The organism is Priestia sp. FSL P4-0332 (assembly GCF_038005845.1).
Lineage (GTDB): Bacteria > Bacillota > Bacilli > Bacillales > Bacillaceae_H > Priestia.
On record NZ_JBBOUA010000001.1, the window covers coordinates 1,748,430 to 1,863,772 of the forward strand.

At 34.1% G+C, this 115,343-nt stretch carries 108 protein-coding genes, 10 pseudogenes and 1 other annotated feature (2 of these 119 cut by a window edge); of the genes and pseudogenes, 68 read left to right on the forward strand and 50 right to left on the reverse strand.

Annotated elements, in window-relative coordinates; all coding sequences use genetic code 11:
• On the reverse strand, positions 1–1,263 hold the 5' portion of the coding sequence (locus MKY06_RS08850) for a cation:proton antiporter (protein WP_098278187.1). It extends 801 nt beyond the left edge of the window; only the first 1,263 of its 2,064 coding nucleotides appear in the window; it begins with the start codon at positions 1,261–1,263; its stop codon lies beyond the left edge, outside the window.
• 380 nt (positions 1,264–1,643) lie between these two features.
• Complete coding sequence (locus tag MKY06_RS08855) at positions 1,644–2,117, reverse strand: hypothetical protein (RefSeq protein ID WP_013056453.1); 474 nt, start codon at positions 2,115–2,117, stop codon at positions 1,644–1,646.
• 232 nt (positions 2,118–2,349) lie between these two features.
• Between MKY06_RS08855 and MKY06_RS08860 the strand changes: the two genes are divergently transcribed.
• From MKY06_RS08860 to MKY06_RS08870, 3 genes and pseudogenes are all read left to right on the forward strand, one after another.
• On the forward strand, positions 2,350–2,787 hold the full coding sequence (locus MKY06_RS08860; RefSeq protein ID WP_223268950.1) for a thiol-disulfide oxidoreductase DCC family protein: 438 nt from the start codon (positions 2,350–2,352) through the stop codon (positions 2,785–2,787).
• A complete protein-coding gene (locus MKY06_RS08865) occupies positions 2,780–3,268 on the forward strand; it encodes a hypothetical protein (protein ID WP_053488101.1) in 489 nt (162 codons plus the stop codon). The genes MKY06_RS08860 and MKY06_RS08865 overlap by 8 nt, the downstream gene beginning before the upstream one ends.
• Positions 3,269–3,460: 192 nt before the next feature.
• A pseudogene (locus tag MKY06_RS08870) lies at positions 3,461–4,059 on the forward strand (undecaprenyl-diphosphatase).
• A 565-nt stretch (positions 4,060–4,624) separates the two neighbouring features.
• Here the strand turns inward: MKY06_RS08870 and MKY06_RS08875 are convergent.
• A pseudogene (locus MKY06_RS08875) lies at positions 4,625–4,732 on the reverse strand (M4 family metallopeptidase); the annotation flags it as partial.
• Between the two features lie 172 nt (positions 4,733–4,904).
• Here MKY06_RS08875 and MKY06_RS08880 point away from each other — a divergent pair.
• Positions 4,905–5,336 carry an ASCH domain-containing protein gene (locus tag MKY06_RS08880; protein WP_013056457.1) on the forward strand — a complete coding sequence of 144 codons (432 nt, stop codon included), beginning with the start codon at positions 4,905–4,907 and terminating at the stop codon, positions 5,334–5,336.
• Between the two features lie 507 nt (positions 5,337–5,843).
• Here the strand turns inward: MKY06_RS08880 and MKY06_RS08885 are convergent.
• Complete coding sequence (locus tag MKY06_RS08885; RefSeq protein ID WP_041816527.1) at positions 5,844–6,128, reverse strand: DUF4145 domain-containing protein; 285 nt, start codon at positions 6,126–6,128, stop codon at positions 5,844–5,846.
• A 110-nt stretch (positions 6,129–6,238) separates the two neighbouring features.
• The gene (locus MKY06_RS08890) at positions 6,239–7,090 is read right to left on the reverse strand and encodes a LysR family transcriptional regulator (protein WP_029324459.1); all 852 of its coding nucleotides are present in this window, start codon (positions 7,088–7,090) and stop codon (positions 6,239–6,241) included.
• A gap of 151 nt (positions 7,091–7,241) precedes the next feature.
• On the opposite strand from MKY06_RS08890, the gene MKY06_RS08895 reads away from it, so the two are divergent.
• The 5 genes and pseudogenes from MKY06_RS08895 to MKY06_RS08915 all read left to right on the forward strand — a co-directional run bounded on the left by MKY06_RS08895 (position 7,242) and on the right by MKY06_RS08915 (position 12,576).
• Complete coding sequence (locus MKY06_RS08895; RefSeq protein ID WP_098322487.1) at positions 7,242–7,886, forward strand: DsbA family oxidoreductase; 645 nt, start codon at positions 7,242–7,244, stop codon at positions 7,884–7,886.
• A gap of 51 nt (positions 7,887–7,937) precedes the next feature.
• Positions 7,938–9,041, forward strand: coding sequence for an NADH:flavin oxidoreductase (locus MKY06_RS08900; protein ID WP_041816529.1), 1,104 nt, complete (start codon positions 7,938–7,940; stop codon positions 9,039–9,041).
• A gap of 246 nt (positions 9,042–9,287) precedes the next feature.
• Positions 9,288–9,392 (forward strand): annotated as a pseudogene (locus MKY06_RS08905) (hypothetical protein); the annotation flags it as partial.
• Between the two features lie 1,030 nt (positions 9,393–10,422).
• Positions 10,423–11,811 carry a catalase gene (locus tag MKY06_RS08910; RefSeq protein WP_098278185.1) on the forward strand — a complete coding sequence of 463 codons (1,389 nt, stop codon included), beginning with the start codon at positions 10,423–10,425 and terminating at the stop codon, positions 11,809–11,811.
• A gap of 468 nt (positions 11,812–12,279) precedes the next feature.
• A complete protein-coding gene (locus MKY06_RS08915) occupies positions 12,280–12,576 on the forward strand; it encodes a hypothetical protein (RefSeq protein ID WP_029324467.1) in 297 nt (98 codons plus the stop codon).
• A 311-nt stretch (positions 12,577–12,887) separates the two neighbouring features.
• Here the strand turns inward: MKY06_RS08915 and MKY06_RS08920 are convergent, their stop codons facing one another.
• Complete coding sequence (locus tag MKY06_RS08920; RefSeq protein WP_223272346.1) at positions 12,888–13,220, reverse strand: MEDS domain-containing protein; 333 nt, start codon at positions 13,218–13,220, stop codon at positions 12,888–12,890.
• A gap of 391 nt (positions 13,221–13,611) precedes the next feature.
• On the opposite strand from MKY06_RS08920, the gene MKY06_RS08925 reads away from it, so the two are divergent.
• The 4 genes from MKY06_RS08925 to MKY06_RS08940 all read left to right on the forward strand — a co-directional run bounded on the left by MKY06_RS08925 (position 13,612) and on the right by MKY06_RS08940 (position 16,855).
• Complete coding sequence (locus tag MKY06_RS08925; protein ID WP_029324468.1) at positions 13,612–14,466, forward strand: STAS domain-containing protein; 855 nt, start codon at positions 13,612–13,614, stop codon at positions 14,464–14,466.
• Between the two features lie 67 nt (positions 14,467–14,533).
• The gene (locus MKY06_RS08930; RefSeq protein WP_064471546.1) at positions 14,534–15,352 is read left to right on the forward strand and encodes an STAS domain-containing protein; all 819 of its coding nucleotides are present in this window, start codon (positions 14,534–14,536) and stop codon (positions 15,350–15,352) included.
• Positions 15,353–15,658: 306 nt separating this feature from the next.
• Positions 15,659–15,931, forward strand: a complete 273-nt coding sequence (locus MKY06_RS08935; RefSeq protein ID WP_013056465.1) for a GlsB/YeaQ/YmgE family stress response membrane protein — start codon at positions 15,659–15,661, stop codon at positions 15,929–15,931.
• 450 nt (positions 15,932–16,381) lie between these two features.
• On the forward strand, positions 16,382–16,855 hold the full coding sequence (locus MKY06_RS08940; RefSeq protein ID WP_049787047.1) for a hypothetical protein: 474 nt from the start codon (positions 16,382–16,384) through the stop codon (positions 16,853–16,855).
• Positions 16,856–17,224: 369 nt separating this feature from the next.
• Here MKY06_RS08940 and MKY06_RS08945 read toward each other — a convergent pair whose 3' ends face one another.
• Positions 17,225–18,259: a DUF3231 family protein gene (locus MKY06_RS08945; protein WP_098197797.1), complete on the reverse strand. Its 1,035-nt coding sequence runs from the start codon at positions 18,257–18,259 to the stop codon at positions 17,225–17,227.
• A 446-nt stretch (positions 18,260–18,705) separates the two neighbouring features.
• On the reverse strand, positions 18,706–19,104 hold the full coding sequence (locus MKY06_RS08950; RefSeq protein ID WP_098287192.1) for a PhzF family phenazine biosynthesis protein: 399 nt from the start codon (positions 19,102–19,104) through the stop codon (positions 18,706–18,708).
• Between the two features lie 70 nt (positions 19,105–19,174).
• On the opposite strand from MKY06_RS08950, the pseudogene MKY06_RS08955 reads away from it, so the two are divergent.
• A pseudogene (locus MKY06_RS08955) lies at positions 19,175–19,692 on the forward strand (L-dopachrome tautomerase-related protein); the annotation flags it as partial.
• A gap of 242 nt (positions 19,693–19,934) precedes the next feature.
• On the opposite strand, the gene MKY06_RS08960 reads toward MKY06_RS08955, so the two are convergent.
• The 5 genes from MKY06_RS08960 to MKY06_RS08980 are packed head-to-tail and all read right to left on the reverse strand — an operon-like array spanning position 19,935 to position 22,250.
• Positions 19,935–20,234: a spore coat protein gene (locus tag MKY06_RS08960; protein WP_029324473.1), complete on the reverse strand. Its 300-nt coding sequence runs from the start codon at positions 20,232–20,234 to the stop codon at positions 19,935–19,937.
• Between the two features lie 18 nt (positions 20,235–20,252).
• Complete coding sequence (locus MKY06_RS08965; RefSeq protein ID WP_013056471.1) at positions 20,253–20,447, reverse strand: hypothetical protein; 195 nt, start codon at positions 20,445–20,447, stop codon at positions 20,253–20,255.
• 17 nt (positions 20,448–20,464) lie between these two features.
• Positions 20,465–21,601, reverse strand: coding sequence for a zinc-dependent alcohol dehydrogenase (locus MKY06_RS08970; RefSeq protein WP_013056472.1), 1,137 nt, complete (start codon positions 21,599–21,601; stop codon positions 20,465–20,467).
• An 18-nt stretch (positions 21,602–21,619) separates the two neighbouring features.
• On the reverse strand, positions 21,620–21,988 hold the full coding sequence (locus MKY06_RS08975) for a spore coat protein (RefSeq protein ID WP_013084321.1): 369 nt from the start codon (positions 21,986–21,988) through the stop codon (positions 21,620–21,622).
• Between the two features lie 16 nt (positions 21,989–22,004).
• Positions 22,005–22,250, reverse strand: coding sequence for a hypothetical protein (locus MKY06_RS08980; RefSeq protein WP_029324474.1), 246 nt, complete (start codon positions 22,248–22,250; stop codon positions 22,005–22,007).
• Between the two features lie 261 nt (positions 22,251–22,511).
• On the opposite strand from MKY06_RS08980, the pseudogene MKY06_RS08985 reads away from it, so the two are divergent.
• The 9 genes and pseudogenes from MKY06_RS08985 to MKY06_RS09030 form a co-directional block, all read left to right on the forward strand.
• Positions 22,512–22,778, forward strand: a pseudogene (locus MKY06_RS08985) (arsenate reductase/protein-tyrosine-phosphatase family protein); the annotation flags it as partial.
• Positions 22,779–23,096: 318 nt separating this feature from the next.
• On the forward strand, positions 23,097–26,084 hold the full coding sequence (locus MKY06_RS08995) for a substrate-binding domain-containing protein (protein WP_098278180.1): 2,988 nt from the start codon (positions 23,097–23,099) through the stop codon (positions 26,082–26,084).
• The gene (locus MKY06_RS09000; RefSeq protein WP_013056477.1) at positions 26,059–26,769 is read left to right on the forward strand and encodes a LytR/AlgR family response regulator transcription factor; all 711 of its coding nucleotides are present in this window, start codon (positions 26,059–26,061) and stop codon (positions 26,767–26,769) included. The genes MKY06_RS08995 and MKY06_RS09000 overlap by 26 nt, the downstream gene beginning before the upstream one ends.
• A 193-nt stretch (positions 26,770–26,962) precedes the next feature.
• On the forward strand, positions 26,963–27,964 hold the full coding sequence (locus MKY06_RS09005) for a LacI family DNA-binding transcriptional regulator (RefSeq protein WP_098278179.1): 1,002 nt from the start codon (positions 26,963–26,965) through the stop codon (positions 27,962–27,964).
• Positions 27,965–28,317: 353 nt separating this feature from the next.
• Complete coding sequence (locus MKY06_RS09010; protein WP_057274749.1) at positions 28,318–29,139, forward strand: sugar phosphate isomerase/epimerase family protein; 822 nt, start codon at positions 28,318–28,320, stop codon at positions 29,137–29,139.
• Positions 29,140–29,270: 131 nt separating this feature from the next.
• Entirely contained in the window at positions 29,271–30,452 is a 1,182-nt protein-coding gene (locus tag MKY06_RS09015; protein ID WP_098278178.1) for a Gfo/Idh/MocA family protein, read from the forward strand.
• Positions 30,453–30,634: 182 nt separating this feature from the next.
• Positions 30,635–31,813 (forward strand): Gfo/Idh/MocA family protein, encoded by a 1,179-nt coding sequence (locus MKY06_RS09020; protein WP_098278177.1) that lies wholly within the window; start codon positions 30,635–30,637, stop codon positions 31,811–31,813.
• Positions 31,810–32,781, forward strand: coding sequence for a sugar phosphate isomerase/epimerase family protein (locus MKY06_RS09025; protein ID WP_098278176.1), 972 nt, complete (start codon positions 31,810–31,812; stop codon positions 32,779–32,781). Before MKY06_RS09020 ends, MKY06_RS09025 begins: the two co-directional genes overlap by 4 nt.
• A 129-nt stretch (positions 32,782–32,910) precedes the next feature.
• Positions 32,911–34,188 (forward strand): MFS transporter, encoded by a 1,278-nt coding sequence (locus MKY06_RS09030; RefSeq protein ID WP_098278175.1) that lies wholly within the window; start codon positions 32,911–32,913, stop codon positions 34,186–34,188.
• Between the two features lie 781 nt (positions 34,189–34,969).
• On the opposite strand, the gene MKY06_RS09035 is transcribed toward MKY06_RS09030, so the two are convergent.
• Complete coding sequence (locus MKY06_RS09035) at positions 34,970–35,458, reverse strand: CBO0543 family protein (RefSeq protein ID WP_098278174.1); 489 nt, start codon at positions 35,456–35,458, stop codon at positions 34,970–34,972.
• 357 nt (positions 35,459–35,815) lie between these two features.
• Between MKY06_RS09035 and MKY06_RS09040 the strand changes: the two genes are divergently transcribed.
• Complete coding sequence (locus MKY06_RS09040; RefSeq protein WP_255256000.1) at positions 35,816–35,947, forward strand: hypothetical protein; 132 nt, start codon at positions 35,816–35,818, stop codon at positions 35,945–35,947.
• A gap of 270 nt (positions 35,948–36,217) precedes the next feature.
• Here the strand turns inward: MKY06_RS09040 and MKY06_RS09045 are convergent, their stop codons facing one another.
• Complete coding sequence (locus tag MKY06_RS09045) at positions 36,218–36,997, reverse strand: SDR family NAD(P)-dependent oxidoreductase (protein ID WP_223268918.1); 780 nt, start codon at positions 36,995–36,997, stop codon at positions 36,218–36,220.
• 455 nt (positions 36,998–37,452) lie between these two features.
• Here MKY06_RS09045 and MKY06_RS09050 point away from each other — a divergent pair, with 455 nt between their 5' ends.
• Both MKY06_RS09050 and MKY06_RS09055 read left to right on the forward strand, forming a co-directional pair.
• Entirely contained in the window at positions 37,453–38,550 is a 1,098-nt protein-coding gene (locus MKY06_RS09050) for an L-dopachrome tautomerase-related protein (RefSeq protein WP_098278172.1), read from the forward strand.
• A gap of 936 nt (positions 38,551–39,486) precedes the next feature.
• Positions 39,487–40,383 (forward strand): macrolide 2'-phosphotransferase, encoded by an 897-nt coding sequence (locus MKY06_RS09055; protein WP_013056487.1) that lies wholly within the window; start codon positions 39,487–39,489, stop codon positions 40,381–40,383.
• A gap of 276 nt (positions 40,384–40,659) precedes the next feature.
• Here MKY06_RS09055 and MKY06_RS09060 read toward each other — a convergent pair whose 3' ends face one another.
• The gene (locus tag MKY06_RS09060; RefSeq protein WP_098278171.1) at positions 40,660–41,241 is read right to left on the reverse strand and encodes a YitT family protein; all 582 of its coding nucleotides are present in this window, start codon (positions 41,239–41,241) and stop codon (positions 40,660–40,662) included.
• A gap of 540 nt (positions 41,242–41,781) precedes the next feature.
• Between MKY06_RS09060 and MKY06_RS09065 the strand changes: the two genes are divergently transcribed.
• Complete coding sequence (locus tag MKY06_RS09065) at positions 41,782–42,615, forward strand: hypothetical protein (protein WP_025601732.1); 834 nt, start codon at positions 41,782–41,784, stop codon at positions 42,613–42,615.
• Positions 42,616–43,058: 443 nt separating this feature from the next.
• On the opposite strand, the pseudogene MKY06_RS09070 reads toward MKY06_RS09065, so the two are convergent.
• Positions 43,059–43,256: pseudogene (locus tag MKY06_RS09070) on the reverse strand (MerR family transcriptional regulator); the annotation flags it as partial.
• Positions 43,257–44,349: 1,093 nt separating this feature from the next.
• On the opposite strand from MKY06_RS09070, the gene MKY06_RS09075 reads away from it, so the two are divergent.
• On the forward strand, positions 44,350–44,550 hold the full coding sequence (locus MKY06_RS09075) for a cold-shock protein (protein WP_025601731.1): 201 nt from the start codon (positions 44,350–44,352) through the stop codon (positions 44,548–44,550).
• 238 nt (positions 44,551–44,788) lie between these two features.
• Here the strand turns inward: MKY06_RS09075 and MKY06_RS09080 are convergent, their stop codons facing one another.
• Positions 44,789–44,992 carry a cold-shock protein gene (locus MKY06_RS09080; RefSeq protein ID WP_025601730.1) on the reverse strand — a complete coding sequence of 68 codons (204 nt, stop codon included), beginning with the start codon at positions 44,990–44,992 and terminating at the stop codon, positions 44,789–44,791.
• A gap of 637 nt (positions 44,993–45,629) precedes the next feature.
• On the opposite strand from MKY06_RS09080, the gene MKY06_RS09085 reads away from it, so the two are divergent.
• The 3 genes from MKY06_RS09085 to MKY06_RS09090 all read left to right on the forward strand — a co-directional run bounded on the left by MKY06_RS09085 (position 45,630) and on the right by MKY06_RS09090 (position 47,182).
• On the forward strand, positions 45,630–46,484 hold the full coding sequence (locus MKY06_RS09085) for a hypothetical protein (protein WP_025601729.1): 855 nt from the start codon (positions 45,630–45,632) through the stop codon (positions 46,482–46,484).
• A gap of 303 nt (positions 46,485–46,787) precedes the next feature.
• Positions 46,788–46,967, forward strand: a complete 180-nt coding sequence (locus tag MKY06_RS30715) for a hypothetical protein (protein WP_013056500.1) — start codon at positions 46,788–46,790, stop codon at positions 46,965–46,967.
• A 26-nt stretch (positions 46,968–46,993) separates the two neighbouring features.
• Positions 46,994–47,182, forward strand: a complete 189-nt coding sequence (locus MKY06_RS09090; RefSeq protein WP_013056501.1) for a hypothetical protein — start codon at positions 46,994–46,996, stop codon at positions 47,180–47,182.
• A gap of 821 nt (positions 47,183–48,003) precedes the next feature.
• Here MKY06_RS09090 and MKY06_RS09095 read toward each other — a convergent pair.
• Both MKY06_RS09095 and MKY06_RS09100 read right to left on the reverse strand, forming a co-directional pair.
• Entirely contained in the window at positions 48,004–48,369 is a 366-nt protein-coding gene (locus tag MKY06_RS09095) for a darcynin family protein (protein WP_029324491.1), read from the reverse strand.
• Positions 48,370–48,512: 143 nt separating this feature from the next.
• Complete coding sequence (locus MKY06_RS09100) at positions 48,513–49,238, reverse strand: hypothetical protein (RefSeq protein ID WP_013056505.1); 726 nt, start codon at positions 49,236–49,238, stop codon at positions 48,513–48,515.
• A 185-nt stretch (positions 49,239–49,423) separates the two neighbouring features.
• Here MKY06_RS09100 and MKY06_RS09105 point away from each other — a divergent pair, with 185 nt between their 5' ends.
• Complete coding sequence (locus tag MKY06_RS09105) at positions 49,424–49,867, forward strand: hypothetical protein (RefSeq protein WP_013056506.1); 444 nt, start codon at positions 49,424–49,426, stop codon at positions 49,865–49,867.
• A gap of 317 nt (positions 49,868–50,184) precedes the next feature.
• On the opposite strand, the gene MKY06_RS09110 is transcribed toward MKY06_RS09105, so the two are convergent.
• Positions 50,185–51,561, reverse strand: a complete 1,377-nt coding sequence (locus MKY06_RS09110; RefSeq protein ID WP_025601725.1) for an amino acid permease — start codon at positions 51,559–51,561, stop codon at positions 50,185–50,187.
• A 43-nt stretch (positions 51,562–51,604) separates the two neighbouring features.
• Positions 51,605–51,819 (reverse strand) — a binding site (T-box leader).
• Positions 51,820–52,560: 741 nt separating this feature from the next.
• Here MKY06_RS09110 and MKY06_RS09115 point away from each other — a divergent pair.
• Together MKY06_RS09115 and MKY06_RS09120 are read left to right on the forward strand one after the other, a co-directional pair.
• Entirely contained in the window at positions 52,561–52,689 is a 129-nt protein-coding gene (locus MKY06_RS09115; protein WP_141528257.1) for a GrpB family protein, read from the forward strand.
• A 653-nt stretch (positions 52,690–53,342) separates the two neighbouring features.
• Positions 53,343–53,474: an aspartyl-phosphate phosphatase Spo0E family protein gene (locus tag MKY06_RS09120; RefSeq protein WP_218007435.1), complete on the forward strand. Its 132-nt coding sequence runs from the start codon at positions 53,343–53,345 to the stop codon at positions 53,472–53,474.
• A 288-nt stretch (positions 53,475–53,762) separates the two neighbouring features.
• On the opposite strand, the gene MKY06_RS09125 is transcribed toward MKY06_RS09120, so the two are convergent.
• The gene (locus MKY06_RS09125; RefSeq protein WP_098278820.1) at positions 53,763–54,806 is read right to left on the reverse strand and encodes a PocR ligand-binding domain-containing protein; all 1,044 of its coding nucleotides are present in this window, start codon (positions 54,804–54,806) and stop codon (positions 53,763–53,765) included.
• Between the two features lie 306 nt (positions 54,807–55,112).
• On the opposite strand from MKY06_RS09125, the gene MKY06_RS09130 reads away from it, so the two are divergent.
• Positions 55,113–56,246, forward strand: a complete 1,134-nt coding sequence (locus MKY06_RS09130; RefSeq protein ID WP_013056510.1) for a glycerol dehydrogenase — start codon at positions 55,113–55,115, stop codon at positions 56,244–56,246.
• A gap of 1 nt (position 56,247) precedes the next feature.
• Positions 56,248–58,011: a dihydroxyacetone kinase subunit DhaK gene (gene dhaK, locus MKY06_RS09135; RefSeq protein ID WP_029324498.1), complete on the forward strand. Its 1,764-nt coding sequence runs from the start codon at positions 56,248–56,250 to the stop codon at positions 58,009–58,011.
• 449 nt (positions 58,012–58,460) lie between these two features.
• Here the strand turns inward: dhaK and MKY06_RS09140 are convergent, their stop codons facing one another.
• A complete protein-coding gene (locus MKY06_RS09140) occupies positions 58,461–58,841 on the reverse strand; it encodes a hypothetical protein (protein ID WP_098278821.1) in 381 nt (126 codons plus the stop codon).
• A gap of 113 nt (positions 58,842–58,954) precedes the next feature.
• The gene (locus MKY06_RS09145; protein WP_223268917.1) at positions 58,955–59,719 is read right to left on the reverse strand and encodes a COG4705 family protein; all 765 of its coding nucleotides are present in this window, start codon (positions 59,717–59,719) and stop codon (positions 58,955–58,957) included.
• A gap of 432 nt (positions 59,720–60,151) precedes the next feature.
• Here MKY06_RS09145 and mreC point away from each other — a divergent pair, with 432 nt between their 5' ends.
• The 5 genes from mreC to MKY06_RS09170 all read left to right on the forward strand — a co-directional run bounded on the left by mreC (position 60,152) and on the right by MKY06_RS09170 (position 65,033).
• Positions 60,152–60,943, forward strand: coding sequence for a rod shape-determining protein MreC (mreC, locus tag MKY06_RS09150; RefSeq protein ID WP_029324503.1), 792 nt, complete (start codon positions 60,152–60,154; stop codon positions 60,941–60,943).
• A 167-nt stretch (positions 60,944–61,110) separates the two neighbouring features.
• Positions 61,111–61,806, forward strand: coding sequence for a response regulator transcription factor (locus MKY06_RS09155; RefSeq protein ID WP_029324505.1), 696 nt, complete (start codon positions 61,111–61,113; stop codon positions 61,804–61,806).
• Positions 61,807–62,128: 322 nt separating this feature from the next.
• A complete protein-coding gene (locus MKY06_RS09160) occupies positions 62,129–62,809 on the forward strand; it encodes a response regulator transcription factor (protein ID WP_029324506.1) in 681 nt (226 codons plus the stop codon).
• Positions 62,806–64,224 carry a HAMP domain-containing sensor histidine kinase gene (locus MKY06_RS09165; protein WP_098278822.1) on the forward strand — a complete coding sequence of 473 codons (1,419 nt, stop codon included), beginning with the start codon at positions 62,806–62,808 and terminating at the stop codon, positions 64,222–64,224. The genes MKY06_RS09160 and MKY06_RS09165 overlap by 4 nt, the downstream gene beginning before the upstream one ends.
• A 140-nt stretch (positions 64,225–64,364) precedes the next feature.
• Positions 64,365–65,033, forward strand: a complete 669-nt coding sequence (locus MKY06_RS09170) for a phosphatase PAP2 family protein (protein WP_098278823.1) — start codon at positions 64,365–64,367, stop codon at positions 65,031–65,033.
• 192 nt (positions 65,034–65,225) lie between these two features.
• Here MKY06_RS09170 and MKY06_RS09175 read toward each other — a convergent pair whose 3' ends face one another.
• Positions 65,226–66,428 carry a COG4705 family protein gene (locus MKY06_RS09175; protein WP_057274772.1) on the reverse strand — a complete coding sequence of 401 codons (1,203 nt, stop codon included), beginning with the start codon at positions 66,426–66,428 and terminating at the stop codon, positions 65,226–65,228.
• Positions 66,429–67,376: 948 nt separating this feature from the next.
• Here MKY06_RS09175 and MKY06_RS09180 point away from each other — a divergent pair.
• Positions 67,377–67,658, forward strand: a pseudogene (locus MKY06_RS09180) (citrate transporter); the annotation flags it as partial.
• Positions 67,659–67,908: 250 nt separating this feature from the next.
• Here MKY06_RS09180 and MKY06_RS09185 read toward each other — a convergent pair.
• From MKY06_RS09185 to MKY06_RS09200, 4 genes are all read right to left on the reverse strand, one after another.
• Positions 67,909–68,187: a hypothetical protein gene (locus MKY06_RS09185; protein WP_029324517.1), complete on the reverse strand. Its 279-nt coding sequence runs from the start codon at positions 68,185–68,187 to the stop codon at positions 67,909–67,911.
• A gap of 56 nt (positions 68,188–68,243) precedes the next feature.
• Positions 68,244–68,726, reverse strand: coding sequence for a hypothetical protein (locus MKY06_RS09190; protein WP_029324520.1), 483 nt, complete (start codon positions 68,724–68,726; stop codon positions 68,244–68,246).
• Positions 68,727–68,806: 80 nt separating this feature from the next.
• Positions 68,807–69,175: a hypothetical protein gene (locus MKY06_RS09195; protein WP_029324522.1), complete on the reverse strand. Its 369-nt coding sequence runs from the start codon at positions 69,173–69,175 to the stop codon at positions 68,807–68,809.
• 278 nt (positions 69,176–69,453) lie between these two features.
• Entirely contained in the window at positions 69,454–70,062 is a 609-nt protein-coding gene (locus MKY06_RS09200) for a TetR/AcrR family transcriptional regulator (protein WP_098278824.1), read from the reverse strand.
• Between the two features lie 195 nt (positions 70,063–70,257).
• On the opposite strand from MKY06_RS09200, the gene MKY06_RS09205 reads away from it, so the two are divergent.
• From MKY06_RS09205 to MKY06_RS09215, 3 genes are all read left to right on the forward strand, one after another.
• Positions 70,258–70,995: an SDR family NAD(P)-dependent oxidoreductase gene (locus MKY06_RS09205; RefSeq protein ID WP_055991162.1), complete on the forward strand. Its 738-nt coding sequence runs from the start codon at positions 70,258–70,260 to the stop codon at positions 70,993–70,995.
• Between the two features lie 210 nt (positions 70,996–71,205).
• Positions 71,206–71,991: an SDR family oxidoreductase gene (locus tag MKY06_RS09210; protein ID WP_013056516.1), complete on the forward strand. Its 786-nt coding sequence runs from the start codon at positions 71,206–71,208 to the stop codon at positions 71,989–71,991.
• A 126-nt stretch (positions 71,992–72,117) separates the two neighbouring features.
• On the forward strand, positions 72,118–72,891 hold the full coding sequence (locus MKY06_RS09215; RefSeq protein WP_013056517.1) for an SDR family NAD(P)-dependent oxidoreductase: 774 nt from the start codon (positions 72,118–72,120) through the stop codon (positions 72,889–72,891).
• Between the two features lie 910 nt (positions 72,892–73,801).
• Here the strand turns inward: MKY06_RS09215 and MKY06_RS09220 are convergent.
• Positions 73,802–74,263 carry a hypothetical protein gene (locus MKY06_RS09220; protein WP_098196372.1) on the reverse strand — a complete coding sequence of 154 codons (462 nt, stop codon included), beginning with the start codon at positions 74,261–74,263 and terminating at the stop codon, positions 73,802–73,804.
• 757 nt (positions 74,264–75,020) lie between these two features.
• Between MKY06_RS09220 and MKY06_RS09225 the strand changes: the two are divergent.
• The 3 genes and pseudogenes from MKY06_RS09225 to MKY06_RS09235 form a co-directional block, all read left to right on the forward strand.
• Positions 75,021–75,314, forward strand: a pseudogene (locus MKY06_RS09225) (DinB family protein); the annotation flags it as partial.
• 739 nt (positions 75,315–76,053) lie between these two features.
• Complete coding sequence (locus MKY06_RS09230; RefSeq protein WP_098278826.1) at positions 76,054–76,560, forward strand: DUF3189 family protein; 507 nt, start codon at positions 76,054–76,056, stop codon at positions 76,558–76,560.
• A 757-nt stretch (positions 76,561–77,317) separates the two neighbouring features.
• A complete protein-coding gene (locus MKY06_RS09235; RefSeq protein WP_162837693.1) occupies positions 77,318–77,473 on the forward strand; it encodes a hypothetical protein in 156 nt (51 codons plus the stop codon).
• Positions 77,474–77,584: 111 nt separating this feature from the next.
• Here MKY06_RS09235 and MKY06_RS09240 read toward each other — a convergent pair whose 3' ends face one another.
• From MKY06_RS09240 to MKY06_RS09275, 8 genes are all read right to left on the reverse strand, one after another.
• Positions 77,585–78,301 (reverse strand): DUF421 domain-containing protein, encoded by a 717-nt coding sequence (locus MKY06_RS09240; RefSeq protein ID WP_098287681.1) that lies wholly within the window; start codon positions 78,299–78,301, stop codon positions 77,585–77,587.
• 398 nt (positions 78,302–78,699) lie between these two features.
• Positions 78,700–79,560 (reverse strand): DUF421 domain-containing protein, encoded by an 861-nt coding sequence (locus MKY06_RS09245; protein WP_098278828.1) that lies wholly within the window; start codon positions 79,558–79,560, stop codon positions 78,700–78,702.
• A 41-nt stretch (positions 79,561–79,601) separates the two neighbouring features.
• On the reverse strand, positions 79,602–79,808 hold the full coding sequence (locus MKY06_RS09250; RefSeq protein ID WP_098278829.1) for a DUF1657 domain-containing protein: 207 nt from the start codon (positions 79,806–79,808) through the stop codon (positions 79,602–79,604).
• Between the two features lie 12 nt (positions 79,809–79,820).
• Complete coding sequence (spoVAE, locus tag MKY06_RS09255) at positions 79,821–80,171, reverse strand: stage V sporulation protein AE (protein ID WP_098278830.1); 351 nt, start codon at positions 80,169–80,171, stop codon at positions 79,821–79,823.
• Between the two features lie 5 nt (positions 80,172–80,176).
• Positions 80,177–81,187, reverse strand: a complete 1,011-nt coding sequence (gene spoVAD / locus MKY06_RS09260; RefSeq protein WP_098278831.1) for a stage V sporulation protein AD — start codon at positions 81,185–81,187, stop codon at positions 80,177–80,179.
• Positions 81,187–81,666 carry a stage V sporulation protein AC gene (gene spoVAC, locus MKY06_RS09265; protein ID WP_098278832.1) on the reverse strand — a complete coding sequence of 160 codons (480 nt, stop codon included), beginning with the start codon at positions 81,664–81,666 and terminating at the stop codon, positions 81,187–81,189. Before spoVAC ends, spoVAD begins: the two co-directional genes overlap by 1 nt.
• A gap of 16 nt (positions 81,667–81,682) precedes the next feature.
• Positions 81,683–82,156, reverse strand: coding sequence for a YhcN/YlaJ family sporulation lipoprotein (locus MKY06_RS09270; protein WP_098278833.1), 474 nt, complete (start codon positions 82,154–82,156; stop codon positions 81,683–81,685).
• Positions 82,157–82,233: 77 nt separating this feature from the next.
• Positions 82,234–82,437 carry a DUF1657 domain-containing protein gene (locus MKY06_RS09275; RefSeq protein WP_098278834.1) on the reverse strand — a complete coding sequence of 68 codons (204 nt, stop codon included), beginning with the start codon at positions 82,435–82,437 and terminating at the stop codon, positions 82,234–82,236.
• Positions 82,438–82,746: 309 nt separating this feature from the next.
• On the opposite strand from MKY06_RS09275, the gene MKY06_RS09280 reads away from it, so the two are divergent.
• Entirely contained in the window at positions 82,747–83,298 is a 552-nt protein-coding gene (locus MKY06_RS09280) for a YhcN/YlaJ family sporulation lipoprotein (protein ID WP_098278835.1), read from the forward strand.
• 221 nt (positions 83,299–83,519) lie between these two features.
• Here MKY06_RS09280 and MKY06_RS09285 read toward each other — a convergent pair whose 3' ends face one another.
• Positions 83,520–83,648: a hypothetical protein gene (locus MKY06_RS09285; protein ID WP_013056633.1), complete on the reverse strand. Its 129-nt coding sequence runs from the start codon at positions 83,646–83,648 to the stop codon at positions 83,520–83,522.
• A gap of 201 nt (positions 83,649–83,849) precedes the next feature.
• On the opposite strand from MKY06_RS09285, the gene MKY06_RS09290 reads away from it, so the two are divergent.
• Positions 83,850–84,059, forward strand: coding sequence for a hypothetical protein (locus MKY06_RS09290; protein ID WP_098278836.1), 210 nt, complete (start codon positions 83,850–83,852; stop codon positions 84,057–84,059).
• A gap of 217 nt (positions 84,060–84,276) precedes the next feature.
• Positions 84,277–84,459, forward strand: a complete 183-nt coding sequence (locus MKY06_RS09295) for a hypothetical protein (RefSeq protein ID WP_016766705.1) — start codon at positions 84,277–84,279, stop codon at positions 84,457–84,459.
• A 67-nt stretch (positions 84,460–84,526) separates the two neighbouring features.
• On the opposite strand, the gene MKY06_RS09300 is transcribed toward MKY06_RS09295, so the two are convergent.
• The gene (locus tag MKY06_RS09300) at positions 84,527–84,901 is read right to left on the reverse strand and encodes an endonuclease domain-containing protein (protein WP_098322504.1); all 375 of its coding nucleotides are present in this window, start codon (positions 84,899–84,901) and stop codon (positions 84,527–84,529) included.
• A gap of 414 nt (positions 84,902–85,315) precedes the next feature.
• A complete protein-coding gene (locus MKY06_RS09305; protein WP_159074539.1) occupies positions 85,316–85,471 on the reverse strand; it encodes a hypothetical protein in 156 nt (51 codons plus the stop codon).
• A gap of 83 nt (positions 85,472–85,554) precedes the next feature.
• Between MKY06_RS09305 and MKY06_RS09310 the strand changes: the two are divergent.
• A pseudogene (locus MKY06_RS09310) lies at positions 85,555–86,340 on the forward strand (ketoacyl-ACP synthase III); the annotation flags it as partial.
• A 314-nt stretch (positions 86,341–86,654) separates the two neighbouring features.
• Here the strand turns inward: MKY06_RS09310 and MKY06_RS09315 are convergent.
• The 3 genes from MKY06_RS09315 to MKY06_RS09325 form a co-directional block, all read right to left on the reverse strand.
• Entirely contained in the window at positions 86,655–86,837 is a 183-nt protein-coding gene (locus tag MKY06_RS09315; protein WP_055991944.1) for a hypothetical protein, read from the reverse strand.
• Between the two features lie 40 nt (positions 86,838–86,877).
• Complete coding sequence (locus MKY06_RS09320; protein ID WP_098278838.1) at positions 86,878–87,225, reverse strand: hypothetical protein; 348 nt, start codon at positions 87,223–87,225, stop codon at positions 86,878–86,880.
• Between the two features lie 823 nt (positions 87,226–88,048).
• Positions 88,049–89,053 carry a DUF3231 family protein gene (locus tag MKY06_RS09325; protein WP_098278839.1) on the reverse strand — a complete coding sequence of 335 codons (1,005 nt, stop codon included), beginning with the start codon at positions 89,051–89,053 and terminating at the stop codon, positions 88,049–88,051.
• Between the two features lie 240 nt (positions 89,054–89,293).
• Between MKY06_RS09325 and MKY06_RS09330 the strand changes: the two genes are divergently transcribed.
• Entirely contained in the window at positions 89,294–89,767 is a 474-nt protein-coding gene (locus MKY06_RS09330; RefSeq protein WP_223268916.1) for a DUF3574 domain-containing protein, read from the forward strand.
• 1,014 nt (positions 89,768–90,781) lie between these two features.
• The gene (locus MKY06_RS09335; protein ID WP_098278641.1) at positions 90,782–90,979 is read left to right on the forward strand and encodes an IDEAL domain-containing protein; all 198 of its coding nucleotides are present in this window, start codon (positions 90,782–90,784) and stop codon (positions 90,977–90,979) included.
• 188 nt (positions 90,980–91,167) lie between these two features.
• Here MKY06_RS09335 and MKY06_RS09340 read toward each other — a convergent pair whose 3' ends face one another.
• On the reverse strand, positions 91,168–92,601 hold the full coding sequence (locus tag MKY06_RS09340; protein ID WP_098287687.1) for an aminotransferase-like domain-containing protein: 1,434 nt from the start codon (positions 92,599–92,601) through the stop codon (positions 91,168–91,170).
• Between the two features lie 159 nt (positions 92,602–92,760).
• Between MKY06_RS09340 and MKY06_RS09345 the strand changes: the two genes are divergently transcribed.
• Positions 92,761–93,717 (forward strand): carbon-nitrogen hydrolase family protein, encoded by a 957-nt coding sequence (locus tag MKY06_RS09345; protein WP_098278640.1) that lies wholly within the window; start codon positions 92,761–92,763, stop codon positions 93,715–93,717.
• A gap of 385 nt (positions 93,718–94,102) precedes the next feature.
• Here the strand turns inward: MKY06_RS09345 and MKY06_RS09350 are convergent, their stop codons facing one another.
• Both MKY06_RS09350 and MKY06_RS09355 read right to left on the reverse strand, forming a co-directional pair.
• Complete coding sequence (locus tag MKY06_RS09350) at positions 94,103–95,314, reverse strand: Zn-dependent hydrolase (RefSeq protein WP_098278639.1); 1,212 nt, start codon at positions 95,312–95,314, stop codon at positions 94,103–94,105.
• Positions 95,315–95,319: 5 nt separating this feature from the next.
• A complete protein-coding gene (locus MKY06_RS09355; RefSeq protein WP_098278638.1) occupies positions 95,320–96,015 on the reverse strand; it encodes an L-2-amino-thiazoline-4-carboxylic acid hydrolase in 696 nt (231 codons plus the stop codon).
• Positions 96,016–96,144: 129 nt separating this feature from the next.
• Here MKY06_RS09355 and MKY06_RS09360 point away from each other — a divergent pair, with 129 nt between their 5' ends.
• The 10 genes from MKY06_RS09360 to MKY06_RS09405 all read left to right on the forward strand — a co-directional run bounded on the left by MKY06_RS09360 (position 96,145) and on the right by MKY06_RS09405 (position 108,530).
• A complete protein-coding gene (locus tag MKY06_RS09360; protein WP_289913561.1) occupies positions 96,145–96,477 on the forward strand; it encodes a LysR family transcriptional regulator in 333 nt (110 codons plus the stop codon).
• On the forward strand, positions 96,426–97,019 hold the full coding sequence (locus MKY06_RS09365) for a LysR family transcriptional regulator substrate-binding protein (protein ID WP_289920581.1): 594 nt from the start codon (positions 96,426–96,428) through the stop codon (positions 97,017–97,019). The genes MKY06_RS09360 and MKY06_RS09365 overlap by 52 nt, the downstream gene beginning before the upstream one ends.
• Before the next feature lie 89 nt (positions 97,020–97,108).
• The gene (locus MKY06_RS09370; RefSeq protein WP_098278636.1) at positions 97,109–98,569 is read left to right on the forward strand and encodes a sodium/proline symporter; all 1,461 of its coding nucleotides are present in this window, start codon (positions 97,109–97,111) and stop codon (positions 98,567–98,569) included.
• Positions 98,570–98,987: 418 nt separating this feature from the next.
• Positions 98,988–100,700, forward strand: a complete 1,713-nt coding sequence (gene cysI, locus MKY06_RS09375; RefSeq protein ID WP_289913565.1) for an assimilatory sulfite reductase (NADPH) hemoprotein subunit — start codon at positions 98,988–98,990, stop codon at positions 100,698–100,700.
• 256 nt (positions 100,701–100,956) lie between these two features.
• Entirely contained in the window at positions 100,957–101,763 is an 807-nt protein-coding gene (locus MKY06_RS09380; protein WP_098287692.1) for a uroporphyrinogen-III synthase, read from the forward strand.
• Between the two features lie 52 nt (positions 101,764–101,815).
• The gene (locus tag MKY06_RS09385) at positions 101,816–103,255 is read left to right on the forward strand and encodes an aminotransferase-like domain-containing protein (protein ID WP_098278633.1); all 1,440 of its coding nucleotides are present in this window, start codon (positions 101,816–101,818) and stop codon (positions 103,253–103,255) included.
• 568 nt (positions 103,256–103,823) lie between these two features.
• On the forward strand, positions 103,824–104,936 hold the full coding sequence (gene hisC, locus MKY06_RS09390) for a histidinol-phosphate transaminase (RefSeq protein ID WP_098278632.1): 1,113 nt from the start codon (positions 103,824–103,826) through the stop codon (positions 104,934–104,936).
• A gap of 31 nt (positions 104,937–104,967) precedes the next feature.
• On the forward strand, positions 104,968–106,263 hold the full coding sequence (locus tag MKY06_RS09395; RefSeq protein WP_098278631.1) for an aminotransferase class I/II-fold pyridoxal phosphate-dependent enzyme: 1,296 nt from the start codon (positions 104,968–104,970) through the stop codon (positions 106,261–106,263).
• Positions 106,264–106,270: 7 nt separating this feature from the next.
• Positions 106,271–107,014 carry a hydrogen peroxide-dependent heme synthase gene (gene hemQ / locus MKY06_RS09400; RefSeq protein WP_098278630.1) on the forward strand — a complete coding sequence of 248 codons (744 nt, stop codon included), beginning with the start codon at positions 106,271–106,273 and terminating at the stop codon, positions 107,012–107,014.
• A gap of 40 nt (positions 107,015–107,054) precedes the next feature.
• A complete protein-coding gene (locus MKY06_RS09405; protein ID WP_098278629.1) occupies positions 107,055–108,530 on the forward strand; it encodes an aminotransferase class I/II-fold pyridoxal phosphate-dependent enzyme in 1,476 nt (491 codons plus the stop codon).
• Positions 108,531–108,642: 112 nt separating this feature from the next.
• On the opposite strand, the gene MKY06_RS09410 is transcribed toward MKY06_RS09405, so the two are convergent.
• A protein-coding gene (locus MKY06_RS09410; protein ID WP_340960601.1) for an IS3 family transposase occupies positions 108,643–109,793 on the reverse strand; the annotation gives its coding sequence in 2 pieces (ribosomal slippage) (positions 108,643–109,553 and positions 109,553–109,793; 1,152 coding nt in all).
• Positions 109,794–109,910: 117 nt separating this feature from the next.
• On the opposite strand from MKY06_RS09410, the gene MKY06_RS09415 reads away from it, so the two are divergent.
• Positions 109,911–110,342, forward strand: coding sequence for a YfmQ family protein (locus MKY06_RS09415; RefSeq protein WP_098278628.1), 432 nt, complete (start codon positions 109,911–109,913; stop codon positions 110,340–110,342).
• 326 nt (positions 110,343–110,668) lie between these two features.
• Here MKY06_RS09415 and MKY06_RS09420 read toward each other — a convergent pair whose 3' ends face one another.
• The gene (locus MKY06_RS09420) at positions 110,669–111,214 is read right to left on the reverse strand and encodes a TetR/AcrR family transcriptional regulator (protein WP_013056518.1); all 546 of its coding nucleotides are present in this window, start codon (positions 111,212–111,214) and stop codon (positions 110,669–110,671) included.
• 404 nt (positions 111,215–111,618) lie between these two features.
• Between MKY06_RS09420 and MKY06_RS09425 the strand changes: the two genes are divergently transcribed.
• Positions 111,619–112,521, forward strand: a complete 903-nt coding sequence (locus MKY06_RS09425) for an alpha/beta hydrolase (protein WP_141528261.1) — start codon at positions 111,619–111,621, stop codon at positions 112,519–112,521.
• Between the two features lie 291 nt (positions 112,522–112,812).
• Entirely contained in the window at positions 112,813–113,817 is a 1,005-nt protein-coding gene (locus MKY06_RS09430; protein ID WP_013056520.1) for a DUF3231 family protein, read from the forward strand.
• Between the two features lie 244 nt (positions 113,818–114,061).
• Here the strand turns inward: MKY06_RS09430 and ltrA are convergent.
• Positions 114,062–115,343 (reverse strand): annotated as a pseudogene (gene ltrA, locus MKY06_RS09435) (group II intron reverse transcriptase/maturase); its annotated part runs 209 nt beyond the window's last position; the annotation flags it as partial.

Consider the following 115,343-nt stretch of genomic DNA (forward strand, 5'->3'; position numbering starts at 1 on the left):
AACAAATCCTAAATCAAGTAAAGATTCTATTGTGTCTGAATTCGTAATGGTTATTAATATACGTTCTGGAAGTGTATCATCCAGTGATTCTTTATCTTGTGCAACAACTAGTTTTCTTCCATATTTTTCACACAAGTAAGGGCCAAGAATACACGTAACTAATATAACAATAATTACAGCATTGATGATCTGTTGGTCAAATAATCCAAATTCATATCCAACAAGTGTGATGGCTAGTGTTGCTGCTGCATGAGTAGTGGAAAGACCAAATATAACGTTACGTTCAGTCTTGGAATAACCATATACTTTACTGGTAACCCAACTGGCAAGTAGTTTGCTTCCAATTGCTACAATGGTAATTAATGCGATGGTTAACAATGTTTTGGGACTGGATATAAGAACGCCAAGATCCATCAACATACCTACAGATAACAAGAAAAATGGAATAAATAAGGCATTTGCCGTAAAACGAATTCGATTCATTAACGGACCATGGTCATAAATGTACCGATTTAAAGCCAGACCAGCCAAGAATGCGCCGATAATTGGTTCTAATCCAACAAATAAAGAGATTGCTCCTGCAACAAATAAAATGGCTAGAACAAAATTAAATTCTGTTGTTCCTTCATTATTAGAACGTTTAAAGAACCACTTTGTCAGGTAAGGAGTTAAGAATAGAACAACTACCGCAAAAAGAGCCGTTGCAACAATCAAGTATACAAAAAATCCAACTGTTAAATGGCCTTCAGACGCCCCTGTTATGACGGCAAGAAAAAGTAATGCCAAGCTATCGGTTAATAATGTACCGCCAACTGCTGTGGTGACAGCTTGGTTTTTCGCCACGCCTAGCCGGCTAATGGCAGGATATCCTAAAAGGGTATGGGTAGAGAAAATACTACCAAATAGAATGGCTGAAAGCATGCTGAGATGAAGCCATAACCCTATGAGTACTCCAAGAACTAATGGAATTAAAAACGAGAGCATTCCAAACAAAATGCTGCGATTTCGGTATTTTTTGAAACCATCAAGATCCAACTCAAGCCCTGCTATGAACATGATAAACAGCAATCCAACTGTTCCAAGCAATTGAATAGTCGAATCTCGTTCTAATATTTCTAGCCCATTTGGTCCAACGATAATACCTGCAATAATGGGACCAATAATAGCAGGTATTCTTAATTTCCCCATGAGTATAGGGAACAATAAAAAAATTAATACAGCAAAACCAAATATAAGAACTGGTTCCTTAAGAGGGAAGTGCATAGATATTTCGACCTCACTTTCTACTTCCTCACTTTATCATGAGCTTTTTCAGAAACACCAATAGTAATATATATAATTTAAAAGTTCTAGTCTTAAAACTTATTTTATAAACATTTCTTTTTCTCCTTAACTTCTCCTAGAAGTATAATTTTATTTATAAAATTCAATGTCTTGAGCAAACTATTTGGGACGCTGGGAAGTGTCTATTTGGAAATTTTCATTCTGTTTTCGAGTTGACGACATGCATTCATTGCAAAAAAAGCCACTGATATAGGACAGTTGCTTTTTTCTTCTTAAAATGTAAATACTATATATTTTTAGTTAACATAAAACGGATTATCGGAAATAATTTTGTAGTAAAAGAAGCTTATTTCATAAGATCAATCCCAAAAGTTGAACATAACTTCTCCAACAGTATTTGGTTTCCAATAAAAGATTTGTTCTAACTCACTGCTGTTCAGGTTATTCTTATTTTCTAAGCTTACTTTTCCTTTGCTGTTTCTTATATCTAAAGGTTCATTAAGTTCTTCTTTACTTAGAACTTTATAGAATGGCATAAAACCCTTTGATAACACAGGATCATCAATAAAATTAATATGTTGAAATTCAACAGTAGAAGCAAGAGCGAGAAAAGGATAATATGCATTGAGTAACACATATATCTCTCGATTAAAAACATTTACTTTTACCTTTGAAAAATTACTTGTTAAATTTGCCTCATCAATCTTTAATATCTTCCCTTGATTTCTTCTGATCAAATCGAAGCAGATACTTTTAAAATGGTTCTCATCTATTTCATTCGGTTTATTATCTATTGAACTATAAAAACCCGTTACTCCATTAGGAAGATTCATTAAATAAATAACTCCTTTCAAAATGCTTAGATACGTTTATTTTAAACATATAAGGCGTTCAATTCTAGTTACCATAATGTGATTTCTAGGCACTCTTAACAAAAAATAAAGCTCACCTAACAAAATTGTAAGCCCGTCTTACATTATTGTTAGGTGAGCTTTATTAAATCTCGTATTATAATTATTTGTAGAAAATATTTACAATTAACTAAAGGGATGAAATATATTGAAGGTGAAAAAAGACAATCAACCTATTATTATGTTTGATGGTATATGTAACGTATGTAATCATTGGGTTCAATTTGTTATAAAAAGGGATCCTAAAGGCATATTTAAATTTTTGTCTCTTCAATCAGATTTAGCATGCTCATTGATAACAGATCACAATCTGAATAATAAGCAATTGGATTCCATTATCTTAATTGATAAAGATCAAATATATACTGAATCTACAGCAATCTTACATATCATAAATAAGCTTACCGGACCTATAAGGTTCTTCGTTCTCTTTTGGGTAATACCTGAAAAAATTAGAGATAAAGTGTACCGTTTTATTGCAAAGAACCGATATCGATTCTTTGGGAAAAAAGAAAGTTGTCTCGTTCCTAGTAAAGAAATACAAAATAGGTTTATTAAAACGGAAACAGAAAGTGGGAAAACCGATGAATAGAAGTACATTTCTAAAAAAGCTTAGAATGACGATTATTACTACTTTTAGATGGTCTTTAGCATTAACTTTCTTGATTTACGGCATTGCCAAAATCTATCCAGGTCAGTTTTCTACTGGCGACTTTATATATGACTCGACAAAGGACTCAGCAATGCAATTAGCATGGCATTTCTTTGGATATTCGGATACATATAATCTTTTTATTGCTTTTGGAGAAATAACAGCAGCCTTACTATTAGTAATTCCAAAGACAGCAACTTTGGGAAACATTATTTACTTACCTATCACAGTAAATATTACTATTCTTGACTTTTGTTTTGAGATACCAGCTCGTTCTGTTACGACCCTGTTAACTTGTATGAGTATAGCCTTGCTTTTCTTTGAATATAAAAAATTAAAGAGAGTGTTTTTTGACTCGCCAGTAGCAGCTGAAACGTCTCTCCCAACAAACCTTATAAAAAAGAAGGTGAACGTACAATGATTGTACTACCTATTATGTTTGTCAGTTTGGGGATTTCTGCTTTTTACTATTTTATCATTAAAAAAGAAGCTTGAGATGAATACAATATACAACTCCAGTTAAGGATAATGTAAGATAAATCAATTATTAATTTGCAGAAGATTATCTATACTTCTTTTATATGGATATAAATTCAAGGAGGAAACATAAATCATGGATTTATTTGAAATGAATGTTGATTTGTTTAGAACGATTAATGATCTTGGTAAGGAGTATACCTATTTAAATAATTTTTTATATTTATGGCTGAATATATGGTTTTTGTCCTTACCTTTATCGCTTTAATTTTCTGGTTTACTAGGAGAGAGGAGAACAGGATGATGATCATTTCAGCTACTATTTCTTTTATTTTAGCTGAGATGATGGGGAAAATTGCTGGAACGTTGCATTCAAACAACCAACCATTTGCTGAATTATCTAATGTAAATAAATTAATTGAGAAAGCAGTAGACAACTCTTTCCCAAGTGACCACACTATTTTGTTCTTTGCATTCTGTATGACTTTCTTTATGTATCAAAAGAGATGGAGGTACATATGGATTATGCTTGCCCTTGTTGTTGGGATCTCTCGTATCTGGGTAGGTGTGCACTACCCTGCTGATGTTATAGTTGGAGCAATAATTAGTATCTTTTTGACTTTTATTGCCTCTTTTATTGTCTCTCGTCTTAATATTATAAGAAAATTATTATGGCTTTATGAAAAAGGGGAACAGCAGATTTTACCTACGAGAGACAAATCTAGAGAATTATAATCTAATACCATGTAGTAATCAAATATATTTAAGATTGAAAATCCTTATACCTCCATGCATAAGTTCTTATTTTGTCTTCAATAAGTGTGAAGTTTAAAACCATAAATATATCGTAAATAATTTATTATTTACATATCTAATATTGTACTACTGGACAAATATAATATAATTCATAGTAAGAAGGAGAACCCTTTTCAGGTTCCCTTTTTCTGAACCTTAATTATGACAAATTTAATCTTTTACCCTTTTAATCTCTCCGTGTGTTGGCGCAACTAAAAAAGGATCTCCATGACTTCTAAATCGTTTATAATGCTTCGAACAATAACCTAAACTCTTGTGTTTACCATTGCACCCTTCAACCTGACAAACGCTTTTTGTTTGGCTTTTCGGAAAATAAAGTGGATCCCAGTATTCGGTAGTACTTAGAATTTCCCGTGCTTTTGTAAAATATGCATACTTCATATCACTATAAATATTAATTTTACTTACGCCTAGTTGAATCGATTCACCAGTTGAATTCCTTCCGTTACGTAAACTCCCACAATTGGTATAAAAAACCACATTAAATCTGTTCGTTTAAAGCTCCAGGCTGCTTTTCATATTCTAGCCCGCTTGTGAACTGGGTCACTACATGTGTAAGTTCGTGCCCAATCACATCTAGTGAGTTTGTAAAACCTAACAAAAATAGTTCACTGATTAATATATGATATTAATGATCACTGGCCATGACTCATGCCTCATAAATTAGATCTTCGTGAACTGATATTCTGCCTTTTGCTCATAATATTCCTTTAAAGGGACACTCTATAATCAAAATAAACTTCTATAGGTTGGAGGCTGTCAGAATGAAGGTTTTATCAATGATCCAGCCGTGGGCAAGCCTTTTTGTCCTTAGAGAGGCAACATATGAAACAAGGTCATGGAGAACGAATTATCGGGGGCCACTTGCCATTCACACAAGTAAAAAAATAGATAAAGACGTCTCTAACCATATAGCCATAAAGTCGTTGCTTGGTAAGCACGGATACACACCAGAGAATCTTCCAACTGGCCAGATCATTGCTGTATGCAAACTTGTAGATTGTTTGAAGGTAACTGAAAACAATGAGACATGGGCCATTCTGGAGGATGGTCGAATCGTATCAGGGAATGACTATTTTATGGGTAACTTTATAGTGGGAGGTTATGCTTGGGTAGTTGAGGATATGCAGATGCTGGATGAATTTATTCCAGCAAAGGGAAAGCTAGGATTATGGGAGCATGTTTTAATTTTATAGGAGCTGATACATTGCACACGATGCGCTGAATCAGCTCCTTCAGGAACCCACTTTTCACGCACAAAATCTTCTAGCTTCTTTATTTTTTCAGACATCTATATATTTTGATTCGTGAATTAATAGAAAATAATAAAGTTCGAAAAAGTATACCTTTACGAACTTTACTTTCAGATATAAAATCCATTACTCTTAACGTTCACTTATATTTAAAATCACTTTACAAACGTTCTTTAAAAACGACACACTTTTACGAACACTTTTGGTAAAATAAAAGAAAGAAACTCGTCAGAATAGTTTATGTTAAAAGCCTCTATATAAAAATTGAAATGTATTATTAAAAAAGTCTTTCTAAAATGCTTATATTTTAGAAAATATTCATTTATCGTCAGTAAGAGTAATGATATAAAATAGCTTTTTAAAAGTCAGTTTTTAAATTCACTTTAAATTTGTTAAAGTTTACGGTGAGCGCATTACGATGCCTTTAACATAAAAGTAAACAAGGTATGCTTAACCTTGTTTACTAGTGACTCTAGTATTACGTTGTTCAATTCCCTTTCTTTTCCCCTCAGGTAACAATTCATAAATTTCATCAATTTCTTTTAATTGTGTAATCATTCTATCTACAACAAAGTTCAATAGTCTAAATAAAGCAAATGCAACATTAGCGTTATCCTTTATATCTATAGTACCTGGATGCACAGCTTCGTTTCCTATTACTCGTAGGTTATCTAACGCCTTTTCCACCTCTTTTGGTAATCCTTTTCTTACCAATTGTCCTATCATGCTATCAATACTCCCTTTTTTATTGCTATTACAATGTTAATTTTTTAGTTGTTGTTAGTGCTTTAGATAATGCGTATTCATTATGAATACGCATTAAATGTAATTTGGGTAATAAAAGATTATTCCCATCCCTTAGAATGTTCCCTTATCAATTCATTCATTTTTAAAATAGCTGGTGAGAGCCATTTATCTTTGTGATAAGCAAGGAAAGTAGAAATGGCAGGATGATCTGGCGGTACTTCTTCACCCGACAATTTGTTTGTCATTAGCTCTTCTTTTACTGAGAAATAAGGAACGAGCGAAATACCAAGACCACTTCTAACACACTGCTTTATAGCCTCAATACTTTGAAAATCCAGACTCTCTTTTACATCCATTTGCTTGTAATTTATATAGTGTTCAAAAACAGATTTATAACTGCAGGATCGCTCGGTATATAGTACTGTACTAGAGTCTTCAACGTCGTTAGGGCGTATTAGAACCATTTTTTCTCTTTTCAAATTCTCCGTAAAAAGTTCTGGAAGGGATAAATCATCTTTCTCGAGTATCAATGCAAGATCAATATCTCCGTTTTGTAAATATGATGTTACATCATAATTATCAATTGATTTTAAAGAGAGACTAACCTTCGGATATAATCTCTTATATTCAATTAGTATTGGGGGGATACGGTCTATTGTGAGTGATTCAGAAATACCTATAATGAGGTTTCCAATCGGCTCATCATTGGTGTTTAAAGCTTGTGAATATAAATCAATGATTTTGGCCGCATACGGTAAAAAGTGGTGACCATATTGAGTCAACACCACTTTTTTACCTAATCGATCGAATAAGGGTTTTCCCAATTCTCTTTCTAATTCTTTAATATGGGTGGTAACAGACGATTGAGCATACCCGAGATGATCAGCTGCTCTTTTAAAGCCATCTTTCTCTACAATCGTTTTAAATGTGACCAGGTGTCTAAGCTCCATATTGCTTCTTCCTTCCTTAGTTCAATTTTATTGAACGTTACGTTCTGATATATCTATTTTACTGATTATATATTGTATATTATTATAAGGGCATAACAAGTTTGTTATCAATAGTAACAAATTAATTATGTTAAGGAAGGCGGTATTATACGTGACGGTAAAGATAAAGGTTTATTCTGATTACGTTTGTCCTTTTTGTTTTCTAGCTGAACAGCCATTGGAGGAAGCAATTAAAGGAAAGGATGTAGAAGTAGAGTGGATGCCTTATGAATTACGTCCTTTTCCGACTGAAACTTTAAAGCCTGAAGGGAGCTATCTACAGAGCACTTGGAGACAATCTGTTTACCCTATGGCAGAAAGAATGGGAGTTAATATAGTACTTCCAAAAGTTTCTCCTCAACCATATACTCATTTGGCATTTGAAGGCTATCAATATGCAAAGGAAAATGGGAAAGGAAACGAATATAACAAACGTATACTAAAAGCTTTTTTCCAAGAAGAACAAGATATCGGTGATATTAATATACTGACCAAGCTAGCTGGCGAAGTCAATTTAAATACAGATGAGTACCGATCAGCTCTGGAAACGAGAAAGTATCGGGAGACACATCAAAAGGCACTTCAACATGCATATAAAGAAGCAGATATCTCTGCAGTGCCCACTTTTATTATTGGTGATACCGAAATAGCTGGTATTCGTTCTAAAGAATCTTTTGAAGATATTATTGCAGAAGAAATTAATAAAAAGCAGCCTGATTTCCCAGAGGGTATGGCGTGCGGAATTAATAGGTGTTAATTCAATAATTTATCACCATATATAATTTTAAATAAAGAAGGAGTATATATTATGCCAAACAACAATTTACTTTTCGACACAGTGAAATTAGGTAGTATTACAATTGACAATCGCGTAGGTGTTGCCCCAATGACACGCACAAGCGCTACACCAGAAGGTGTAGCCACTGACGAAATGGTTAATTATTATGCGAAATTTGCTCGTGGAGGATTTAGTTTAATCATAACTGAAGGAACATATCCAGATGATGCTTATAGTCAAGGATATTTCGATCAACCTGGTATCATTAATGACGAACAAATTAAGGGTTGGAAAAAGGTTACAGATGCTGTTCATCAAGAAGGCGGAAAAATAATCCTTCAATTGATGCATGCAGGTGCTTTATCTCAAGGAAATCGATTTGTAAAGGACTCAATCGGGCCATCAGTTGTTGAACCAAAAGGAGAACAAATGAAGGTTTATGGTGGTAATGGTAAATTCCCAGTACCTAAAGAAGCAACAAAAGAAGATATTAAAGTAGTAATTAAAGGATTTGCTGAGGCTGCAAAGAATGCTAAAAAGGCTGGTTTTGATGGAGTTGAAATCCACGGTGCAAATGGGTATATCCTAGACCAGTTCTTAACAGATTATGCAAATAAGCGAACTGATGAATATGGTGGCACTACTGAAAATCGTGTTCGTTTATTAGTAGAGGTTTCAGAAGCAGTGCGTGAAGCAGTTGGAAAAGACTATCCAGTTGGTATTAGAATTTCTCAAGGTAAAATAAATGACTATTATCATAAGTGGGCCGATAAAGAGAAAGACGCTGAAATTATTTTTGGTCAGTTAGGACAAGCAGGACTAGACTTTATCCATGTAACAGAATTTGAAGCATGGCAACCTGCATTCTCTGAAGGCGAAGAAACTGGAGCTACTCTTGCAGCATTAGCTAAAAAGTACAGCAAATTACCTGTTATCGCAAACGGAAGCCTTCATGACCCAGAAAAAGCGAAAGAAATTATCGAAAAAGGTGAAGCAGATGTCATCACTTTAGGTCGTGGAGCACTTGCTAACCATGACTGGGCAAACAAAGTGAAAAATGGAGAACAACCAGACGAATTTGTACCAGAAAAGACATTAAGTCCTGACGCTAAAATCAAAGGATTTGAAGTGTAGATATTCTCCGTGCATTAGTAATAGTGCCTTATTTGAATAAGAAAAAACCAAATTTTATAATTAACATAGTAACGCATAATGAATAGGGTGATGAATTAGATAAAATTCATCACTCTATTTATTGCTGGAGTCTTTGGCTACAAAAAAGTTTGTGAATAGAAGAGTCCTTACATATTATACATGTCTAATATGTAAGGACCCTTATTTTAACTATATTATTTGAATTTCAGTCTCGATAATAAGATAAGTGGTCGATGCGACAATTGCAATTCAGCTTACTTCAAAAGTTCCGTAAAAGGTGGCGTTTTCTTACGTGAATGTAGAGAATGCGGAATGAAGAAGAGTATATAAAATAAAAATGTGTAGTTTCAATATATAGTATCTGGGTCCTTAAGAACTCAAAAGGGCCTATATCTGTTTTTATTAAGTTTTACTAATAGGTTTTTGAGTTTAAGTGAGGAGGTTAAGAGCATTCAGGTATTATGGTTTAGGCTCAATGTAAGAAGGAAACTCAGAAGGATGATGTGTGTCTATTATAAGTAATATATAAATAAACATAATCAATATAATACTTATCGCAATTAATGCAATGAAACGGAAAACCTTCTTAATTTTTTTATGTCTTCGGAATTGATAAAGATCAATAACATTATTCATATAAATCCTCCCCGTCTTATTTTTTAGAAACACAGAATAAAAAAAGGAAGATAAAACCTCCTCACTTATAACTCATAAGGTAGTTTTATCTCCCACTATACCATTATTTCACCTTTATTATACTTATAATTTAAAATTATCTGTTATTTACAACGTTAGCAACATGATACACAACATTGAGAATTAGATTGTGTTACATTGGGATTTCTAGATGCAGTACTTTTTTTAAAAAAAAGTTTCTTCAGTTGATAAATTAGTATCATGTCTCTGTTGATGGGATGCATGATCAATTACACGTTGTTCTTCTAGGATTACGAATTCTAATTCATACATCATAATCAATCACTCCTTTTTAAGCCTCGTTCTTTCGCTCTTTATTAGCCTTACTTGAACAACACTCAACATCTCCTATATGAAATGAAATCAAATCTTACATCACTATCTGCCCATCCCTACTGCCGTAAGAATTCTTCTTTATTTTTTGAGTGGATATGCAATGTTACCAAAGTGCTTACGTATCTACTACAAGCTTGTTAATTTTCATGAGAATATTTTCTTCGTTTTTTAAATTTATTTGACCTTTGGTTGAAGCCAAAAAATGTTTCTAAGCCAAAATTCCCACTCGTAATTTTAATATTTTTAGTCATAATTGCCATGAGACTTAGCATACATAAGTGTTGTGTTGTATTAAAATAATTGAGTTGGTCATATAGGAGGTAGGATTATGGAAGAAAACAAGAATACGGAGAAAAGTAATAAGTTAAAAAGTCCTAGGTCTACACAATGGGCAGAGGATATACCAGCAAAATTTCATTCGCAAACTATAGGTGAAAGAGGTCCAATACTAGAGCAGGACAGTATTTTGCATGAAACAATGGAAACGTTTGTTCATGAGAAGATTATAGAAAGACCGGTACATGTGAAAGGGTTTGGCGCTTTTGGATACTTTGAGACACAGCATTCTATGTCCGAATACACAACACTTTGTTTTTTACAGCAACCTGGCCAACAAGTTCCCACCACAGTAAGGTTTTCTCTTGCTGTAAGTAATAAGGGTACTCCAGATACCTCTCGTAATGTGCGTGGATTTGCTACTAAATTTTATACACAAGCAGGTGTTTTTGATCTTGTTTTTAACCATATTCCCGTGTTTTCTGTGAGAGATCCTATTCGTTTTCCAGAGTCCATTAAGGCATTTTTACCCTCATCAGTAAATAATTTAATAGACCCTGAACGATTTTGGAGCTTTGTAGCTAGAGCCCCTGAATCAACTCATTTCCTTGTTCGACTTTACTCGGATGCCGGCACAGTGAAAAGTCTGCGTCATATTTCTGGTCATAGTGTAAATACCTATGTATGGAGGAATGCACGAGGAACTCGTCATTATGTCAAATATCGTTGGATTCCATTTGCTGGTGAACAGTATATTGACCGTCATGAGGCACATCAGTTAGCCTGCGAAAACCCTGATATTGCTGGTAAGGATCTATATGATACCATAGCAATGGGAAAGACGGTGGAGTATGGGCTCTATGTACAGCTTATGAAGCCAGAAGATGAAGCTATTCTTTCTTTCGATCCTTTAGACGATACCAAGGTATGGGATGAACAGCAATACCCCTTGTTACCGGTTGGACGATTAGTATTGGATCGTAATCCAACTAATTTTATGGAACAAGTAGAGAAAATAGCATTTTCACCGTCGAATCTTCTGGAGGGAGTTGAATTATCCGACGATAAAATGCTTCAAGGGCGTGCAAATATTTATTCGGATTCACAACGTCGGCGCTTGGGGCCAGATTTTCGTAAAATTCGAATCAACCATCAAGAAAATTGGTCACCTGACTCCCTCATGACTAGTGGAAATGGTAGATGGGTAGAGGGACGACTTATACGATCGGACTTGCCTGAAACCGATGATTTTACGCAGGCTGGTGAATACTATTGTTCTCTTTCTCCTGTGCAGAAAGAACATTTAGTGGACAACCTCTCCACTGATCTTGCTGGCATATCAAAGGATACACAAAATATTGTATTAAGCTATCTATGCAGTGCATCAGAGGAACTTGGGAAGAAGGTTACTCAACAAATTGAAATGCAAACAAGAAGATAGTTTTAAATTTTATTGTCTTTATTTCCTTCAAATTAGCAAAACCAGCCCAATAATTATATAGCAAAAAAGAAGGGTTTCAATCCTTCTTTTTTTGCTTTGATTGCTTATTTTAGAAACTGAGATATACAATTTGTTGTGGTGCTATTGATTTCAAAAGGACAACCTTCAGTATATAAGAAATGAGCACATCCTGCATAACCACCTACTCCTTACCTACTGCAGTAAGGTTTATCTGTCATTTTTCGAGTGGACAGGCAATCTTACTCTAGTAGCTACATAGTATCTAAAGAATTCCGATTCCCTTACCTAATTGGTATCTATTTCGGTAGCATAACACATTCACATTGCGTAATTGAAGCTATTCTAAAAGGGTGGATTTTTAAAAGGATTTTAGGTTTTTAAGTCCAAATAATAGGTTAATATTTACTTATAAAGCAATTGAAGGGTGTAGAAATGGAGGGGAGTAAATTGCCTAACAAAGAATATCTATACTACCTTATAAAGTTAGGTAAGTTATATTATGTAAATGAATCATGTAGAAACGTAAAAAGGAAAGAAATCTCTAGTTACGAATTTACAAATGATGAATTGGTCTCATTTCCCTTTGACACACAATCCATTGCAAAACAGACCGCGGATGAATGTGGTGGCTATATTGTAGTTAGAAACGCTACGTTTGAAGATTATATTAGAGAAGGAGATCGTTGGAGTAAATATATAGATTATAAAGAGAAACATGTATGGAAACTCTATAATGTTAAGTAAATAGTGAAATACTTTCGCTATAATAGTTTTTACATTTATATAACTTGTAGAAAAAGTAGATTGTTGGCCATACTTTTAATAACTTCACCCATTGTAAAAGGGGGAAATAAAAAAGTTATGATCTGTCATAATGTATTGATGTAATTGCTGCAGAGTAGTATCCAAAGTACAAGATAAAGAATCAGCAGCATATGCACAAACTGAAACCATACCTTCCTCCTTAACAAAATTATCGGCAGTTGATTCAAATTCTTCTAGTAAAAGAACATCTGGTTTCTCTGAAGCCCATTCTACGTGAGCCCATGTTTTTATCATTGTATTTTCATTTTCAACATAGACAAATCTTCTTGAAAATGAGTAAGAATAGTTTTGGTGTAAAAATCACCATTTGCCAAGTAAAAATCAAAATTATTAATTAAACGAATAGATTCTTTTTGTTTATGATTAAACTTTTTATCAATATTAGCTTTTATTAGAGGAAGTGCCCTCATATTCTCAATTATCAATATACGTTGTTTACTCTCTAATCCATTCTTAATAAAACTCATTAAATTATTTATGTAAAATTGTTTATCTTCAAAACGGTAAAAGACATGACCTATATCAAATTTTTTAGAATTAGATATAGGATTAACTGTTTTCATAGTTCACCTCAGAGTGATTTTAGCAAAAAAAATTAAAAACCTATAGAATAATAAGATATTCTTATTTGTGTTAATTTTACATATTCCGATGTTGAACGTCCTTTAATATATTGAGTAAACTATTCAAGTTGCCGTAGAGCATCAGCTTAACGTCTATTTTTATGATGTGTATAACATACAAGATTTCTATTTATTGGATTAATCATATCATAGCAGACGAATTCGACTTTGATTTTTTACCCTTTGTAACAAATTTGTATAATAAGTACTAAAGATGATAATAGAGAATTTTATACTAAGAAATTAACGAAAAAATAAGTATTTTGACACGTGGTGGTATAATTAATATAAAAACTAAATAATAGCCTCAACAGGCTTTTCGGAGGAAAAGATGGAAGATGAAATAGGATTTTTAGGGGATAAAATCTTAGAATATAGATTTAAAATCGCTAATGAGGTACATGAGAGTAGAATTAGTGGTATTACAGAAGAAGAAAAGAAGAAATTGGCTCCTTTTGAAGTTGAACTTATTAATATTCGTGCTCACTTTATAAGTCTATTTGGTGAAGTTCTTAGGGATCATCTAGATGAAGAAACAGCACTCCAAAAATTTACACAATGGGGAAAAGAAACAGGAGAAATGTTTTTCAATTTGAAGGTTTCATTGGATGAAGCGTTAAAAGATACAAAGTATTATCGAACTTTCTTATGGGAGACACTAAAGGAAGTAATAAAGAAAGATAAGATGTCAATAGATACTGTATTTGAAGTAGGCGGAATTATTGATCCTCTTCTCGATCATGCAGCTTATTCCTTTAGTTTAAGTTATGTGCATTTCTATCAATTAACTCTTGAACGTGCGCAAAGTACATTTCTTGAATTATCGGTTCCTGTGGTACCTTTAGCCAAAGAAATCGCTGTGTTACCTCTTATTGGAAATATAGATATGGAAAGAGCCAATTATCTAATGGAAGAAACGTTGAAATCAGCAAACAGACTGCAGCTTCAACGTTTAATAGTAGATTTGTCGGGTGTTTATATTATAGATACCATGGTAGCAGATCAAATTTTTAAAGTGATAGACTCTTTAAGATTTCTCGGTGTAGAAACAATTTTGACAGGAATTCGTCCGGAAGTTGCACAGACCATTGTAAGTATAGGTATTGATTTTAGTAGCTTGACTATAAAATCAAGTTTACAAAAGGCGATAGAAGATCTACTTATTCGTGCCAAAAACAATAAATAGAGAAAGCAAGAGATAAAATGACTAACTAAACGTATTCATGAATAAGAAGATGAGGAAGTGACAATTATTGAAAGGGATTATAGGCGTTGCTAGATACTTAAATGATAACGCAGAAATGTTAGCAAATGAAATTGTTCAAAAAATTTCTCAAAGCCCTAACTTTGAGGCTCTAAAGGAGGAACTTGAACAAGCAATTATCGTCTATACTGAATTTATTAGGTTTTTAGGAAAAAGTCTCCATAGCAGTGAAAACAACGTACCTGAAGGACTTGTTGAATGGAGTAAGACCAATGGTAAGCGTACAGCATCTCAAGGGGAGAGAGTCTCTATTATTATTACACGCTATCCTCCTACGCGCCTAGTCTTCATCGATTACCTTACTAAAATAAGTATAGAGCATGGACTTTCTTCAGAAGAATTTGTATTTATTAATAAGCGATTTAACTATTTGCTCGATATAAGTATTAATGAAACGATTGTAGTATTTGAACAAGTGAAAGATAAAATTATTCAAAAGGCGCAACAAGAAGTATTGAAATTATCTGTTCCTGTGGTCCCCATTCAAGATAAAACCGCTGTTCTCCCACTAATTGGCTCTATTGATTCAGAAAGAGCTGAATATATCTTAGAGAATGTTATCTTGAAAATTATTGAAATGAAGGTAGAGTATCTAATTGTTGATTTTTCAGGTATTTTAAATATAGACAGTATAGCTGAACGTTACCTCTTTGATATTTACAGTGTTCTTCGCTTACAAGGTATTGAGGTAGTGATGACAAGTATACGACCTGAACTTGCCCAAACAGTTGTTAGAAATGGCATTGATTTCTCCTCTATTAAAACTTATGCAACTGTTAAACAAGCAATAGCAACTCAAGAAAGCTAGGAGATTAAAGTTCCTAGCTTTCTTGAGTTAAGTTGATTTAAGATATATATCATATAAGAGATTAGTTACCATAAAACGAATTATACGACCCATAGAAACAAATAAATTTATGATATATGGATTATTTTTATTTAGGAAATTCATATGGTGAATAGGACTAGCACTTAGTAACTATTTAAAGAAATCTGTGTGAAATTTTCTACTTAACTGAGAGAAAAGCCTCCAAATAAGAAAAAAATCCCACGATTAATTCGTCTCATTTAGGGGTAAAGTCAACTAAATCTTTTAACAAGGAGACGATTCTTAATGGAAATACTATGGATGCTAATTGTTGGAGGGATTATCGGTTGGCTTGCTAGTTTAATTACAGGCCGAGATGTCCCTGGAGGAATTATCGGTAATATTATTGCTGGTTTTATTGGTGCCTGGTTAGGTGGACTTATCTTAGGTAATTGGGGACCAGTCGTAGGTGGATTTGCAATTATCCCAGCTATTATTGGATCGATTATTTTAGTGTTAATTGTAAGCTTTATTATGCGCAAAATGGGTCAAAACAATAATCATGGTCATCATGCATGAGAAAGAGATAAAATGTAAATTGGAGTGACTAGTAATACTACTCTAATATTATCTGACTTTATTGAAGAGAAGCAATTCAAATTAAATTCTTACCTTATTTATTTGCTCAGTATAATTGATATACATGTTAAAAATGAGACGAGAGTTTGATAAAAAAACAATTGCTTTGCAATAAAAGAACGGAAAAAATACAAAAATTGAATCAGAATTTCTTATAAGCGACCTTATAATTCTAATTGAAATTAATGAGGTCGCTTATTATTGGTGTAAATCTTTAAAAACTATGAGTCGGTATATTTCCCTACAATCAATGTTAATGATTAATAAATCCATGATAATATTTGTTTATGTACATTATTTATCGTGATAAATAGTGAAAAATGACGTTCCCTTTTTATAGTTTGTTATAATGAAAGTATGTATGATACGGGGAGGGTAGAGAATTTGAGTATGATACTTATTAAAAACAGCGAAGAAGTAATAAGAGAAGCAAAACATCAACTTCATACAACCATGGATGATTATCAAACCAAAATTATCTCTATTTTTGATAAACACCATATTCTAATGAATCAACGAATTAGATTAATGATTCTGCTGTCGGATATAAAGGAGCAGGCTGTATTAATTGGAAAACATGCTGCAGTCAAAGGGAGACTAGAGTATGAAGGGCAGGATCAATTAATTACAGAAGTTATAGATGAAGTTCCTTTCCAGTATAGTAAAGAAACAGTAACCGATTTGGAAGATAACATACAAATCAGTAAAAAGGGGATTGAAGATATAGCAAAAGAGTGTGGGTTAGATACTGAAAAAATAGTTAACCTAAAAGCTCTTTTACTTAATTTAAAGGTATCTAGTTACATAAATGGACACTATGAAATGTATGTAAAAGATAACACTTTATCTGGCAAAAGATCTTAGAACGTTAGGATAATACGAATAAAGTGTTAAATATACGTAAAACTAATTAAGACGTCATGAGGCATCAGTACTTAAACATAAAATATGTGTAACAGAAAAACTAATGTACGGAAGCAGTGGTTTTTCTGTTTTTAAGCTTTATATGATATACATGTTTAGTTAAGTCGGGTAAGTTAGGGGCATCACGCCCCTGCCTCCCCTAAGAACCGTGCGAGTCCCTTTCAACACGCATCGGCTCAAGCCTCCCATTGCAGGTCCATTTGATGTCGTATCTTCTTTAGGCACCATAATGGATTTTATCAGAAATCACATGCAAAAAATCCCTTTTATTAAGGCTTTTTTGTTGTTTTCTCACTTTTATCAAAGATACTATTTTGAAGCTAGATTTTCTCTATCTACAGCTTCGGGTGGGATTTCCATCCATTCATTCTCTATCAGAATATTTGATGCGTCCTTAACAAAATTTGCTATATTCATTAATGACTTTCCATATAGTAACGCTAAATCATGTCTTCCATTTACAGCTAGTGAATTCCCAAATGCTCGTATTTTCATGGAAAACATATCGACCTTATGAAACAGCATTAATTTATCAGAAAAAGGTGCAAAAGTTGAAGTGGTGACTAAATGATCAATAAATCCTGGAGCTGGTAAGCTCTCATAGTGAAGTTTTTCCATGTAACGTTCAACTGCTTTATTTGTAATGTCTTTCCCTTTTATAAATATGTCTCTAACCTTTTCCCTTTTGGCAACTTGACTAAAGGCCATGATTAAGGCTTTGCTTGTTACGTTATTTTCAATATTATCGTATAAATGAGCTATTTCTAATGCGTGTAGGGGACGAACGTCTCCAACAAAACCACTCAAATAATCAGTGTCGGCAATTCTTACTTGTTCTGGAGCTGGAATAATAGGTGGTTCAATAATAAGGCTTTTATCCATTAAAATTGTTTTAATTTCTTCCACTAATTCCATTGTCGAGTTCATACAATAAGTTAAGAAATTGCGTACATCTTCTCTATACATCAAAGGTATAGCAATGCTATAAATGCTAAGTCCTGCTTTTGCTGCATATTTTAAGTAATGTACATAGAACTCGTCTGCAAATAATCTTGGAGCACTTAGATTAACGTCATCCTCCGTAAAACCATGTGGAAGAGGTATGTTTTCTTTGATAAAGATTTCCTTTACACTCCTTTGAAATTCTTCAGTTAATCTTTTCGCATGTTCTACTAGTTTTTTTATGTCTTGATCTTCAACATGTTGTAGAAAATAATTTAAAATACAATTAGACATGCTGTTACCCATATAGGTTGCCCAAAGTTTTCCCATTTCTGGTGCTGTCAATTTTCCATTGAAATTTGACTTTTTTGAGCCTATTTTAGTTGGTTTAATTGTTCTCATGTATAATCTCCTAAGCTTATTTTTTCTTAGAGTTGCCTTTTATATCATTTTTATTCTTTGTAGTCTTTAAACATTATATTGCTACTTTATCCAAGCCTATTAAGTAAATTATAACCTTTGTTATTTGTATAAGAACAAGGTTCACTCCTCAAGGCTTCATTAGCTTTTTCTATCTTTTTTCATAAAGTTTATTTCTTTAAATAAACTACTTAAGACGGATTGAATCATCACTTTACGACTACCTTTCAATAAACAAAAAAAACCACTGAATAGGCCCAGCGTTTTTTCTGTCCTTAAGCTGTATATCTTATACATGTTTAGTTAACATAATCACTCTTTTTGGAATAACTTTATAAGATTGAACACCAACAGGACAGTTATACCTCTTAGAAAAAAATGAAATTATTGCACTAGAACCCTTTTTTCTGTTGTTGAATGTTTTTTCCTTAGAGTAACAATTCATTGAAATGACTTTTATAAATAGTAATGGCCTTACCAGTTATATAAGCTAAATCATCTTGATAATAAATGAATAACTCTCCACCCTTTTCAGAGGATTGGAAAGCATATAACTGTTTTTCACTTAATCTTTGACTCGAATAAGGAGCTAGACCACAATGGGCTGAACCCGTTACAAAATGTTCTTCTATTCCAATTCTAGGAGCAAAATAACGAGGAATAAAATCATACTTAGTTGCAGGACTGGTTACGACTAAATCCGTAATAGGCAGAGTAGCAAGGAGGTTTAAATTAGGAACAAGTCCTTTCAATAATTCTTCATTTGCTACTTCTATAAGGTATCGATCACTATTTTTGGCAACCTTTAAGAGAGGTGCATTTAACAATTATTGGATAGTAGATGTAATAGGTACATCAGTAGAGAAAGCTAATTGAACCCTTTTTCCACTAAGGTGAGCAAATTCATCTTCACCGGATTCTTATTTTTTACCGAAAGTAGAAGGTGAAATTTTGATGAATCGAAATCCAGATAGCGGTGCTTCTCCCTTTAGATTGGCGTCTGATGGTATAGCGATTTCTCCCGATGGAAAGATTTTATTTTTTTATCCACTTACCAGTTTTCATCTGTTCTCAATCTTAACAGAATCCCTAAGAGACAGAACGATACCGGACATGGATTATATCATGTGGAGTATTGGGGAGAAAAAGGTGCGTCTAATGGGATGATCACAGGTGCAAAAGGAACCGTTTATGCTGGAGACTATGAAAACAACAGTATCCGTAAGATGTTGCCGAATGGCATAATGGAAACAATGGCATATGATCCGAGAATTTTGTGGCGGGATACTTTTTCAATTGGTCCGGATCAATATTTGTATGTCATTTTGACTCAATTACATCTGCAGGCTAGATTTCATTCTAGAAAAGATTTAGGACAGAAACCTTATAGTTTACTTCATATGAAAATTGATTAATTTCCTTATACTACTATTTGGTATAAAGAATAATTGGTTCATTTTTTAATCTTTGAACGGGTAAACATGAAGCCAATAGTTCGTAATTGGCTTCATTTATCTCTAATTCTAAAAGAAAAGACATCAAATTTGTAATCGTAAAAGAAAATGGCCAGTGCAATCGTATATTTCCATTATTTAAATATAAATGGTTTATTAGGAACAGTTTAGGTTGGTAATGTTAAACTGCTCCTATTTTATTTTTATAGAGTGGGTAAGTTCAATGCTGTATCGATATTATTTAAATCTAAAGTGATTTGTTCGTTTGTATCCCAAGCATGGTACCATCCTTTTTCTACCATGTATGCAGAAATTTGTTCATGCATATCAAGAGCTTCCACTAAATGGCGAGTGAGCATTTCTTTAATTTCAGGTGTTCCTGCCTCTGTAACTGCCATGGCGTAATTTCTAACTCCACTTTTAGCTGCAATCAATAAATCCATTGCAACCACTTGATCCGATAGTGCATTCATGCCAGTTAAATTTTCAATAATTGGATTCATGTTCATTCATCTCCTATTTTACTGCTTAGCGTTGGAAAGGATAGAAGCATATTCTTGTAATTGTCTCGCAGATACATCAATATCTTGTTGCATAATATCTTTTAATTGCTGATCTGTAACTAACCCTCTCATCGTTTTTGACTTAGTCAAACAATTGGTCTTAAATGCAGCCATTTCATGGACCTCAAGAACTTCATGTAAGGCGTAATTCATTTTTTCTACCTCCTTCCTCAAGGTTTTAACAAGACTTTTATACAATTATCCATTTTGGTGTCAAAAATCTCATAGCCACGCTTTGCTTCACTAAGTGGAAGTACATGACTCACGACATCTCCTGGATCAATTTTTCCGGTCGAAACTAATTCAAACATATATGGCATATAGTGAATCACAGGTGCTTGTCCAGAGCGAATATTGACGTTTCGGTTCATAATATCTCCCATTGGGAATCCATTATATTTGCCACCGTAAACGCCTGTAACTTGGATTGTCCCGCCTTTACGTACTGCTTGTGAAGCCATGATAAACGCACCAAATGCTCCGCCCTGCAGTTTCATTCCACTCGCAAGGAACTCCATATCAGTCATTTTAGCGTCCATACCAACTGCATCAATGACAACATCAGCGCCGCCCTTCGTCATTTCTTTCAAATGCATTCCTGCATTTTCAAAATGTTCGAAATTTACAATTTCAACTTTGTTGGTACGTTTGGCGTGTTGCAAACGATAATCTACATAATCTACGGCAATGACACGCTTTGCTCCTTTTAGCCAACAGAATTTTTGAGCAAAAAGACCAACCGGACCACAGCCAAGAACAATAACTGTGTCTCCACCCTTTACGCCTGCATTGTCAACACTCCAATAACCAGTAGTCATTGCATCGGCAATAACTGCTAACTTTTCATCTGGTTCTTCACAAGTCTCTGGAATTTTGAAATGAGTAAAGTTGGCAAATGGTACTCTTAAATATTCAGCTTGCCCACCTGGATAGCCACCCGTCGTACCAGAATATCCGAAATAGGCACCCATATCACCATTATCATTGGAATTATCACATTGGCTTTCTAAATGGTTTTTACAGTAAAGACATTCACCGCATGCTATATTAAAAGGAATAATGACACGATCTCCCTTTTTTACCTTCGTCACATCTGGACCAACTTCTTCGACGATTCCCATTGGTTCATGGCCAATCACATAGTTTTCTTGCAGGTTAGGAATCATGCCATGAATTAAATGTAAATCAGATCCGCATATAGCTGTACTGGTTACTTTAATAATCATGTCATCTCGTTTTTGAATCTTTGGATCTGGAACTTCTTTGACTACAACATTTTTAATGCCTTGATACGTTACTGCCTTCATGATATATAGCCTCCAGTGTTAGTGTTCATCAGGTGTTCGGTCAAACAGACCTTTTCTATTGGTCTCAACAGGAAATAGATTCATTTTGCCAATCATCAATGTATTGTTGGCAGAGAGTTGGTCTAATTGATATTGTTCACTTAATTCGTATGGATGGAACCATTTTTTACTGATCATTAGTTCTGTAATTTCTTGGTGCATGGCAATTCCTTGCATTAACTGTTTTCGTAAGAGAGTTCTAACATCAGGTGATGCGGACTCCGTTAATGCGACCGCAATATTGCGAACACCTTCTTTGGCACGAAGAAGAAAGTCCATCGCAAATGTGGTATCTGCTAACTCTGGTACGTGTAGCGAGTTTATAGGATCTAAATAGTCATGATTCAATGAATTTACCTCCTTTTTAATTTATTATTGGTGTTGGCCGGTTTTGAGGAACAGGGGCTTCAAAAGGTGCACGTTGATAAACTGCCTGTAATTCTCCCAGCGCTTGTATCGATTGTTCAACATCTTTTTGCATCAATGCTCTCAAATCATCATCAAATACAAGTCCTTGCATTAGTTTTGATTTCGCTAAGCAAAGGGTTTTAAAATTAATAACTTCATGTAGATCCAATGACTCATGATCGGCTAATTTCTGAATATCCATTTCTGATTACCCTCCTTTTTACGTAAATACAATGTTATTGTTCCGGATATAGGAGAAAACATTCTATAATTTTTGTATAGGTGAATTATATTGATTTGTTTAATATTCTAATAATTAATAAAATTAATTCATTTATGATAGCAGAGGCTAAACGCTTCGATAGTTTTTTTCTTGTTAGCTAACTGATAGGTTAGCTGAACAAGAACCCTTTTAATTACATCAAATTTTTTTGATTTAAATATGGCATGGCAGAAAGTTGGGCTAAAAAGTGCTGGGCTTGAATTTCATGCTTTAAATCCTAATGCCATAAAAGTAATGAAAGAGGTAGGAATCGATATCTCAAACCAAGTATCTTATGTAATCAATCCTGAAATTCTTGATAATACTACTTTAGTTGTGACACTATGCGGATACGCAGTAGAGCATTGCTCTGTAACTCCTCTACATGTGAAACAAGTTCACTGGAGTTTTGATGACCCGTTAAAAGCAGAAAGAACAGATGAAGAAAAATGGGCATTCATAATTCGAAGCTTTTATGTAAAGTTCCATAGACGGATTAACGACATAAATATCTTTCCTTTTAGGAATGTCAAAAAGACGACTCCCTGTTTTGATCTCTTCCTTCTTTAATAAAGGCGTGGCAGCCTCATGGATAAGTATTGTTAGACTAATCAATATAGTCAAGCTTATAATAAGAAAAGTATAATTTTTAAAGCGATTACAATAATCATTAGAAATGAATAATTGGTTTCAAATTAATCTTTAAGCACTGTAAAGAACGTAAAGTAAGGGATTCATCATATAGAATCCCTATTATATTTTTTTAACTAACTAGGGGCGAAACAAATGAAGGATTCCAGATATATTTCACAACCAGGCTTTACTGATACCGGGATGATTTTTAAGTTTGTACAAAAAAGTAACGAGTTTATTCATACTTTTGCCGAGGGAGAATTACTGTATAGATTGGGGTTTAATCGAGAAGATATCGTCGGAAAGACGCTTCATGATTTTTATTGGGATGATATTGACACTGCCGATTTACTAAACGGTCATTACAAAAAAGCATGGGAAGGACAGTACATTGAATATGAAGGTGAATTTAGAGGTATCTATTATGTAATTTATTTAAGACCTTTATTTTATAAGGAGAAAGTAGCTGAAGTAGTCGGCACTTGTGTGAACATTACTCACAAAAAGATTATGAAAGAGGACATTCTTCAAAAAGAACAAGAACGAAAATTAATGAATTCCTATGCATTCCAGCGTAGTTTGATTGATCGGTTAGATAGTGGGATTGCAGTAACAGATTGCAATAAAAAAATAAGGCTCTTAAATAGGAAATTTTATGAGCTTTTCCAGTTGAAGGGGGAAGTTGATTGCCATATTGGGATGCAGGCTTCGGATTTACATTATCTTTTTGATAAGGAAATTAATAAAAATAAGTTCGAAAATACAGAAAAACGAACGAGAACTACGAAAGAAATTAAAATAGATACAGGTAGGACACTACGCTACAATTGTTTTCCTTTAAATGAGGAAAATGATTTTGTAGGCTACTTGTGGGAGTTTGAGGATATCACAGAACAAAAAAAAATGGAAAGAGTTATTATTCAGGCAAAAGAAGAAGCTGAAAAAGTGAACATGGCCAAATCAAGTTTTTTGTCTAAGATGAGTCATGAACTGCGTACGCCGCTGAATGGAATTCTGGGTTTTGCTCAATTATTGGAGATGGATGAATCTTTAAATGAACAACAGCGTGATTTTGTACAGGAGATTTTAAGTGGAGGAAGCCATTTATTAAGTTTAATTAATGATATTTTAGACGTGTCAAGAATAGAAACAGGAAATTTAAAGATTTCTGTAGAGGAAGTTCATCTTCTAACTGTCATCAAGGAATGCATCAATATTGTACAACCATTGGCTAAGAAGAAGAATATCAGTATTTATAGCCAACTGGATCAATGGGAAGATATGATCGTTCTTGCTGATCCTATACGTCTTAAACAAATATTGCTGAACCTACTTGATAATGCTATTAAATACAATCAAGAAAATGGAAAAGTCATCGTTTTCTGTCGTTTACAAGAGAATAAGCAGTACATTCATATCGTAGATACAGGTGTGGGTTTTTCTGTAGAGGAATATACTAAAGTGTTTGTTCCATTTTATCGAATTGAAAGTACAAAAGAAGAAGGTACAGGGATTGGGTTATCTTTAGTTAAACAGCTGGTGCATCTAATGGGAGGGGAGATTAATGTAACAAGCAATAAAGGAACAGGAAGTGAGTTTTGCTTTAGTCTTCCTCTTCCAAATGATTTAAAGACTGTCATACAATGGGGTGAACAAACTAAATTTCCTCCAACAAATAATAGGAAGGAAGATAACTATCGTTTGCTATATATTGAAGATAACGAATCCAACTTGCACTTAGTAAGTAACATCATTAAATCGCAGCCTTCCTATACGCTTTTATCAGCTTGTACAGGAAAAGAAGGAATAGAAATTGTAGCAAACGAAAAAATAGATTTGGTTCTTCTTGATATTAACCTCCCAGATATTAACGGATATGAAGTATTTGAAATTTTAAAAGCAGGCAAAGAAACGAAAGATATTGCTGTCATCGCTGTAAGTGCCAATGCAATGCCAAAGGATATTCAATATACATTGGATAAAGGATTTAATAACTATTTAACAAAGCCCATTCATGTACAAGAGTTTTTGACAATCCTAAGTGAAACGCTAAACAATACAATTAATCAAAATATTCCAGATCATAAAATTTTAAGTACAGGACCACATGGCGAGGAAGCTGTCTCAGCAAAAACACTTCGGTTATCTTTGAAAGAGCTAAAAAAAATTAAGAAAAAGAAATATAGGGCTGCTATTGCCATGCATTATACTGGAAGTGATTGGTCAAGGTCTCAATTGGAAGGAATGCAAACTACTTTTGAGAAAATGGGCATTGAGGTAGTAGCCGTGACAAATGCAGAATTTAAATGGAAAAAGCAAGTAGCCGACATTGAAAGCATTTTAGCCAAAAACCCGGATATCCTGGTGAGCATTCCAGTTGATCCAGAATTGACTGCAAGCGTATATCAAAAAGCGGCCCAAGCTGGTGTGAAGCTGGTGTTTATGGACAATACACCGAATGGTTTGCAGCATGGGAAGGATTATGTAAGTATTGTTTCAGCTGACAATTATGGAAATGGCATTGAATCGGCCAATATCATGGCTGAAAAATTAGATAGAAAAGGTAAGGTTGGGATTATCTATCATGATGCTGATTTTTTTGCAACCAAACAAAGAACGGAAGCATTTGAAAAAACTATAAAGGAAAAGTACCCTGACATTCAAATTGTGGATCGCAGGGGCATTACTGATTCGAATGATGGAGAAAAAGTGGCATCCGCTATGATTGCTGAACATCAGGATTTAAATGGTATTTTTGTTGTATGGGATGTACCGGCTGAAGGAGCTTTGAGGGCAACTCGTACTGCAAAAAAAAGCAATTTAGTCATTACGACAATGGATTTGGGTATGAATGTCGCCTTGGAAATTGCACAGGATGGACCTATTAAAGGACTAGGTGCCCAGCTACCATACCAGCAAGGAGTCGCCGAAGCGATTCTAGCAGGGTACGGCCTACTTGGAAAACAAGCGCCACCTTATGTAGCCGTTCCGTCTCTAAAAGTAATGAAAGAAAATGTAATTGATGCTTGGCAGCTCGTTTATCATGAAGACGCTCCAGATATTATTCAAAGTGTTGCGAAATCAAGAAGCGCTAGGGAAAAGGGGGAACAACAAGATGAAAGTATTGATCGCAGACGATGATGTTACCTCAAGAAAATTGTTAAGGTACTTTATTGGGAGTTTATCTAAATATAAAATTGTCGGAGAGGCCGCCAACGGTGAAGAATTGATACACTATGTTACGAAAGAAAAACCGGATCTTGCTTTAGTAGATATCGGAATGCCCTTATTGAATGGGATGGAAGCGGTTAAAGCATGTAAAGAACTTTTCCCGACTTTACAAGTTATTTTTATTACGGGCCATGATGATTATGCACTTGAGGCATTTAACGTAAAGGCAGTGGACTATATTTTAAAGCCAATTGATAGAAATCGTTTATATGGTGCTTTAGAGAGAGCCTCCCAAGTGTCTATTTCACTAGTTGATAAAGAACATTCATTTAAAAAGGATTTAATGATTAAACAGCAGAAAAATATAGTTTTTATTCCATTAGAAGAAATTATCTTTATTGAAAGACTTGATCGGAAATCTGTCATTCATACTAAAAATGGTAAATTCGAGACAAATGAAGCTTTAACCAGCTTGGAAGGTGCCGTTGATTCTAGGTTTATGATATCTCATAGATCTTATATTATAAATGTGGAACTTTTAACAAGAATCGAAGCAACGGGTCAAATGTATAAAGCCTATTTTAAAGATTATAAGGAAACTGCAAGGATTTCCAAGCATAAAGTAGACAATCTGCAAAGGTACAAATTATTATAAAACATGGAGCTCAGCAATAAGTGCTGAGTTTTTTTAATTTGTTGTTTTTTTGTTTATATGGATAAAAACGACGCTTAAAAGGAAATTTAAAGAGTTTGAATCTCAGAAAATGTTGTCTGAATCCAATTAGACAATATTTTTGTATGCGATTACAATTCTGTTATAGAGAAGAACAAGAAAAGAGAGTCGTAAAATGGTGCGAATAATAGATGTAGCAAAAAAAGCAAATGTTTCAACTGCTACAGTGTCAAGAGTACTAAGTAAACCTAACACTGTAACGGAAGAAACGACTGAGAAAGTATTACAAGTAATTAAAGAATTAAACTATCAGCCAAATGCATTAGCTCGCCAGTTAAGAACATTAGAAACCAAAACGATTCTAGTCATTGTACCTGATATAACAAATCCTTTTTTTTCTAAAGTATTAAGAGGAATTGAGTCTGTAGCCGTCATAAACGGATATCAAGTTCTGCTTGGGGATACGGGCAATGATTTGGAAAGAGAAAATGGGTATTTAAACATACTTCTCCAAAAAAAAGCTGATGGAATGGTTTTACTAACGGCGAGAATGAAATCGAAGAACATTGAGGAAATGGCTCTCAAATATCCTGTAGTTTTGGCATGTGAATATATAGAAGGTTCAGCCATCCCCACCGTTTCTATTAATAATATCAGTGGGGCTCAAAAAGCAACAGAATATTTGGTTAAGCTGGGACATAAAAGAATAGGATTTATATCAGGTCCTCTAGATGGAGTGATAGGCCAGGATCGATTAAAAGGATTTTATCAGACAATGGCACGATACAACCTTACAATTGAGTCCGTTCTAGTGCAGGAGGGTAATTTTTCTTATGAAAGCGGTTTTAATATAATGAATCAATTTTTGGATCTTAATCATCCTCCAACAGCCGTGTTCGCAGCCAATGATGAGATGGCATTTGGAGCTATAAATGCTATTTCTTCAAAAGGATTAAGTGTTCCACATGATATTTCCGTAGTAGGATTTGATGATATAAAATTTTCATCTATTTTCAAACCGGCTCTTACAACCATCTCACAGCCAGCTTTTGAGATGGGCACGATGGCAATGAAATTACTTATAAAGTTGATGAATAAGGAAGAAATTGAAAGACATCAATACCTAATGGAAGATCAGCTTATCATACGTGATTCATGCTCAACACATATTTCATAAGGGAATAAGAGTTCTTTTGAAAATGTATCTGATGATTTAAATCTTCTTATTTTTTAAAAATTAAGATGTAATCGATTACAAATGGTTGGAAAAAGAATTATTTAATATCCGATTAAAAAGGGATTTTTAGTTTAGATTTCTGATAAGTACAATCAAGTACAAGTACAGGTAGTAAAAACAACTTCTTCTTATAATGAATTAAAAAATACAGTCTTTGTCTAGAATACTTTGTAATCGATTACATGTATTTTGGTTCAATTATTTCTTATCTAAATTAATTTAGGGAGGTGATGAAATCCCAGTATTAATACACTATGCACTCATAAGGAATCTTTAAAGATAGGGGAGAAACCATGAAACTAGGATATCAGACAAATACGTGGGGCGGGGTAGTAGGGCACCCTGCCGGAGTCACTTCGATAAAAGACCTTTATTACCTTGCAAATGGATCAACAGAAGAAGCTTTAAAAGATATTGCAGAAGTTGGATATAAAGGATTTGAAATGTTTGACGGAAATCTAATGGAATTTAAAGATAGAAAAGAAGAATTTAGAGCATTGCTGAACCGTTACTCTTTAGACTTTATTGGAGTTTACACTGGAGGGAATTTTATTTTCCCGGATATTTTGGAAGAGGAATTATTAAAAATTGAAGAGGTTGCAGCTCTTGCTTCTGAACTAGGAGCGCAGCATCTAGTAATTGGCGGAGGAGCTATCCGTACGAATGGTATTTTAGAAAGCGATTACGCTGATTTAGGCAATGCGCTTAATCGGGTAGTAGTAATTGCAGAGAAATATAATCTTATTCCAAGCTATCACCCGCATTTAGGAACAAACGTAGAGGCCCCAGACCAGCTGGACAAATTAATGGCACTAACAACGATTAATTTATGTCCGGATACAGCGCATATCGAAGCAGGTGGAGGGAATCCGGTAGAAGTAATTAAAAAATATGCAGATCGCATTAAATATATTCATTTCAAAGATTATTATAATGGAGAATTTCTTCCTTTAGGAGAAGGACATCAAAAGTTTGACCAGATGATCCAAGCGCTGGATGGGATTGGGTATGATGAATGGCTTACAGTAGAATTAGACAGCTATAATGATCCGAAAAAAGGAGCAGAAATCAGCTTTAACTTCTTATTAAGTTTTGAAACGGCAAATAAGTCTTAAGGTCAAGGAGAAAGTAACAGAGATAATATATTAGGAACTTGAAGCCTAATTTACCATAACGATATAGCAGATGTTATTTAAAAGATAGTAGTTCCGAATAAATAGACTACTTTCATAGGAGGAGAATAAAAATGAAAAAGTTAAACGTAGGTATGATTGGCGGAGGATTTATGGGGAAAGCGCATGCACTTGCTTATGCAGGTATGCCAATGTTTTTTTGGCCGGCACCAGCAATTCCTCAACGACACACAGTCGTTGATGTGACCGAAGAGTTAGCAAAAGATGCAGCGGAACGTTTAGGATTTGAAAACTATTCATCTGATTGGAGAAAGGTAGTAGAAGACCCTGAAATTGATATTATTGATATTGTAACACCAAATGACTCTCATGCAGAGATTGCCATTGCAGCTGCCAAAGCAGGTAAACATATCATTTCAGAAAAACCGTTAGCACGAACTGCAGCAGAAGCAAAAACAATGCTTGACGCAGTAAAAGAAGCAGGTGTTAAACATATGGTCGCATTTAACTATCGCAGAACACCAGCCGTTGCTCTAGCAAAAAAATACATTGAGGAAGGAAGAATCGGAAAGATTTTAAACTTCCGAGGCACATACCTGCAAGACTGGTCTGCGGATCCTAACTCGCCTTTATCATGGCGCTTCCAAAAAGAACGAGCTGGTTCAGGTGCATTAGGTGATATCGGAACACATGTGATTGACTATGCAAGATATCTTGTGGGTGACATTTCAGAGGTAATGGCTATTGCAAAGACATGGATTGGTGAAAGACCGATTCAAAGTGGCGGTGTAGATAAACTAGGAACTGTAAAGGCAGAAGCTGATGTACCAAAGGGTAAAGTTGATGTAGACGATGAGTTTTCAACTTTAATTAAATTTAATAACGGCGCAGTAGGAAGTATTGAAGCGACTCGTAATGCCTGGGGTCGCAACAACTTCTTAACATTTGAAATTCACGGAGAGAAAGGTTCATTATACTTTAACTATGAACGCCGTGATGAGCTTCAAGTATGTTTCTCCGATGATCCAAGTGATAGCCGCGGATTCAGAACGGTTTATACAGGACCTGCACATCCATATGGAGAAGGTCTATGGCCAATCCCAGCATTAGGGATTGGCTACGGGGAAACAAAAATTATTGAAACATATGATTTCCTCAAATCAATCGCTGAAGATACAAGCGTATCACCAGATTTTGAAGATGGTTATCAAATCGCCGTTATTTCAGATGCTATCCTTGAATCAGCTGAAAAAGGTATTTGGGTTAATCTTACAGGAAATTTAGTGAAAGCTTAAATGATAGTTTAGTAGAGGCTAGTCCTAGTAGACTAGCCTTTATTAGAAATAGGGTTGTTGATTTGTGATTCGGTCGATAGAAACAAGTCAACAAACGGCTATAAAGGTTTTAATTCTCTTTTTAGCTACTACGTAAGTAACAGAAATCATGGAAAATACAGTTTATTAAGGTGGAGAAAGAAATGGGAAAAATAAAAGTTGGAGTTATTGGGACAGGATTCATTGGGCCTACTCATATTGAGGCTATCAGAAGAATCGGTTTTGTAGAAGTAGTTGGATTAGCAGAACATGGCCAGGAAGTAGCAGAAAAAAAAGCGGTTGAACTTGGAATTCCGAAAGCTTATGGGGATTATCGTGACATGTTAAAAGACAGTGATATTCAAGTTGTTCATAACTGTACACCTAATCACCTTCACTTTCAAATTAATAAAGAAATTATACAAGCAGGCAAACATGTGTTATCGGAAAAACCATTAGCTATGTCTAGTGAAGAGTCTGCCGAGCTATTGAAATTAGCTAAAGAGCACCAGGTCGTACATGGCGTAAACTTTAACTACCGCCAATTTCCGATTGTAAAACAATTAGAAACGATGATCAGAAACGGTGAGTTAGGGAAAGTCAACTTAGTGCACGGAAGTTATTTACAAGACTGGTTATTGTTCGAAACAGACTTTAATTGGCGTTTAGCTCCCGAAGTCGGAGGGAAATCACGAGCGGTGGCGGATATCGGTTCTCATTGGTGTGATACAGTTCAATATGTAACAGGTAAAAAAATCGTCGAAGTTTTTGCTGATCTAGCAACTGTTATACCAGTAAGAAAAAAATCTACTTCTCAAGGATCTACTTTTGGGGGACAAAAAGGACAAGAAGAAACATATGAAGATGTTCCGATTAACACAGAAGACTATGCATCTGTTCTTGTACGTTTTGAAGACGGGGTAAAAGGCTTATTTACTGTGTCTCAAGTAAGTGCAGGGCGAAAAAATAGGCTAAGCTTCGAAATCGCTTGCAGTCAAAATTCTGCTTTTTGGAATCAAGAAGAACCAGAAAAGCTGTGGATTGGCTATCGAGATCAACCAAATCAAACTCTTCTTGCAGATCCTACTTTATTTAATCCTGAAGCAAAATCGTCCATTCATCATCCGGGGGGCCATAATGAAGGCTGGCCGGATGCATTAAAAAATGGATTATTGAATTTCTATACCTTTATTCGAGAAGGTAAAAATCCTTTAAGTGATAAAGCCACTTTCGCGACATTTGAAGATGGACATATGTCCATGTGCATTACCGACGCCATTTTAGCAAGTCATGAACAACAAAAATGGATGAAGGTGAAGGTAAAGCAGGAGGTACGTGCATGAAATTAGGGGTGTTTACAGTTCTTTATCAAAACTTACCTTTTGAAGAGATGCTGGACAAACTATGTGAAATGGGTGTAGAGGCCGTTGAATTGGGCACAGGCAATTATCCAGGAAACAATCATTGTAATCCCGATGAATTACTAGAGAGCCCAGAGAAATTAAAAAGATTTCAAGCTGCCCTTAAAAGTAGAGGACTTACAATAAGTGGTCTAAGTTGTCATGGAAATTTACTGCATCCAAATAAGATAGTTGCCAAAAAGGCTCATGATGTGTGGAGAAAAACAGTTTTATTAGCTGAACGTTTAGAAGTGCCGGTGATTAATGGATTTTCTGGGTGCCCAGGTGACCACCCAGGTGCCAAAAATCCGAACTGGGTAACCTGTTCTTGGCCGCCGGAATATACGGAAATCCTAGATTGGCAGTGGAATGAAGTAGTCATTCCTTACTGGAAAGAGGAAGTAAAATTTGCAGAGTCACACGGTATCCATCAAATTGCGCTTGAAATGCACCCGGGGTTTGTTGTGTATAACCCTGAAACTCTCTTGAAATTAAGAGAGCATGCTGGGCCAAGTATTGGAGCTAATTTTGATCCAAGCCATTTGATTTGGCAAGGGATTAATCCAGTAGAAGCCATTAAAAAACTTGGTCGAGAAGAGGCTATTTTTCATTTTCATGCAAAAGATACGTATTTGGATCAGGCAAATATTAGCGTTAATGGAGTATTAGATACAAAACATTACAGTGATACTTTGAATCGTTCATGGACATTTAGATCCGTAGGATATGGGCAAAACGAAAAAGTATGGAAAGATATGGTGAGTGCGCTTCGTGCGGTAGGATATGACTATGTGATATCCATTGAACATGAAGATATGCTAGCTTCGTTAGATGAAGGGTTAAGTAAGGCCATCTCTTTATTAAAAGGCGCACAATTTAAAGAACAATTAACTGAAATGTGGTGGGCGTAACAGTATATTTCCTATATAATTAATGATAAATACCCAGTCGGGTATTTATCATTAATCATTGAAGAGAACCATCTAATGAGTAAATGTGACTATCAGCATTGTTAAATATATAATTTTGAGGTGAGTAAAATGAATGCGATTTCAAAAAGAGAGCAAAACACCAAAGGTCTTCCATCAGCTATGATTTGGGGCTATATCGCAACTCTAATTTTTATGGTAGGAGATGGTCTAGAACATGGTTGGCTTTCACCGTATCTTATTGAACATGGCTTAACCGTTCAACAATCTTCTACTCTCTTTGCAGCATACGGAGCTATATTAGCAATCGCCTCCTACTTTTCGGGTGTCCTTACAGAAGCATGGGGACCAAGAAAGGTTATGATAGCAGGCTTGGTTATCTGGTTAGTAGGTCAAATTCTTTTTATTGAATATGGTCTAAAACCGCATAATTATGCAGTTATGTTACCAACTTATGCTATTCGAGGATTTGGTTATCCTTTATTTTGCTATTCGTTTTTAGTTTGGGTTACGTATCGCAGTCCTGAACGTATTTTAGCTACGGCAATAGGGCTATTTTGGGCAGCATGGAGTGGGGGTCTTTATGTTGTTGGAAGTTATTTTCCAGCTTATATGATTCCGAAAATCGGATATATCGGATTAATGTGGAGTGCGGTCGTATGGGTGTTAATCGGTGGATTAATTGGAGTTGTTGTTGTAAAAGGCCAAGTACATGAACGTGAGGGTAACGGCAAGGAAAAATTGAAAAATTTACTCAGTGGACTAACTATTTGTATTGAAAAGCCAAAAATTGCAATAGGAGGAGTTGTTCGTATAATAAACTCCACCGGCGTAGGTGCTCTTCCAATCTTTTTCCCTCTATACTTGTCCTCTGAATATGGATACAGTACAGAAGAATGGTTACAAATATGGGGAACTATGTGGGTGGCCAATATCTCTTTTAACTTAGTCATTCCCTATATCAGTGACAAATGGTTAGGTTGGCGAAAGACAATTATGTGGATTGGCAGTTTCGGTTGCGGTGTAATGACTCTGGTTATGCTTTATACTCCTCAAATGTTCGGGCATAATTTCTGGGCATTAACTGTGGTAGGCATATTTTTTGGAATCGTTCTATGTGGTTATGTACCACTCTCTGCTCTAGTAAGTTCACTAGCACCTGAAAAGAAAGGCTCAGCTATGGCTATTGTAAGTTTTGGGGCTGGAATGTCTTACTTTATTGCACCTGCAATTGTAGGAACATTCATTGGTAGCATGGGTGTACACGGAGTCATGTGGATATTTGCTGGTTTGTATTTTGTTAGTGCTATTTTGATGATATTTATGAAATTACCAGGTGAAGAAAAACAAAACAAAAGCAGTTATTCACCTGAGAAACAAGTGGGTTGAAAGTAAGGATAATCAATATGGCAGACAGGCTTTTATACTGTTTTAACGAAGTACTAAAGTGAGTAGATATCATATAACAAACATAATAAAAAAGTCCTTGAAATTCAAATAATTTCATGGATTTTTTTATTTTCCTAATGGACAAGTTAACAGGTAAATTCTTTAGAGATGTTAACAATGCATGAGGTATTTTATACTCCCATTTAAAGAATCTCTGCCTAAAGTGTATGAATCGAATGAGATAATCGCAGAAATAAAGTATCCATCGTATTAAGGTTGTTCATATGCAAAATTAATAAATAACTCTTCTTTCTTAGCCCTTCTGCTCTAATTCTTAGTCAGCGATTTCCTCCACATTTAATACAGCAAATACCTATTTGCTCTTGTAGAGTAAAGCTCATTTTTTTGACGTGTTTCTTCTATTGATGATAAAGAAAGAATAAATAAACTCTAAGATTGTAGCTAAAGCTAGAATAGGCACAGTAACTTTAATTATAATACCAAAAGTACTTGCTGTATCAACTGATAAAAGAAACAATCGAATTGTAACTACATACAAAATTATCGAAGTGACTAAAGAAACTATTGATACCTTTAACGCATTAAAAAAAGTTCTCCATATAACTGACCGTTTTTGGTGTTTATTAACAGAAAATCAGTAGGATATTTAAGTTAATGTAGAGAAGAAATTGTGAATAATTGAAACAAATATGCAGATTTAATCATTCTTCAAATGTCCCTATATTCTTTTTGACTCTTATTATTGATTGACAACCTCTATCTAAGATAAATCGTACTTATTATTGAAGATAAGTCTTATAACAGACATTGTAAATCTAACCAATAATAAGGAAAAAGAGAGAGAATAAAAAGTAGTTGTCCAATTCCATCCATTTTTATATTTAATAAGACGTGTATTTTTTTTTAACCATAGCTCAGCAATAGTCATAGGTATACTGAAATACAGAACTTTTAAAAGGCACTGAATGATGCGGGAATCCTTAGTTAGTTGATTATAAAAGACACACGTAATTGGGAAAAGTATGTAATCAAACAACACGCTTGTTTTAACTTGTTTTGGAAATCGGGTGGGATATTGAACATAGCCTCTTTTTACAACCAGATTATCGACCAATGATGCATAGTAACTTTTTATAAAGAAAACAAGGAGCCATTCCTTTGCAAGTGGTTTTTTTATTAAATATATAAAAGAACTAATACCAAAGAAATAAAGGAATTTTACAAGGTTTATTTCAAATTTTCGACCCAATGTTTAGCACCTCCACAAAGATAGTTTATCTTTGATGTAGGAGGTTATACTAAGGGAATTCCAATTTTAGATCAGTAAACAGTGAATAAGCAAGGTTCTATTTTGATATAAAATTGTTTCCTGGTTATGAACATTTTCACTTAAATTAACGGCTAGCAAATGCTTAATATGTACAATCGCTTTCTCACTTATTTGAAATAGAAACGGTCACCGTGAAAAAGAACTCAATTTGGGTTCTTTTTTTTCACTAAATTAATTACAGAAAACGACTATACCATTGTACGGAAATGCCTGTATTATAAGCGATGTGAACGAGAAGTACTTAAAAGTAAAATTAATTGTAGGGGTTTGCGATCTATGAGATATCGATTTTATATGAATGGGGATGAGTCGGGGAAATTGAACGGCAGTAAGCCCAATTTTGACATCATTGATGATGTTGTCATGGGCGATGCTTTCTTTGTTGGTGGAGGAATGTACTTAAAGTAATGGGGCAGGTTAGTTGAAGAAGGAATTCTTTCCTTGGCTATGAATAACAGGTGTTGTAAAACTATGCAGAACCCGAAGGAACAAAAGCGGAAGCGTGTAGATGAGAGGCGTGACTCCAGACAAGCTAGCGAGAAGGTTTGCTCTTTAGTCTTCTTGACGGATTGGCTTATACCCGTGCTGGAGCTGGACATTCTATAAAATATAAAAGAATAAGCACAGGGCAGCTCTACTTCTTCAAAGAGGAAAGAATCCGTCCCTGTGATTAAAAACTTATTTTCTTTTGAGAAGCCAGTCTTGAAAATCGATGGCAACTATTCTTTCACCTGTGATTCCCTCTGCAGCAGCTGAGGCTAAAAAAACAATCGGCTCGGCCATAACCCTTGGATCTAATAGCTGGAATTTTGATTCAATCTCTTTTCGGACTTCGTCCGGAATCATCCCGGTAGTAGTGGCACCACCCGGTAAAAGCATATTCACCATAATTCCATATTCCTTTAAATCTTCGGCCATTATATATGAGAGTGATTCAGTGGCTGCCCTCGATGGTCCATAAGGTACAAAACCCTTTCTTTTCATAGTCTCATGATTCATAGAAATATTAATGATTCGCCCATGACCTTGTTCCATCATTAAAGGAGCAAACCCTCGAGCTACTAAAAAATATCCTGTGAGATTGGTATCAATTAAATCTCGAAACCCCTCTGGTGTTACTTTAAAAAATGGCTGAGGCTCGACTAAAAAACGCGGGTTTACTGTCCTCATCCCAATTCCCGCATTATTGACGAGAACATCGAGCTTCCCCCATTCTCTTTTCACCCATTCGACCGCATTATTGACGGATTGTTCTGATCGAACATCCAAAGGAATTCCAACAGCAGGATAACCCTCACGCTTTAATTTCTCTACTGCTTGATCCAATTTAGTTCCAACTCTAGAAGCTAACGCCACCGTGGCTCCAGCTTGAAGCAAAGCCTCCGCCATGGAAAATCCTAGGCCGCTTGAAGCACCTGTTACGAGGGCATGGATATTTCTTAAGTCTTTTGTATTCATTGGCATTTTTCCTCCGAAATGTTATTAAACCACTGACTGATACAGTATTCTATGTAATCATCACTTTATACGAAATTTCTTTAAAAAGCAAAGCTATGATAAAAGAGTAGTGGACTTAAATTGCTAAAGGTAGAAGTGCTTATTGTGCTAAAGAGGCAGTTTAGCTTAAATACATTTCCTCATAAAGTTAAAAAAGAAAATTTTCCTAATTTCTTATTTATAACAGCTTAATGTTGATTCGGGAATATTGAACTTCGCTACCTGCTAATTGAATTCTACTTCATCTGGAGACCTTTAAATTAAAATGTTTCCTTTCTTCTGACAGACTTATTAAATTTCGAAAACAATCAATTCAATCATCTTTTCGTATAGAAAAACTTATTAAGAAACATGCATTAGAAAAAATATAAACCATATATATGAGATATCCCGTTTGAATGTTTGAGGAGGATATTATGAAACCTATGTTACCTAGTGAAAAATATTTCGGTAATTTAGAACTAGTTTATGCATTTTATGGGGCTATGCCTACAGGTGTTACTGTTTCAGAAACCGGTCGTATTTTCATTTGCTTTCCGAAATGGGGAGACGATGTTAAATTTACAGTGGCGGAAATTATTCAGGATAAATTGCAGTCTTATCCTAATTTAAAAACTAATTTGGTTAACTCCGAAAATATCACAATGACTTTCATCAGTGTCCAAAGTGTAGTTGCTGATGGAAGGGGAACGCTTTGGATATTAGATACAGCGGCACCCAATTTTTCTGAACCTATTAAAGGGGGAGCAAAATTAGTCGCTGTTGATTTAGAAACCAATACAATAAGAAAAGTATATACCTTTACAGAAGATGTTGTTCTACCTACAACTTATCTGAATGATGTCCGTTTTGATTTTCGCGTTGGAAAAGCAGGTTATGCCTATATAACAGATTCTTCTTCAAGAGGACCAGGAGCTATTATTGTCGTAGATTTATCAAATGGAAACGCGTTTAGACGGTTAAATGGAGTAAAATCAACTTCACCCGATCCCTATTTTTTACCGAAGGTAGAAGGTGAAATTTTGATGAATAGAAACATAGATGGCTCAACTTCCCCATTTAGATTGGCTTCTGATGGAATAGCAATTTCTCCCGATGGCAAAGTTTTATTTTTTTGTCCACTAACCAGTCGTCATCTTTTCTCAATTTCAACAGACGTTCTAAGAGACCGAACTATACCAGATAAAGATTTAATTTATCATGTGGAGTATTGGGGAGAAAAAGGTGCGTCTGATGGAATGATCACCGATGCAAAGGGAACTGTTTATGCTGGAGATTACGAAAACAACAGTATTCGTAAGATATTGCCAAATGGCATAATGGAAACTATCGCACATGATCCAAGAATTTTGTGGCCGGATACTTTTTCAATTGGTCCGGATCAATATTTGTATGTCATTGTAAACCAATTACATCGGCAGCCTAGATTTCATTATGGAAAAGACTTACGAGAGAAACCTTATAGTTTACTTCGTATCAAAATTGATGAATTTCCTGCTCCAACCTTTTCATAATAAAAATAGTCAATTAATTGTTTTCATTATATAGTGTAAAACAAACACGAGTAAGCAAGAAGTATTAAATTTATTTACTTCTGCCAAATAAAATCAAAATGGTTTAATAGAAACAGTTTATTTGGTTAGTGTTAAACTGTTCCAGGAAATTTTTCATAATATCGGTAAATTCAATGCTGTATTGATATTATTTAAATCCAAACTGATCTGTTCGTTTGTATCCCAAGCATGGTAATCCTTATAAGCTTATTTAATAACATCAATACCGCATACATATCTAGTTAACATGATCATTACCGGAAGAGTATTAGTATAAATCTTTATAGAGTAAATTTTTTGATAAGTATTACCTAATATGTTAATTCTCGTGCAAACATTACTCCTAGCAATAGACCTTTTAGATAAGTAAAATAGACTTTTATCGGGGGATTGAAAATAATAATTTTATGTTATAAAATGAAAGCATTCTACAATAAGGAGGATTATTAAAAATGACTGTTTCAATCAGATTGCGTATCCGTACTTTGAACAAGTAATTTAATATGTTCAAAGGCTCTGTTTAATACTTGCAGAGTAAACAGGATCAGTCTGTCCATTTTTAATAATCTTCAACGGGCATAGCAATGTGTGACATGAGGAAAGGTGGGTTCATCTATCTTTCTTTTGTTATACCTAACCTAAAAATGCACTCATTTACCTTGAACAATCTACTGTTATGGTTTCTTCGAGGTATTACTGAGTACATGGAGGTTGATACTTGGTTACTTTAAGCTGCAGACAGAGATTTCTGCAGTTTTTTTGTGTTTCTAACTGTTGATTTATACTGATAAATAGCTATTAATTGATAACATTAGTTGTGAGAAGAAGAGCTGTAGAGAATAAAAAGGGCAACGAACAAAGTAAAAAAAATTGAATATTTATGGGAGGATAATTAAGATGAATAAACTAGAAATTAAAGAATTAGCAAAAAGAAAAGGCCTAAATGTAATCGAAAAAACAATGAAATTGAATGAATCAGGCTTAGATTTTCAAGTTGCCCATGCAGAGGATGAGCAGGGACAAAAATGGATTTTACGAATCCCGCGCAGACTAGACTCTATGGCAAAAGCTAATCAAGAAAAGATGGTTTTAGATGCTGTAAATCGATATACAACCATTCAAGCACCCAATTGGGAAATTTCCACCGATGAACTCATTGCTTATAGATTATTAGACGGAGTGCCTGTGGGTACCATTAATCCTAAAATTCAAAATTACGAGTGGGTTTTAGATATAGAAAATATTCCATCCACATATTACGAATCATTCGGACGCATGTTAGCAGAGTTACATCAACTGCCAACAAACGTAGTAAAGAAGGCTGGTATTAAGGTTTATACGGCAACGGAAGCAAGAGAGTTAATGAAAGAAAAAATGCAAAAAGTAAAAGATGAATATGAGGTGCGTAATAATTTGTTGAATCGTTGGGAAGCCTGGGTAGCTAATGATGATATGTGGCCAAACTATACCGGCCTTAGCCATGGTGACATTCATCCGGGGCATATTTTAATTAATCACCAATCAGAGGTCACTGGCTTAATAGATTGGACCGAAGTAGCCGTTACAGATGTATCTCGTGATTTTCTTGCTCACTATTTATTTACTGGAGAAGGTGGATTGGAAAAAGCTATTACTGCATATGAGAAAGCAGGGGGAAAAGCGTGGCCACTTATGAAAGAGCATATCATAGAGTTAGCAACAACACAGGCAATTACTGTTGCTGAGTTTGCTAAAAGCTCTGGGATGCAAGAGTATAAAGATATGGCCCAACAGATGCTTGGTCCAATTGAGTAATAAAATAACTTTGATAAAAACTTATATAATGAGCAAACTACTTAAGAAGTCTTTTGGGACTCCACTTACAACCTAATTTATTTATCAGTAGAAAAAGCCATCTTCCCCAAAGGTAGCTTTTTCGCCTTTTAGTTACCATAATGGATTCTCTAGGAACGAACCATAAAAGAGAACCCTTTAGTCAATCTCAGAATTATTATAAGGGCCTTTTAAATTTATAAAAATCAAGAAAGTGCAAAAAATGGAGGATAGAAGATACTAATTTTATAATCCAAATTATTCTTTTTTAGTAATTAACGAAGTCGTCATTCCACCTATGAAAATTGTCGAACATGAAAAAAGAAACGTTTTAGGTCCTAATAAAGGAAGACCTGCTGTTATGATAAAACCATCTATAATTAAAATAACCATCCCTATGTTTAAAGAAAAAGCTTTTGATATAAGTTGTGCTAGTAAATCTGTTCCTCCTGTGCTTGTCTCATATCGAAGCATAAGACCAATCCCCGTCCCAATACACACTCCTCCAAGAATTACACTAGGAAAAACAGGAAGTTGAAACTGGTCTTTAATAGGTTCTAGCCAATCAATCAATAAAGAAGAAATAACTAAACCATAAAAACTATTATAAAAATAAGTTCTTTCATAAACCCAAGCAAACCAGCATAATGGAAAACCCAAAATAATAATCATCACACCTGTAGGAAATTCAAAATAATAGTGAAGGATGAGAGCAATCCCAATTGTTCCCCCATCTAACAAATAATGAGGAACTAAAAATCCATTAATTCCTATACTTAACAATAAGCTTCCGACTAGAACAACCAGTATTTTCTGAATAATAATCACCTTTTCAGTCAATTTATCTCTTACTATATGTATAAGCTTTAGCTAGCTGTCATGAATGTTTTTATCGGAAAAGCGCTTTTTAATTTTATAGATCAGGGAAGTTATAAAAAATACGGATTCAGAGCTGAAAGTATTCTGACTACACTATATGTTTTCATTCTTTATCAGGCAACTTGCCTAAATTGAATACTTTTTTATCATTTGAGCAAACTACTCAAGATGTCTGAACGGCGTCTTCCACTGCAACCTTGTAAGAAAGAAAGCTGCCCTCCCTGGCAGCTTTCTTTCTTATCGATTATCTAGGAATAAAATTCATTAGTGTAACTACACTATTCATGATGATTAAAGTCATCAATAAAAACATAGTTTGCAATAGAAAAAACTACTGCTGTCCCAGTAGTTTTTTCTATTTTTAGGTAGTTTGTTTTTTAAAGGACAAAAAGTCATAGCACTTTAAAAACAGGCATATGATTTATAAAGACCTCAACGTGCTTATAAATTGAATTAGTAGATAACCCTTGAATGTATTGATTCAAATGAAAGGGTGTATATATGAAAAAGTTACTATTTATCGTGGTATCTCTCTTAACTATGATTGCTTTGTTTGCATGTAATAAGGATTCTGAACATAAGCAGATGAAACACGACATGGCAAACATGGACCATAACGATTCTTCAAAGGAAAAACAACAAGTTGCAGTACAAACCGATTGGAAGTTTGAACATTATCCTCAGGCTAATACAACCAACCAGTTAACAATCACAATCAAAGATAATAAAGGGAAGCCTATTTCTGAATTTGAGGTAAATCACGAAAAGAAAATGCATCTGATTGTTGCAAGCAAAGACTTGTCAAAATATCAACACATCCATCCTACTTATAAGGGAAAAGGTGTGTTCACAGTACCTGTTACGTTTACTCAGGGAGGATCATTTCAGTTAATTGCTGACTTTGTACCGAAAGGACAATCGGATACAGTTCAAATGCATACGGTTTCTGTTAAAGGAAATACACCAGCTCCTGTTAGCCTTACACCTGATAAGAAATTAGTAAAAACTGCGAATGGGAATCGATTGTCTCTTAAAATAGATAGCCAGCTAAAAGCGAATCAGGAAACTATGCTAAATTTTTATTTTGAAGACGCTCAAACCAAACAGCCTATTCAGGATTTACAACCATACCTTGGAGCTGTAGGACACGTTGTCATTCTAAATCAAGACGCAACAAAATATCTGCACGTACATCCGATGGATGAAAGGGTAAAAGGATCTAATGCTATGTTCCATACAACATTTCCTTCACCTGGCATCTATAAAATTTGGGGAGAGTTTCAGCGCAGTAACAAAGTCTTTATAGTTCCATTCGTAGTGGAAGTTAGTAAATAACTAAAAAAGAATCTATCTCTGTGAGTTATTCGTCAATCATTCTTTCTGTATAAACCACTTCAGATAAATTAGATCATCCAAAATACATTTATATTACAGCAAGGAATTACTGTTGAGGGACAGTAGTTCCTTCTATTTTTTGACTCTATAACCTATGAATGTTCAGTTAACATAATACCTCTTTACGGTACACAACCTAAAAAGGAACCCTTATGGGAGTAAGGGTTCTAACAGAGTCATTTTTATAGAATATGCAAATTTTTATACATTCTTTATGTATCAATGTTTCTCTCTAGGCTAAATGGTAATGGGATGCATAAAAATCTTGTTTTATATACACTTATAAAAATTAAAATGAAAATAATCCATTAAATATTGAAGATACGGATTGAGTAAACATGAACAAAGACTGAAAGAACAAATCAAATTTACCTATTTTAAAATAAATCCTTACGCAATTCTCGTGTTCGAACCCCATCTTCAATTTTTTCTGCGATGTCCATTAACCTTTCAATGTCGGAAAAGGAATACATTCGGGTACCTGAAGAGTTTCGTTTCGGGAAAATAAGCTCTCGCTCTTCATAATAACGAACTTGCCTTTCTGATAAACCTGTCATTTCAGTAACGATTTTTATAGTCATAACTTTCTCATCTAAATATGGATGATTTTTAGTCAAGAATATCCTCTCCTATTTCCATGCTTTATCAGTATATATGTTAGTAACTTTTGGATTGTATATAGAAATGAAGTTTATTAAATATAGCACGTTATAAATACTTCTTGATGAAAGGCGTTTGTAGTTCTTGAGAGTGACATTAGGTTAACTAATTTCAAAAAGCAAGTGTTTCAAAATCAATAATAAGAAGAAAATAAGAGCTTCTAAATTGCTCAAATTTATGTCGAACCATTTATTATATGTAAAACCAAAGTTCATTCCCTCAGAGAGCGTTTCTCTGTATATTTGAAATATATTTTAATTTGATTACTAATGAAATATGTGGATACGGTGCAACCTATATCATTCTAGTCATTTTCATTCCGATAAATAAAAAGACTTGCTTTAGATAGAAAGCAAGTTGAAAGAAGGATAATCACTTTGGTAATTCCATTATAATCCAATGATTATATTGAATCATTAAAATATGGTTAAAAATAAATTAAAAGTAAATTAATTCATAAAAAAGTATTAATTAACCTTTTATTTGAGTTTCGTTAAAGCAATTTTATTAATTCCAATAAATTTTTTAACTTTATTCCTTTAGTGTTTGAATAAAGTATAGAATTAGGAGTCCGAAAAAGTATACTTTTTCGGATGGGATAGCTGTTTTTTAAGTCATTTTTTCACAATCCCAAAAAGTGTACTTTTTGAGACTATCTATATTGGACAACCTTAACCATAAATTAACTATACATAGTTAAGGGGATTCTGGTGCATAAGTGTTGAAATGTTGTACTGATAAGCTACCAGAAGAAGATATTCTTTATTTCGCGGGTCATTGTCCACTCGTTGCAATTCTGAGCGTTTCTCATAATACTGTTTTTTGTGAAGGAATGGAAAAAAGCAATTATTTGCTATGAATATCTCTATGTGTTACACTATACTTAACTTATTTTTGTTCGGTATAAGATTGAGAGAAGAAAAAACCTTAAACAGAAGTTTTTATCTTGAAATAGTATGGTTGGGCAAGAGAGGTAATACATTTGTGGAGTATTCCACAGCAGGAGGCAATATTATGACACAAGGTACAGTAAAATGGTTTAATGCAGACAAAGGTTTCGGTTTCATTGAAATCGAAGGCGGAGACGATGTATTCGTTCATTTCAGTGCTATTCAAGGTGAAGGTTTCAAATCATTAGAAGAAGGTCAAAAAGTTACTTTTGATGTCGAGCAAGGTCAACGTGGAGCACAAGCTGCTAACGTTCACAAAGCATAATTAAAAGTGATAACAAAAAGGACTCCTTATGAAGGAGTCCTTTTTTATGGTCTTATAATTAGAAAACCATGATTTATCTACTATTAGTTCAATAGAAAACCCAGGCTTTAAAAAAAGCCTGGGTTTTAGACAAGACGATCGATACAAGGTACAACTAGTTATAACATACAATAGAAATAGAAAGCAAATGCAAATGAATTAACTATATTTTCAATTAAATTAAATAATTTGGTACAAATTATCTTCGATGGGGATTAAGGGGGATTTTATTAATAAGCCGTTCTCCAGCTTCCATGTGATTTCCACACAAAGGGCATTTTTGGTGGTTGTCGTAAGAGAAATCTTTTCTCATCCAGCCCTTACAATCTTCTACTATACATTCCCAAACCTCTGTTTGTTCTTGAGCTAAAGGTTCTTGATTTCTTTTGCCGTAATAATACATACTAACATCACTACTCCTCATATTATATTATAGCTTATAAAGGAGTAATAATCATTTATATGAATTGGTGTTTTTTTACCACTTTATTTTCATTGAACAATGCGCGGAATTTGTGATATGAGAATTTCTAAACACTTGGTAATAATATTCATATCTTCTTCTTTTGCTTTTTACTTGTAACACTTACTGTAGTAGTACATCCCTAAACTAAGCCTCCAACGTAATGAGGGTTAGTTTAAAGATTAGTTTAATGGTGGAATCATTTTGCTTATCACCGGTAATCAAGTTGTTATTTATAGGGACTTTCCAGAAGTTTCGTGACTTGTTGGAGACTTTTATTTCGAGTTATTATAAATAACAAAACTCCATTTTACCTCAAATTAAAATATATTGTCAATGAAAAATTTGTAATATTTTCAAAAAATGTTATAATAGTTTTACAATTGTTTTTTCGATCGTATTCCAAATTCCGCTGTGTTTTTTTCAGATAGAATTATGGATACATTTTTTCAATACTTTTTTAAACTAAAAAAACTCAAACAGTTGTGTGAGCTTTAAAGGTAAGTTAGTTGAATAAAATTATTAATTTACTATCTAATAGTAACCGAGTTTTTATTCTACAAGGAGGTCTAGAATAATGAATTTAATCAATAAGAAAGTTACACACAAGCTTTTTGGGATAGGTAGTATAGTTAAATATAATGATTCTAGTATTGAAATACATTTCGCATCGGAAAATAAAAAGTTTGTTTTCCCCGATGTATTTGGAAAGCATCTAAAACTGCATGATAAAAGTGTTGCTCATTCACTCGAAAAAATTATAGAAAAAAAGGAAATGGAACACAACGAGGAAGAGCGGAAGAAGGAAGAGGAAAAAAAACTACAACGAAAAAACCAAGAACTTCGCTGGGGACTTGAAAAACTTATGAAAAATCATAAACTTCATTCTGAATCACAAATGGTTTTTTGGTGTGACACAGAAGAACAGAATAGTTCTCTTTTAGAGTGGAAGGTTTTTTCAGGCGTAATAAAAAGCGGTAATAACAAGGGGAAGCCAACCAAACCCATCCGTTTGCACCAAAATAGTGCTGTCTTGTTAACAGCAATAGATTCCAGTATGCCTGAAAAAGACAGACGTATCTTAGGCGTCTATATGGTGAATGAAGATTTTATTGGTAAGCTTTGTGAAGATGGATATATTCCTGCTCATTCAAAATACAGACTCCAACTTACAGAACAGGAATCGGATCAGATGCCTTTCTGGAAATATTATGTAAATGAAAGGTCATCCCAAAAAATGACATGGAATACAGGTAAATACCGTTATTTTGATAATTTATGGATGGCTCAAATTTTGCTTGATATAGCTGAGTTGAAAAGTGACCCAAAGGAAAGAGAGCTGGCACAACAATTTTTTGAACATTTTTGTAAAATGAATCTGATAACAGCTGAGGAGTTACCAAAGCCTAATGGTGCATTAATGCGTATGTAAATGTTAGCCCAAAGATAGTAGGAATGACTAGGGACTGACACATTTTTCCCACCCATCATTAATAGCGAGCATTCCTTGGCTCTGTTCGCTAATAAAAAGGCAAGAGCAGAACGTAGGAGAGGTAGAAAAGCGACAGTAGGTCATAAAAAAATCTATAGAAAATAATCCTTTACTATTTTATAACTATATACTTTTTGAGCCTATATACCAGAATGAGGAAAATCTATACGGGTTGATGTAAGCTTTTCTCAGCTCTATTATAAGAATAATACGATAATCTTATTATTTTTAATAGGAGAGAAGATGAAGGATATAAGCGTGAAAATATTTAGTAATGGAAAAACAGTAACTATAAGAGTATCGAATGAATTAGTAACAATCTTAAAAAGTCATTATGTAAAAAACATAAAAAGATACTCTTATACGGTTACTAAATATTCAAGTGTTTTTTTCTTTGAAGAAGAATTAATGAAACAAAAATAATAAGTAGATAATGAGGAGATACACCTATGCTTAAATTTAAAGTTATTTTCGAATTTATAAATGGCAGGACAAAGGAATTAAAATTCGAAGCCACATCAAAGAAAGAAGTCATTAGTCATATAACAAAATATGAAAGATTCATTTCGAATGAAAAAGAGCTAGTGCACATCAATTTAAATAATGTGGTACAGTTTATGATTACAGAAGAAAAATAATAATAAAAACTAGGCATCTATTAATTGAGGTGCTTTTTATTTTAATAAATAGACTGATTTAGATTTAAATGACATTTCTGAGAGTAGTAATAAAATTGAGCGGTTAATTAAAGCTCTTCTTAGCTCTTCACTAGATAAAGAGAAAGTTATAGAACAATTAATTGAAATAGAGTTAGAACTTGACCATATTAATTGGCACTATAAAAGCTTACAGGACAAGCAAACGGCAATGTTATTAACATTTACGGCTACCTTCAAAACAAGAATTCTGTAGCCTATTTATAAATAGCTAATGCACCTCACAATATTTATTATGTTAGGTGAAAGTTTATTTAAACTAAGAGATTCAATGAGAAAATATATAGCTTTAGATATACCTATAAACAATGTTAAGAAAGTTATGATAGTTCAATTTAGAGATGAAGTAACTATTTTAATTTTCATGATGACATAGAATCGTTTGATTTAAATGAGAACAAATGGATTGATAGTGAAGAAAAATGGTCTAACTAAAATAGTAACTACATTGTACATGTGGGAAGAAGCCACTAAGATAGCGTGGCTTCTTTTTCATAGTCATAAATAGCATTATATACATGTTAGTTAACTAAAAGGTATAAAGGATACAATCTATAATTTACTTTTTATATTTAAATTCAACCCCATTGATGTTTGTTCAGGATGAGTTAATAATTGAATGACAATAGATTGTTGTGAGAGGTAGAAATGATAGGTATGCTATCGTAATAACCCCAAAATATTGTGCAGCCTTTTTTAAATGTAAGATCTATTTCGTCTTCATCTTTTGCTACACTAAGATTTTATTTGTGTTCAGAACCCATTTCTAAGACTTCTTCCTCGAATTTTTGATAGGCATTCTGTACGCCCATCATCACTTTTTTCATTTTAAAGTAACCATTTGAATAGGCATATGTATCACGAATTTCTTCCCACATAAAATGATACATTTTTAAATCTGATGTTCCACAAAAGATGAAATCCGTATAAGTACCGTCTCCAAAGGCATCAGCGTCAAAGAACTTCACTTTAACGTTCTCGCTGTATTTTTCGATTATTGAATATAAATCCTCTGCAAGCTCTCTTCTTTTTTCACGAGGTAATGCTAACCAAGTTGGATAAAATTCTAATAAAATTATAATGCCATGATTTAAGGTGTTTTTTGTCATTGTATTGTCTCCTGTGGTTTCATTATATATAACACTCATTTCTAGTTACCATAATCATGAATGTTCTAATTTTATAAATGATCAGAATGAGGTATAGCTGCATACATTTGTAGTTGTCTTTTTGACACTTAAACTTAATCATTCTAATGGCCATGAAATAATGAAAGGGAATATTGATAAACATAAATAATTACGAATCCTAGCGAAATTAGTAGCCATACATGCAATTTCCTGAAGTGCTTGATGGTATTTCCAATTATTTCATGAAAGATAACAAAAGACAGTGTACCGATTGCTGCACCAGTCGATAAAGCTTGTAGTTTAAGTGAGGAAACTTGTACACTTTCACCAATAAATAAACTGCCTCCTAAGGACAGCGATAGAAGGGCTATAATTAGCAAAAAGAAGGTGTTCGGTATTTTTGCTATAGAGAGGACTGTCATAATTGCCATCCCCTCTGGGACCTGATGTAAAAGGGTAGCTGCGAATACAGAAGCTGATTGGTGCATATCTGTTATTCCAAAGGTAATACCTGTGATGACATTATGAAAAAAGATAGCAACCGTTAATAAGATAAGTGCCTGTAAGGGTGAAATTTCGCTGTTTTGTTTATGCAAAAAGAGATCAATGCATAGCATGATGATATATCCGACTACAATTCCTAATAAAACGCCTCTTAAATCATATAGATGCCAAGTAGACGGAAGGATATCAAAGAACAATAAGCCCAATAAGATTCCACCGCATATAGCATACATAAATTGGATTCTTCCCCTTGCCAGATGGTTTACTAATTTGAGAATTCCTCCTCCTACTAATAAACCCAGTAAAGAACCTAAAGTAAATAAGATATTCATTTCTATATGCATAATTGCTACTTCCTTTCGGCTATATGGTTTTTTACAACTAACCTATTCAAAGGAAAGGCAATCATACCTATGTTTTATAAATGGTTAAAAAAATAAAAGTACATGATATTAACTTAGGAGTAATTTTTAGGTAAATCACTAATAAAAAAGGACATACTAACGTTATCTAAAAAAGAGGTGTTACTATGGAATCTCCTTTTGAAATGATAACCAATGTGGACAAGGTCGAAAATGCTTATTATATAGAAGTGAAACCAGGTGAGTACAATGCAAAGTATTGGAATAAAGAATCGGTCTATTTTGCTGATGAAGCTTTTGCTTATTTCTACACCACGATTTGCAAGTATGTGCCACAGTATCAACCTACCCAAGTGACAGAAATCAAAGCAGAAACATGGCTGAGGATCAGTAATCAGCTGCAAGAACTCGCGTATTTTTTGAGCACTAATCCGCCTATGATTAAACTAAAGAAATGGATTGATTTTAGCAAAGTAGAGGAAACGTACAAACAGTTTGATCATCACAAAAACAAGTACATTCGTGAGTTAATTAACATGATTAACGAATTTACAGTGTGGATAACAAAGGTATGTCAAACACAATCGTACATCACCATTTTGGGCACTTAATGGAAATCGATGTTGCTTATTTTAATCTACAAGCTATGCAGAAAATGAAAGAATTGTTCAAAATGAATATGGCATATTACGCTAAAGGAATAAACTACACTCACAGCGAAAACAACTATAAGGAGATGCAAAGAGTATCTTGCACTTAACAGACCTTGAAACCTTAGAGGCTTGGAATGAAGAGCAAAAATCCCAAAAACAAATCGTGAGTTAAATCACTAAAAATGCTCTCAGATGAAGCAAGTGATTCTATAAATCAAAAAAAGATACTTTACAAAGTATCTTTTTTTGATTTAAGTTTTTGAAGAATGTAAAATCTAATTGGTATCATTCGGTACTTCAAGAGAAGTAGGTTTGGTGTTCCTTTTGAAAAATGAAAGAATTACCATTATAAGAACGAATGCTACACAAACTATAGAGCTTAACCTATTAGCACTGTCTATGAGAAAGACTATGAAGCTAATAATTAATGTACATGCGGCAAAAAGCGTTAAATAAGGGAAGCCCCAAAGTTTAAAATATGGTTTTTCTTTATATTGAGGACGTAGCTTTAGCTGAGCTAAGCAAATACTAATCCATATAAGAGAAACTGTAAATCCAGGAATAGCTAATAAATAAGAAAAAGCTTTTTCAGGATATAAGTATACGAGGTACGTTCCCAATAATAAAAATAGGACACTGAAAGCTAAACTGTAAACAGGTACGCCTTGTTTATTTACATAGGACAAACTTTTAGGAGCATCTCCCGACTGAGATAAAGAATGAAGCATCCTTGTACAGCCATAAATACCTGAATTGGCTGCTGAAAGGACAGCTGTTAATAAAATAAAGTTCATAACATGAGAAGCCCCTTGAAGCCCGGCTGTTTCAAATACTTGGACAAAAGGGCTAGCATTTGCATCAATTTTATCCCATGGTATCAAGCCACAGATAATAAAAATAGGCAAAGTATAAAACAGAACTACTCTCCACATAACGCCTTTAACTACCCCTGGCAATACCTTTTCAGCATCTTTCGTTTCTGTAATAGTTAAACCAATGAGTTCTGATCCTCCATACGAGAAAATGACTACAAGTAATGTAGAGAAAACGGCTTTCCAGCCATTTGGCATAAAATCACTATAATTATGAAGATAATGAGAAGATGAATTATTGCTTGGCATAATTCCAAATAGTATCGCTATACCTAATAAAATAAAAGCAATAATAACAAAGATTTTAATACCAGCAAACCAAAACTCAATTTCTCCAAAAGACTTTACGCTTGTAGCATTAATTAAAATAAGTACAATTGAACAAATAAGACAAAGAATCCATAAGGGGATAGAAGAAAACCAATATTGCAGAAAACTACCTGCAGCGATGACTTCAATAACGCATACAGTAAGCCACATAAAGCAATAAGTAGCTCCCGTTACAAAAGAAAAACGTCTTCCAAAAGCTTTTTGAATTAGATCTTTCATATTGTGGGATGGGTATACAATAGCCATTTCAGCCAAAGCTCCCATTACAATAAGAAGCAATAGTCCAGCAAATAGATACGAAAAGATAACCGAAGGTCCTGCTAATCCAATTGTATCAGCACTCCCTTTGAAAATCCCTGTCCCAATCATTCCTCCAATAGCAATCATTCGAATGTGTCGCGGTAATAATTGCTTTTTTAACGTATTCTTTGATGCAGTATTTTCTTTCATGATGCCCTCCTTTTAACATAAAAAAGTCCCTGCTGAATAATTCAGCAGGGACGAAAATTTCGCGGTACCACCCTATATTGTAAAAACATCTTACCTCTTAATTAGCATAACGGTTTTATCCGTCCTCTCTAAAACACCATTAGAAGAGGAAGCTCTAGGAGTGAATTTCATCTCTAACCTTTGTACTGACTTCCACCAATTACCAGCTCTCTATAACAGGGAGATTAGGATTACTTAAGATCCTATCTTAGCTTTTGTTTATTAAATTAAAGTGTATGTAATGTATATCATATTAGTTAGTTTGAAATTAAATGTCAATATGTTTTTTATCTACTTACAGCTATAAGAAGAGTTATTAGATTTTACATAAAGATAACAATTATCACTATTTAGTAGTTAATCATTCCTTTTCCAATCATTTGTACTGTGATTGAATTGTACGCTTTTCTATAATAGAAAACCTACTGTGCAAACAAGAGTACAGTAGGTTTTCAAATCAGAATAAAAATGGTGAGAATATATCTCAGTATTGTATTTTATCCTAAAGAATATAACAAGGCAAGAGTTATTATCCTTTTAGGAACTTTTCTTTTACAACATTTGAATTACAACTATACAAAAACCTTTAATAATAGGAATTTTAAAGGTTTGTTACTTCTTATAATTTATCTTATGTAAACTTGCAAAAGAAATAAGCTCTTTTTTATTTGATATTTTGATTGGAGTTGCAGCCAGAAGACTGAGCAGCCCTCTTCCTTTCTGTCATGTTAATTACACCTGTTCGCTATGTATTTTTATCAAACCATACTTGTATCATACAGTTGGCAAGGACTCATGAATTTTTCACATAGAAAAAAGCACCCTCATCGTTAATGGCATTGGAGAATAAGGGTACTTTATAGGAAGGCACATATTATAATTTAGGAGATACTAAGATTTTTGAATTAATTTAATCATTTATTATATTGTCCATGTAATAAATGATTAAGGGGGAGAAAAATGAACATTACAGTAGTTGAACATGATCCAAATTGGAAGTATGAATATCTAAATGAAGAATACCTAATTCAGGGTGTTTTTTTAAATCAACGTATTTTTAAAAAAACTGTGATTTTATTAAAGCTATAAGCTTGATTATTAACAAACTGTTGAGTCACTTATTTTGTTAGGACATCTAATAAAATTAGGAAACGAAGAAGACTTTACTTCCTTGCCCCGTATACTTTTACCTTATTGTAAAATGTCTCTTTCTTCATGCCTACCTCTGATTTAAAAGAAAAATAGGCGCTATCATAGAGCTTATTATTGCTGTTATACTGTTTAACTTTAGTACGTTTAAAACAAATAAGTGATTGATAGCAAATTAAATCTTACATATCATCTATGTAAAAAGGACAAACAAGTCATCATGTTTGTCCTTTTTTGTCATTCTGGTGGTAGGGTAAATATTCAATTTCTAATTTAAAAATTGAATATCTCTATGTTAATTATAAAAAAGTCCTCATAAATTGAGGACTTTTCTTAACTATGAAATTAGGAATGGAAATTTTATTTGCATCTACAAAATGTATTATAACACGCATTCGATATAAAAAATGAGCTATTCAAATCCTAAAAAGGGGATTCCGAGCTTTTAATTGGATTTTACAGGAAAAAACATTGTTGGAAAGCCAAAATATAGTTAGTGTTAAATAAAAAAGTAGCAACTTAGAGCAATAGGTGATTAGGTAAGTGCAAGTATATATAAAGAACAATTTTTAATAAAAGCTTTACTTGTAGATATAGAGGCAGGAAGAGAACTTATGATTCAAGTTGTTTTAGAGGAAGGATTCACCAGTGAAAATACCATTGTAATTAACCAATCCATTGATCAATTGCTAAACCAATTAAAAGAGGCCTCTACGGCTGATTAGTTCTTATTTTTTATGAAAAAAATATAAGACACCTCGATATTGGCAATCAAGGTGTCTTTTTGTATGGGTTCATTCATGTGTGATATGCTCCCAATGAAGTGGATGGAGTAAATAAAAAATTTGTTTATTTAATATGCTGCTTGTTTATTTCTTATTTTACTCAGATAAAAATCAATCGTGTTTCCACTTAAAGAGATTTTGCTTTTACATACTGAGAGTATCCCTTTTTAGAGTAATAGTATCAGTATGGAAAAGTTATATATATTTCTTACATCAGGACTGAAAATTCTACAGCTTTTCTTGATAATATTTCCGATAGACGTTAGGAGTTATATTTTCATATTTTTTAAATGTCTTGATGTAATACCCGGGGTCGTTAAAACCTAATTCATCGCTAATCTGTGCAATAGACAAATCCGTTTTTTCTAATAATTGTTTGGACCACTCTATTTTTTTGAGAGAAATAAAAACAGAAAAATTCATACCCGTTTCTTTGGTAAATATACGGCTGAAATAACCTGTACTAATGTGACATAAATCGGCCATCTTTTGTTGAGATATTTTTTCTCTTTTATGTTTATAAATGTAGTCAAAGGCTGGCTGTAATACTTTGTTTTTACAAACTAAGTGATCGTTAATAGACGTTTTTACGTAAGCATTAGTAACTGTGTTGGCTAATTCCTTTTTTATATTTTGAATATTATCTAGAGAATAACCGTAAGAAATGTCTTCAGTAGAAAGGTCCTCTTTTACTGGAGCCATCTTTTCATATACTTCTAAAATTAAGTTTTTATTCATAGCTTCCTCTACAATGTAGTTACAAAGCCTATATAACATTTGAGCAGCGTCGTTAATTTCTGTATAGGATAGAGTAGGAATAGAATTATATAGACTCTGTATTTCCTCATTATTATTTAAATTCTGTTCAAATCCCTTTGATGGAACAGTAAGCATTTGTTCCAAGGGAGGATGTTTGTCACCATCCTTAATTTTCACTTCTCCCGCCATGATGGCACCTACATATTTATCATCAATTATAATGGGAATGGCAATATCGACAATATTCCAGTGGCATAAATAGATATAAGGAGCATTGGTTCTGACTGCCTCTAGTCCTCCCCGCGCATCGCACTTTTCACAAAGTTTTGCTGTATTAGGATTTTTACGCATAGTCTCACAAAATGGACGTACGCTACTGTGTTGAGAAATGGGCACTCCTTTATAGTTAACCGTGACAATCGCTAATTTTGTAACAAGAGCAAGCGAATCTTGAAGATTTCGCCACTTTTTTAAATCTAGTATTTTATCTAAATTCATGTAAGTAGTTTTCAATGATGTTTTTATCTCCCTTACTTACCTTGTGGTAGTTTAAATCAACTATTTGAGAATACTTTTTCTTTATTCTTTAGTTCATGAAATAAAAGAGTTCTTAGCGATAAAGGTCATCTCTGCTCAACATGAACTTGGTAATATTTTTACCTGAAATAATGTCATAATAATACCATATTAAATGAAGAGAGCAAAAAAATACGATAAAAGGTTGTAAAAACTCGTCATTTAAGACTAATGTAATCTTGGACAAAAGATAGTAAAATTCCAATTGTAAGGGATTACAAAGTCAATTAGGAGGTTTTACTTATGAGGAAAGCATTTATTAGTCCTTCAAAATACATTCAAGGTGAAAATGAAATTTTAAACCTAGGTTATTTCGTGAAAACATTTGGTACTTCTGCACTTTTAATAGCACATCCTGAAGATATTAAACGTGTACAAGACAAATTAGATGCAACAGCAGAAAAATATGGTATTACATTTTTTGAAGGCGGATTCAATGGCGAATGTTCAAGACCAGAAATTTCTAGATTGCAGGAAATAGCAAAAGAAAACAACTGTGATTGTACAATTGGTTTAGGTGGCGGTAAGGCAATTGATACAGCAAAATGTGTGGCAGAGGGAGAGGGATTAATTATCGTCCCAACAATCGCTGCTACAGATGCACCTACAAGTCATTCCGCAGTTATATATACACCAGAGGGTGCTTTCGATGATTACGCATACTTTAAGCAAAGCCCAAGTGTTGTATTGATTGATACAACAGTGATTGCTAATGCACCTACTAGATTCTTAGTATCTGGTATGGGAGATGCATTATCCACTTATTTCGAAGCAAGAGCAACAGCACGTTCTTTCTCTAATGTAAATGCTGGATTACCTTGTGGAGTGCGTGAGGACTTATGTGCACCAGCAAAAGGTACAAATGCAGCGTTAGTTTTAGCAAAACATTGCTACAACACTCTATTAGAGGACGGGGTTAAAGCAAAAGCTGCAAGCGATCATAATGTTGTTACTCCAGCCTTAGAAAATATTATTGAAGCCAATATCTTATTATCAGGATTAGGGTTTGAAAGTGGTGGATTAGCTGGCGCACATGCAATTCATGATGGACTTACTCTTTTAGAAAGTGCGCACCACTACTTCCACGGTGAAAAAGTAGCTTTTGGTACATTAGCACAATTGGTATTGGAAAATGCCCCAACTGAGGAAATAGAAGAAGTGTTAGATTTCTGTTTAGCAGTAGGACTTCCAGTTTGTCTTGCTGATATTGGAGTAGAACAAATCACACAAGAAGAGTTAATGGAAGTAGCTAATAAAGCTTGTATTCCAGAGGAATCTATTTATTCTATGCCATTCCCTATTACTCCAGAGTCAGTAGCTGCAGCTATCATCGCAGCAGATCAAATTGGAAATGATTATAAGAAGAGGTTAATATAAGATGAAAAAAATTATTAATAAACCAGAAGATGTCGTACTTGAAATGTGTAAAGGAATGGTTCTAGCACATACTGAACTGAATTTAATTGAAAAATATAAAGTCATTAAAAAAGAGCAAATTAATAAAAACAAAGTAAGTATAATTAGTGGGGGCGGTAGTGGACATGAACCTGCTCACGCTGGATATGTTGGCAAGGGCATGTTAGATGCAGCAGTTTGTGGTGATGTATTTGCCTCACCTTCTCAAATACAGATTTATCAAGCCATTAAAGAAACAGCAAGCGATAAGGGAACTTTACTAGTTATTAAGAACTACAGTGGTGACATGATGAATTTCAAGAATGCTGCTTATCTGGCAGAAGAAGATGGAATTCAAGTGGATTATGTAAAAGTAGATGATGATATTGCTGTACAGGACAGTTTATATACAGTTGGAAGACGTGGAGTAGCTGGTACTGTTCTTGTCCATAAAATAGCAGGTGCTGCAGCAGAACGCGGATATGATCTACCAAAAGTGAAAGAGGCAGCAGAAAACGCTATTGCGAATGTTAAAAGCATTGGTATTGGGCTAACTTCTTGTACAGTTCCTGCTAAAGGAACTCCTACGTTTGAGATTGCAGAAGATGAGATGGAATTTGGGGTTGGCATTCACGGAGAACCTGGTATCCGTCGCGAAAAAATTATTTCAGCAGACGAACTTGCAGAGCGCATGGTAACGGCATTATTAAAAGAAATAGGGATAGAAGATGGAAAAGGAGAAGTGGCTGTCCTAATTAATGGATTTGGAAGCACACCTCTTCAAGAACTATATTTATTAAATCATTCTGTCATTCGTGAATTGTCACGTAGAAAAGTAACGATTGCAAGAACGTTTGTCGGAAACTATATGACAGCCATTGATATGGCCGGTGCTTCTATTTCAATTATGAAATTAGATGAAAACTTAAAGAGTCTCTTATCTGAAGAGTGCGATACTCCTGCGCTAAGAATCAAAGGTGAAGTACCAGCTGTCACTTATGATGAAATCATCGGTACCGTGGAGGCCCCGAAAGTGTCCTATGAGGTGCAAACCAACAAAGAATATTCCGTAGTAACGGAAAATCGATTGACGTTGAATAATATTATTTTTATGGTTGACCAAATGAGTGAATGTATTATTAGAAATGAAATACCATTCTGTGAATTAGATTCCCATGCTGGTGATGGGGACTTTGGAATGAGTGTTGCTAAAGGATTCAAACAGTTGAAATCTGAATGGCACGAAATTCTAGAAAATAAATCAAATGATATTGGCAACTTTTTAGAGGCGTGTTCTATCGTTATCATGGAGCACTGTGGTGGAGCATCAGGACCTATTTGGGGATCAGCGTTTCGTGCGGCTGGAAAGAACACCGAATCTAAAACCGAACTCACTTTAGCAGAATTTGCTGAAATGGTTCAAGCGTCTGTAAAAGGAATTCAAGCAACAGGAGAACGTTCTTTTGGACGTGGAGCTGTTGTGGGAGATAAAACTTTAATCGATGCCTTAGTACCTTATGCAGATACGTTAACATCAAGTGCTGCTGAAGGTGAAAGCTTGAAACATGCTCTTGTCAAAGCAGCAGAAGCTGCTGTTGAAGGAGCAAAATCAACTGAACAGATTGTTGCACGTATGGGACGTGCTGGTACGGTTGGAGAAAGAAGTCTTGGTTATCCGGACGCAGGTGCACATGGCTTAGGCGTAATTTTTACTGAAGTAGCTCAAGTAATGCGAGAAAATAAGTAAAATTTGGTATTATCCCCTCTAAATATAGTGTGAAAAAACTACTCTTTGAGAGTGAGGGTTACACTATACGTGGAGGGGAATTTTTTATGGGTCACTAAGGACAATCTCTTACAATCTCGTTTAAGCTATAAGTGGTAAAAATGTACAATAACCAATGGTATTTCAAAGATAAAAAAGAAAAACAAAAAGTGAACGATCCCTTGATTATCAAGGGATCGTTTTTCACATGTTTTCTGGAAAGAGTGATTATGTTAACTAACTTTGTATATGATATTCAAGTTTCCCAACTCAATTTTGATATATAATTAAAATAGAATAAACCTGTGATTTAGTCTATTTAGATGGCAAAATATAAAGGTTATAAAGGAAAATATAGAGATGAATGTAAATAACAAATGGTTTTTAGCTAAGTATGAGCCAGCATCCAAAGTAGGGGCTTATAAGTGGGACTACAAGTTTGATAATAGTGCAATCCAATAGAACTTCCATTTGCTAAAGAATTGGTACACCAACGTAAGTATAACTGGGATAACCGCAAAATCAACGGAATTAAACCGATGGGTAAACACTAGGAATTGATGAGGGTAGCTCCATACATCAAAGAACTTTCCCAGTTCATCCACAATACCTACTAATACAAAGCTAATGAAAAATACTAAGAGAATAAATACCATTCGTTGTCGGTCAACTAGCAGATAAAAAATGAATAGAAAGAGCGCATTTAAAATCACAATTAGCCACCATTGGGCACTAAATAAATCGTGATGAAGCCAGTAATAGTATTGTTTATCATTGACATGCTGGGTAAGAACTTCTAACTGATTAACCATAAACACCACCTCCGTACGAGTATGTGCGAAAAAGGGGGTGTTCATGCAATCAGTCACTTCATTAGATTTTTCCTTTTTATGAATTTTATAATGTATTAAATAAAAAAGAAAATCTACAGCGCTTGTTCTGAACTTACGTTATTTTGTTTAAATGTTGTATAAATCATAAAGGCAATAAGAATGGAGGCTAGGACTAGAGAAGATCCTGTCGTACCTAAGTCCAAACCACCTTTTTCATGTGGCTTTGTCAAAAGATCTCCAAATGTTGCTCCGAAAGGGCGAGTTAAAACAAATGCTACCCAGAATAAAAATACACGAGAAATCTTTGTATAGAAGGTACATATAACGATGAATGCTAGTAAGCTGCCGATTAAAATAGCTCCACCTATGTACCCAAGGCCAGACGTATCAGACAAAAAATCCCCTAAAGCTGTACCTAATGTGTTTGAGAAAAGAATGGCAATCCAATAAAGTACTTCAGCCTTGCGATTTCTAATATAATTGATATTTAATGAACGCTCGCTAAAATACCAATATGCAAATATCGACAACAATATAGTGATTAATATCATCGAGCCTTTTGCGTAACCTAATGCCAGTGTACGGTCCATAAAATCAGACATTGTTGTGCCAGCTACGCTAGTTGACAGAATAACAGTCCAATAAAGGGCCGGAATATATCTCCTAGAGCTCAGTTGAGCTACAAGTGTAATTAAAAATATGCTAAAAAAGATTAGCGTACTAACTGCGTATCCAACTCCCAGTGTTTGTGCTAATAAGTCACCTGCGGTTTCACCTAGTGTCGTAGCAGAAATCTTCATAATCCAAAAAACAAGGGTAATTTGTGCAATTTTATTCATTGGCGAAGATGCTTGCATTTTTAATTTTTCTCTCCTTCTTGTGCTAACTGTTTATTCTCTTAAATAAACGGCACACATACCTAAAGTTTTTCTAAAAAATTCTTTAAAAGCCTTATCATTGCAATTCAAACTGTACAGTCTTTTTATAAAATGAAAATGAAAAGTAAATAAGAATTTAATGAGATTTCTATAAAAAACTTTTCATTGAATTCTCATTTTAATTTCATTTTAATTTCATTACACAGTATTAAATTTAAATCATATGAGCCAATTTTTTTTACCATAACGTTATGCCTTCAGCTTCTGAAACCAGAAAATAAGTACAATTCATTGAAAGAAGGAGAACGTCAAACAGCTATTAAGAGTTCAAAGATGATAATACTTAAGAAGTTTTTAAGAAACAGCTAATAATATTATAAATAGCATGACTATTGGTAGGAAGGTGCCATTTTGATACGTTTTCAAAGAAAGAAGAGAAGACATAGATATATTTTGATAGGAGGGATTCTTGCTATAGGAGGATTCATTGTTGTTGGGAGCTTGTACAAAGATAGCTTACCTTTTCTAGACAAGGTTTCTTGGAGTGAACCTCAACAAGTGAGTCAATTATTTTCCACTTACCGGGAAAACGTTACCTTAAAGAATAAACTAGCCACTGAAAATCAGGATGAAGCAAATGTTTATAAGTTGGAATATGAAAATAAAGCATTTAAAAAAATTCTAAAAACAGAAGCTAAGGTGAAAGCCTATAATCCTGTAACAGCTACCGTAATTGGTCGCTCAACGAACAATTGGAACAATGAAATAACAATTGATAAGGGAAAGAATCAGGGATTAAAAATAGATATGAATGTGCTAGGTACAAATGGAGTCATTGGGAAGGTATCTAAAGTTTTCTCGTCAACCTCTATAGTAGAACTAATTAGCTCAAACCTTAGGACAAATCGCATGGCGGTAATGTTAAAGGATAAGAAAAACGTAAATGGAACATTAGAAGGCTATGATGATAAAAAGGGTAATTTAATTATTAGAAAAATTCCTAGTGAGGCTGAGGTTAATGTAGGAGATAAAGTTCAAACCTCTCCTATCAGTTCAATTTTTCAAGGGAAATTAGCTTTAGGAAAAGTAATTAAAGTAAAACCCGATGAATATGGACTAACACAATTGGCCATTGTAAAACCCTCATCCAACTTTAATGATATTAGTGAAGTAATTGTTATTAAAGCAAAGAACAATGGGTAGGGAATTTGATATCACATCTTAATAGCAGTCTTTTATCTTATGTTTTTATGTTCAGCACTTAAAATTTCCTATCTTTCAATGAGGTGTTGGTTTGTGGTAGCCATATACTTCTCTTCGTTATGGGAACAACGATATGTAAAAATCTCGAGTTTGAAAAGAGGGGTTCGATGAAAGAAAGCATTCTAATTGTGGAAGATGAAGTAGAAATAGGAAACATATTAAAAATGGAACTTGAACATGAAGGTTACCAAGTGAAAATAAAAAACAATGGAAGAGATGGTCTCGAAACAGCCTTATCAGATTTGTTTGATTTAATTCTACTTGACATTATGCTGCCGAAAATGAGTGGTATAGAGGTCTTGCGTAAATTAAGAAAGAGAGAAAATTACGTGCCTATTATTCTTTTAACAGCCCGTAATTCAACTCTAGACAAGGTAATGGGATTAGATCATGGAGCAAATGATTATATAACTAAGCCATTTAAAACTGAAGAATTGCTAGCTAGGATACGTTCTTTACTAAGTTATAAGCATCTTGTTATTAGAGATAAGACAGAAAATGACTCATTATTATTAATTAAAGATGTAGTTATAAATACCGAATCAAGAGAAGTAACTAGAGCTGGGCAAAAAATCTGCTTAACACCTAAGGAGTATAATTTATTGGTTTATTTAGTCCTTCATAAAAATAAAACGGTTACGCGTGAAGGTATCTTACTGAATGTATGGGGATATGAATACGATGGCGACACAAATGTACTTGATGTTTATATAAGTTATTTGAGAAAGAAAGTTGAAGAAGGATTTAGTACCTCACTCATTGAGACTGTTCGAGGTATAGGATACACCATTAAAGAAAGTTAAATTTTAATAGTAAGAATATGCACAGTTCACCATGACGTTTGACATCGAAGGTTCTAAGGGGAATCTCGAGAGTAGCTTTATATGATTGATTAAAGAAGATTAAGAAATAATTTCATTTATTCTTAATCTCTTTTTTATTGAAATTTAATTTTCACTTGATAAATTGAAGAAAAGGTTTGAAGGAAGAAGAGGAATTATAGAAAAACTCAGTTCATCTTTTTTATTATTATCTTTCAAAATCAGGGTACATAGCATCAGCATTCATTAATGATAGAAAAAGTTTCTATGTTTTTTTATTTTTAGACAAAGGAGAGTATCTTATATGCAAAAGGTACTAATTATAGAGGATGAAGAAGGATTAGTAGAATTTTTAGAACTAGAACTAAAATATGAAGGATATTTAGTTGACGTAGCTTATGATGGGCGCGCTGGTTTAGATAAAGCAACCAAGCAGAATTACGATATTATATTACTTGATTTAATGATGCCTGGATTAAATGGAATTGAAGTATGTAGAAGACTAAGAACAACTAAGGATACTCCTGTTATTATGCTCACAGCTAAGGATAGTGTCATGGATAGGGTAATGGGGCTTGATAATGGGGCCGATGATTATTTATCGAAACCATTTGCAATTGAAGAGTTATTTGCAAGGATGCGAGTCATTTTTAGACGTCAAGAAAACAACAAGATGTTGAATCAGAAGCTACTATTAACATTTAAAGATATTGAACTTGATTTGGAATCAAGAACAATGATAAAAGAAAAAAAGCCTATTGAACTCACGAACAAAGAATTTGAACTTCTAGCCATTTTTATGCGTAACATTAATAAAGTATTGACGAGAGATATACTGTTAGAACAAGTGTGGGGGTACGATTCAGTTGTTGAAACGAATGTTGTAGATGTATATGTCAGATATTTAAGAAATAAATTAAGTGCAGAGGACAAAGAGTTATATATTCAAACTATTAGAGGGGTTGGGTACGTGATGCGTGAATGAGAAAAGAGATAACATATATAAAAGATTTACCTATAAGATGGAAGATAACTTTATGGTCTTCCATGTTTTTATTTTTTCTTTTTCTCTCTTATAACCTCTTTCAATATATTGTGATTGATAACGGTATTTTAAATTATGAGAAGCAAAATGGTATTCATCAATTAAAAGAAGTTCTAGCTTTTATTCAATCTGATGATGAACCTTTATCTTTAAACCAAATTGAAAACAGTGAAGGATACTTATCAAAAATTAATGAGAAGAATCAGCTGATTCGGATTCTTGATACGAAAGGAAACGTTATAACTAGTACCTCAAATAATGTTTCACCAAACTGGCAGCAACCGAAAACAGTGAAGCATCAAGAGTATAAAGTGATTCGAAAGAACGACGAACGTCTACTCGTTCTTCGTTCTCCTATCGTCACCGACAACTTCTCTGGAACGGTTGAAATTATTAGAAATATGGAGATGTCCGATGCCTTTATGGATAAGATTTTCTTACTAATGATTGCTGCAGGAGTAGGATCGCTTATCTTTAGTATTTTAGGTGGAACAATTCTAGCAAAGAAAATACTATCTAACATTCAAGCGTTAACATTGACGATGAAAAAAATAAAAACAAATGGCCTTGAAGAACGGGTTCCAGTTAATGAAAAAAACGATGAATTTGCTCAATTAGGTAGTTTATTTAATGAGTTGATGGATAGCCTCGAAGACTCCTTTTTACAGCAAAAACAGTTTGTAGAGGATGCTTCACATGAATTAAGGACTCCGTTAGCCATTATTCAAGGACATTTGATGTTGTTAAATCGCTGGGGCAAAAATGATGCTGCAATACTAGATAAATCCTTGAAATCCAGTCTGAAAGAAGTAGAGCGTTTAACGAATCTGGTGCAAGAATTATTAGAGTTATCCCGAGCTGAAAATAGTCTGATAAATCCTGTAGATGTTGAACCTATCAATGTATGGACGACTGTCCAACATGTTGTAAGGAATTTTGAAGTACTGTATAGCAACTATGAGTTTAAAATAAAACATTCACATGAAAATCTTTATGTGAATATTTCTTCTCGACATCTAGAACAAATATTGATCATTTTGTTAGATAATGCAGTCAAGTATTCTAAGAAGGAAGAGAAAGAGGTAGTTATAGACTGTTCTCTAATCAATGAAAAGGTATCCCTTAAAGTAATGGATAAAGGAATTGGAATTCCAGAAGAAGATATACCCTATATTTTAAATAGATTTTATCGAGTGGATAAGGCAAGGAGCAGAAAACAGGGAGGGTTGGGCTTAGGGCTGGCTATAGCCAAACGCTGGGTTGAACAGTACCACGGCACTATTAACATTGAAAGTAAAGAAGGCGAAGGAACAAATGTAACGATTGTATTGCCTCTGTTTAATAACTCTTTATAAATGTGCATATAAAACAAGCTCTTTATTTTTAATACTCCTAACTGCAAAAACAAAGAAACATTAAAATGTAAAAATAAAAAGACCTTATCACATTCCATCAAAAGTAGCTTGATAAAGGACAGAAATTAGAGGTGTCTAGTATGAAGTTGAAATTCCAATTTACAATGGCTTTTATGTTAAGCATATTCTCCCTTCTTTGTTTTAGTGGGATGGCTATTTTAATTAGTGGATCAAAAATTGAGGCATCCGATGATTCTATTATATCGTTTATTCAAGGATTCGAATCTCCTGGATTAACGGCTATTATGAAGGGTTTTACTTTCATTGGCTCTACACCATCCGTTGCAGTGATTTCTCTCTTTAGTTTATTTTTTCTTTATAAAGTATTAAAACATCGAACGGAGCTTATTTTATTTATAGCCATTATTGTAGGCTCTCCAATTCTTAATGAATTGCTAAAACTGCTTTTTCATCGTGCACGTCCTGATTTTCATCGATTAATCAAAATAAATGGTTATAGTTTTCCAAGTGGACATGCTATGAGTGCCTTTGCTGTTTACGGCGTTCTTTCATTCTTGCTCTGGCGTCATATTCCTACTCGCTGGGGACGTACACTTTTAATCGTTACTAGCATTATAATGATTCTGACAATAGGTATTAGTCGTATTTATTTAGGTGTGCATTATCCTAGCGACGTTATTGGAGGGTATTTTGCTAGTGGTTGCTGGCTTGCTATCGCCATTTGGTTTTATCAACGTTACCTGGAGAAACGTTTTGAACAAACAGAAGCTAAGCAAAGTAGAGAGTGAATACACAATGCACTTATATAAAGACATGAAAGCACAACAATAGCTATTAAGTGGGGGAAGAGAATGAAGCATTAAAAATCAAAAGTGTCTATTTTAGGTGAAATTCACATTTAAATCGGTTTTTGTATTTAAATGTGATAATAAAAACAGGTCTTTGAAATAAAAAAGGAATCGCAAATCGCGATTCCTTTTTTATTTATTAGCTGCGTTTAGGACACTTAGTGAATTATTAAGAGCTGATTTGCACTTATTATCATCAGGATTAGATGAACGAGCTGCTGCTAATACCACATCAATAGTTCCATCAATTTTAGTCCATTTAGAACCATCTACTTTTCTAAGTTTAGCTTCCGACGAGTCCCATTGATGTTCTAAATCGTCTGCTCCTTTTTTCGTTGAAGTAAAGTTTTTTGAATTCACATCCTTGAGCATGTCATTTTCAATTTTAATAAAATCCTTTAATTGCCCAGATAATGTAGCTTGTGAAGCAGTGGATTGTGATGCTATATCATTACTGCGCCAGATATAACCACCTATACTTAGAACTAAGAAAAGGCAAAGCACTACAATGGTTTGTGTCAAAATATTTTTCTTACTTGCACGTGTTTGGCGTGTATCCACTATTTCACTTTTTGAAGTTATATCAATTTTTGTAATAGCAAGAAAAACGATTATTGCTAAAATAGCTAAAAGAAAAATAACACTAGTAACAGTTGTTCCCAAACCTAATCCACCATTAACTTTTGTTTGTGATAGGTAATCTCCTAATGATGCTCCCAGTGGACGAGTAAGAATATAGGCAATCCAAAATGCTAAAATTCCATTAAGTTTCGATTTGTATGCCAAAAAGATACAGCCTATGATAATGATGACTGTTACTCCCGTTTTAAGATATCCAAAACCTAGTTGTTCAGAATATAAATCACCTACTGCTGTTCCAAGTGCAAATGTGAATAGAATAGTAAGCCAATAGAAAACTTCTCTTTTTCTTGTATAAATTGAATGTATAGAGAGTGTTTTTTCACTCAGGTACCAAAAAAGAAAAGTTAATCCAAGTAGAACGGAAAAGACAATTGTACTAACTTCAAGAGGTACTCCCATTGCATCTGTCAAATTATCAGTTACTAATGTTCCAAATACACTTATAAGCACAACCGTTGTCCAATAAATCCCTGGGACATATTTAGTTGCTTTAAACTGAAGATACAATAAAATAAAAAATGCTATTCCCATAATTATAGTAGTGAGAGTTAACCCAAATCCAAGGTTGAAATTTAGAAAATCAGCAAATGTTTCACCTACAGTTGTGCATAAAACTTTGATTATCCAGAAGAAAATTGTGACTTCTGGCACTTTGTTAAGTGAAATACCCAATTTATTTTGGTTCTCTTGCATACGCATTCCCCTTCTTTACAGTGGTTTCCCACAACTTTTTTTAAAGAACAAGCTGATTGTTCTATAGCATTGCCATACATTTTAGAATTCAAAAAACGAGTGCAATTTATATCAATTTACTCCATGAATTATTTACTATTATTTGTTTTTGTTGAAAGTAATTTTTGTTAAAAAACACCTCATATCCAATATGTTTTTAAAGTTAAGATAATTGTATGGGAATACTCTTAAGTATCTATGAAAAATAAATTAATAATTCATTAGAATAGTTAATATATTTTTTAATTTATACATACTACAACGAAGCTAATGAAAAAGACTAAGAGAATAAATACCATTCGTTGTCGGTCAACGAGCAGATAAAGAATAAATAGAAAGAGCACAATTAAAATTACAATTAGCCATCATTGAGCGCTAAGTAAATCGTAATGAAGCCAGTAATAGTATTGTTTATCATTGACATGCTGGGTAAGAACTTCTAACTGATTAACCATAAACACCACCTCCGTACAAGTATGTACGAAAAAGAAGGGGATCCATGATACTTTAAAATAAAATTTAATTATACTTAGATGGATCTTACTAAACTGATACCTTTTTAGTTCAATAAGGTATTTAATGTAGTTAAAAAAACCAACTTTTAGTGCTTATAAGTTTTATGATGAAATAAAGTGAATAAAACAATTTCTTAAAAGAGAAGTAAAACATAAATTGGTATAAGATATGAAGGGGGAATTTTCATTTGTCGTCAAATATTTTTAAGCAATAACACATTGACCTTCAAAAATTAGTTTTTTTCTTTTCTTAATAAATAAAAGAAACTAATTAATATCATTTCTCTTTAATCGATTAGTTATTAATGATGGAGTGATATCTTTTTCTTATCTAATTGAAGGCATATGAAAAATATCTAAAAGGAAATAGGGCTTAATCATGCATATTATTCTATTTACTTTCTTTATGTCTAATGATGCATATTACTTTGGAATTCTACCAATAATTGCAGAAGCTGCTAGTAATTATGGAGTGGATTCTGGGGAGATTGCTCGAGCTGCTCTTATGGGACCTGGCGTTCATCTATTAAGTCCACTCGTTGCCTCAACCTATCTATTAGTAGGGATGGCGAAAGTTGATTTCGGGGAATTCCAAAAATTCACTTTACCATGGGCTATTGGAACATCGATTATAATGATTCTTGTATCTATTGCAATGGGAGCTTTTTCTTTATAAGAGGAAATCCGATTAAATAAAAAGCCTTTGCTTTAATAGGTTAAGCAAAGGCTTTTGTGTTATGTCTGAACTTGAAGCTCATTTACAACCTATTTTTGATCATTTTTAATAAGACAATTTCAATAATTCAAAGAAAAGCCTTGACTTTATTCCTTTAGCGTTTTGAAACAGAATCAAACCTACCTGCCGTAGAAGTATACGTTTGTAGTTAACATAAAACGTATTATCGGCAATTATTGAAATACCTATATTAAGTTAATGGAATACCTAGCGTTATTTTTTTAATCCATTCTTTTAGTTCTATATCTTCATGAAAATATATATTTGGTTCAACCTCTAAATCTATACATAATAAAAAAATAAGGTATTCATGTAGTTGATCTTCATCAGAAGAGAGCACATTTCTACTCTCTAGGTTTTGAACCCATTTATAGGACCATTGATTAAATTGTTCTCTAGACATCTTTCCTTTAAGAACGTTCTCTAATTTATTTATCAAGTCTTTTTTAGTTGGCTGACTTTCAAACATTAATTTCACCTTTCCTAAGTATTTATTAAAGTTACCATAATCAGCATTCTAGAAGTTTATTCAAAGCTTTCAGGAGACCAAACTGCTATATCATCGCCTGGAGTTGCTACTAAAAGCCAATCACAACTACCACCTGCAAAATGATCACCTAGTTGCCAGCACTCATAATTCGGGTCGTGACCGTTTACAAACAAGATGCTGCCTGATTCAAATGAAATAATGAGATGGGGCGACCGATGACCTAATTGAACATTGACTACTTTTTGTCTCTTAACATCCCAAATATGCTTAAAATGCTGTTCTTCGGTATGTGCGGGGACTTCTTTCTCTGAGGATGGGTAGACAAGTGGAACGTCATCATATACCGTCCACTCTGTTTCAATCGTTAAAACGAATGCATCATCTTCCTTTCGATCGTAGTGAGTAAAGGTCAGGGAAATGGCGGAAACCTCACACGTGAACTTTATTCCATCCATTTGACTACCCACAAGTAAATACTGTAAAGCTTTTTCTGCTAATCTCTGATTCTCTATCTTCAAAGTCGTTTCTCCTTTTAAAGTTTTTATCCTTATTATTTCATGTATGAGTGCATACATTTACAATTACCATGATATGCGTTCTAGGAATCTAAAACCTCTTTTAGCACAACTTTAAATTTGGGTCTAAATACTAAATCCATAATCATTATAAAACGGTCAATTCCTTGATCTATAAATAATCGAATTGCTTTGCTTTCTTTATTGTCATTCATGATCTCAATCTTTGTAACTGATTCGAGTCTGCAGTAAAAGATTTCATCATCTTCTAAATCCGTTACTGAAAGCGAGAAAGAATTATAGAATGGTGAGATTTTCACTTCGAACCTGTTTATTTCGTTCGTAAAGATAAAAGTGGACTCATCGTACAAAAAGCTCTCATTTTTGTCCTTTTTAAGTGGAATACATTCAAATAATGAAATAAAGTCTAATTCTTCGGGACAATCTCGCATTTGTTTCCTCCTTGGTTGAAACTATCTATTTAAATAGATCCTTTTGCACAGTATTAAAAAAACAAAAATTCCTCAATTATTTTCCCATATACTTTAATACTCTTCAATTACCTTATGTATACTCCATAAAAAGCTAGTTACCATAATCAATGTTACCGGAACCTATAAACAAAAAGAGAAGATCATGCTTCTGAACTCCTCTTTTTTATTTTTTATATAAATGAGCAAATTTACATGTATTGAGCAAACTAATCAAGATGCTAAAATTATTAGTTTATTTACCTTTCATTTCCAATATACTCGATTGAGTATATATGTGTTTTCGCTAGATCAATGACTTCGTGAATAAATTCGTCTGGATTTTGCTTAAAGCCATTCCGAATCCAATTCTGAAGAAGCCCATAAAATCCATAGGCTGTATAACGTTTAAAATACGCCATATTAACTGCTATATTGTTGATGGTTTCAAAAATAAATTGTTCCTTATAGATCTTTAAGATCATTTGAGGAAACTGTATATGTAACCCCGGTAAGGTGTCATCGTAATTGATGAGTTCAAAAAAATTTCGGTTTTTATAAATGTAGAAAACGATGTTTAAATACGGTGCATTTAGCTTAGTTGTATACACTTTACGACCAGGTACATATGGACTGCCTACTGAAGATTCTAACCCTTGAAGCATGGAAGCAAGCAAATCTTTAGCAAGTTCAATTTTGTCAGAGTAATGAATATAAAAGGTACTGCGATTATAGGAAGCATAATCAACAATATTTTTTACAGTTACGGTATGGTAGCCCTTCTCTTTTATGAGTTCAATCAATGCCTGTTTTAAATGTTCTTTTGTACGATTTTGACGTTGAGATGTTGTATTTTGTTCATTATGCATGAAAAAACCTCCTTTAAAGTAGACAGATTTATCATAAGTGTCTAGTTAGTGGACACTTAATGATATCTTAATGATTGTTAAATATGAACAGAGTAGTACAATTAAATTATGAACAAAAAAGCACAGATATAAAATATATCTAGCATTTTTATTCTAAATATGGTAGATGATTTTCAATAACTAGGAGGATTTAGAATGGGAAAATTACAAGATAAAGTAGCTGTTATCACTGGTGGAGCATCCGGTATTGGGGCAGCAACGGCACGTTTATTTGTTTCAGAAGGAGCCAAAGTAGTTCTTGTAGATTTAAATGAGGAAAAAGGAAAAGCTTTTGAGAAAGAGTTAAAAGAGCTTAGCCAAGAAGTTCTTTTTATAAAGGCAAATATTACGAGTGAAGAAGAAGTCAAAAATATTTTCAAACAAACTGTTGAAACGTTTGGTAAAGTGGATGTTGTTTTCAACAATGCTGGTATCGGTCGGGTTCATCCATCACACGATTTAGAGTACTCAGAATGGCGCAAAACTGTCAACGTGGACCTAGATGGAGTCTTCTTGGTAGCACGTGAGTCCATTCGTGAAATGTTAAAAACAGATGGTGGTACCATTGTTAATACAGCGTCTATGTACGGTTGGGTTGGATCACCCGGTTCAGCTGCCTATAACGCTGCAAAAGGCGGCGTGATCAACTTAACTCGTTCACTTGCACTTGAATATGCAGAACAAAATATCCGTATCAACGCATTATGCCCAGGTTTTATTGATACACCAATTATACCAGAAGAAGACAAACAAGCTTTAGCTGCAATTACACCATTAAAACGTTTGGGTAAAACAGAAGAAATGGCAAAAGCAGTATTATTCATGGCCTCTGATGACTCTTCATATATGACTGGTAATAGTTTAACCCTTGACGGTGGATATACAGCTCAATAATAAATTTAGAAGGTGAACCCTCTTGCTTTTTGAGTTTTAAACAGGAAATAGTTAGCTTTGCCGGATTAAATGTACCACTTGGGTACTAGTAGATGACTTACATGATTATATATCTTTATTTCAAGATATTTTAATTAAAGGAAACATAATAGAATATCTATCATAATTTATTTGCCATTTTCTATGAGAATAATAAAGGAGGAATTTTCCATGGTTAATCGTTTTGATGGGAAAGTAATATTAATTACCGGTGCAGGATCCGGTTTGGGTCAAGCTTCTGCCTTACAAGTAGCAAAAGAAGGAGCAAAACTTTCACTCGTTGATCTAAACGCTTCTTCATTACAAGAAACAAAAAATAAAGTGTTAGAAGTTGTACCGAACGCAGAAGTGTTACTTATCACTGCAAATGTGTCAGATGAAAAAGAAGTGGAAAACTATATAAATAAAACAGTTAAGAAATTTAAGAAAATCGATGGTTTCTTCAACAACGCAGGAATCGAAGGAAAACAAAGTCTCACAGAAGATTTTGATATTGATGAATTCCAAAAAGTAGTTAATGTTAACTTAAATGGTGTGTTTTACGGCCTAAAAAGCGTATTGAAAGTCATGAGAGAGCAAGGTTTTGGCTCTATTGTTAATACTGCTTCAGTTGGTGGTATTCGTGGTTTAGGAAACCAATCTGGTTACGCAGCTAGTAAACACGGTGTAGTTGGATTAACAAGAAACTCGGGAATTGAATATGGTCAATACGGAATCAGTATCAAAGCCATTGCACCCGGTGCAATCATGACACCAATGGTCGAAGGTTCATTAAGACAAATTGATTCAGAAAAATGGGAAGAAGCAGGAAAACAATTTGTTGAGACAAACCCGATGAAACGATTTGGCAAACCAGAAGAAGTGGCTTATTTAGTCGCATTCTTATTGTCTGATCAAGCAAACTTTATAAATGCAACTGTTATTCCAATCGATGGTGGTCAATCTTATAAATATTGAAGATTTTTGCGAAAACTAAAGTTACTGCACGATCATAATTTCATTTATAAATAAGGTAATAATAGAGTGAATTATCATAGAACACATAAACCACGTATAAATAATTAATAGAAGGAATGATACATCATGGGAGATTTCTCAAATAAAGTTGTTTTAATTACGGGTGCTGCTGGCGGTATTGGTATCGCTACGGCAAAAGCTTTTGCTAAGGAAGGCGCAAAGCTAGCATTAGTTGATTTAAAAAAGGGAAGCTTAGAAAAGGCAGTTAAAGAAGCAGGGATTAACGATGCTTTATTATTGACTGCAGACGTAACAAATGAAGAAGAAGTAAAAAAATATGTTGATGATACTGTTGAAAGATATGGAAGAATTGATGCATTTGTAAACAATGCAGGGATTAATGGGGATTTTGCAAATATTGTGGATCAAACCGTTGAAAACTTTAAAAATGTATTAAATATTAATGTCATTGGAGTATTCTTAGGTTTAAAATATGTCATGAAAGTAATGATGAATCAAAAAGAAGGTTCAATTGTAAATATGGCATCTAATGGTGGATTGCTAGGTGCACCTGGAATGAGTTCATATGTAGCATCTAAGCACGGAGTGATCGCTCTTAATAAAACAGCAGCACTTGAAGGTGCAGAATATGGCATACGTTCTGTTGCAGTTTGTCCTTCGGGTGTTGATACTCAGATGATGCGTTCTATTGAAAAAAATGCAATGCCAGGTAAAGAGGAAGAAGCCAAATCCGTTTTTGAAGCGTCAGTACCAATGAATCGTTATGCTGAGGCTACTGAAATCGCCAACTTAATCACATTTTTAGCTTCTGAAAAGGCATCATTCATATCAGGTTCTTATTATCGTATTGATGGTGGACAAGGAGCTACATCGGTGTAAAAAAGACTGCCCTAATAGACTGAGGTGAATATAACTTTTATCTAACAATCAGGGCTCTCCTCATAACAGTCTATATATAAAGCCGGCTTTTCTATTTAAGGGAGAAGTCGGTTTTATTATCAAATACTTCTTTTAAATAAATATACACTGTAAACTAGCAACAAAACTAATAAAGATAAGGCTATCCAATAAATACTCATTAGGCTGTTTGGAAAGTAAGTAATAGCTCCGTATACGTATAAAAGAAAAGCAGTTATTAGAAAAAAACAAATAAATCGACCTAAATAACGTATCAAAAACCGAACAATCTCTTTCACTTAGTTTCCTCCCTTTTAAGTCTTTTTTTCATTTTCGTTAACTCCTCTCTCGTTATTTTCCTTATAATTACATTTTATCAGAGATTATGTATCAGTTCAGGATGTATGCTATAGTTAGTTACCATAATGTACCTTCTAGGAACTAACAGAACCTTCTAGACCATTTCTAGAAGGTTCTGTTGTTAATTCTTCTTTAATTTCTTTATAAAATTAAAAATAAAAACTCCAATTCCAAATAAAACTACCAGGTTAAAAATCTGCCAAGCAATATCTCCCCAGTTAATACTTGTTACGCTCACAATACCGCCTCCCATAATATATACGAATAAATCCCATGAAAGTTACAAATTTTCATGATTTAAGCTTATATATTCTAGGAAATCTATTACACATGATATACAAAGATAGTTAGCATAATTACAGTTATCCGAAATTAAATAGGCGATTCTTGTTGAACTAATACCTTTGTTAGTTCAACAAGATTTTCGATATTCATATGATAGTTTATGTCCTACAACTAATTTTGAATCTAAATTTTTTCGTCCCTTTTTGACTAGAATAAATATATATTTCTAACCTTTAGTGGATTATGTTCATCTTCTTTTACTTTCAAAAATATATTGAAATCCATACAGGAGAAAGGCCTTGTAAAAGAAGTAAAGAAAGAATTGAAATGCATTAAATCGAACTAATTTAAATAATTTTATTTTTACAAATAAAGTTTTAGCTAAAAATGCAAAAAATAATTGAAAAAGAGCATTTAGAGTAATAAACTTTTTAAAATTTCCGTATGTCCATTTTAATGACCATAAAGCCACCGCCAGCATTGGACCTATTAAAAAAGGAAATTCATTATAAATAAAGGAATGTGGTTTATTATAAAAAGACCACCATCTAAATTTCTTTCCAACAGGAACATCAATACAATTTATTAAAAACACAAAAATAAAAGCCGGGAAAAATCTTTTTATACTACGCCGGTCCAAAAAAGATATTGATACCCAAGAGAATAATACCATGGCAATATTAAATAACCACTTATTTTTCATTGACATATTTAAACTTCCTTTTATTTCTTTTTATTTAGAATTTCTTTTTTTGAAAGAAAATATGCATTTATGGTTAGTTAATACAAAATGCTTTTTAAACTAATCTGTTCGGTTTGTTGAAGAAGATAATACATATGTAAATAGCCCATAAATTCATTAGTGAACCATTTATTTTTTTAATGAATATGATATATATGTTTAGTTACCATAATGGATTTTCTAGGAATCTTTATAATAAAAAAGATTTGGAGGAGAATACTATGTAAAAAAGTAAAGGTGGCTTCAACCTAATATGTATCGAAAAATAAATAATAAGCTAAGCTTTATTTTAATTATGGGTTTTATATCTATGATAGCAGCATTTGCCCAAACTCTTTGGTTACGAAACACTTTAGAAGATCTAGAAAGACGAATAACTAAAAAGTCCAATAATTATAATTAAAAATACATACTATTATGCATCTTAAGCAAACTACTCAAGACGCTGTGAAGCATCCATTTGAAAATCCTCATGGTTTATAGAGTTGACAACATGCATCGCAGAAAACCACTGATATAAGCCAGTGGTTTTTCTGTTTTTAAGCTGCATATCTTATACATCTTTAGTTAACATAATACAGTTAGGAACAAAACAGCCTATACGACTTTACTTATTACTTTCTCTTACTCCTATAAAATAGGTATCTATAAATATTTGTCGAACTAATTAATACCTCATTAAAAAAGAGTCAAAGTAAAAAATACAATAAAGGGAGGAATTAATTTGCAAACTATGTTCCATTATAACTGGTTGGTTAGAGAAGAGTGGTATCAATGGTGTGAGAATATTCCACTAGAGGAATTGCTTAGGAAGCGAACAGGAGGGGTAGGAGGAATACTACATACTCTCTTTCACATTGTTGATGTAGAGTGGAGTTGGGTTCGTATTCTTCAGGGAAAAGATGATTTCCAAGAGATTTTTGAGGAATATCAAAGCTTAGAAAAAGTTCGGCAGCTAGATACAAACTTTCAGCTTGAGGTAAGAGAATTTGTTAGGTCTTGGAATGTAGAAAAAGAAAATATTTGTCGTCATATAGAGTAAATGATAAAACTATTATTTTTATAACAGAGTTTATCCATTTACTTCTTTCTTTAAAATATGTTTATTTTGTATTTTTAGTAAGAATTATATTATTAAAAAAACGTTAACATTAAATACTTATACATTTTATGTGATGTTATTATGAATACAATAATTTCTTAAAAGGGGAGTAGAAGATAGATTGGTATATTAAAAGAAGTAAAATTGCTCATTTGTTGTCAGTGAAAGTAAATAGTAAAACTAATACTTTTTATAAAGTACTTTACTATTTACTTAGCATAACGTGCCTTATAAGAAGAAAATAAAACTGCTCCTTAGTGAACATAGGCTTAGTAACTAATTTAATAATACTTTTTCTTCATTTAGAGATTCGAAAATTCGTTAAGTAACGTAAGATTTGAATGGATAGAAAATAACAAACACGAAACACATAATAAATATAATGATTAAGCTTTTCATTACTATTTCTCTCCTCATTTATAAAATAAAATTACTGCATCCTAAAAGGGGTATATTATTAATTTTGTTGCTTTCACAGATCAAGCTCATAGGGTATGAAACATATTAGGTAACTAGGATATGTACCTGAAAACAGAGTTTTTATTTATATACTATTAGGTTAAATTAAGAAATTTACCACCTTTAATATATCTTTGAATTAGCAATTGTATAAACGGTAATAATGGATATAAATCAAAAACTAAAGGGTGATACCATGATTTTTATCTATAATGATTATGGTGGAACACATACCACTTCTATGGCAGCAGCTTATCATTTAAAAAAATTACCTACTAGTCGAACACTGACTAAAGATGAAATATTAAATATTGATTATTTCAATAAATTAACTCATTCTGATATGGGGAAAATTATTTTTCATGGAGTAGATACAGAGGGGAATTCCGTTTATACAATCGGTCGAAAGTCCTCTAAACTTGTTGTTCCAGCTTTAAAAAATTTAAGTTTATTATTACAAGATAAATATCAAATTCATGAAAAAATAGTTTTTTCAAATACATCGCCAACTGTTCCAGTTGCTATGACAATGGGAGGATTCTTGTCCAGAGAGCTAAAAATTGACTTCATCGGTGTACCGTTATTAGTTATTGGTGCCAAACAATGTTGTCATAATATTCTACAGTTGGTTGAACACACGAAACAAATAGGAAAGTCAACGAATTCAAACGTAATTGTATTAGAAAATAAAAGATTTAAGTAATCATTGAAAGGCTCTCGAATTTCTTTTAAATTAGAGGGCTTTTACTTCTTATAAGACCCGTCACACTAATTAAAAATAAATATAGTACATCTTCGTGTTTTATTATGTAAGCCTCTGTATCAATGGGAGAAGTAATCGTGTCTTTATATAGATCAAAATACAGTTTCCTATTTCTGGGTATCAGAAACAAACTTAAATCGTATACTACCTTCTTTAATTAAACAAACTAATAAAAATTTAGTCCTCTATGGTCGTAAGGAAGGACGAATTAAAATATGTTAAAGATGTTTAAATTTGTTTTCTATGCAGTTGGTGGAGTGATCTTGTTAACAATTTTATTTTATTCTTTATATACTGATTTTTATGGATAACATTTTATATGATGAGCAAACTACTCAAGATGTTCCCAAGCATCAGCAGAAAAGTATTGATATGTATAACAGAAAAAAACTACCTAGGGTGCAAAGGTAGTTTTTTCTGTTGGAGTGACGTAATTAGAATAAGGATTAAAGTGATTGGTGCCTCATGACCTCTTGTATAGTTTGCTCAAGCAAATACTTATTATTAATTTTGTAATTATTAAATAAAAAGCTTCTGGTACAAAAAGATTCAGATGAATTTTATTATCTAACTTTTTCACATCAGAACCAGGCGAATTACTTACCAGTTATAGATTTAGCATAAATGGTGAATTTCTGAGCATAGTTATATACGGATAAATTGAATCTCTTAAATGACGTAAAGGTGGTAATTTCTTATGAAAAACAGGAATAAAAGACGCAGAAAGAAACGTGATTTTTTAAAGGATTACTTGAAAAACAAGTTAGGAAATTGGAAACCTAGACTTGGTAAAGAACCTAAACCTACTTCTACCTCTAAGACATTAACCCAACAAAATAGAAATCTTGATTAAAGAGTAGTTGGATTAGTCAGCTACTTTTTTATCGTTTATAATATTTTGCGTAACATAATAAGGTTCTGGTGTAAAAAGGACTAGAGTCTTTGGAAATTCTAGTTCTACTTTCTAACTTTCTGAATTATTTTTCCCTTTTTCGATAAAACGGTCCTTGTAATAATCTAGATACAGATTACCTAAATGATCGACTTGACCAAAAAAAACTTCTTCCACAGTCGATTCTCGTTGTTGAAGTTGAGTTTTAAGCCATTCTAAGCTATAGCCCATTTCATAAATAGCTTCTTTTATAAAATTCCCATCTATAATAATGGTTTGTGGTAATTTTACCTTTTGGCCAGCTCCAAAAAGGTCTCCCCATCTCACAGGCTGTTTTTCTTTTTTTAATAAAATACTAAATTCCCCATTTGTTTCAAGCGTTGCAAATTCTACGTCGTTAACGTAAAAAACATCTTTTTTTCTTAGCTGTTCCATTAATTCATCTATTGTATATTTCTCACGCTTTAAGTTTTCTTCTAAAATCTTTCCATCCTTTATAAAAGTAGTTGGCGTACCCTCAACTACTTTTCGAAAAACTATGCTTTTTAAGGAAACATACGAAATAATGATTGGGAACAATGACCAGACCAAGATTGAGGTGACTCCATTCACAGCATTTAATTCAAGATCCATCGAAATTGTTCCAGCAATGTCGCCAACTGTAATTCCTACTATGTATTCAAAAAAAGATAACTTCGATAATTGCTTTTTCCCTAATATTTTTGTGATAAAGAATAATCCTAATATAATAAGAACAGAACGAATAATAACTTCTATCCAGCTTGGCATAACCAGTGTACCTCCACATTCACTAAAATAGTATGTATAGTTTCATTTCCATGAGGGGTGTTTTTTATGTATACGATGCCATAAAGGTGATTTTTATATTTTCCCCACCATAATTAATTGAAATTCTTAGAGGTTTATCACCTGTTAAAGGTTAACCCAATATATTATTATTTCCTTTTTTATTATTGTTATGTAAAAAATATGTGTAAGTAAAATGGTAGGGTAAAATTATAGAATAGATTCTTCAAAGTAAAAATGGCCAACCAGAAAGTCTGGTTAACCTTATCATAAAATTGAAATCCGTAATTTTAATACTCATTCAGATAAATACACTGTTAAACGTGAAAAATTACATGGCTTTATTGGTAATTCAACATCTTTATTATCAGCAAATTCCATTAGTTTCTTAAAAGGGGGGTCACTTTATCAATAACTTCTTGTAGCTTTTGACTGTTTTTACTATACGTATGTTTCGCTTTTTCTACTTCTGTTCCAAGCGCAAACAATTCTAAGTCTGCCTGACATTTTTTCATGGTTGAAAGTAATAAAGGTTTTTCTTGAGGAGATGGAACTTGAAGTTTATCATCAAAAAGGTCAACAGTTAATTGCCCGTCAGAATCTATCTGCCCAAGAAAGACATTTTCAATGGTAACCCCTAATTTTTCTAGTTCAGTGTGTAACCACCTTCTGCTTTGACCGATTGTCGATAGTGGTTCATCCAATATTTCACCGTCCATAATAACTGTCTGAGGTTCCTTACTTGGAGCAACGGCCACACCTAAATCTTTTGCAGTTAACGGTTGATTTTCTTTCTTTAATAATACATTGAAATCACCGGTTGCCTCTAATACCGCAAATTCTACATCAGCCGCCTGATAGACATTTTTCTTTCGAAGTAACTCTAACAACTCATCAGCTGTGTACTTTTCCTTTTTTAAATTGTCTTCCATGATTTTTCCATCTTTGATAAAAACAGTTCCTTTCCCTTCTATAAAGTCGCGAAAAGGTTTGTTTTTTAGAGAAATGATGCCTGCTAAAAAGGGCACTGCTGCAAAGGTTACGATGCTGAGTATCCCATTAGCAATGCTTTTCTCAATTCCCGTGGCCATTTCTGCTCCTATATTACCAATGGTAATACCGGTCACATATTCAAAGAAGGAAAGCTCAGATATTTGTTTTTTGCCTAACCATTTTGTAATAGCAAAAAGAACAACTAAAAACAATAAAGACCGCAAAACTACAATTAACCAATCTGGCATTTCTTAATACCTCCTACAATTCTAAAAAAGCTTCCTTTATCCTAAAAACCTTTGTATTGAGCTTCTTCTCGCTCTAATTCTCCCACTCGTTCTTTTAAATCTGTTACGATTTCATTGACGACATTCATCGTTTCGTGCAATGTCTGTTTTGATTGATCATCTTGAGTTCGTAATGCTAAATTGGATAAACCAGCTTCTACTCCTTTAAGACTGGCAAGACATTGTTTCACATCTGATGCAATGGTCATTTTACATTCTCCTTATCCTTTTGGTTTAAAAAGTATGGCGCCAATCATTCCAAAAATAATGGCAGCTGAAATTCCGGCACTTGTTACTTCAAACATTCCTGAAATAACACCGACTAACCCATGTTTTTCTGCTTCAGCCATTGCCCCATGCACAAGAGAATTTCCGAAACTTGTAATAGGAATGGTCGCTCCTGCTCCTGCAAAATCGATAAAAGGTTCGTATAAACCAAACCCATCTAGAAGAGCACCAATCACTACAAATGCACTTAAGGTATGTGCTGGTGTAAGTTTAAATACATCAAACATAATTTGCCCAATAACGCAGATCAACCCACCTACAACAAAAGCCCAAAAGAAAATCATGACTATTATTCACCTCCATATTCAATTGATACCGCATGGGCGATACAAGGAATTGTTTCACTTTGTTGAAAGCTTAATGGTGATAATAAAGCACCTGTTGCTACCACTAGTATTCGTTTAAATTCGCCTTTTTTCATTCGATTTAATAAATGACCATATACAACGGTTGCTGAACAACCTGGACCACTAGCCCCTGATAGGACCGGCTGGCTTTCCCGGTAAATCATAAGCCCGCAATCCTGATATTGTTCTTCACGTATTGGAGTCCCATGTTTTTTAAATAAATCTAGTGAGACTGCACGCCCAATTTGACCAAGATCGCCTGTTACAATCAAATCATAATAAGATGGCTTAAGATTTCGCTCAGTGAGGTGTGCTTCAATGGTATCAACAGCCGCCGGAGCCATTGCTCCTCCCATATTAAATGGATCCGTCATTCCCATATCGATCACACGGCCAATCGTGGCGGATGTAACACAAGGTCCATCTCCAGCATCACTTAACAAAGCAACGCCAGCACCTGTCACCGTCCATTGAGCAGTAGGTGGCTTTTGTCCACCGTATTCAGTTGGATAACGAAATTGTTTTTCGACGGCGGTGTTGTGACTGGAAGCACCCGTTAGTAAATAATTTGCTCCTTTTGTGTTAACTAGATAAGCACCAAGAGCTAGTCCTTCCATAGACGTAGAACAAGCGCCAAATAATCCAAGATACGGTGTGCCAAGTGTTCGGCAAGCAAAACTAGTAGGCGTAATTTGATTAATCAGATCTCCTCCAAGGAAAAATTGAATTTGCTCTTTTTGAAGACCTGCTTTTTCGATGGCTTTTTGACTCGCTTCTTCTAACAAAACTTTGTGGGCTTTTTCATAAGAATCCTGTCCTAACCATAAATCGGAATGGAGCAAATCAAAATCTTCAGCAAGCGCTCCATTAGCCTCAAAAGGACCTCCAACCGTCCCAGTAGAGACAATGACAGGTTTTTGATCAAAGACCCATGTGCGGTGTCCTGTAAGCATTATAAACCACCCCACTGTATGAGAATCGTCTTAATGGTCGCAATGACAAACGCTGAAAAGGTACCAAATAAAATGACGGAGCCAGCTAACTTAAACATATTACCACCTACACCTAAGACAAACCCTTCCGTTCGATGTTCAATACATGCTGATATGACCGCATTTCCGAAGCCGGTAACAGGAACTGCAGAACCAGCTCCTCCAAATTGAGCAATTCGATCATAAACGCCGAAACCTGTCAGAAGCATAGAGATAAAAATCATGGTTCCTACTGTTGGGTTTCCGGCTGTTTGATCTGTAAAATCAAAATAATAAATATAAAACAGTTGAATGGCTTGGCCAATAAGGCAAATGATGCCACCTGTAAAAAAAGCTTTGATACAATTTTTAACTACTGGTCTCTTGGTTTCTTTCTGTTTTTCAAGGTCCTGATATTCCTGTTGTACAGGTGTTAATTGTTTCTTTTGATTATTTGACATATGTACACCTCTTTCATCACGCTTTTTCTCTCATAAGGTTTTGAATGTTGTTGAATTCTTTTTGTAATGTTTTTTTCTTTGTTTTATCTTTTTGCAGTTTTTCTTCTAATTGTTCCAACTCCCAATAGATTTTTTGATCCGTTGAAACCAAGACTTTATAATCGGGATATGCTTTTTCTACGTCCATTTTCACATTCTTTTTAATTTTTTTTAATTGAAAGCGATGAAATTGATCCACTTTTATCGCCATTAACAGTTCCTTATCTGTATTTACTGCTTTCACAGCCGAAACTTCTTCTTCTTTTATGATTTTTTCTTTTGCATGATTGGCAACTGTTTGATCAATTGAGTTGTTTGTATGTACCTTTACAATAGTTGTGTCATTACTGTCATTAGCCGACTGATTCTGTTGCCCAATACACCCAGAGATATATACAATAATCGTTACCAAAAAAAGACAACTATTTAATCTTCTTATCTTTTCTTTCATACAATCACCTGTCCGTTTCTACTCAAGAATTGAATTCGAAAAAAGGCTGGTTAATGGACCAGCCTTTTTTCATGTTCTTATTGTTTGTATTGAGGCTCTTCTTGTTCAATTTGTTGAACACGTGGAGAGAGACTGTCAACAATCGCTTGCGTTTGTTGAGCAGCATCTTGATACAGTTGTTTTGCTTGTTCATTATCAGTTGCTAAAGCAAAACCTTCAAAACTTGCTTGTGCGCTCTTTAATCCAGCTAGTGTCTGTTTAACTTGATTGATTACTGTCATGATGAATTTCTCCTTTTTATGAATATAATTTTAGAATGGAGAAACAACTGGATTTTATGTCTGTTAAATTAATACATTATACCTAGACGAGTCCTATTCGAATTGGGAAAAGTGATTCATCTTTCTTTGTACGATGGCATTTGAACATTCATATAATTACTCATTTATTTTTTAAAACAATAATAGAACTTTTTGAACTACCTCATCGTGATAGTTAGACAATATATAAGAAAAGCTCGTATACTCTCTTTTCTTTAAACGGATAAAAACGACAGAAATGTTATCTAAAAATGAAGGGAGTAAGAAACGATGAAAACAAAAAAATATTTAGTGGGACTCTTATCAACCATTTTATCCGTAGGGTTCCTTTTTGGTTGTAATGATAAAAAGGATGAAGCCGAACCCGATCCAACTGAAGAGCCTTCTGAACAAAGGGCACAAAACGCTCGTAACAACAATGACTTACGAGATGTTGGCTATCAACCCGACGGAAATCGAAATGATAATGTAGATAATAATAACCAAACGCGATTAGAAGTAGCTGATGAGGCTGCAGATAGAATTGCTAAACTAGACGAAGTAGACAATGCAAATGTGATTGTTACAAACCGAAATGCTTACGTGGCTGTTGTTTTAAAGAATGGGGCAAAAGGAGAAGTAACAGATCGTATAGAAAAGAAGATTGCTGATCAAGTAAGAGCTACAGATCCAGATATTCGGGACGTATTTGTATCATCCAATCCTGATTTCGTAAATCGTATGGAAGATTACGGAAATAGAATTAATGAAGGCGCTCCAGTAAGAGGGTTATTTGAAGAGTTTACTGAAACCGTTCGAAGAGTATTTCCTAACACTCGTTAAATTAGAGTGATTGAGTGCAACAAATCCATTTACTATGTGCTAAAAAAGAGAAACCCTTGTTCATTCAATGGGTTTCCTTTTTTAGTTACTAGGAATAGTAGGGTTTATCAAATTATATTTTTTTCCTTTTGTAGAGAAGTAAAAAGCGTACTAAAGTTTGTTTTTATAGATTTAGCTGTAAGATTTGAATAGCCACATACTCATTAAGAGGAAAAGTCAAGTTATCGAGACGAACCTCCTGATCCCGTATCTTTATTAAAAAGTTGGGAAAACCCTTTGAAACCGAAGATTCCAGTTGATAACACACCAAGAATCATTCCACCAGATACAGCTATCCATTTGTTAATCAAAATAATCACCTCTAATATAACTGTTTTCTTGTGATAATCGTACATCTCTTAAAATAAGCATTATTAACAAAATCATAACAGGTAATAATTAGAGGATGAAAACAGTGTCATTTTTCCAGTATGGATAAGTCAAGTTGTCAAAGAATAAAGACGTTGGAAAATCATTTTCTTTCAAATAAATATCAAAGGGGTATTCACATAATGAACAACTTACGTTGGTTAACGTCCTTATTTAATGCTGGACGCAACAATAGAGGGATATTTGGAAAGAGACGTAATAACAGAGGCATGCTGTTTTCATTATTGGGTTTAGGAGTTGGAGCTGTTACGACTTATGGAATGACAAGAGGGCGTGGCAATAAAATGGCACCGGCAACTGTACAAACAATGATGAATAGATTCAATAAATAAAAAAAGGCTTTATGAAGAAAGTTGAAACGATAAATATAAAGATATACAAATTAAACCTACCTATATCACTTTGTATTATTACTTATCTAAACGAGAAGAACGGATACTCTTTACAAGCTGTATAAATAAGGAGATTTTAGTGAGTACTGCCTCTCATAAAATGCTTTTTTCACCCTATACTAAATAAGCACTAACTTTTAAAAGGAGTGTTAGGAAAATGGCAAAACGTACAAAAAAGAACGATGCTGATCAAAAAAATAAAAAAGGTTTTGATTCAGCAGTGATTAATTCTGAGTTCAGCCATGAATTCGGAAGTGCTGCAGCAAACAAAATTCATAAAGATAAAGCCAAGAAAGAAAAAGCATCTAAAAATGCTGGAAAATATAAAGGCGGTCTATAAAATAAAATTCTAAAAAAGAGAAGGCTCAGCCTTCTCTTTTTTAATTCAATCTTGTTTTCACTCTTTTTTAAACTCCAGGCATACGATTTACAATACTGTTGCCACTGATCCGCATTACTTTATATCCTTGTTTCCTCAAATAAGCATTTTTCTTTCGGTCATGAGCCTTTTGCGATGGAAAAGAATGAGACTCTTTTCCATCGCATTCAATCGCAAGCTTACCTATTACAAGGTCAATTCGATAAGGGCCACATTTTACTTGTGCTTGGACACAATAGCCATTTAGCACCAACGCATTATATAAACGTCTTTCAATTGGTGACGCTAATTTGCTGTATTCAGTCGGTAGGACATCTTTCGATCTGTCGTCTATTTCATGAAAAATAAAGGCCAATAGTCCAACCCCTAGCATATAAAAAAAGAGAACATGTTCCGTTATCATTTACTTATCACCTACTGCAGTAGGATACCCAGCGCGTGAAACCTTGGCGATGCATACGAGCCAAGTAATTATTGGTATGAAACTATTTTGTATATATGAGCATACTAACACGGTGAAAGGGAGGTTTAAAACAATGACAAAGCAAACAAAAAAAGGTGGAAGTAGTACGAAGCAAAATAAAAAAAGCCATCCAAAACACAAAACGAGCAACAGCCAAAATGGACAAAATGGTTATCATTAAGCATATATGATAAACAAAAACAGCCTAACATATTAAGGACTCTTTCGCTTGCTTGGTTTCGAAAGAAGTGATTATGTGAACTAGATCTGTATACCGTATACAGATCTAGTTCACATATAAGTTTGTTTACACTTATATAAATTGTTCATTCAATATTTTTGAAATATGGGGTCTTACATCTCCTCTAAAAATTCTGTAGCTGTTTTTATATCGAAAGTAGTCTGTTTAACAGGCCCGAGAAGCTGCTGCCACTGCTTCTCCTTACATTGTACTTTAGTCGTTGGTACAACTTTCGATTTCTCGTCCATTTCATAAAAAATATAGGCCACTAGGCCAATCCCCGACATATAAAAAGAGCACATATTCTATGACCATCTAATCATCCCCTACTGCGGTAAACTTAGTGGCGTAATATCAGAAAGAATTAAATGATGTAGATTGTATTGTTGTTTCAACAACAACACCTGACTATGCATTCCCAAGTGTAGCCAGTCAGGTACAAGATTACTTCGATATTCCTCAGACAGGTGCTTTAGATTTTAATGCTACTTGTGCTGGCTTTACATATGGACTACATATGGCAAATGGGTTTATTACATCTGGACTTCATCAGAAAGTTTTAGTTGTTACAGCAGAAACCTTGTCCAAGGTTACGGATTATACAGATCGTACTACTTGTGTCTTATTTGGTGATGGAGCTGCGGCTGTTTTAGTGGAAAAAGACACAGAGAACCCAAGTTTTATAGCTACTCATATTGGGACGAATGGAAAAGGAGGTAAACATGTATACCGTACAAATTTATCTACTACTATGCATGGGCAACCTTTAAGTTCTAGTGGCAAGATGGTTCAAAACGGAAGGGAAGTGTATAAGTGGGCTTCTCGAACAATCCCTTTAGGCATATCGGCGTTGCTTGAACAAGCGAATCTTCAAAAGGATGACGTAAATTGGTTTGTTCCACACAGTGCCAATTTACGAATGATTGAATCCATATGTGAAAGATCAGACTTTTCGTTAGATAAAACGTTAACTAGTGTCGAGTATATGGGAAATACCTCATCTGTTTCGATTCCATTAGCATTACAAATAGGGATAAATGATGGAAAGTTAATCAATGGAGATATTCTTTTACTTTACGGATTCGGAGGAGGCCTTACTCATGCAGGGCATATTATTAAATGGGATTTAGCAAAGTAGTAAGAATTTATAAAAAGCTGCCTCTTCTTACGCTCCGGGGCAGCTTTTTATTTTGCTAATGATAATAGTTACTTTAACATCTTGCAATAGATTTAAACATAGCGTCCGTAAACGTATACTTTATTGAACACTCCTTGAGCACCAATGCACACATTTTGTGTTAGTTTTTGCTGAGAGAAAGAGTAACTTTAGGGTTGCTCTTTTTTTCGTTAAATGGTATAATTTCCAAAAAATAAAGATTCTACATGGTTTTAGTTTTGTAAGATAAAACTTATCGGAGAACCGCCTTACTTTTGTAGGGCGGTTTTTTCGTGCTATTTTTTTGGATGGTATCCGAGGTTTGCATTTACTTTTCCAGTTAGTCCATCGTTTTCAGCAGGAATTTTATTTCCGACAGATTGGGGTACATCTACTGGTTGGATACTTCCACCGTTTGTATCATAACTATTGCTATGATTGTTATTATCATGTGTTTGATTGAAACCGTGTTCTGGCATAAAAACACCTCCTAGTTGTATTACTTGATTGCGCTTTTTATTATTCTGATGGTTCTGATTTATATATGCGACCACAAGCTATCTTTGCTACAGCAATGCCACCGTCAGCCATTATTCCTTCAATTCCAGCCCCATCAAAAATACTACTATCGTTAGCACATTCAACAGACACTACAGCAACACAATTAGAATAGTTTTTATTTTCTCTTTCACTTTCACTATAATTTTTAGCTCTCTGATTTGCAATAGCGTTAACCTGTTCGCGTGCCTGGTTTCTAGGGTTAAATCCTCCATTAAGACCATCCTCAAACATTCCAGCAAAAGGGAGCATAAAGATCACTTCTTCCATTTTATTATTCACAAGGTCCAGAAGTATAAATTCGTCCACAAGCTATCCTTGCTGCAGGAAAACCGCCTAAGGCACCTAGCCCTGCTCCTACAGGTCCCCCAAGAGCAGCACCAGCTACCGCACATTCAGCAGCTACCGCAACTACACAATCACAGTAATTTTTATTTTCTCTTTCACTATTACTGTATTCTTTAGCTTTCTCATCAGCATTATCTGTTACTGATTTAAAATCACCTGGATTTAAGTCTACTCCAAACTATTCTCCTGTAGAAACTTCTCCGGTTAAAACCTTGCTTGGATCAAGAGACCTAGCTGATCTACGAACTGATCGAGGAGGTCTAAGTCTATCTCTTAATGACATTTAATTCACCTCCTAAACGTATTATTTGATTTGTGTTGAAGAAAATAAGAGGTAGTATGAGGAAATTACTAATACAACTCAACTACTCACGAAAAGACTTTTAATTTTGCGTATGAGTTCGCTAGCAACACGATTTTAGGCAAAAAAAGAGCAACCGTGATTATTTCGGCTGCTTTTAGTAGAGCTCATACATATTTGATGTATGGAATAAGCTATTTTTATCATATTTTTCGCATATAGGCAATTTTTTATAGAGGTTAACATATGTATAAAAAGCAGACTCTTTATGCATTCTCCTTCCACCTGGATCTTGGGACAAACCAGTAATATCAAGGATGTATAAAGAGCTGCATAAAGAAGAAAACTCACCTTATCTGGAACTCTTGCCTACCAAGGGTTCTTTTTTTGGTTGTGTTCCGGAAAGAGGTATTATGTTAACTAACTTTGTATACGATATACAGCTTAAAAAGAGAAAACATCCACCTGTATGGATGTTTTTTCTCATTTCTCTTTTGCAATTTCTTTTCTGTTAGGAGCAAGTGGTGGTTGTTCCAACCATTTATTTTTCACCATAATGTTAAACCATTTTTTTGTTACCATTAGATTTTTGAGAATGATGCCTTCATAAGTTGTTACAAGGTCTGTTCGCATGGCTGATGCTAAACCTGCTCCGTGATAGGCTTGTGCTGCTTGGAATAAGAAACCAATATGATACATCATTAACTTATCAGAAAAAGGGGAGTCTGTTGAAGTTGTTACTTCTGTCTCCCATGATTTAGGAACTGGTAAATTATCTGCGTGCATGATTGTTGAAAAGGATTGTATTTGATTATCAGCTGTTTTCTCCGAATCTTCTAAAAATTTTCTTACTTCTTTTGATTGAGCGACCTGACTAAATCCAATAGAAAGAGTTTTAGCCATAATGCTTTTTTTAAGGTTGAAAGAAATACTTATGATTTCTATTGCCGTTAAACGTCTGCCTTTTCCGAAAAACCCATCCGTAAAATCCTGGCTAGAAATATATTCAGGGTTCGTAGCAGGATAAAAGTAAGGGTCCCTCTGAAAATCCCCTTTTTCAAGTAATAATTCAATCGTTTGATGATACATCCTTTTTGCATCATTATCACATGAATCGTAGAAGTGGCGTAAGTCTTCTCTGACAGAAACACCTAATGAGGTTGTATGTCCTAGCAAGCCATGTAACGTCATGATATGTAAATAATTCAAGCAGAATATATCCGTGAATAATTTTTTGGTACCTTTATTGAGGTCAGACTCAGTAAATCCAATTGGAACTGGAAACCCTTCGTTTTCTATAAAAGCTACGATTTGTTTCTTTTCCTTCGCGAAGGTATTGATAGCATCCTCAAAAATGGCCTTTATTGACTCATCCTCAATAATAGAGAACATATATCTATTTACTACATCTGTCATTGTTCCGTTTACATACTCCCCCCATAGTGTTCCTATTTCGGAAGATGTAAGTTTTAACTTATTCTTATCCAAATGATCACCTCGTGGATAATATTTACTAATTTATTAATAGATATGAATTTTTTCTTAATAAAAAAAGGTTTTTAGCATGTAATTTCCGATAATGATGATTATGTTAACTATAAATGAATATTGTATAAAGATTAAAAATCGACAAAAAAAGTATACATGCGCTCATATACATTTTTGATATTATAAAGATAAATTTCCTATATTTGTTATTTATAGTTAGGGATTATTAAATAAGAGGAAGTGATAAAACTGAAGAATAAATTAGTAATTAAGTTATTAGCATTCCTTATGTTAATTGGGTTATTTGGTTATATAGTATATGCTGAACACCCATCTAAACAAACATCCACTACTCCAGACCAACAATCAAATGTTCTGAGAGGACAATCTTGCCTTGATGATGTTGTAAAAATTTATGTTCCATCTACTTACAATATTGATCAACCTATTGATAATAGCAAATATGTTGACCAATCTTTAGAGAAATTCTCTAATATGTTTGGGGGTGCCACTTCTGATGATGGAACAGGAGCTTGGATAGGAGACAATAAAAAATTAGTTAAGGAAAAGGTAACCATTGTTTATAGCTTCACTGAAAATTTAGATAAGAATAAAATTAATGAAGTTGTAGCGTATGCAAAAGATCTAAGAAAAGAAATGAAGCAATCTTCGATATCTATTGAAGTAAATGGAAGAATGTATTTCATTGAATAAAAGGTCTATAAGGTCAAAAAGCTCTTAGAATAAATTATTCTAAGAGCCTTTCCGATAAGAGACATTATGTAAAATAAAAAGGAGGAACAATACGCAATGAAATTGTCCCTCCAAAGCAGAAAATGAACAAAACATGCTGCATATACAATGTTTTGTCATAAGTCGATAGTATACCATGAGAACGATATCCTATAACCTTTGATACATACATGTATATAAAATGACATATATCGTAGTCCTACTGACATATTGGTCATAAAAAAAGCAGCATTCTGTAATATGGGTCTCTCCCGCCATGAAGCACATGATTTCTTTAATTCAGTTCTATTCTAAGAATTGGGATTAATTAAAGTATCATCTTCTTAGTCAAAGACATGGAGTCAGTTTTCAAGGATTTGTACCTTAAGAATTAATTACATACAAAAAAGAATCCTTTGCTGATATTGGCAAAGGATTTTCAAATTTGACGACGGAATAGGGGGAATATGTTATTAGTGTAGACAGTTTTATAGATTCATATACATGGAGGTTAAAATTTCTAATTTGTCGTCAGCTAGAGTAAACAATAAAACTCTTATTTTTATAAAGAAGTTTATTCTTTTACTTCTATATAAAAAATAAATTATTAAAAATATATAAATGTTAAATAATTACAAATTTTCTTTTTGTGTTTTTATAAATATAAAAAACCCTTTAAAGGTAAATAGAAGATAGTATGGTATATGATAAGAGGTAAAAATCTCTATTGTCTTCATTAAGAGTAAATAATAGAACGTTAATCTTTAAAAGCTAATTTTTATCTTTTCTCTTTAATCAATTAGATAGTAATTAGGTAGTTATATTTTTTTATTCAATTGAAGACATATGAAAAATATCTAAAAGGAATATAGGAGCGTAACCATGCATATTACAACATATTATTCTATGTTTCACTTCATCTATCAACCTTGCATAAAAAGAGTGCAAAAGGGAATACTGTTTGCAAAAGAGAAAAGATAAAGGGGTTGACGTTTTATGGAAAATAATGCACTTAATGAAATGGACCGAGTGGATTCAAATTTACGTGATGAAATGTTGGCTGAACAGTTTTTGGATCAGATGATGAATAACTTCAAAAGAATTAAGATTCTTGAGGAAATTGATCAGTCCTTAAAGAATAAAGATAAAGAGGCTTTTTTACGTTTAACAGAGAAACTTAAATCCATAGCTTGATCAAGGAGATATTTTTATAATAGAAGAAACTCATAAAAAACCTTTACTGTGTTTAATAAAGGTTTTTTCTTTTAAAGGATTAAGCTACATGATCACTTTTAAATATCTAACTAAAACTTATTACAAGAAAAACAGTTGTAAATTTGAATGCCTTTTTTGTATTTTTTAGAACTTATTTAAGTTGAAAATCATATACGAGATAAAATATTAGCGAATTGTAATACAGCACCTTTTATATGTTTTTTCTCTAATCGAGCATACGTAAAACGGACATATCCATCTAGAAAACCATATACACTTCCAGGCATAAATAGAATATTATTTTTTATGCCTTCCTCTACAAGCTTTTCATCACTAATTTTCTGATTTATTTTGCACCAAATATGAAGCCCGCCATTCGGAGCAATAAAGTTAACTTTCTCTCCCAAAATCTCATGTAACGCAGAAATCATCGCATTTCTTCTATCCAATAATTCTTGGGTGAGGACCTTACGGTGAGTTGTATAATCAGCTGATTGTAAAAATTTATTTGCTATTAACTGAGGGAAGATACTTAGTCCAAAATCCATTTGTTGGCGGGCATCTGCTAAGCGACTGATAACCGATTGTGGACCAATTAACCATCCAATTCGTAGACTAGAAGCAACCACTTTAGAAAGAGAACCAATATATAATACATTACCATTGTGATCAAAAGATTTAATTGGAGAATGTTTTTCTTCTTTGAAGGAGAGTAAACCAAACGGATCATCTTCTACAATTGGAATTCCTAACCTTTCGGCAATCTCTATTACTTCTTTTCGACGCTTGTCAGTGAGTACAGTTCCAGTTGGATTCTGATATGTTGGATTTAGAAAAACCATACGAATTTGATGTTTATGATATAAATCCTCTATATCCTGAGGATTAATTCCATTAGGACCAACAGGTAGGCCAAATATACGTAGCCCAGCTGATTGAAATAGTGGAAGTGAATAACAGTAAGAAGGAGATTCGATAGCAACAGCGTCACCAGGACTTAGTAAACACTGAGTAATAAGATACAAAGCCTGTTGAGCACCTGATGTGATAAGAATAGAAGAACTAGTGGTCTTGATATTGTAATTAGTCTTAACATAAGCAGATAATGTCTCACGTAGACCTAAGTGCCCTTGTGGATGCTCATAACTTAAATCATTTGGAAAGGATTCATCAACTAAAGAAGATTGCAGTAATTGAGAGGGGAATAGATCAGACGATAATTCACCACTTGCTAAATCGAATCCATTTTCTAGCTGTTTTGCTGCTTCACGGATACGTTTAATTAAGGGGTATGTAGGTAAAAATGTACTTCCTTCTACATATCTTCTCCAGTTTGTAGATCCTTTAGATAAAACTCCCCATTTATGGGTGCTGACACGTGTACCACTCCCACGTTTTCTTTCCACTAAACCAACTGCATGCAATTTATCATAGACATGTACAATGGTCATGCGGTTAACATTTAATCGTTTAGCTAATTTACGTTCCGACGGTAACAAGGTTCCTGGTGGAAATTCACCATAAGAAATCTTTTGTTCAATGAAATCAAAGACTTGTTGGTACAAAGGCTTATTTGACTGACGATCTACTTTCCACTCCATTTTTATTCACCTCATGTTAATAATTAATTCAGATTATATTTTTTAAAATTGGATTAGTCAATATGTATCCAATTGGATGCATACAAAGAACCTCTTTTTATTTATCATCATATTTAAGATTTATATTAAATGGATTTATTAGAAAGAGGAGGGTTTATTATGACTACACAACAACATAATGTGCGAGTAGCTGTTATTCAAGCTGCTTCAGTTATTATGGATCGAGAAGCAAGTACAGAAAAAGCTATTTCATTAACTCTAGAAGCAGGAGAAAAAGGCGCTAATATCGTGGTATTTCCTGAAGCTTTTATCCCAGCTTACCCAAGGGGACTAGCATTTGGAGCTACAGTTGGAAGTCGTTCTGCAGAAGGAAGAAAAGATTGGCTTCGCTATTGGGAAAATTCGATTCCAGTTCCTAGCGAAACTACGGACAAATTAGGAGAGGCAGCACGTAAAGCTGGTGTTTATCTCGTCATTGGTGTAATTGAAAGAGATAACGAATTTAGTGGTGGGACTCTCTATTGTTCAGTATTATTCTTTGGACCAGATGGAACATTACTTGGCAAACATCGTAAATTAAAACCGACAGGTTCAGAAAGATTAATCTGGGGAGAGGGAGATGGAAGTACACTTCCTGTGTTTGATACACCCTATGGAAAGATAGGAGCATTAATTTGTTGGGAGAATTACATGCCACTAGCAAGGGCAGCGATGTATGCAAAGGGAGTTCAAATTTATATTGCCCCTACAGCAGATTCTCGAGATGTATGGCAATCAACAATTCGTCATATTGCAGTAGAAGGAAGATGCTTTGTTTTATCTTGTAATCAATATGTAAATAAAGACATGTATCCCACTGATTTGGCATGCTATGATGATTTGACTTCTTCTCCTGATGAAATGTGTCCAGGGGGAAGCGCTATTGTCGGTCCTTTAGGTGAGTATATCAAGGAGCCGGTTTTCGGGAAAGAGGAATTGTTAATTACAGATCTTGATTTACGTGAGATTGCCTACAGTCAGTTTGATTTTGACGTAGTAGGACACTACTCAAGACCTGATGTATTTCAACTTGTGGTAAACGAGGAGAAGAAAGAAAACGTAAAGTGGAAAAACTAAAAATGTTTTAAAATGCCACTATCCAAATATGTCTTTTTAAATCAAAGAACAGAATCTCTGATAGTTTTTTCTTTGGTACTTGCTATTTATAATGCCAAATTACAAGCTTATATTTAATAGAGAAACTTAAATCTGTGTCTTAATAAAATAAGCAATATATGTAATAGAAGAAACTCATCAAAAAGAAGCCCTTGTTCTTATATATCAAGACTTATTTTTGATGAGTTTTTTATAACTTCTTTACGAAGTTTTATCAAAACTATTTTCTATTACTACAAATGGAACACCTAATTATTGCTAACTGTTTATAAAAACGAGTAACCCATTGCTCCTAAGGATAGGCAGGTTTCTGGCTTTTTGTTTTTTTGTTCAAATATATATAGTTTTACTTTGCAAGCTCCACTAATGTATCATAAAAAATATTTGTTGCAATGACAATATCCTCATCGGAACTATACTCTAACGGATTATGACTAATCCCACCTTTTGAACGAACGAATAGCATTCCAATTGGTGCTACATTCGCAATATTCATTGCATCATGCCCCGCACCACTTATTAATGGATAAGGTTGTACACCATATTTTTCAATACTACTTGCAAGTTGCTGTTGAAGCAAAGGCGCTGTTTTTGCAGGTTTTACGCGCTGTAAAACTTTCGATGTTACCGTAACATTTCTGCGCTCAGCAACCTTTTGCAGTTGTTCTAAAATGGAATTTTCTAAAGCGTTTATTTTTTGCTCCTCAATATCACGGATATCAACTGTAAAGGTTACTCTACCTGGGATGACATTTACACCGTTTGGTTCTACATTCAGTTTACCTACAGTAGCTACAGAATCGGTTGTGCCATTTAACATTTGTTCAATTGCTAAAATCATTTCACTTGAAGCAGTTAAAGCATCTTGGCGAATTGACATTGGTGTTGCACCTGCATGCTCACTCACGCCTGTAACCGTTACTTCTAGCCATAATGGCGCTGCAATACCTACCACTACACCTACTGGTAATTCTTCATTTTCTAGTACTTTACCTTGTTCAATATGCATTTCTAAGTATGCTTGAATGTCATTACGTTTAACCTTTTCTAAAGGAAGAGGTGACAATTTGAATTGTTTCATCGCTTCTTGAATAGAAATATCCGATGCATCTCTTTTCTGTAATTCCTCATATGTTAGAAGACCAGCCATCGCACGACTACCGATTAAACCAAAACCAAAACGAGTCCCTTCTTCATCTTTAAACGCTACAACTTCAATTTTCTTTGAAAGTGGCAATTGTTGTTCATAAATCGTTTGTACGATTTCGATTGCTGCAAGAACACCTAAAGCACCATCATATTTTCCGCCATCCGGTACTGTATCAATATGAGAGCCTAGCATAATCGTTTCACTTTCTTCACCGTATGTTCCAATAATATTCCCGACTCCATCAACGTTGACAGTCATTCCAGCTTCTTTCATATACGATGTTACTAGCTCGATAGCCTCTTGTTCTTCAGATGTAAAGGAAAAACGATTTATCCCACCTGTTACTTTATTCCGCCCGATTTGACTTAAATCATGAAGACGCTGTAGCAGTCGGTTTACATTAATCATTATACTCACTCTTTCATTTGAAATTGGAAATGACATTGACCCTCACGTAATACGAATTTATCATGTACAACTTCAAAATTTTTATTGTATCCTTTTGCAATGGAAGGATCGATTACTTTACAATAAAGAATACCGTATTTACCCATATTATCATCCGCCCATTGTTGACCAAATGGACATTGGGTAAATGTTTGTTCAACTTCATTCTTTTTGTAAGTTGTATCAATTTCAAATAAATCACTACGTCCCATATCATAGTTCGTTAGATAATTTTCAACAGAATTTTCTAAACCGTTTGTACGCGCACGTTGTGCAATACCTTCACCACGTTTCTTGCCAAAGCGTTCTACTGCTCGCATAATTACCTGTTCGCCTTGCTCACCGTATTCATCAACAACTTGTTTTGCAATTTGTGCAAACATTTTTGAAAAACGTGCGTATGTTGTCAAATCAGCAAATTTCTCTTCTCCTTCAACGATTTGTGGTAAATATTCAAAGAAAGTATGGTTTTCACCTTCTGCCGTTGCCTTTTTCGCCATTATCTCAGCATCTTTTAAACCAAAAACCTCTAATCCTTTTTGAACTAATTCACGCCCATGTTCACCATATTCCTCTGTAATAGAGAGATGCAGTTCAGTGAACATTTTGGCTGTAATAATATCCATAGATAAGGCCTTCATCATTAATTTTTCTTCTGCCATAGTCTCTATCTCTCCTAAAATTCGTATTGATTTACTTGGATTTTATTTTATTATAGAGGGTAGACTAAAATAAATCGAATGAATATTTTTGCAAAGTAATATGAAAAAAATTAATACAAGGAGTTTATTATGGCTACATTAGCTCAATATATTGCATTTCATACACTTATTGATACAGGTAATTTTACAGAAACTGGTTTAAAGCTGAATCTCACACAGTCCTCTATTAGTCATGCTATTAGTAATTTAGAAGCAGAATTAGATCTGTCTCTTATTGTCCGCAATCGAAATAATATCGTTTTGACGAATGAAGGTAAAATAGTTTATGAACATATCTCAAAAATCTTACAAGAACAACAGCATCTAGAGAACACAGTGTCTAATTTAAAGAATCTCATCGGAGGCTCCTTATCGTTGGTACCCTTCCAAGTGTATCCCTTGTTTTATTACCTAAAATATTAGCTTATTTTGAACAACACTATCCTAACTTAAATATCCGATTGATGGAGGGAGATTATGATCAAATCGAGGAGTGGATAAATAATGGAGTTGTGGATGTTGGTTTCTTAGTAGACCCATCTTTAAAAAATCTTGTATTTGATTCTGTTTTTAGTGATGAACTCGTTTGTATTATGGCAAAAGAACATAGGTTAGCAAGTGAGGATAAACTTTACCTAGAACAATTAAAAGATGAACGATGGATTATGCCAAAACGTACAATCGATCGTGATGTTTCACGTATTTTATCTCAAAGTAAGATTTTTCCCAATATTGTTTATGAATTATCTGTTGATCAGGTAATTTTGACGATGGTAAATGAAAACTTAGGTATTTCGATTATGCCGACTTCTTTGTTGATTCATGCACCTAATAACCTCGTTCAAAAAAAATTTTATGAATCATATGTTAGACGCGTTGGAATTGCTCACAAACGTAATATTCACCTTTCTCCAGGTGCTTTAAAATTTGTAGAAATGGCTAAATATTTCGCTTCACATTTGTAAAATAACTATTGACAAATAAAAATTTCCGACATAATATCTGACAAAACCAATTGGTATTGTTTATTTTGATTATATGGAGGAAAAATGTTATGCAAACTGTTGTATATATTGAGATTGCTATATACTTAATTGCTATGCTTGCAATAGGTATTTATTTTAGCAAGAAGGATTTGTCGCACAGTGATTATTTTCTAGGAGGAAACAAGCTTCCTGGCTGGGCGCTTGCATTTTCTGAGCGTGCTACCGGAGAATCAGCTTATATGTTTTTAGGAGCAATTGGATTTATTTATGTAGCTGGTTTATCGGGTATTTGGATTTTATCTGGAATGTTTTTAGGAGTTATTGCTTCATGGTTATTTTTATCAAAACGTTTTATGACAGAACAGCAAAAATATAAGGTGAATAGTTTGACAGACTATATTGCTGTTAAATTCCCTAAACATGCAGATATTATTCGTTGGTTAGCTTCTGGTGTTTTGGTATTATTCTTTGTTTGTTATTTAGCTGCCCAATTTTCAGGTATGGGAAAAACCATTTATTCGTTTTCTGGTTTTAATATCACATGGGGAACAATTATTATTGCTGCAATTATTATTGCATACTCTTGCATGGGTGGATTTATGTCTGTCGTATGGACAGATACTATTCAAAGCTTTTTAATGCTTGCTTCATTCATTATCGTGCCAATTGCAGCTTTCATGGAGATTAAAAATCAAGGATTAAGTATTTCAACTGAGCTTGCTAATATGGGACATGGTGCAGATAGCTGGGTTGGTGGCTTAAACGGAGTTGCCTTAGGAGCTATGCTATTTACAAATCTCTCATGGTTCTTTGGCTGGTTAGGTGGTCAGCCTCAATTAAGCTCTCGTTTTATGGCAATTACCACTGAAAAAGAACGTGTTACAGGTCGAAACATGGCGATTATCTGGACGCTGATTGTCTACATTGGTGCCTTTTTATCTGCAATTTTTGCTTCAACTTTATACAAACAAGGAACAATTGATGATCCAGAGATGATTTTACCTCACATGGTATTCGAAATTTTACCACCATGGATTGCAGGGATAATCGTTGCGGGCATTTTAGCTGCAATTATGTCTACTGCCTCATCACAATTATTAGTTATTACTACTTCCATTAGTGAGGATATAATTCACAAAACACTACGTTGGAATATCTCAAGTAGAAAATTAGTTCACCTTTCACGCCTTGTAGCCGTTATTAGTGGTATCGTTGGTGTCATTATTTCGCTTAAATCCGGCTCTGTTATTTATAGTCTTGTATCCTTTGCATGGGCGGGTATTGGAAATACGTTTTCAGTTATTATCTTATTAATTTTCTTCTGGAAGCGTGTTTCAGGTGTTGGTGTTATCGCAACGATTATTATAGGATTTGTTAGTGCAATTGGTTGGTCACTTTCACCACTTGAAGCAATGGTATCTGCAAAAGCTGCAACATTCTTTATTTGCTTAATTGTTGGCATTGTATTCTCTCTAATTTATCCTGATACAGAAAAAGAAGTACAGATCAAATCTAAATTAGTAAAATAACAAAAATAGGGATGTAAGAATGGTGTTAAGTCAACATTCTTACATCCCTTATTTTTATTTTTTTCAGAATTAAAATTTATCTTTCAGACAACTTTTCTCACTAACAACAAAGGGAGGGATGGCCAAAACAAAGTTGAATTTATATATCGGTTGTTTTGAGCTGAATAGACCATGCAGGTTTTCTGTCTTTGTCAACGATACTTGAACCAAAGCTAAAAATTTAATCAGTTAATTTCCCTGTAAGGAGTTCACTAATTTTAGAACTTCATTTTAAGTGGTTGGTAAAAACATCTCCTTATTGGATGGTCCATTTTATTCCTTTTCTTTTATTATTTAAAGAGAGGGGTATATTGAAACTAAACAAAGAAAACGTCACTACGTGATTGACAGGCTACTTAAATGGAAGGGAGTTTTCAATATGGTGAATCAAATATTAAAAGCGCCAAATGGCCCACCAAGTGATGTAGAACGTATCAAAAGAGAGAGTAACTATTTGCGTGGCTCTCTAGCACAATCAATGCTAGAACCACTTAGCGCAGGGATTTCAGATGATGACAATCGTTTGATGAAATTCCATGGAAGCTATCTACAGGATGACAGAGATTTATGCAATGAACGTCAAAAACAGAAACTTGAACCGGCATATCAATTTATGATACGTGTCCGAAGACCAGGCGGCGTGGCGACACCAAAACAGTGGCTGGTCTTAGATGAACTTGCACAAAAGTATGGCAATGGAACCTTAAAATTATCAACACGCCAAGCATTTCAAATGCATGGGATTCTAAAATGGAATATGAAAAAAACGATTCAAGAAATTGATTCAGTTCTTATGGATACTATTGCAGCCTGTGGTGATGTAAATAGAAATGTAATGTGTAATCCAAATCCTTATCAATCTGAAATTCATGCTGAAGGTTATGAATGGGCTAAACAATTAAGTGATAAGTTACTACCTCGTACTAAAGCGTACCATGAGATTTGGCTTGATGAGGAAAGAGTTTCTGGTACACCTGAGTTAGAAGAAGTAGAACCAATGTATGGTCCACTTTATTTACCGAGAAAATTTAAGATTGGTATTGCGGTTCCACCGTCTAATGATATTGATGTTTTCTCACAAGATATTGGACTTATTGCCATTGTTGAAAACGAGAAACTAGTAGGTTTTAATATAGCTATTGGTGGTGGTATGGGAATGTCCCATGGTGACACTGAAACATACCCTCAACTTGCAAAATTAATAGGTTTTTGTAAGCCAGAACAAATCTATGATGTAGCAGAGAAAGTCATTACAATTCAGCGTGACTATGGTAATCGTTCTGAACGAAAAAATGCCCGATTCAAATATACAGTTGACCGCCTGGGATTAGAAACCGTTAAGAATGAGTTAGAAAATCGCCTTGGCTGGTCATTAGATAAGGTAAGGCCGTATAAATTTGATAGTAACGGTGATCGTTATGGATGGACAAAAGGTATACAAGAAAAATGGAATTTCACTCTGTTTGTTGAGGGTGGTCGTATTGGGGATTTTGAAGACTATAAACTAATGACCGGTTTGCGGGAAATTGCTAAGGTTCATACCGGGGATTTCCGTTTAACTGCTAATCAAAACCTAGTCATTGCTAATGTATCAAACAAGAAAGAAATTAACGAGTTGATTGAACAATATGGTTTAACAGACGGTAAGTATTTCTCAGCACTTCGTCGTAGTTCCTTAGCATGCGTAGCACTCCCAACCTGTGGTTTAGCAATGGCAGAAGCCGAACGCTATTTACCAACTCTTCTCGATAAAATCGAGGTTATTGTTGATGAAAATGGCTTGCGAAATGAAGAAATTACTATTCGTATGACTGGGTGTCCGAATGGATGTGCCCGTCATGCATTAGGGGAAATAGGGTTTATCGGTAAAGCACCAGGCAAATACAATATGTATCTCGGTGCTGCCTTTGACGGTAGTCGTCTAAGTAAAATCTATCGTGAAAATATTGGGGAAAAAGAGATTTTAAACGAATTACGTTCACTTCTTTCTTATTACGCAAAGGAGCGTAATGAGGGAGAGCACTTTGGGGACTTCGTTATTCGTGCAGGCATTGTCAAAGCAACTACAGATGGTACTAATTTTCATATGTAAAATAAAGGAGAGACAGGATTCTATTCCTGTCTCTTCTTTGTAATTTCACCTTATTTAAGAGGGATTTGGTATATTTGTGAAATTACTAACTTAATCTTATATATTAAGTGGATGGCTTATTAAAAGTAAAATTGGATGGTTCTTTTTCTTATAAAGTCTTTAATATAAAAATAAAAGGCTAAATTATTTTAGAGAATAAGACAGTATAAAGTAAATATTAAAGACAGAGAATTTGAAATGAGATGAGGAAAAACAGGTGACAAAGAAATTATCAGCTAAGCGCGTAGTTATTGGAGCTTCACGTAAAACAGAAGAAATAAGTATGTTAATTGAAAAGCAAGGTGGAACGCCTATTATAAGATCTCTTCAAGGAACTGTATTTTTAGCAAAAAAGGAATTAGAAGTAGGTTTACAACAGGTTATAAGTGCCGGAGTAGATTGGGCCATTTTCACGACAGGAATTGGAGTTGAGACACTTTTAACTACAACTGAAGAGTTGGGTATTCAAACTGAGTTTCTTAGAATGATTCGTCATGCTAATGTAGCAACGAGGGGCTACAAAACATTATCTACCCTAAAAAAAATGGACATTAATCCAGTTGCAACAGATGGGGATGGTACTACTCAAAGCTTACTACTCTCTTTAGAGGAGTTCGATTTTAAAGGAAAAAAAGTCATGGTACAACTTCACGGTGAGAAGGCGCCTAGGTTAATTAAGTTTCTTGAAGATAGGGGAGCACATGTATTTAAAGTTTTACCGTATCAACATATTGCTCCTAATTCAGAAATTGTAAAAAAACTATGTAATGAATTAATGAACAACGAAATAGATGCAGTTTGCTTTACCACAGCTATTCAAGTTCGATCTCTTTTTGATTTTGCTAAAGAACATGATTATTACCAAGAAATTCGGCAAGTATTTAAAGAACAAGTTGTAGCTGTTGCAGTGGGGAAAGTAACAGCTGAGGCATTAAAGGAAGAAGAGATTCAAAGAATAATTGTTCCAGAAAAGGAAAGAATGGGTGCTATGATTATAGAACTGTCTCGGTTTTATGCAAACTAATTATTATACAGTAGGGATTTACTGGAGAACTAAGAGTAAGGATGAAGTAAAAATGGATTGGAAACCAGATCGTTCAGATAAAAAACCTATTTATAAACAAATTGCTCATTATATAGAACATGGAATTGCTACAGGAATCTTCTCTCCGGATAGTACGTTACCATCAGAGCGAGCACTTGCGAGTGAATTAGGAGTAAATAGAAGTACTATTATATCAGCGTATGAATACTTACACTCTTTAGGCATTGTTGAGCGAAAAAAAGGTAGTGGAACACGTATAAGTACAAACATTTGGGGAATTTCTCACAAACGAATTCCAAATTGGGGAAGATATGTAGAAGATGGTTCATTTTTACCTAATCTCCCATTGGTTCAAAAAATTCGTACAGAAACACAAAAAGATAATTTTATTAATTTGGCAAGTGGTGAGTTAGCACCTCATCTATTTCCAACTATTCAATTTCGTGAAATTCTTTCTCGACAACCATTCATGGAGAATTTAGGATATGATCATCCTCAGGGGAATGAACTTTTAAGGGAAACGATTTCTCAACATGTAAAACAGTATAAAAATATAGATACAAATTCTTCTTCTATTCTTATTACTTCGGGTGCACAACAAGCACTTCACCTTATTGTTCAGTGCTTATTAAAGCCAGGGGATGCTGTGGCAATTGAGGATCCGTCTTATTGCTTTTCTCTTCCTATTTTTCAATCCGCAGGGCTTCGAACTTTTTTATTACCTGTAGATAAGGACGGGGTGAATCCTAATGATCTTATATCATTGCATAAAAAGCATCGCATTCGAATGATTTTCTTAAATCCTGATTATCAAAACCCAACAGGGACGGTTCTTTCTACACCTCGTCGTAAAAAAATATTAGAACTGTCATCTGAATTAGGTATTCCTATTGTTGAGGATGATCCTTATACGTTAACCACTTTTGATGGAGAAGTGAATCAAACATTGAAGTCAATGGACTCTAATGGAAATGTTCTTTATATTAGTTCTTTATCCAAAATTGTTGCCTCAGGGCTAAGAATTGGTTGGATTATAGGTCCTCAGTCAGTGATTCAAAGACTCGCTGATGCTAAGCAACAAGTTGATTTTGGACACAGTGTTTTTCCACAATGGGTTGCAAACCAATTTTTAAGTTCATCATATTTTTCCGAGCATATTCTTACTATTAGAAAAAACCTTAAACTTCAAAGAGATGAACTAGCTAATAGTCTTCATGAACTTTTAAGTGATGAAATGGAATTTTATATGCCAAATGGTGGGATTCATATGTGGTGTAAAATAAATAAGCCTATCCATGAAGGGCGTCTGCTCGAAGAATCGCTAAAGAAAGGCATAGCTTTTGTTCCAGGGACTATTTTTGGTTCCCAAAAGGGATATGTACGCTTCACTTTTGGACGAGAAAAAGTTGAATCAATTAGAGAAGGTATTCTTAGGTTTGAAGATGCTTTAAAAAGCGTAACTAACACATAAATTTTCTTAAGCATGTTACTTTTTAGATGAACACTGGCTTGATTCAATAATATTTTTATGTAAAGTATTAATCAAGCCAATAAATATGCCACGTAGAAATTATATAAAGGCCAAAATGATTCATGATAAATTCATGAGTCATTTTTTTTCTCAAAAATGTTAATTTTGAAAAGAGATTTTGAAAAAGTGGTTGGTTAAATTAACTCATAATTGGATGGTTCTTTTTCTTTTATATTCTTTATTATAAAAAGAAAGGCCATAAATGTTTATTTACTATCGCTCCTTCCCAAAGTAATTTACAGGAGTCTAACTGAATTGAAATAAAGGTAACTATAGATTATATCGAGGGATAGTAAAGCCTGCTTATTTAGCTTATATAACTCTAGCGAGAGCTTTATTTAACTTGCGCTCAAACTTATGTTAAGTATGTTCCAAAGTATATCTTTCAAAATCATGTGAATTACTTCACAATAAAATTAGTTTAAAGATAATTTTATTCAAAAACGAAGTGAATTGTCACCTATTTATGAATTTAAAATGAGTAAATTTTCTAGAAGGAGCCTTAAAAATGTCCATTCATCAAACTATACAAGCACGTAAAGTATTAGAACACATTCAGCCATATTCGCCAGGCAAACCTGTTTGGGAAGTACAAGAAGAGTTAGGGCTAGACCAAGTAATTAAAGTAGCCTCTAATGAAAATCCTTTAGGACCGTCTCCTAAAGCACTTGAAGCTATTTTAGTAAGCCTAACAGGAATTAACCGTTACCCAGACGCGAATGCTACAGATCTTAAGAGGAAAATTGCTATTCGTTCTAATCTATTACCAGAGCAAATCATTGTGACAAATGGAGCTGACGAATTAATTACTTTGATTTCTGAAACGTTCTTGAACTTAGACGATGAAATCATTGTTCCTTCTCCTTCTTTCAGTGAGTATGACTTCGGTGCCTACTTAATGGGAGCTAAAGTTGTGGGTGTCCCTTTGGTAGAGCACTACCAATATAATGTTGAATCCATCCTTTCAGCTGTGACTCAGCGAACAAAAATTGTTTACCTTTGTTCTCCGAATAATCCAACAGGTACTTACTTATCAAAGAAGCATTTACATATATTGCTAGATTCTTTACCAAAGCACGTACTAGTTGTATTTGATGGAGCATATAGTCACTACGCGACAGCTGATGATTACACAGATGGAATTGAATATGTTAAATTAGGCTATCCAATTATTGTGTTACAAACTTTTTCTAAGATATATGGTCTTGCAGGCGTTCGAATTGGTTTTGGACTTGCGCCAGAAGCTATTGTCCAAAATATTCTAAAAGTAAAAGAACCATTCAACGTTAATACTTTAGCTCAAGCAGCAGCCACAGCAGCCATAAATGACGATAAGCATGTTGAAGCCTCTCAAGGAGCCAACACACTAGGGCGCTTACAATTGTATGAAGGCTTTTCTAAACTTGGATTATCTTATACAGAGAGCATGAGTAATTTCGTACTTGTTAGGGTTGGACCAAAAGCAAAAGACGTTTATGAAGAACTTCTTTCTAAAGGAATTATCGTTCGGTACGGAGACACATGGGGACTGGAGGAATATATCAGAATTTCAGTAGGTAAGCCAAAAGAAAATGATACTTTACTTAAAGCAATGGCTTCTGTTTTACAAGAGACGTGTTAACAATAATTTTATTTGTAAGGGGGAAGTTTTCATGCACGATATTGCTAAAAACCTAAACAACGTAATAAAAAGTGAAAATCCTTTTATTTATGACATGCTGTCAGACTTAGGTAAAAACTTATATAACCAGAAAGGTATTTTGAGTCAAAGTTCTGAAGCAAGCAAGCGAGCTTATCGATTTAATGCCACAATTGGGATTGCAACTGAAGAACATGAACCTATGCATTTTCAACATATACAAGATCATTTTATAGGATATGCTCCTGAAGATATCTATCCATATGCTCCTCCAGCTGGAAAACAATTATTGAGAGAGTTATGGAATGAAAAATTACTAATAGACAACCCATCCTTACACGATAAAAATTTTGGACTCCCAATCGTTACAAGTGCCTTAACTCATGGACTTAGTATTGCAGCAGACCTATTTGCAAATCCAGAGGATTCTGTAATCGTTCCGGATAAATACTGGGGGAACTATCAGTCAATCTTTCATGTTCGAAGAGGGGCGAATTTATTAACTTATCAACTGTTTAATAAGGAGAGACGATTCAATACTTCATCTTTTAAAGAAATCTTATTAAATCAAAAATCGAAAGGTAAAGCTATTGTACTTTTAAATTTCCCTAACAACCCTACAGGTTATACACCAGGTGCCAAGGAAGTTGAAGAAATCATTGCTGTTCTAAATGAAGCAGCTGAAGCAGGGATTAGTATTGTTGCTATTTTAGATGATGCCTACTTTGGATTGTTTTATGAAGACTCTATTAAAGAATCTTTATTTGGCCAATTAGCTAGTCTACACCAAAATATTTTACCTATTAAGGTAGACGGAGCAACAAAAGAAAACTATGTTTGGGGACTAAGAGTTGGATTCATTACCTATGGGTCTTCTAGCCCTGTCATTCTAGATGCATTAGAACAAAAAACAACCGGCCTTATACGTGGAACTATTTCAAGCAGTTCCCATTTATCCCAGACTGTCATCTTACGATCTTTACAATCACAGGAATTTGAACAAGAGAAACATCAAAAGTTTCAGCTAATGAAGGAACGGGCGAAAAAAGTAAAAGAAGTATTGAATGGTGAAAAATATGATAAATACTGGTCATATTATCCGTTTAATTCCGGTTATTTCATGTGTTTACAACTTAAAAAGATAAACGCAGAAAAGCTTAGGGTACACTTATTAAATCAATATGGGGTAGGCACCGTTGCGATAAGTTCCACAGATTTAAGAGTTGCTTTCTCTTGTGTAGAAGAACACGAAATAGAGGAGCTATTTAATCTAATATATAAAGGCGCTGAAGATTTAGCTAAGGAGTGAGACAACTATGAATCAGTCAGTTCAAACTTTAGATGGCTGGTATTGTCTGCAAGTTTTTTATAAATTCAATTGGAAAACGTGGAAATTACTATCTAGTGACGAACGACAAGTTGCTCTTGATGAATTTATAAAGATGAGAGAAACATGGCATATCACTGAAGATAAAAAAGAAGGCAGCTTTGGTGTATTCCAGGTTACTGGCCATAAAGCAGATATCATGTTGATGTTCCTTCGATCAAATATGGAAGAACTTAATGATATTGAAAATTCTTTGAATAAGACTAAATTAGCTAGGTATATGGTACCAGCTACTTCTTATGTATCTGTAGTAGAGCTAAGTAATTATTTAGCTAAAGGTGAAAATCCATACGAGAATCCTAAGATTCAGGCACGGTTATATCCTATCTTACCTGACACAAAATATATATGCTTCTACCCCATGAATAAACGTCGTCAAGAGAACGATAATTGGTATGTACTACCGATAGAAGAACGTAATCAGATGATGCGAAGTCATAGTATGATTGGGCGAAGTTATGCTGGAAAAGTCAAACAAATTATTTTAGGTTCGGTTGGTTTAGATGATTTTGAATGGGGAGTAGCGTTATTTGCTGATGACGTTCTTCAGTTCAAAAAACTAATATATGAAATGCGGTTTGATGAAGTAAGTGCCCGTTACGGTGAATTTGGTTCTTTTTTTGTGGGACAAACACTTTCTAAAGAAAAAATTACACGTCTATTGCACATATAATTAAAAACAACATTAGATAAACTAAGAGGTGTATTAAAGATTGTATTCTCAATTTCAAACTCCATTATTTACAGCACTACTAGAACATGCAAACAAAAATCCAATCCAATTCCATATTCCAGGTCATAAAAAAGGAAATGGAATGGATCCTGAATTCAAGGAATTTATTGGTGAAAATGCACTTTCTATCGATTTAATTAATATTGCTCCGTTGGATGACTTACATCAGCCAAGGGGAATTATTAAACAGGCACAAGATTTGGCGGCTGAAGCGTTCGGTGCAGATCATACATTCTTTTCTATCCAAGGTACAAGTGGTGTGATTATGGCAATGATTATGTCTGTATGTGGGCCTGGCGATAAAATTATTGTGCCTCGTAACGTACACAAATCCATTATGAGTGGAATTGTACTTTCAGGTGCTACACCTATATTTATTTACCCTCAGGTAGATCCTGACCTTGGTATTTCACATGGGGTCCCGCCTGAATCTATTGAAAAAGCATTAAAACGACATCCAGATGCAAAAGCTGTACTTGTTATTAATCCTACGTACTTTGGAATCGCAGGGGATTTGAGAAAGATTGTAGAAATTACTCATTCCTATAATATTCCTGTACTTGTAGACGAAGCGCATGGTGTGCATATTCATTTTCATAATGCATTGCCTCTTTCTGCAATGCAAGCAGGGGCTGATATGGCAGCTACCAGCGTGCATAAGCTAGGAGGGTCAATGGCACAAAGTTCTATATTAAATATACAGGGGACACTTGTTTCGACAAAACGTATACAAGCTATTTTAAGTATGTTGACAACAACTTCTACTTCTTATATATTACTTGCTTCACTGGATACAGCAAGAAAATCTTTAGCAACAGAAGGACAAGCATTACTAGAAGATACTATTCGTATGGCAGAAAAAACCCGTAATCAAATTAATAGAATTGAGCACCTTTATTGCGCAGGAAGTGAAATTTTAGGTACATCTGCAACCTTTGCCATAGATCCAACAAAGCTTGTTATTTCAGTGAAAGAATTGGGTGTTACAGGGTATGCTGTAGAGAAATGGCTTCGTGAGAAGTTTAATATTGAAGTGGAACTGTCTGATCTTTATAACATTCTTTGCATTATCACACCGGGTGATAAGGAAGAGGATGTCTTAAGACTTGTCCATGCCTTAAAAGAACTGTCGAGAGAGTTTAAGCATCAATCAGATACCGATATAAATACTGATGTTCTATTGCCAGAAATTCCATTACTTGCTTTAACACCTAGGGATGCTTTCTATGCGGAAACAGAAGTGGTTCCCTTCGAAGAATCAATTGGAAGAATTATTGCTGAATTTGTGATGGTTTATCCACCAGGTATACCGATTTTTATCCCTGGTGAAATCATTACAGAAGAGAATGTACTATATACTAAAAAAAATATAGAAGCCGGTCTTCCTGTACAAGGTGCTGAAGACCTTAACTTAAAGTTCATACACGTTTTAAAAGAGCATCGAGCTCTCAAATAATATTAACGTTACCCTTTTTAGGTTCTATAGAGTTTATAAAGCTAAATGAGAAACTTACTAGAAAATAAGTCATGGATTTGAGTCAATAATTTGGACACAAAAAAGTTAAGTCTTAAGCTATTTTTCTCATTTGATCCTCAATTGCTTGAGGGGTTTGATAGCCGAGGCTACTATGGATTCTGTTTCGGTTATACCATCCTTCTATAAACTGAAATATGGCTAATTTTGCAGCTGAATAGTCTGTGTATTGCGTATGATACACTTCTTCTTTCTTTAATATGGCATGAAATGACTCTATGCAGGCATTATCATAAGGGCAGCCTTTCTGGCTGAAAGACTGCTTCATCTCGTATTCGTGGACATGCTGAGTAAACTCACTACTGGTGTATTGTGAGCCAAGATCCGTATGAAGAAGTAAGCCCTTTTCGGGCTTTTGAGCAGTGTAAGCGTTCCTAAGTGCTTCTATAACCAGTTCGGATGTCATGGAACGGGAAAAAGAATAGCCAACGATTTTTTTAGAATGCAAATCTAATACAGATGCCAAATAGCACCAACCGTCTCTTACTGTAGGGATATACGTAATATCTGCCACCCATTTCTCGTTAATGGTCTGTGTAGAGAAATCTCGTTTTAACAGATTATCTAGCTGTATAACCTTTTCTTTTGACGGATAAGGACGGTATTTTTTCTTTGTGATCGAACGAATTCCTGCTTTTTTCATTAAGCGTTGAACGCGTTTTAGGCTTAGGTAACACCCGTTATTTACTAAGGTCTGATGAATTTTTGGGGCACCATAACGCGCTCTACTTTTCACATGAATTCGTTGGATTTCTTTCGTCAGCTTCTGGTTTTCCTGTTGGCGGTTTGATACCGTCTTCTTGAACGAGTGGTAGTAGCTACTTCTTGGAATCGTTAACACTTCGCACATTTTCTGAACGCTGTATTGCCCTTTATATTTCTCGATAAAATGGTTGAGCTCTGCTTCTGTCACTTTTTCGCGAATATGGCCATAGCCTTTTTTAGAATGTCTAGTTCTTGTTTTAACCGAAGGTTTTCCTTCTGAATGTCAGCTAATTCTTTGGGTGTTAGAGAGCCTTCCTCTGAGTTGATAGGTGTAAAGGCCTTCACCCATTTATAGATTGTTACTTCTGATACGCCATATTCGCTGCTTAAATCTTTAACCGAGTTTCCTGCATGATATAAATCCACAATCGTTTTCTTAAACTCATCATTATATGTTTTGCCTGCACGTTTACGTTCCATTTCGGACACATCCTCTCAAAAGTCATTGTAAGGACTTAATTAAATGGTGTCCATGAAACTATACTAACTCCAGTCATGTAATAATATTTAGAATGTAATTAACGGAGATGAATGAAGATGACATGGATTGTAGTACTTTCAATAATTGTTGCAAGTGCTCTAAAATTATTAATAACAACTATGCCAACCCCAGTAGTTAAGTGGTTTCTCGGAAAATTCGAACTCCACTCTAAACTTGACCCCTCTCATGTAAGTATTACAAAGGCTGGGAAAATATTAGAGGGTGAAGAGAAAGAGAATTTTATTGCTAATTTTAATAAAGCAACTTTTCTAGAGAAATATTATGTGCATTCAGGTAATGAACAATACTTTTTACATCCTGAAAATGCTAAAACCCCTTATGTTATTGATACTAAAAGAGGGAAAAACAATGTTAAATTGTCTGTTTATAGTTATAAAGACCGTGTAGACGTAGTTAAGCAATATAAGAAGAAAATAGAAGCGTATAGCTTGCTTTCTGACCCTCTTCAACAAGAAGCCGTGTCTTAGCTTAAAAAGATCGTCTCTGGTTTAGTTAGGCATCAACCTAATTCTTATTCTATTTGCATTACTCAAACAACTAGCAGAAAAAACTACCTCCTCCCCGATGGTAGTTTATTCGCTGTTTTTAAGTGTATATGATATACAAATTTAGTTAACATAATGTGCTTTATCGGCACAAAAAATCCTTATATTAATACATAAGGATTTTTTGGCATTTACCGTTTTAATTATCTTAACCAATTGTTCATACACAGCAACAAAAAAAGTCTATGTGTTGCTGCTGTTTTCCTTCTATGTTAATCACCTTTTGTAATATATAGAAGCTCTTATAACTACAGATTTCTATCTAATAACGTCCCCAGTTGTTCTGCTACAACTTCAGGTGGATCAGGCATTCCTTTCATGAAATAGGTTTCCACTACTCCTACGATAGCTGATCCAAAGAAGGTAAGAATCATGGTTTCACTGAAGCCTTGATTTTTACCTTCAGTGATATCTACGTCATTCTTTAATTCTTCAATAACGAATTCTAAGAAATGTTTACGAAAAGCAAAAGCTCCTTTCCCTGTTAACATCGTCGAAAAGAATAAATAATGGCTTTCAAAGTATTCGAACCAAATAACGTTGGCTTCTTTAAAGCTTAGTTCAGATACTGATTCACACAAATTTCTAAGCTTACGAATATGTTCTTCAATTATTTTATCTAATAAATCAAACTTATCTAGATAATGAAGATAGAACGTTCTATTTCCTACATTCGCTCCATTGCAAATATCCTTTACCGTAATTTTATCAAAATCTTGTTCTGACATAAGTTCCATAAAAGCGTTTTTTATGGCTTCTTGAGATTTAAGTATTCTTCTATCGATTTTAGTCATGGTCATCGTCACCAAACTTTCTTAAAAATTAATACACAGTTTAAATTCATTCGTGCATTAATGCGTGAATTCATCGAAATTGACGTTTGAAAACATCCTGTTTTCCTTTTATATTATATACATAGAAGAAATAATACATCAATGTGCATTATTTCTTTCGCGTGTTATTTAACACCTACAGCATAATAAAACAGAAAATCTCAATGAAAGAAGGGATAGGAATTTCAAAAAGAAGTGATTAACTAACGTACCTTCTATGTAGATTACTTAAAAGACATGGTTGTCGTTATAGTTACTAACAAATTAGGCTTTAATCAAAATAAATGTGGTCAAAAAAGCAATAATTTCTTCAATATATAGGCTGTGAAATAGGAGTTAAATTTATGGGAAAAGGAGAAATAAACATGAAAAAATCAGTAACGTTTAAAAATAATATTTTAAATATGGTAGGGAACCTTTATTTACCAGAAGGATTTGACGAAAGTAAAAAATATTCTGGGATTGTTGTTGTACATCCTGGTGGAGGAGTAAAAGAACAGACTGCAGGGATATATGCACAAAAGCTTTCTGACAATGGTTTTGTTGCGTTAGCATTTGACGCATCTTGTCAGGGAGAGAGCGAGGGAAAACCACGTTTTCTAGAAGACCCGTATGCCCGAGTGGAAGATGTGCGTTGTGCAGTAGATTATTTGACGACTCTTGCGTATGTTGATCAAGAAAAGATTGGAGCACTTGGTATTTGTGCGGGTGGCGGTTATGTTGTAGCTGCAGCTCCAACTGAACGCCGCATCAAAGCAGTAGCGACTGTGAGTGCAGTGGATATCGGTGCTATGTTCCGAGGAGAAGCGAGCGTTGAAACACAATTACAAACACTTGAGGCAGTTGCGAAGCAGCGTACTGCAGAAGCAAATGGAACAGAAGTGAATCTACAAACTTGGGCGCCTGATACGCTGGAAGAAATTGATGAAAATACACCTGTGCTTATGCGTGAAGCTTATGACTACTATAGAACAGCTAGAGCACAGCATCCTAATTCTACGAATCGATTCAAATTTACAAGCGTTGACAAAATCATGTCATTCTCGGCAAGTAGCCAAATTAGCATCTACCTGACTCAACCTATGTTATTGATTGTAGGGACTGAAGCTGATACACGCGGTTACAGCGACCAATTCTACGCATTGTCGAATGGACCAAAGGAATTGTTCGAAGTTGAGGGTGCAACGCATATTGCTATGTATGATATCCCAGAATATGTAGGTCAAGCTGTACCTAAATTAACAGATTTCTTTGGCAAGAATCTTTAAAAAATAAGATGCAACTTGTTCAAAAAAAACAGAAGGTTTGTATCATTAAGAATAAAGCCGTTTTCCTAGTTATTTTAGGAAAACGGCTTTATTTTGGTTCAAATAAGAAGCTGAATAACATTTTAATTCAAAATTATACAGTATAATATTGAAATTCAACTAATGTATACTCTATACATCTTTAGTTAACATAATCACAGTTATCGGAAATGACATGCTAAAAAACCTTTTTATTAAGAAAGAATTCATATCTATTAATGAATCAGCAAATATTATTCAAGAGGTGATCATATGGGTATGGATAAATTAAAACTCACATCTTCCGAAATAGGAACACTATGGGGAGAGTATGTAAACGGAACAATGACAGATGTAGTAAATCGATATATGTTCTCTATTATTGAGGATGAGTCAATAAAAGCCACTTTTGAAGATGCTATAAAAACCTTCGCAAAACAAAAAAAACAAATCGTAGCTTTTATAGAGAACGAAGGGTTTCCAGTTCCAATTGGATTTACTGAGTCTGATCTTAATAAGGGTACTGAGAAATTGTTCACGGATATATTTTGCTTGAATTACTTGCATATCATGACTTTGTATGGTTTGTTAGGACATACAACTTCATTAGGTGTTTCCGTCAGAGAAGACCTACGGCATTTTTACGATTCATGTGATAATGATGCAAAAAGGATGTATCATCAAACAATTGAATTATTACTTGAGAAAGGAAATTTTCAGAGAGACCCTTATTTTTACCCTACTGAGAACCCTGAATTTATTTCAAGCCAAGACTTCACGGATGGTTTTTTTGGAAAAGGAAGACGTCTATCTGCACCTGAAATTATAAGTATCTCTTTTAACCTTAAAAAAAGTATTATGGCTAAAACTCTTTCTATTGGATTTAGTCAGGTCACTCAATCAAAAGAAGTAAGAAAGTTTTTAGAGGACTCGGAAAAAACGGCTGATGGTCAAATACAAGCTTTTTCAAAAATTATGCATACCGACAATTTACCAGTCCCTATGTCGTGGGAAACAGAAGTTACAACTTCAAGAGACTCTCCATTTTCTGATAAATTAATGATGTATCATATTGGTTTCTTGTTCCAAGCTGCACAAGTGTATCACGGAACAGGTCTAGCATCAGCTATGCGAACAGACCTTGTAACAACTTATGAAGGCATCATTCTCAAAAATCTAATCGTAACAAAAAAATGGTTTGATATTATGGTGAAGAATAAATGGTTAGAACAACCACCACTTGCTCCTAACAGAAAAGAAATAGCAAAAGAAAAATAATAAAATCAAATATTTTGAGCAAACTACTCAGGATGCCAAAAGGTCTCATGGAATAAAGTCGTGAAACAGAAAAAACTACCTCCATCCATAAGGTAGTTTTTTCTGTTTTTAAGGTGTATAAGCTATACAAAGGTAGGTGAGTCGGGTAGGCAGGCACTCTCACGAGCGCCCGCCCCCCTAAGAACCGTACGTGACAGATTTCCCGTCATACGGCTCAAGCCTTCTTTTTATCCGAACAACTTGTTTATTTAATACATGGTACATGTACTAATTTAGCAAATTCACCTGTAGAAACCTCTAGGTTTCGCACTGTAACTTTCTCTCCATTTTGTAGAGTCTGCTTACACAATGCACAACGATATCCTTGTTTTCTTGCGAGTTTCATCCTATCCAATGTATTTTCATTATTAAAGACCTTACGGTCTCGTTTTTCCCAATACTCTCTTAGACTCGGATCATCTGGGCTGTTTTTATAGGCTACCATGACATGCCGTTCTATCTTAATCCAGGACATCTTTAACAATTGAATGTTAGTAAGTGGACATGTGAGAGTCCATTTATCATTCCCTCCATGGTTGGGGTTCTTAAAATAACGTTTAATAATCCATTTCCACGCCTTCTTTGGATGTAGTCGTTTAAGGTGTTTTGTTATTTTGAGGAATAAGTAATTATCCATATATCCAAACGTCTTTTTAGAAACGACATGTTTCTAATACTGTCCGTAACCACCAATAATTGGATTTAAAACACGTATTAGTTCTTTTATTGGTCGTCCTCTCATTACTGCGAACGTATCTTTTATCTTATTTTTTGCTTTTTTAATGCTGTCTCTGCTAGGTTTGATTAGTAGCTTATTGCCTTGTTCCGTCTTGTATTGACGCAGCGAGAAACCGAGAAAATCAAACCCGTTCTCAATATGTGTAACTCTAGTTTTCTCTTTACTAAGTGTAATTCCTCGCTCTTGTAAGTAAGGAGTTAGTTTCTCATACATGCTTTCAGCCTTTTCCTTCGTTTCCGTTACGATGACAAAGTCATCGGCATAGAGAACACGTCCTATCTTACATTTTGGATCGATTGCGTATCCTCCGTTTGGTTTGTATATCTTTTTATAAACAATACCAATTTCTTCTTCCATACCGCATAAGGCGATATTAGCTAGAAGGGGAGACACAATACCCCCTTGAGGGGTTCCTTCTGTTGTCGTACGAAGCATATCCTGCTCTATGTATCCCATTTTAAGCCATCTTTTGATGAGAGTGTTTCCTGGAAACATAGATGTTTGTTCTACTATCCAATCATGATTAAGATGGTCAAAGCATCCTAAAAAATCTCCCTCAAATACCCACTTTTTCTTACTATTCGTGTTAAGCTTATTAAAAAGATTACTTATAGCATCGTGTGTGCTTCGTTTAGGACGAAAACCGTAAGAAGTTGGTTCAAACTTGACCTCCCATCGTGGTTCGAGTACGTTTTTTACTATGTTTTGATACACTCGATCTCGTATCGTGGGGATACCGAGAGGTCTC

Excerpts from the sequence above, each read along its gene's own strand:
- MKY06_RS08855 (WP_013056453.1), bottom strand. The coding sequence starts at position 2,117 with ATGAATCTTCCTAATGGAGTAACGGGTTTTTATAGTTCAATAGATAAT.
- MKY06_RS08865 (WP_053488101.1), top strand. The coding sequence starts at position 2,780 with ATGAATAGAAGTACATTTCTAAAAAAGCTTAGAATGACGATTATTACT.
- MKY06_RS08880 (WP_013056457.1), top strand. The coding sequence starts at position 4,905 with ATGAAGGTTTTATCAATGATCCAGCCGTGGGCAAGCCTTTTTGTCCTT.
- MKY06_RS08890 (WP_029324459.1), bottom strand. The coding sequence starts at position 7,090 with ATGGAGCTTAGACACCTGGTCACATTTAAAACGATTGTAGAGAAAGAT.
- MKY06_RS08900 (WP_041816529.1), top strand. The coding sequence starts at position 7,938 with ATGCCAAACAACAATTTACTTTTCGACACAGTGAAATTAGGTAGTATT.
- MKY06_RS08910 (WP_098278185.1), top strand. The coding sequence starts at position 10,423 with ATGGAAGAAAACAAGAATACGGAGAAAAGTAATAAGTTAAAAAGTCCT.
- MKY06_RS08920 (WP_223272346.1), bottom strand. The coding sequence starts at position 13,220 with ATGAAAACAGTTAATCCTATATCTAATTCTAAAAAATTTGATATAGGT.
- MKY06_RS08925 (WP_029324468.1), top strand. The coding sequence starts at position 13,612 with ATGGAAGATGAAATAGGATTTTTAGGGGATAAAATCTTAGAATATAGA.
- MKY06_RS08935 (WP_013056465.1), top strand. The coding sequence starts at position 15,659 with ATGGAAATACTATGGATGCTAATTGTTGGAGGGATTATCGGTTGGCTT.
- MKY06_RS08940 (WP_049787047.1), top strand. The coding sequence starts at position 16,382 with ATGATACTTATTAAAAACAGCGAAGAAGTAATAAGAGAAGCAAAACAT.
- MKY06_RS08945 (WP_098197797.1), bottom strand. The coding sequence starts at position 18,259 with ATGAGAACAATTAAACCAACTAAAATAGGCTCAAAAAAGTCAAATTTC.
- MKY06_RS08960 (WP_029324473.1), bottom strand. The coding sequence starts at position 20,234 with ATGAATCCAATTATTGAAAATTTAACTGGCATGAATGCACTATCGGAT.
- MKY06_RS08965 (WP_013056471.1), bottom strand. The coding sequence starts at position 20,447 with ATGAATTACGCCTTACATGAAGTTCTTGAGGTCCATGAAATGGCTGCA.
- MKY06_RS08970 (WP_013056472.1), bottom strand. The coding sequence starts at position 21,601 with ATGAAGGCAGTAACGTATCAAGGCATTAAAAATGTTGTAGTCAAAGAA.
- MKY06_RS08980 (WP_029324474.1), bottom strand. The coding sequence starts at position 22,250 with ATGGATATTCAGAAATTAGCCGATCATGAGTCATTGGATCTACATGAA.
- MKY06_RS08995 (WP_098278180.1), top strand. The coding sequence starts at position 23,097 with ATGAAGGATTCCAGATATATTTCACAACCAGGCTTTACTGATACCGGG.
- MKY06_RS09000 (WP_013056477.1), top strand. The coding sequence starts at position 26,059 with ATGAAAGTATTGATCGCAGACGATGATGTTACCTCAAGAAAATTGTTA.
- MKY06_RS09005 (WP_098278179.1), top strand. The coding sequence starts at position 26,963 with ATGGTGCGAATAATAGATGTAGCAAAAAAAGCAAATGTTTCAACTGCT.
- MKY06_RS09010 (WP_057274749.1), top strand. The coding sequence starts at position 28,318 with ATGAAACTAGGATATCAGACAAATACGTGGGGCGGGGTAGTAGGGCAC.
- MKY06_RS09015 (WP_098278178.1), top strand. The coding sequence starts at position 29,271 with ATGAAAAAGTTAAACGTAGGTATGATTGGCGGAGGATTTATGGGGAAA.
- MKY06_RS09020 (WP_098278177.1), top strand. The coding sequence starts at position 30,635 with ATGGGAAAAATAAAAGTTGGAGTTATTGGGACAGGATTCATTGGGCCT.
- MKY06_RS09025 (WP_098278176.1), top strand. The coding sequence starts at position 31,810 with ATGAAATTAGGGGTGTTTACAGTTCTTTATCAAAACTTACCTTTTGAA.
- MKY06_RS09030 (WP_098278175.1), top strand. The coding sequence starts at position 32,911 with ATGAATGCGATTTCAAAAAGAGAGCAAAACACCAAAGGTCTTCCATCA.
- MKY06_RS09040 (WP_255256000.1), top strand. The coding sequence starts at position 35,816 with ATGAGATATCGATTTTATATGAATGGGGATGAGTCGGGGAAATTGAAC.
- MKY06_RS09045 (WP_223268918.1), bottom strand. The coding sequence starts at position 36,997 with ATGAATACAAAAGACTTAAGAAATATCCATGCCCTCGTAACAGGTGCT.
- MKY06_RS09050 (WP_098278172.1), top strand. The coding sequence starts at position 37,453 with ATGAAACCTATGTTACCTAGTGAAAAATATTTCGGTAATTTAGAACTA.
- MKY06_RS09055 (WP_013056487.1), top strand. The coding sequence starts at position 39,487 with ATGAATAAACTAGAAATTAAAGAATTAGCAAAAAGAAAAGGCCTAAAT.
- MKY06_RS09065 (WP_025601732.1), top strand. The coding sequence starts at position 41,782 with ATGAAAAAGTTACTATTTATCGTGGTATCTCTCTTAACTATGATTGCT.
- MKY06_RS09075 (WP_025601731.1), top strand. The coding sequence starts at position 44,350 with ATGACACAAGGTACAGTAAAATGGTTTAATGCAGACAAAGGTTTCGGT.
- MKY06_RS09080 (WP_025601730.1), bottom strand. The coding sequence starts at position 44,992 with ATGTATTATTACGGCAAAAGAAATCAAGAACCTTTAGCTCAAGAACAA.
- MKY06_RS09085 (WP_025601729.1), top strand. The coding sequence starts at position 45,630 with ATGAATTTAATCAATAAGAAAGTTACACACAAGCTTTTTGGGATAGGT.
- MKY06_RS30715 (WP_013056500.1), top strand. The coding sequence starts at position 46,788 with ATGAAGGATATAAGCGTGAAAATATTTAGTAATGGAAAAACAGTAACT.
- MKY06_RS09090 (WP_013056501.1), top strand. The coding sequence starts at position 46,994 with ATGCTTAAATTTAAAGTTATTTTCGAATTTATAAATGGCAGGACAAAG.
- MKY06_RS09095 (WP_029324491.1), bottom strand. The coding sequence starts at position 48,369 with ATGACAAAAAACACCTTAAATCATGGCATTATAATTTTATTAGAATTT.
- MKY06_RS09100 (WP_013056505.1), bottom strand. The coding sequence starts at position 49,238 with ATGCATATAGAAATGAATATCTTATTTACTTTAGGTTCTTTACTGGGT.
- MKY06_RS09105 (WP_013056506.1), top strand. The coding sequence starts at position 49,424 with ATGGAATCTCCTTTTGAAATGATAACCAATGTGGACAAGGTCGAAAAT.
- MKY06_RS09110 (WP_025601725.1), bottom strand. The coding sequence starts at position 51,561 with ATGAAAGAAAATACTGCATCAAAGAATACGTTAAAAAAGCAATTATTA.
- MKY06_RS09115 (WP_141528257.1), top strand. The coding sequence starts at position 52,561 with ATGAACATTACAGTAGTTGAACATGATCCAAATTGGAAGTATGAATAT.
- MKY06_RS09130 (WP_013056510.1), top strand. The coding sequence starts at position 55,113 with ATGAGGAAAGCATTTATTAGTCCTTCAAAATACATTCAAGGTGAAAAT.
- dhaK (WP_029324498.1), top strand. The coding sequence starts at position 56,248 with ATGAAAAAAATTATTAATAAACCAGAAGATGTCGTACTTGAAATGTGT.
- MKY06_RS09140 (WP_098278821.1), bottom strand. The coding sequence starts at position 58,841 with ATGGTTAATCAGTTAGAAGTTCTTACCCAGCATGTCAATGATAAACAA.
- MKY06_RS09145 (WP_223268917.1), bottom strand. The coding sequence starts at position 59,719 with ATGCAAGCATCTTCGCCAATGAATAAAATTGCACAAATTACCCTTGTT.
- MKY06_RS09155 (WP_029324505.1), top strand. The coding sequence starts at position 61,111 with ATGAAAGAAAGCATTCTAATTGTGGAAGATGAAGTAGAAATAGGAAAC.
- MKY06_RS09160 (WP_029324506.1), top strand. The coding sequence starts at position 62,129 with ATGCAAAAGGTACTAATTATAGAGGATGAAGAAGGATTAGTAGAATTT.
- MKY06_RS09165 (WP_098278822.1), top strand. The coding sequence starts at position 62,806 with ATGAGAAAAGAGATAACATATATAAAAGATTTACCTATAAGATGGAAG.
- MKY06_RS09170 (WP_098278823.1), top strand. The coding sequence starts at position 64,365 with ATGAAGTTGAAATTCCAATTTACAATGGCTTTTATGTTAAGCATATTC.
- MKY06_RS09175 (WP_057274772.1), bottom strand. The coding sequence starts at position 66,428 with ATGCAAGAGAACCAAAATAAATTGGGTATTTCACTTAACAAAGTGCCA.
- MKY06_RS09185 (WP_029324517.1), bottom strand. The coding sequence starts at position 68,187 with ATGTTTGAAAGTCAGCCAACTAAAAAAGACTTGATAAATAAATTAGAG.
- MKY06_RS09195 (WP_029324522.1), bottom strand. The coding sequence starts at position 69,175 with ATGCGAGATTGTCCCGAAGAATTAGACTTTATTTCATTATTTGAATGT.
- MKY06_RS09200 (WP_098278824.1), bottom strand. The coding sequence starts at position 70,062 with ATGCATAATGAACAAAATACAACATCTCAACGTCAAAATCGTACAAAA.
- MKY06_RS09205 (WP_055991162.1), top strand. The coding sequence starts at position 70,258 with ATGGGAAAATTACAAGATAAAGTAGCTGTTATCACTGGTGGAGCATCC.
- MKY06_RS09210 (WP_013056516.1), top strand. The coding sequence starts at position 71,206 with ATGGTTAATCGTTTTGATGGGAAAGTAATATTAATTACCGGTGCAGGA.
- MKY06_RS09215 (WP_013056517.1), top strand. The coding sequence starts at position 72,118 with ATGGGAGATTTCTCAAATAAAGTTGTTTTAATTACGGGTGCTGCTGGC.
- MKY06_RS09220 (WP_098196372.1), bottom strand. The coding sequence starts at position 74,263 with ATGTCAATGAAAAATAAGTGGTTATTTAATATTGCCATGGTATTATTC.
- MKY06_RS09230 (WP_098278826.1), top strand. The coding sequence starts at position 76,054 with ATGATTTTTATCTATAATGATTATGGTGGAACACATACCACTTCTATG.
- MKY06_RS09235 (WP_162837693.1), top strand. The coding sequence starts at position 77,318 with ATGAAAAACAGGAATAAAAGACGCAGAAAGAAACGTGATTTTTTAAAG.
- MKY06_RS09240 (WP_098287681.1), bottom strand. The coding sequence starts at position 78,301 with ATGCCAAGCTGGATAGAAGTTATTATTCGTTCTGTTCTTATTATATTA.
- MKY06_RS09245 (WP_098278828.1), bottom strand. The coding sequence starts at position 79,560 with ATGCCAGATTGGTTAATTGTAGTTTTGCGGTCTTTATTGTTTTTAGTT.
- MKY06_RS09250 (WP_098278829.1), bottom strand. The coding sequence starts at position 79,808 with ATGACCATTGCATCAGATGTGAAACAATGTCTTGCCAGTCTTAAAGGA.
- spoVAE (WP_098278830.1), bottom strand. The coding sequence starts at position 80,171 with ATGATTTTCTTTTGGGCTTTTGTTGTAGGTGGGTTGATCTGCGTTATT.
- spoVAD (WP_098278831.1), bottom strand. The coding sequence starts at position 81,187 with ATGCTTACAGGACACCGCACATGGGTCTTTGATCAAAAACCTGTCATT.
- spoVAC (WP_098278832.1), bottom strand. The coding sequence starts at position 81,666 with ATGTCAAATAATCAAAAGAAACAATTAACACCTGTACAACAGGAATAT.
- MKY06_RS09270 (WP_098278833.1), bottom strand. The coding sequence starts at position 82,156 with ATGAAAGAAAAGATAAGAAGATTAAATAGTTGTCTTTTTTTGGTAACG.
- MKY06_RS09275 (WP_098278834.1), bottom strand. The coding sequence starts at position 82,437 with ATGACAGTAATCAATCAAGTTAAACAGACACTAGCTGGATTAAAGAGC.
- MKY06_RS09280 (WP_098278835.1), top strand. The coding sequence starts at position 82,747 with ATGAAAACAAAAAAATATTTAGTGGGACTCTTATCAACCATTTTATCC.
- MKY06_RS09290 (WP_098278836.1), top strand. The coding sequence starts at position 83,850 with ATGAACAACTTACGTTGGTTAACGTCCTTATTTAATGCTGGACGCAAC.
- MKY06_RS09295 (WP_016766705.1), top strand. The coding sequence starts at position 84,277 with ATGGCAAAACGTACAAAAAAGAACGATGCTGATCAAAAAAATAAAAAA.
- MKY06_RS09300 (WP_098322504.1), bottom strand. The coding sequence starts at position 84,901 with ATGATAACGGAACATGTTCTCTTTTTTTATATGCTAGGGGTTGGACTA.
- MKY06_RS09315 (WP_055991944.1), bottom strand. The coding sequence starts at position 86,837 with ATGCCAGAACACGGTTTCAATCAAACACATGATAATAACAATCATAGC.
- MKY06_RS09335 (WP_098278641.1), top strand. The coding sequence starts at position 90,782 with ATGGAAAATAATGCACTTAATGAAATGGACCGAGTGGATTCAAATTTA.
- MKY06_RS09340 (WP_098287687.1), bottom strand. The coding sequence starts at position 92,601 with ATGGAGTGGAAAGTAGATCGTCAGTCAAATAAGCCTTTGTACCAACAA.
- MKY06_RS09345 (WP_098278640.1), top strand. The coding sequence starts at position 92,761 with ATGACTACACAACAACATAATGTGCGAGTAGCTGTTATTCAAGCTGCT.
- MKY06_RS09350 (WP_098278639.1), bottom strand. The coding sequence starts at position 95,314 with ATGATTAATGTAAACCGACTGCTACAGCGTCTTCATGATTTAAGTCAA.
- MKY06_RS09355 (WP_098278638.1), bottom strand. The coding sequence starts at position 96,015 with ATGGCAGAAGAAAAATTAATGATGAAGGCCTTATCTATGGATATTATT.
- MKY06_RS09360 (WP_289913561.1), top strand. The coding sequence starts at position 96,145 with ATGGCTACATTAGCTCAATATATTGCATTTCATACACTTATTGATACA.
- MKY06_RS09370 (WP_098278636.1), top strand. The coding sequence starts at position 97,109 with ATGCAAACTGTTGTATATATTGAGATTGCTATATACTTAATTGCTATG.
- cysI (WP_289913565.1), top strand. The coding sequence starts at position 98,988 with ATGGTGAATCAAATATTAAAAGCGCCAAATGGCCCACCAAGTGATGTA.
- MKY06_RS09385 (WP_098278633.1), top strand. The coding sequence starts at position 101,816 with ATGGATTGGAAACCAGATCGTTCAGATAAAAAACCTATTTATAAACAA.
- hisC (WP_098278632.1), top strand. The coding sequence starts at position 103,824 with ATGTCCATTCATCAAACTATACAAGCACGTAAAGTATTAGAACACATT.
- MKY06_RS09395 (WP_098278631.1), top strand. The coding sequence starts at position 104,968 with ATGCACGATATTGCTAAAAACCTAAACAACGTAATAAAAAGTGAAAAT.
- hemQ (WP_098278630.1), top strand. The coding sequence starts at position 106,271 with ATGAATCAGTCAGTTCAAACTTTAGATGGCTGGTATTGTCTGCAAGTT.
- MKY06_RS09415 (WP_098278628.1), top strand. The coding sequence starts at position 109,911 with ATGACATGGATTGTAGTACTTTCAATAATTGTTGCAAGTGCTCTAAAA.
- MKY06_RS09420 (WP_013056518.1), bottom strand. The coding sequence starts at position 111,214 with ATGACTAAAATCGATAGAAGAATACTTAAATCTCAAGAAGCCATAAAA.
- MKY06_RS09425 (WP_141528261.1), top strand. The coding sequence starts at position 111,619 with ATGAAAAAATCAGTAACGTTTAAAAATAATATTTTAAATATGGTAGGG.
- MKY06_RS09430 (WP_013056520.1), top strand. The coding sequence starts at position 112,813 with ATGGGTATGGATAAATTAAAACTCACATCTTCCGAAATAGGAACACTA.